The following is a 115,343-nucleotide window of genomic DNA, read 5'->3' on the forward strand; positions in this document are numbered from 1 at the left end:
ATCTATAATTGTTTCGGGTTGTAATGTTTTCGAAACAATCCTGAGTACACAATCAACATCTTCGCAGTCAATGCTCCATTGTTGAATATCTGAATGATTGTTGAGTTTTTGACGAATGGGACAATCGGGATCCTGATCCCCAATATTGGTTTTAAAAATATGTATTGTATTTAAATTTGTTTCCATAATTTTTCATGGTTTTAGTCCTTTTACAGTGGCCTGAAAGGCTTCTTTCATAATTTCCCGGGTAAGTTTAAAAGGTTTCCCTCCCATACTCTTCCCTTCAGTATGTAAATTTAATAGGGTGTACAAAGGCCCGTAGGCAACACTCCAAAAAGCCTCAAATGTCATCGGAATCAGCTCATTGTTGCGCAAGCCGTTATCAATAAACATCTTCATAATCCTTCTAAAATCTGCAAACTCCTGAATAGAATCCAGAATGATTTCTGAATGAGGTGAATGTTTGACAATTTCAAAAAATGCAACTTCCTTAGGATACTTCATGGTAAAGTTGGCGCGGTTTTCCCACTGTTTCCATAAACCTTCCTCAAATGACATTTCGGGCGAAAAGTTTTTCACGGTGCTGGTAAAAAACTTCAGCGCAATAATGGCACCTATTTTTTGAATCAAATCATCTTTGTCTTTGTAATAAATGTAGAGCGTGCCAACAGAAATAGAACAAGCCTTCGCGAGCTTGTTCATACTAAAACCTTGAAATCCTTCCTGGACAATCTGGTCAATTGCCATTTCGATTACCAATTTTTCCTTGTCGACATCTCTTGCTCTCATACTGATTATTTTGCTACAAATATAAAATAATAAATGAATGAACATTCTTTTATTTATATTTTTTTGATAAAAAAGAAACAGATTCACAAAGCTACCAGAATATCCTCTTTAAAACTCAATCTTACTGGTATTCGATCAGTTAACAGTCACAGAACTAGTGTGCATTAAACATCATGGTTGGTAGTCTATTTTATCTGAATCTGGAAATAAAAAGCCCTTGACATCAATCACAAACGCTCTATTTTTCTACACAAAACCTAAAGGCTTTTAAACAAATTTAAAAGTCTTTTGTTTCGTTCATTCCTATCTTCGTTTCTGACAAAAACTCCGGAAAAGCAGCTGTTTAAAACTGCAAAACGAACATTTCGTTTGACCGGATTATTTTTTTATTAAGTATATTAGCGGCTTTTTAGGTTGCATTATCATGGTGCAGCTTTAAAATACAAATCAGACAACCAGTTATTACATAGATAATACCAGTTGTTATAAAGTACAAACGAGATAGGAACATGTTTTTTAATTTTGCCTTAGCACTGCCCAAGATAAGGTACGTTAAAAACATATAAAACAACAACAAATTTTTATATATAAACCCCATTTTTACCTACTAATCCTATGAGAAAAACCATTTCTTATTTTTTACCTTTTGCCGTTTTCGCAGGTATACTTTTCGGATGCAGCGATGATGATTCAAAAGGTGACAATTACAAAGCCAATTATTTGCCGGCCATTGATGCGACAACTTTACCAAAAGAAAACCGACCAATGACGATGTTTGAAGACAATGAAAGTCCTTCAAAAATGTATGATAATAAAGACCGCTGGTTCCGTGTTAATCAGCCCATGCAAGTCATTCAAAAAGGAAAAGATTCTATACAAATTTCTCTTTATTCTCCGGTTGGACTTACAGATGTAAAAGTCTATGCAAAATTAGCCAACTACGACAAGCGTTTTTTACTTTTTGAATTCACAAAAGTTCCTGCTTTTCACCGTTCGGCACATCAAATTCCTTTAGTTAACGGAACACACGATTATCAGCTTGAAAATGGAAAAGCCGTTACCATTGATAAAATTGATGGTTTCTCTTCCGGAGCAATCGAATTTTCAGTAGAATCAACGGATCCCTTATTTGCTAAATTCAAAAAAATCAAATCAAATCGATTAGTACAATTCAGCACGCAGTATCACCTTAATAATCCTGCTGATGATCCTGAAAAGTTTTTACCGATGAATCCTGTTTTAGCCAAAGAAGCGGTCACTATGATTATTAATTATTCTTACGCTCTGAGTCATCCGATCTACTATGATACTTTCATGAATTTTGACATCTACAAAAAAGAACAGGCAGCGACTGCCGGAACTGCCATAAATGGTGCTCTAAACTGGCATGGAAATGCTGATGATGCCAATGGCGTTTACGATTATCTCACCAAGGCCCAGATCGAACAGGCCTACAATACCTACATTGATAGCCGAACCTTAAACATGGCCATGGTTGGCGGAGGTGCTGCCTGGGGTGGAGGTGCTTTAGCTTCGCAATATGAAGGTGGTTACATCGTTGGCCACTGGAAAGGAGACATGTCTCTTTGGTCACACGAGTATTCACACCATAGCGGTTACAGTCATAGTAGTAATTTAGCCAACAGTGGCGAAGGCGGTGGTCAACAGGAAATGTTTGCTCAATTCTATCGATATTTAATACAACTGAATGATCTTCCTTTTACAGATCCTGATGTATTAAAAGGATATACGAAAAAAGAATATCTAAGAGGGACTTATACTAAACCTGTATTTAAAATTGACCCAAAAAACCCATTTTATGTAAAATATAAAGAAGACGGAAAATGGAAATAACCTATAAAACTATCATGAACAAAATACCATTTTTATTAGTATTACTTTGCCTTTTTGTTGGTTGCAGCAAAGATTCAGAAGGTGCTGAACCTACCACATACAATTATTTTTATCCAACCGATGAAGCATCGATAACGGCTGCTCAAATTGGAAACGGAACAGGAACTTTAGATCCTAAAGGAATTGCGATTGCCAACGAAAAACTATATGTAGCCAATGGCGATGTGCTAGAAGTATTCAACGCCGTAACTCTGGCTCACATCAAAACCATTACAGAGTACAAAAAAGGAACGACAACAATCCCGATGGCCGCAATTACTTCTGTAGCTGTCGATAAAGGCCGAATTTATATTGGAAGTCGTGAGTCGAGACTTTTTGTAATCGACGAAACTACAAATGCCGGAATTAGTGTGCTTGGAAACGGTCAATGGTGGCAAACTTTTGTACACGTTTTTGGTGTAGTGGTTAGAGATGGTTTAGTTTTCGTAAAGGAAAAAGAAACCTCAATTAAAGTTTTCGAAACTACTCAAATTACCGAAAGCAGCGAGTGGAATTTAAAACCTATCGCCAAATTAAACACGCTAAACGGTTTTGACCAAATTTATTCTATGGATGTAGATGCGGGAAATTTAGTAGTAGCCGGAAGAGATGCCAAAAGTTACTTGTATTACAACATTGATGCTATCAAAGCCAATGCCGCACAATCTTTGACTGAGCCTATAAAACCGATAACAGTACCTTTTGATGCAAAACCTATTGCTGTTAGCTTTACTAAAGACTGGGCTATTACATCCGAAAATGTAGGAAGTAACAATTACCTGCGTCTTTACACAAAACCAGACTTCATGAACCGTATTTTTACGGCAAGTGTCAATGCTTCTGATATTTTAGGACAAAATCCGTTTGGAAGTATTGTTGGTGTAGCACAATTGAACGATCGTTTGTTTTTATCTGATAATACCAATAAAAAAATTCGAGTGCTGAAACTTAATAAATCGGTAATCGCAGAACAGCGCTAACAGGTACCGCATTTTAATTATTTGAAACCTCTGAAGTTAAAACTTTAGAGGTTTTTTTATTGAAACACAATATATTGTTCAGATTATTTCCCCTATTCTCCCATCCTATTGATCAGTAGATTTTCACCATCATTATGTGCTTTATTAATTCTGGCGATCTTTGCGTAAGCCGTTGCGTTCTTAGCGGTTAAAACAACCCTCGGATTTACAGATTCTTATCCCCACTTTCTTTAATCCCAATTGCTAATCTTCTAAAAATAAAAAACTCCTACTCAAATGAGCAGGAGTCCTAAAAAAACAAATCAATTTCTATTTTTTTAATTACAATATTCTTTTTTTAAGCCAATCCTCGGGTCAACCAGCCTTTTTTATTGGCGGTAACGATTGCATACGGTGTAATCCAAAACAAACTGAAAGTATAGAAAACACTGTATGAATAAACCCAAAGTGAATCGGCAAAATTATATCTTTTCGTATAAAACAATACCGGGAAACTTGATACTACTAAAATTGCCAAAAGTGTAGAACTTAAAAACAATAACGGGTGCATCGCGATGAAAAAGAACATAAAAAATAGAAACGGATACGCCATAATCATCTTCAAAGATTGATTGACAAATAAAAGTCGGGCTCCAAATTTAGATTCTTTTCTGAAATCTGTAAAAACATATTTCGCCATAGCGATATTCTCACGTACATTACTTCTACTCCATCTGATAAACATCTTGTACAATCCGGTATATTCTTCCGGTACATTTGTAAGCACATAAGCATTTCTCTGAAACAACACATGCTGCCCTTGTCTCAAAATCATGTTGGTCATGGCACGGTCTTCACCAATGTCAGACGGCTGCCCCATGAAAGTCTGATTGATCCATTCGTCCAGACAGGCAAAAACTGAAGTTTTTCTGTAAGCCGCCGCTGCACCCGGAGTACAAAGCACTGAACCTAATCTGCTTTCGGCAGAACGCATGAATTCAAAACTCATCACAAAACTCACGTTTAACATTTTAGGCAGGATTGCTTTTTTGCTGTTCAGCACATGAACATTTCCGGCTACTGCGCCACATTTTTCATCCACTACAAACGGACTCACTAAGTTTCTTAAAGTATCTTTTTTTACGATGGAATCACTGTCTACCGTAACAAAAATTTCTCCGGTTCCCAATTCGAATCCACGGTGTAAGGCATGACGTTTTCCTTTGTTTTCAGGTTGTTGAAAAATCGTCAAACGATCGCCTAATTTTATTTTAGCTTGCTGCATCCAATACCAGGTATCGTCTTTACTTCCGTCGTCAACCGCTAATATTTGCATTTTTTGCTCCGGAAAATCGCTTTCTGCCAAACTCATCAAAGTATCCCAAACCAGTTTCCCTTCGTTATACGCAGGAACAATCACGGTACAGGTTGGCAACATTTCATCTGAAACAGATTCGATTGGTTTATAAGTAAAATACAAGTATAAATTATACAGAAAAACTACGGCTTGAAATACAAACAATACCCCTGCCAGTACCAGGAAAGGAAATCCCCAGCTAGAATTCATTCGTTCCAACTGAAACTGATCGAAATCGGCTTGTAAATAATAGGCAGAATAAGCTCCGATAAACAATAACACAAACGTGCTTACCAACACAAACAATCCTGTTTTACTTTTGGTACGCTCGCTTACTTTCTTTGAAGCTACATTTGAATTACTAATACGAAAAATGGAACTGTTTAAGGCTTGTTCGGTAGTAAGATCTGGATTTGAAGTATAAAACTGTTCTGTTGTTAGGGTTTCACTTTTCATATGACACTAATTTGATTGCTTTCTAATGGCTTTTATTTAATTACTTCCCTCCGATGCTTCATTTTCATTTATTGGAGAGAATTTTATATAATGCCATTTTGCAAGCGTTGTGCCACAATTAATTTTCGCTGGTTTCTAGCGAATTAGAAGCTATACACGTTTTTCAAGTGTGTAATTATTACACGTTTTTGTACACAGTATACAGTTTTTGTTGGGGTTTTTAGAGATTTTTGAGTTGAGGTTTTATGGTCTTTGAGCATGACGAAGTTTAGAAATAACGTTTTCTGGAGTTTATTATTGTTTATGTTGAGAGAGGTCGAAGGATTTTTGAAGAAGAAGAACTGAATGAAAATGCAGTTATTCGGAAATTCCGAACAACTGCATTTTATGGTAAAAATTATCAAACTAACCATTACAATCTTGATGTCATAATTTCTGTAGGTTACAGAGTAAAATCACTTCAGGAAACAAAACTTTCCAATCAGAAAACTTTTACTCCTCATACATCTCCATCCACAATCTAGTCTCTTCCAAATCCAGTTCTTTTTCAATTTTTCTGAAAATCTCTTCGTGAACAGAGCCTGTTTTGTGCATGAGTTCCAGTTTGGCGCGTTCTACGTTTAGAAGGTCGATCTGGAGTTTGGTAAAATCGTTAAAGATTTCCCCTCCCAATACATTTCCTTTTCCGAAGAAATTAGCCGGGAGTTCAGTTTTCTGGAGGCGATTGAATTTGACTTCGTATTTGCTTTTAATGTTGTGCAACAAGTCATCATTAAGCAAAGAAAAATTATCTTCGATGTGGGTAATGGTTTGCGAAACGATAGTGTTTCGGATTTCATATTCTTCAGCAAGAATCGAATAGGGCTGCACTTTTAATTTTTTAATCAGCCACGGCAAAGTAAGTCCCTGAACGACCAAAGTCGAAAGTATCACACAAAAAACCAGGTAAATGATGAGGTTTCGCAAAGGGAATTCGGTTGTTTTGTTCATCATTAATGGCAAGGCCAACGCAGCCGCCATGGACACTACCCCACGCATTCCGGACCAGCCGAAAATAATCATGTTTCGATAATCGAATTCTTCTTTGAGACGGATTCTTTTACTTAGCATTCTCGGAAGCAAAGTCGCCGGCACCACCCATAAAAACCGAACCAAAATGACCACTATACTTATCGAAGCGCCCCAAACAAACAAGGACCAACCGGAGTAATCCCCTATTCCGTCAATAATTTGTCGCAGCTGAAGTCCGATTAAAATAAAAATCAATCCGTTTAAAATATTGGTTAAAACACTCCAGATGGTTCCGGTCATCATTCGGCTTTCATGGGTAAAAATAGTTCCAGATCTGGCGGATAAAAAAAGTCCGGTGGCGACTACGGCCAAAACTCCCGAACATTCAAAATGCTCTGCGATTAAATAAGAGGCAAAAGGCGTCAGCAAGGTCAAAGTAGCTTCGATCACCTCATCGCAAACAAATCTTTTGTGAATATAACTCATGATGTACCCCACAGTCAAACCGATTGCGATTCCCGCTACAGACATTACAACAAAGTTTAATCCAGCCTTCCAGAGTACAAAGTTACCGGCTGTAATTGCGGTTAGTGCATATTTGTAAGCCACCAGACCACTGGCATCATTGACCAGACTTTCGCCTTCGAGAATGGCAATCAATCTGGGATGCAAACCCAATCCTTTGGTAATCGAAGTCGCAGAAACAGCATCCGGAGGCGAAACTATCGCTCCTAAAAGAAAAGCCAAAGGCCACGAAATATCATCAATAAGCAGATGTGCTGCAATCGCTACCGCAACTGTTGTAAACAACACCAAACCCACTGCTGCCAAAGTAATAGGCCGGATCGTTTGTTTAAAATCGGACCAGCTGGTGTACCAGGCGGCGTGGTATAAAAGCGGTGGCAAAAAGATAATAAAAACCACTTCGGGACTCAACGCGATTACCGGAAGTCCGGGAATGATACTAATTACCACACCACAAAGTACCAGCACGATGGGAATTGGAAAATTGTATTTTTTACTAACAAGACTCAGAAAAGCGACTCCAAATAGTAACATGATAATTACGGTAATATTTTCCATTTTCGAATTGTTTTGGTATTTCGGTTATAATACTACGAATATAATATTTTTAAAACTTTGGAAATTATTCAGCGTACATTTTATGAAACACAATAAAACTTTATGTAAAACTGTTAGAGCTCATTTAACCAAATTTTATTACATCCGACATCATAAATACTTTAAAAAAAATTACATTTGAACCTTAATCCATGTCTCAAATTATGATCCTGAAAAGAAATTTTATAGGTGTATTGGCCTTACTGGCTGTCTTTTTTTATGCACCGATTGTCTATTCTCAAACTGCTCCGCCGAAAACAGAAACCAAATCAAAACTATTTGAAGAAACCGCCACAGATAGTGACTATCTAATGGCGATTGAAAAAGCCGGAGAAGTTTTGGAATCTGCCCATAACGATACTGAATTTGATGGAAACAGCCATCGTTTATTTGGTGAAATCAAAGGAACACAAAGCAAACTTGACCTTATTCTGGCTAGCTTAAAAGGAGCAAATCCAAATGTGCGCAACCAGCAAATGTATCGTATCGTACTCAAAGAAATTGAGCAGGAACTTGACGAACAAAATACTGCAATCAATTCGCGCAACCTGGCACTTGAAAAAATCAAAAGCAGGGTAATTGACCTGCGTAAGGATAAAACCCTAATGGGACTTTTGAAAGATACCGTTCGCCGCAAGCAATTTAAACAGGAGTTTGCGAATCTGAAAAAGAGATACCTGAGTACAGACAGTCTGATGACCAAAAACCAGGCTATTTTAAACCACAATAAGCGATTAACCGTTGAGAGAAAAATTGCGGTATCAAATGCCTTAATTACTGTGGAAAGCAAGCTGGAAAAATCCGGAATCAGTATGCTTAAAAAAGAATATCCTGTTTTATGGAGTACCAGTGATTCTACAGCCAAAAAAATAGTAGGCAAAAACATTAAAGCCAAAATAATTATTGAAGAAAACGTTGCGGAATATTACCTAAGTTACAGAGCCGGTGGTTTAATCACACTACTTTTGTTGATGGGATTATTGGGTTGGTACATTTCCCGCAATTTAAAATACCTCAACAGTAATGCACATGCCGAAAACCTGTCTCAGCTTAACTTCAAATACATCAATCGCGGTGTTCTTATTCCGGTCGCAGTCATTGGTCTTAACATTGCTGTAGTCAGTAATTTATATGCTCCTGCCTTGTTTATCGAATTGATTCAGCTGGTTCTTCTGGGATTACTTACGGTACTTTTTAAAAACCAATGGTCGGCCGTTGCCATGCGCAATTGGTTGCTTCTTTTAGTCTTGTTTTTTATGCTGTGTTTCTTGGACCTGTTTATCCCTGTTGGTTTTATGCAGCGTTGCGCCTTTATTGTGATCAATATCTTAGGAATCCGCTACGGTTTCGTACAGATTAAAACATTAAAAGACCAACTTTACATCAAAGGTTTTTTTAAATGGGCCACCATCATTTTTATCGGTTTGAATGCTTTATCCATTTTCGATAATCTTTTCGGAAGGGTTTCGCTTGCCAATATGTTAAGTCTTACCGCTTTTATATCGCTGACGCAGATTGTGGCACTAAGTGTCCTTTTAAAAATCGTACTCGAAATTATTCTTTTACAAATTTACACGACCCGTATTAAGCGTGGTATCGAGAAGATTTTTGACCATGAAAGTCTGTCTGACACACTAAAAAGACCTTTCATTATCGTGATCAGTTATATGTGGATTATTGTTATCGCGGCCAATTTAAACATTTGGGAATCGCTGCGCACCGGTTTAGGTTCATTACTAAGCCACCCAAATACAATCGGAAGCATCACTTTTACACTGGGCAATATTGTATTATTTTTTATCATCATCTGGGTTGCGCATTTACTGCAAAATTATGTCGCTTATTTCTTTGGTGAAATCGACGATGAAAACGAAGAAACCATCAACAAAAGACAGCATTCTAAATTACTCATTACAAGACTTGTTGTTTTAATCAGTGGTTATCTTTTGGCCGTAGCCGCTTCGGGAATGCCTTTGGACAAACTAAGCATTCTACTGGGAGCCCTGGGTGTTGGTGTGGGACTTGGTCTTCAGAATGTTGTTAATAATTTCGTTTCGGGTATCATCCTTATTTTTGACAAACCGATTCAGATTGGTGACGTGATCGACATTAGTTCTGAATCTGGCCGAGTGAAATCGATGGGATTGCGTACTACTAAAATCAACTCTTCAAACGGTGCCGAAATCATTATTCCGAATGGTAATTTATTGTCACAAAACATTACGAACTGGACGTATACCGACAATTTTAAACTCGTTGAAATTACTGCCGAAGTTACAGGTGATGTTATGCCGGAAGCCATCAATGCTATTATTCTGGAATCGCTCGAAAGTATGGCATTGGTCAATACCACCAAGGTTCCGCAAATTTATTACAGCGCCATTTCTGATGGAAAATTCAAACTGCAAATAAAATTCTGGTGCAGCATTTACCGTACCGAAGAAACCATTAGCAGTGCAAGACAGGTGCTCTTCAGTAATTTTAAAACAAAAGGTTTGACGTTATCCTCCTAGATATTCATCATTCGACACTTTAGTTTCAAAGGAATAAAAAAAACGGAAATGACTTTTTTTAAGTTATTTCCGTTTTTGCTTTTTTAATCTTCTGATGGAGTAATTTACTTCTTTACATACTTATTCAGGATATAATGTGTTACAGGCCGCAACGGGCTATTATTTTCCGGATGCCTGCCATGCGCATCAAAAAAGTCAATTCCATTTGCTTTTCTAGCATACCATACAATAGCTACTCCGTTTTTATCAAAATAAGTCGTCGTATCACAGACCTTAATCTTTTTAAGATGGATAAGCGTTGGATCTAATATTTCAATATCAGCATACTTAACAGGATCTTCTATTTTCAGATCACAATCTACCATTTCATAATGGTCACCCGACCACTGCATGCATTCTTTATCTTGAAAAGCGTAATAAGTACTTACACTTATTAAACACAAAAGACCAATAATTCCCATAATGGTAAAATGCATTTTTGTTGGAAATTTAGGCCTAGAGCCAGGATTAGGATTAGGATTAGAATCAGGGATTTTTTCAACACTTACATTTACAAATGAGTTGACTGCTGGTTTTATCTCTTCAACACCACTTATTACCTCTCTTCCACTCCCTTTTTCTCTTTCTTTTCTAACCAAAAAATTGTCTAGAATTCCGGAATGCTTATTCTGTTCCTTTTCCGTATTCAACACTTCTATTTTTTCTCCCTCATCTATTGGACCTTCCTCTTCAGGTTGAACCTCATCTTCAAATAATTCCTGAATTCTAAATTTATTAAAAGGTCTTGCCTTGAAATCGACCAAGATTGCGGCCATATTTACTACATCCATATTTGCGGGATCGGATTCTCCTTTAAAAAAATTATCAATGGGTCTGAATTTATCTATTTGCCTATCAAAATTGTTCTTTTTGTTCACATCAAAAGCGAGCCCTAACAAAGAACTAAAAACAGTTAAATCGTCCTGATTTCTGTTTTGCTGCAGAAATAACTCCCAACACAAATTACGGAGTCTTCCTCTAGTAGGATTACTTAAATAAAAAGAATGTCCGCTGTTTTTTTCTATCTCATATTTCTTTTTAACAGCTTTTTTATACTCTTCAAATGGATCGGTTGGCATAGGTTTTTAGGATTTATAAGGATTTCTTAATTGGATTTTCAAGGACTTTTACGGAATTATCAGGACTTCAAAAAATACATCGGAATTCCCGGAATTCCGTATCAATACAGGCTTACAAGCGTCGTTACTTTGCCTTCAGAATCAGTTAACGTTTTGATCTGCAGGTTAAAACAAAAATACTAAACTAGTTCAATTAAAAAGTGCGGAAAACCGTAAAACGGAATTTATCCGGGAAGTATAAATGAAAAATTTACTGTCTACGCACTTCACTTCCCACCAAAATTGGCATTGCCATAACAAGATTCAGAAAAGTTCTGAACGGGCATGCCGCATATAATTTTTAAATCCAAAAACCATGAAAAATTTATATTTGATGGGAGCAATTATGCTTCTTAGTGCCTCTTTATATTCTTGCACCGCTGATGAATACGATACAGCAAAAACAAATGACAAACCTGCAATACCTGCATATGCTGACGGTCCCGGTGATTTACCGATAACGGTTCCGCCACCACCGCCACCTCCACCAGTAAAATAATGGTGAAGTAAAATAGTTCATTAACAATTAATTAGTATTTTCGGGGAAAGTAACTTTTATGGTACGATCCCCGTTTTTTTATTTTTTATTTTTTCTGCTGCTTCTTTCCTGTCAAGAGCAAGCTCCCCATACTTCTAATGCTTCATCCATCAGAAAAGACGCCATAGACTATGTTAATAAAGGAAGGGTTAGTTTTCAAAACAAAAACTTTAACACCGCATTTTATCAATTTAATAAATCAAAAATTGCCTCCGAAGCGATAAAAGACAGTGCCAATGTGGTGTACAATCTTATCCAGATGGCTACTATCCAACAAATAAATGGGGATTATTACGGAAGTAAAGAAACACTGACAGAGGCTTTACCCTACATTAAAAAGAAAGATGTTTACAGTGCTGCGATTAACAACTTTTTTGGAATTGCAGATAAAGAGCTTTCCCTATATAATGATGCCATTTTTTATTATCAGGAAGCCCTAAAAGATTGCACGGATGATACTTGCAAACAGTCTCCTTTAAACAATATTGCGGTGGTATACATCCAACAGAAAAAATACGATAAGGCGATCGGGATTTTAGAGCCTTTACTCCAAAATAAAACACTTGATAATGATCTTGTAAAAAAAGCCGGAATTCTAGACAATCTAGGTTTTGCTTATTTTAAAAAAGGAATGACTGAAAAGGGACTTTCGTTAGTAACTGAAGGTTTTGAACTGAGAAAACAATCCAACGATCTCTACAGAAGTATTGAAAGCAATTTGCATCTGGCTGAAATCTATGCCAAAACAAAACCTGAAAAATCACACCAATATGCTCAGGCAGCGTATCAACTTGCGACACACTTCAATAGTGTTGATGAACGCTTAAGGGCTTTGTCCTTTTTGATTTCTAATGATTCCGGAATTAAAAACGTACAGTATGCTCAAAAGTTCATTTTTCTGAACGACAGTATTATTAAAATCCGGAACAACTTTAAAAATAAATTTGCCAAAATTAAGTACGATTCTAAAAAAGAAAAAGATGAAAATCAGAAACTCCGCTTAGAAAAAGCCGAAAATTTACTATCTCTTCAGGAAGCCAAATACCAAAGGCTATTTTTTATAATTGGAATCGCTGCTTTGTGTCTTTTATTATTGTATTTGAGAAAATTTTATCAAAACCGAAACCGAATCGAAAAAATAACAGCGGCATACGAAACTGAAACCCGGATTGCCAAAGACATTCATGATGAACTGGCCAATGATGTTTTTAACACCATCACCTTTACCCAAACACAGTCCTTGGAAAGTACCAATGTAAAAGACAATTTAATTCAAAAACTGGATCATATTTACAATAGGGTTCGCAGAATTTCAAGAGAGAATAATGAAATTGATACCAAAGCCAATTATGCGGCCAACTTAAAAGAAATGCTTTCGACTTATAACAGCCCTAGTACAAACGTCATCATTAATAATATTGAAAAAGTAAGCTGGGATCTCGTAGACGATGTTAAAAAGGTTGCTGCACATCGAATTCTACAGGAATTAATGGTGAATATGAAAAAACACAGCCAGGCATCAATAGTCGTTTTAAAATTTGAAAGCACCACCAGCAAAATACTTATAGACTATACGGACAACGGAAAAGGCTGTCAAAATGATAAAATTATTAAAAATGGTCTTCAAAATATGGAAAACCGTATTCGGGCCATAAAAGGAACTATTATTTTTGACACTGAACCTAATAAAGGTTTTAAAGTAAAAATAACAATGCCTAAATAAGAACTCTATGTTTAAAAAAGTAATAGTTGCCGAAGACCTTGATACTATGAATTTAGGAATCGAACAAGTCTTAAGAGATTTGGATATTATCAATTTTCAGCAATCCAAGTATTGTGATGAAGCCTTTCTAAAAATACGCAAAGCCATTCAGGACAATGAACCTTATGATTTATTAATTAGTGATCTTTCGTTCAAAACAGATCACCGCGAAGTAAAAATTGCCAGTGGTGATGAACTGGTTCAAAAAGTGCGTGAATTACAACCCAACATTAAAATCATCGCTTATTCGGTGGAAGATAAAAGCTACCGCATTAAATCTCTTTTTGATAATGCAAAAGTGGATGCCTTTGTATCAAAAGGTCTGAATAGCATCGAAGAACTAAAAAAGGCAATTCACATGATCTCGACATCAGATCAAAGGTTTATTTCACCCGAAGTTGCTTCTGCCCTTCAGGAAAAAAACAACTTCGAAATCGACGATGTCGATATTAAAATTCTGAAATACTTATCAGCCGGAACGTCACAGGATGAAATCATAGAAATTTTTAAAAGCACCGACATTAAACCCAATAGCAAAAGTGCCGTGGAAAAAAGATTGTCTAAACTCAAAGACTTTTTTAAGGCAAACAATACAATTCATTTGGTTACCATTACCAAAGACATGGGAATTATCTAAAAGTTCCCTGTACTTCATTATACCTTTTCAAAGCTCCTTCTGGGGCTTTTTTTTATGGCCTGAATATAAATTTTTCGGATTATGGATTTCCGTAAGATACTGGTTTCAAATAGGATTAAGTTTGAATTATAAATCCATTTAAACTCAAAAACAATGAAAACTTATTACGTAAATGACACAGCACAAAAAAACGGAGATCACGAAGTTCATACTGATGAATGTCCATATTTTAAATCAATTACAAGTAAAACACGACTAGGTGTTTTTTCAAACTGCAAAGATGCCGTTGACCGATCCAAGAAAATTTATCCAAACTCTGACGGATGCGCCTATTGCTGTCCTGAATGTCACAAAAGATAATTTTTATCATGGGCTTTCGATTTCAAAAAAGAATAAAACTGGGAGGAGGCTTTGGCTTAAACTTAAGCAAATCCGGAATTTCTCCCAGTTTAAGAACAAAAATGGGAACATTTAGTAAGAGTGGCTACTCTGTAAAAACCGGAATATCCGGACTACGATACCAAAATAGCGGATGCACTGTACTAATCGCATTTACAGGAATTATAACATTTTTAATTTTCACTATAAAACAACTATAATCATGGGATACAGAAAAGGTTATTTTAAAAAAGACGGAACCTATGTTCAGGGACATACTACCAGATCCAGGTCCAAATCTTTTTCTAATAAGAATAACGGCTGCATGTTACTATTACTTCTAGCAATGACATTTGGATTGGCTGTTTCTTGTTCAGAATCATCAGATTCTTCAGACTCAGGCTCAAATACAAACTCAAACTCAAATTGTCCAACCAAAACTTGTGGTGATTTTACCACTCAGGCACAGGCGCAATCAACTTACAACAGTAATAGAAACTGTTACAAAAACCTGGACTCTGACGGAGATGGAACCGCCTGCGAAAATTTATCTAAATAAATATTTAAAAACAATGATAACACTAGAACTAAAAAGTCATTTTTTAAGATTGTATCAAATGGCACTAGCAGATGATCAATTTGATGTATTAGAACTGCAAATGTTATATCACTTTGCAGATGAACGAGGAATTCCCAGAGAGGAATTGGATAAGCTTTTTCTAAACCCAATTAATACCGACTTAATTGTTCCTGAAAAGCTAAGCAGCAGAATCGAGTATTTATACGATTTCACAAGAATCATTTGGGCTGATGGAAAAATTACTGAGGACGAACTCAATATGCTCAAAAAGTACTGTCGGAAATTTAATTTTCTGGAGGAAAACATCAATGAACTATCCGATTATCTCATTGATTGTGTTCAGAAAAACATTCAGAAAGAAGAAATTATTAGTCAATTAAACTCGTAACACATGAAATCACTTACACAACTATTTAGTTTAAAAAAAACAGACGATATTCAGACGAATGCTTTTGAGGAAAATGAAAATGATCGCGAGCAAATCAGAATAACGTATTACCAAAGTGGGTTTGCAGCATCCATAAAAGCAACCGGAAAACCTATTGTTTTAAAAGCCTGTTTACAAAATTTGTACATGAGCTTTGAAGATCAGTGCCGAAAACAAAAACTGGAACAGGACCGATTAAAGCAGCCTTACAAAGAAGAACAGGAGAAAAACCGAACCGAGCTTAAAAAGTCGGAGGCCGCTATTGGTATCTATGAAAAAAAAGAACAGGATATAAATGAGGAAATTGACCAGATCAAAAATGAAATCATTGAAGTAAAACGCAATCCCGATAAATACGGAATTGAAGATGGAAAAGGTCTGAAAGCGCAATTCTACATTGGTTTATTCTTATTGCTTCCCATTACGCTTTATGTACTGGTGTTTTATATTTCGGCATCCTACTCTGCTTTCTTCAAAGAATTCGCCAATGACAGTCTTACTGCTGCCATTTTTGATGCCAATGCCTTAACCAATTCTTTTAAAGCAAGCTGGCTTGAAGGAGTGTTAGTCGTTACAATTCCATTTGTCTTTATGGGGCTGGGATATGTAATTCATATGGTGCAAAAAGGAAAAGGGCTAAAAAATATCTTAAGAATGGTTGCACTGTTTGTCACCACCTTTTTGTTTGATGCGTTGCTGGCCTATCAGATCGAAAAGAAAATATATGAATTTAATAAAACTACCGATTCTGCTCCCTACAACTTAAACATTGCCTTAGGGGAAGCCGAGTTTTGGATGATCATATTTGCCGGGTTTGTGGTGTATATTATTTGGGGGCTTGTCTTTGATTTTGTAATGAAAGAATTTGAAAACATTGATAAAATCAGAGCCTTTATCAGAGGCAAAAAAGAAAATCTACTGGATTTAGATAAACTAAAAACCGAATATCTAAACAAGATCAATGATTTTAAACAGCAGATCGTGACCATCAATGGAAAAATTTCAGAATTACAATCTAAAATAGATGGTTTTGTATTTCCGGTAAAAGAATATCTGCACTACCACCATCAATACAAAGAAGGATGGTTTCAGGCGATTAGTACCGAAATAGCACTTCCTTATACTGAAAAAAGTGAATTGTTAGAAAGCTGTGAACTGTCCTCCGAAGAACACTTAAACAGATTGAACTTAGTTGATCCCGATTTTCAACATTTAGTATATTCCAAAAACTAACAACCATGAAAAACAGTCTTACCATACTTGCGATCGCACTACTGCTGGTTTCAATTTTTTCGTGCAGGCAGGAATCTGGCAAGGAAGAAAAAGAAACCTCATCCAAAGAACCATTATCAGAAAACTACAACATCAGTATCCTTCTTGATTTATCGGACAGAATAAGTTTGACCAAAAATCCAAATCCAACAATGGAATATTATCAAAGAGATCTGGGATACATAAAATCTGTTTCTGAAGCTTTTACACAGCATTTAAAAACCAAAAGAATAAGGCAGATTGACGATAAAATGCAATTGTTTTTTAATCCGGAACCTCTAGATCCCGAAATCAATACAATTGCTAAAAATCTCAGAATCACTATTGATAAAAACAATGCTTCTAAAAATTTACTGAATTCTATAAATTCAAATTATGCCGCACAAACGTCCAAAATCTATGATTCTGCCATAAAAGACGATCATTTTATTGGGTCTGATATTTGGAACTTTTTTGATACCAAAGCAAAAGATCAGTGCGTTGAAAAAAACTATCGAAATATTTTAATCGTATTAACCGATGGTTATATGTATCATGAGAACACCATAATAACCGAAGGCAACAGAACGACCTATCTCACACCGGAACTGATCAGAAAAAATGGACTAAATACCAAAGACTGGAATAAAAAATTACAGGAGCAAGATTTTGGCTTCATTAAAATAGGAGAAAATTTATCCAATCTTGAAGTACTTGTTTTAGGCATTAATCCGGGTAAAAAAAATCCTTATGAAGAAAAAGTCATTACGGCCTATTGGACAAAATGGTTTACAGAAATGAAAGTGGATCGTTTTGAAATCAAAAATGCAGATCTGCCTTCTAATATGGAACAGATTATTAAAGATTTTATCCTGCGTCAGAAATAAGTCAAAGAAAACGAAGCCGTTTAAAGAGGAATTTTATTGTCCTCTTTTTTCCATTTACAGAAATTCCAAAAATTCTTCAAAAACTCTCCTCATTATGGTTTTCCGTAAAATACCGGATTGGAATGGTTCTACATTTGAATAGTAAATTTAAACTATAGAACCTATGGAAATCAATCTTCAACTTAAATCATTAGCGGATAAAATTACTCAGCTAAAAAGCAAAATCGAAACCGAAGAATCTACCAAACATGCTTTTGTTTTACCTTTTATTCATGCCTTAGGCTATGATGCCTTTAATCCCTTGGAAGTCGTTCCGGAATTTACCGCAGACCTCGGTTTAAAGAAAGGCGAAAAAGTAGATTATGCCATCTTTCAAAATGGCGAGCCCATTATAATTGTAGAGTGTAAAAGCTGGAAAGAAAACCTAACAATCCATAATTCACAATTGTTTCGCTATTTTCATGTAACCAAAACTCGTTTTGCTCTTTTGACCAATGGTATTACTTATCAATTTTTTACTGATTTGGACGATCAGAATAAAATGGACGAGAAGCCCTTTCTGGAATTCGACATTACCAACCTCAAAGAAAACACAATCAACGAGATTTCTAAGTTTCATAAAAGCAGTTTTGACGTTGATAATATCATTAGTAATGCAAGTTCTTTAAAATACATCAAAGAAATCAAAAAGCAGATTAATGCAGAACTCGAAAATCCTTCCAATGATTTTACCAAACTTTTTGCCAGTAAAGTATACACCGGAAGGCTTACTGAAAAAGTAATGGACGAATTTAAAGATCTGGTTCAAAAATCTTTCAGTCAATACATTAACGAAAAAATCAACGATCGCCTAAATGCTGCTCTTACCAAAGAAACCATCAAGCAGCAGGAAGAACAAATCGCTTTCCTTGAAGAAGAAAGTAAAATACAAACCACTGAAGAAGAACTTGAAGGATATCGTATTATAGTTGCCATATTAAGACAAAAACTTCCCACAAGCCGAATTGTATATCGTGACACCCAATCCTATTTCGGAATTTTGCTGGACGATAACAATCGCAAACCGCTTTGTCGTCTTCACCTTAACGGAGGAAAAAAATACATCAGTCTTTTTAACGACAACAAAAACGAGACAAAAACAGCGATTGCATCGATTGACGATATTTACCAATTTGGGAAAGAGTTATTGGATACAGTGAGACTTTATGAAACGGAATGAAACACGTTCCCCATAAACTAACTATTCAAATATCCCACTATTAATACGCCTACTATTTGAAAGCTGCAAAAGAAGATTACCTCCTCAAAAGAAGCACTTTTTATCAGGAGGTAATTACTCCGTAAGAAATCCAAAACCCATTCCTATGAAATACATTTTACTCCTTCTTCTTATAGTTCCGGCCTCTTTTCACCCTTTTGAAGCCAAAGTATACATCTGCGGTCCAACAGGTGCCAAAAAATTCCATTACAATGAAAATTGCCGTGGTCTGACCTCTTGCCGCAGTGAAATTACGAAAGTAACTCTGAAGCGTGCCCAAGGTCTTGGACTTAGCCTATGCGGTTGGGAAGATTGATCTTTTTAAGGCAAACCAGAATCATTTAATCATTTGATAATAATCACTTTACATTTAATTCACATTAGTTTTATTAATTTGATTAAAACTAAATATCATGAAATTCTTTAATCTAAATTTTCTGGTTTCATTCAAAGAATGGCTTTTTTTAAGAGCCATGCAATCTTCTTTCCTTCATTAATAAACGACAATTTTAAAAAGGAAAGCACAATTGAATGAATAAAGTTGAGACCTCATTTTTGCACAAAAACCAGTTTGGAGATGATTTCTTGTGGGGTGTTTCAACCGCCGCTTTCCAAATTGAAGGCGCACCTGATACCGATGGCAAAGGACGTTCGATTTGGGATGTTTTTACTTCTCAAAAAGGAAAAATAAAAAACGGACATCATGCCTTAACCGCTTGCGATTTTTACAATTCGTACCAAAACGATATTGACTTAATCCGTGAACTGAACATTCCGAATTTCCGATTTTCGATCAGCTGGCCCAGAATCATGCCTAGCGGAGTTTCTCCAATAAATGAGGCCGGAATAGCCTATTACAACAAAATTATTGATTCGCTGCTCTCCGCCGGAATAGAACCCTGGATTACACTTTATCATTGGGATTTACCTCATGATTTAGAACTAAAAGGAGGCTGGACCAATCGTGAATCTGTTAGTTGGTTTTCAGCATACGTTGCCGTTTGTGTGCAGCATTTTGGTGATCGTGTTAAAAACTGGATGGTGATCAACGAACCTTCGGTTTTTACGGGAGCAGGATACTTTTTGGGGATTCATGCCCCAGGAAAAAAAGGTATTACCAATTACCTGAAAGCCATGCACCATGTCACTTTAGCTACAACTGCGGGTGCCAAAATAATACGAAACCACATACCGGATGCCCATATTGGCACCACATTTTCCTGTACACACATTGAGCCGGCAACATCCTCTTCAAAAGACGTTGAGGCGGCAAAAAGAGTGGATACGCTATTAAACCGAACTTTTATTGAACCTATTTTAGGTTTAGGTTATCCTCAGGCCGATCTGCCTGTATTAAAAAAACTAAATGCTTATATTGTAGAAGATGATCTCAATAATTTGTCTTTCGACTTTGATTTTATAGGTCTGCAATGTTACACCCGCGAAGTTGTAAAATCGTCTTTGCTCATTCCTTACATTGGTGCCGAACTGATCAGTGCCGAAAAAAGGAATGTCATTTCAACCGACATGGGATGGGAAGTGTACCCGCCTGCTCTTTATCAGGTACTCAAAAAATTCAACGCGTATGAAGGCATCAGAAAAATCATTATTACCGAAAATGGTGCCGCTTTTCCGGACACACTAAAAAATGGAAAGGTGTACGACATCAAACGCACGCATTACATTCAGGATCATTTAGAGCAAATACTCAAAGCCAAAAAAGACGGCCTTGCCGTGGACGGTTATTTTGTCTGGACGCTTACCGATAATTTTGAATGGGCCGAGGGTTACAACGCCCGATTTGGATTAATACACGTCGATTTCGACACACAGCAAAGAACTATTAAACATTCGGGATTGTGGTTTAAAGATTTTTTATCCTAAAATTACCAGCGCTGCAAAAGCCATTTCACGACAATCCAATTAGCCCTAAAAAACAAATTATTTCGACATAAAAATTAAGGTTATAGGGCTACAAAGTTCCCAAAAAAAGTGCTTTTTTATAGCAAAAAAACACCTATTTTCCTTGTATTCACTAGGTTTATTGGTTATTTTTTCTTATCTTTATATTATAAATAACAGTACCTATATGCCGAAAAACAAACTATCTAAAAGCCCAAATTGCGCCTCAAAAAATTATTCTTTTACACCCTTCTTCACGCATTCTCTTTTTCAGAATGCTTTCCGACTTCCTTTAGAAACTATTCCGTTTGGTCTTTTTTCTTCACAAAGTACAAACGCGCAGAAGACACAAAAGCGACCGCCCCAACCGTAGCTGTAATTATTTTTCTTGGATAGATTTTCTTAACTATTTTTTTAGAGAGTACGTACTTAAAATTATAGAAACGATTTCCTTTTTGAGGGTAGCTTTCCACAAGATTACCTTCTTCTATGATCTCTATCTGAGCCGCTGCATTCATTTCGACAACACTTACCATGTGTTTGGCCTCATTGATTCGGCATTTTTCATTGAACTTTTTAAAAGGGCGTGGCTGAAAATCGACGATAACAGCCGCCAGATTTATCGCATCAATATTCGATGGGTCAGTTTCGCCTTTAAAAAACGTTTCGATGGGTCTGAACTTGTCTTTTTGTTCGTTAAACTTATTCTTTCTCGTATGGTCAAAATCCAGACACAATAAATTTCTAAAAACATTTAAATCGTCTTGAGTCGGGTTATTTTCATAGATAATCCAACACAAATCACGGAGTTTTCCACGGGAGGGGTTGTACAAATAATCGAAATATTCTCCTTCTTTCTCAATCTCATATTTATTCTTAATCGCTTTTTTAAATTCTTCTAAAGTCTGGCTATGCATGTTATTTTTTTAGGATTTTTTAGGAATTTTTGGGAATCTCAGGAAAACGTGGGAATTCTGGGAATCCCTTACCAATAAAGGCTTAAAAGCGTCTTTACTTTGCCATAGAAATTAGTTCAAGTTTTATCTGCAGATTAAAACAAAAATATAAAACTAGTTCAAATTAACAGTGTAAAAAAACAGTAAGACCGAATTTATTCGGGAAGTATAGATAACGTCTTACAGTTCTACACATTGTACTTCCCAAAAAACCAAATTGGTATTGTCCTAACCAACCTCCGGATCAACTCCGGTCAGCAATACCCATGTCTAATTTCTAAATCTAAATAAAATGAAAAAGCTAATAATTTTTATCGCTTTCACGATACTATTCACCATGTTCTCCTGTACACCTGATGAATACGAAACTCAAACCAAACAGGAAACAAAGAAATCAATTGAACCTGCAAAACCAACTTTTGCAGATGGGCCAGGTGATGATAAAACACCACCGCCTCCGCCGCCAGATATTTAATAAATATATATTTTTAGTATCTAATTAATTACTATTTTCGGGGAAAGTAAATTTATATGTTACGGTCCCCGTTTTTTTATTTTATTCTTCTTCTTTTTCTTTTTTCCTGTAAAGAAAAAGAGACTCTAAATACAGACACAGAAAAGATCAGAAAAGAAGCGCTTAGTTTACGAAATAAAGGAAATGAAAATTTTGGAAAACAAAACTTTAATACTGCTTTTTACGAGTATAGCAAATCGAAAGTACTTTATGAAACTTTAAAAGACAGTGCCAATATTGGTTACATACTCATTCAAATATCCTTAATACAGCAAATAAACGGAGATCATTATGGCAGTAAGGAAACGGTTACGGAGGCATTAGTCTATTTTAAAAAAAAGAGCGTATATACGGCTTGTATAAATAATATATTGGGGGTTGCTGACAAAGAGCTTTCTCTTTATAATGATGCAATTCTTTATTACAAACAAGCTGCAAATGATTTTAAAGATCCCATTGAAAAGTTAGGTCCTTTAGGCAATATTGCAGGGGTTTATATTCAACAAAAAAAATATGATAATGCCATTGCTCTTTTAGAATCTCTTTTAAGCAAAAAATTAAAATTAAAACCTCAATCGATTAGGAGAGCTATACTTCTGGATAATTTAGGCTATGCCTATTTTAAAAACGGAATAGATGAAAAAGGTTTTCAATTAATGAATGAAGCGCTCCTCACCAGACATGAAATTAAAGATGCTTACGGCAGTATTGAAAGTTATCTGCACTTCGCCGATTATTATGCTAAAAAAGACATTCACAAATCAAATGAAAATGCTCTTGCTGCTTATGGGGTTGCTACAAAGCTAAACAGTGTAGACGAAAGATTGGAAGCACTCCAAATTTTAATTTCAAACGATCACAGTTCTCAAAACAGTAAATATGTCCAAAAGTATTTTAAACTAAACGACAGCATTATTAAAATTAGAAACAACTTCAAAAATAAGTTTGCTAAAATTAAATACGATGCTAAAAAAGAAAAGGATGAAAACGCAAAACTTCGTTTAGAAAAAGCAGAGAATTTACTCTCTCTTCAAAGAGCTCAATACCTGAGAATTGTATCTGCAATTATTTTCTTCTTCTTAGTGGTTCTAATTGTAATTGTAATTCGCTACTATAAAAATAAAAACAGAGCGATCGAATTTAAGACTTCCTATATAACCGAAGCCCGAATTGCTAAAAAAATCCACGATGAATTGGCAAACGATGTATTCCATGTGATTGCTTTTGCCGAGTCCCAGTCCCTGTCTAAAGAAAGTACCAAAGAGAATCTGCTCCAAAAATTAGATGATATTTACGGTCGTGTAAGAGGAATTTCGAGAGAGAACAATAAAATTGATACGGGTGTAAATTTTACCAGCAGTATCAAAGAAATGCTTTCGACTTACAATACCAACGAAAGAAATATCATTGTAACCAACTTAGAAACGATCAACTGGGAGGCGATTAACGATACCAAAAAAATTACCATCAGCAGGATTTTACAGGAATTAATGGTGAACATGAAAAAACACAGCCAGGCTAGTATAGTTGGAATAAAGTTTGAAAATAAAGAGAAATCAATCTCCATACATTATACAGATAACGGTAAAGGTTTTGAAAAAGCCAGTACCGCAAAAAATGGCCTGCAAAACATGGAACACCGCATTCAGGCTGTTAAAGGAACCATTGATTTTGAGACAGAACCCGATAAAGGATTTAAAGCAAACCTATCCATACCGAAATAAATACAAACAAAAATTTAACATCCTAATTGCAATCCCTCAGCTCCTGATGAACTGAAAATAAAAAACCTTTCAAGATTACTCTCAAAAGGTTTTTCCTTCAAAAAACAGGTTGATAACAAATTCCTGTATGCTATTTTGTCGTCTCTTAGTTCAAATCGGTTACGATGTCTTTTTCTAAAACTTCAACGGCTTCTTTCCAGTTGTTTACTCTTAAATGATGTGTCTGATTAACATTATGGAATGCTGTAAACATGATCGGTTTTCCCATACAATGATCTAAATTTTTACGGTGATCGTCAATCATATAATCCGTATTGATGATTCTTTTGCTTCCGCACAAAATAATGTTTTCCCAGCTGATAAAAGGAAAATGTTCTGCAAGCCAGGCTACTTTTTCGGCCAATGATACCGGAAATTCGGTTGCAGCAGAAACAATAAAAATTTCAAAGTTTTCCTGTAATCGGCGTAAACTTTCGACAGCATCCGGCATTACAGGCAGACTTCTAAAAAAATTATCGGCATTTAAAATTTCACGCAAAAGAGTTCTGTCTTTAAAAGCGTCTTCTTCACTCAGCCCCTGAATAGTCTCTTTGGTAAGTGAAGCTCCGCTCTCGTTATTGTACTGTTTGATTAACTGTATTTCGATATCGGCAAGTACGCCATCCATGTCAATGGCAATCGTTTTCTTTTTCATCTTGATTAATTTTGCAACAAATTTACGCAAATATTGCAAAGTATTGCAATTTTAACTTATTTTTGCAATATAAATTTGCATCTAATGAAAAAAGAAGAACGTCAAAAAGTAATTTTAGAGTACTTATCAAAAGAACACCGGCTTACTTTAATGGAGCTTAGTGCCTATTTAAATGTGTCTGAAGACACGATAAGACGAGATGTGAAAGAACTTTCGGATCAGGGATTATTAAAGGCTGTTCGCGGTGGTGCGGTTGCTCCTTCTCCAATTCCGCTGCATTTTAGAAACCGGGAAAAACACGATCTTGAAAACAAAAAGATAATTGCCGAAAAAGCAATCTCTTTTTTAAAAGACGGTCAGGTTGTTTTTATCGATGGGGGAACCACTTCTTTGGCTTTAGTCGCCAGTTTCCCTTACGATTTAAAGATCACTGTGATCACAAACAGCTTTCCTGTAGCGGCACTCATTGAAGATTTACCTAATATTGAATTGATTTTTGCAGGTGGACGAATGTGCAAAACTTCCTTTACTACTGCCAGTATTGAAACGATCGATTTTTTTAGAAATTTCAGGGCCGACATTTGTATTCTTGGACTCTGCAGCATTCATCACGAGCGTGGGGTTACCGGAGTTTTATACGATGATTCGCAAATAAAAAGAAACATGATTCAACATTCTGATTTTGTCATTGCTTTGGGTTCTATCGAAAAAGTAGGGACAGCTGAAGCGTATTCAGTCTGCCCAATTAAGGATATTAATGTACTGGTGACTAATATTGCTCCCGAAGATGAAAGTTTAAAACCGTATCTAAATGCGGGAGTGATACTGGTTTAAAACAGTCAGATACTATTAAACCGTAACATTTCGATTACAATACTCAAACCTGTCTTTGTGATTGGTACGTTTTACAATTTTAAATTTGTTTTGCATTTTTTTCATAACTTTACACTTATCAACAAGTTAACAATAAAAATTCATTTACTATTTGAGAATTAAACGTCAGTAAAATGCAATTACAACATTTTCCACCATCCGAAATTCTAAAACCTTATATCAAACATTACTATATTTTTGAATCCGATTCAGATGTAGCATTTGAAGATACGGTGTTTCCGAGTGGTGAAATGGAAATCATTTTTAATCTTGGTGATGGGATTTGGGAGTCATTGGTGGATAAAAACTTTCACAAAACTCCAAAAATTGAGTTGTGGGGACAGATCACCAAACCTCTTCCTATAAAATCAAAAGGCAAACATACTATGCTGGGCATTCGGTTCTACACGCATACCGCAGCCTACTTTTTTAAGGATGAAATTGGAGTATTTAACAACCATATTTTTGATCTCGAAGATATAATTGGCAATCCGATAAAGAACTTACACAGTCAGCTTTTAGAAACTTCCGATATCCAAAAAAGAATTGAGCTGATCGAAACATTTTTAATCAAAAAAATAATAACAAACCCTAAGCGATCGGACAAAATTGAAAAAGTGGCCCATATCTTATCGAGTTTACTAAGTGAGCCAACCGAAAGCAACATCAATAACATTTCGGCAAAATACGGCATAACACCGCGTTACCTTCATAAACTGGTGTTCCAGCATACCGGACTTGCTCCGAAATCGTTCAACAAAATTAAACGCTTTCAACACAGTCTGAAGCTCATCAACAATACCGAATATCCTTTTACCTCTATTGCTTATGATTCCGGTTATTTTGATCAGTCTCATTTTATAAGAGATTTTAAATTCTTTACAGGAACGACACCAACCTCCTATTTAGAGAATCAATTCCCGATCAATCAATTAATTCTTTAAAGGTACTATTGAGCATTAACAACACTATCCCTTAGCAGCTTAGCACCTCAGAACCTTAACACCTTACTATAAAAAAACAGTTCCGATTTGTACAATTCAGAAGTTTTTACGCTTACTACCTTTGATAAAAATAATAGTAAATCTAAAAACTTTAATATGAATACTTTTAACAACTCATCGGAATTGAACCGAAATCACATTTATGCGGCATTAAAACTCTTTGCCTTTATCTTATTGCTTTCAGGCTGTAATTCTGCACCAAACACTGAAACAGCTTTAGACGAAGCAAAAAATGCAATTCAAAAAAGCAACGCCATCTATTTTGATTCCTTTAAAAACAATGATCCGTCGATATTTATAGACCGATATGCTGAAGACGCGTCCATTTTACTCCCAAATGCTCCTCAAATCTACGGAAAAGAAGGTGCTGCCAATTTTTTCAGAAAAGCATACGATGAATATGGCTTACGAGGCGGAAAATTTATCACCACAGCGGTATATGGTGATGGTGTAAAATACGTAACCGAGGAAGGTTTATGGCAGTCTTACAATTCAAAAGGCGAATTAATGGACGACGGTAAGTTTCTGGTTCTTTGGAAGAAAACGGACAAAGGCTGGAAGATGTTCCGCGATTCGTTTAGCAGTAATCGTCAAGCCAAATAAGAAAAAAAGAGTCCGCTAAAAGCAATTTTAACCAATTGCGAATTATCTGATAATTGCTTATTTTTCTTTCACAGGAATTTTTATCTTAGCCGAAGGAATACAGCCACAAAGTTCACAATTTTACGAAGTTGTGAACTTTTGCCGTAAAACAGAAAAAGCGATTTAGAACTGTACCATAAGCAAATGTATTTAGACAACCAGATATTATTTTTCTTCAGCGCATTAGGTGCATTCAACAGCACAATCTTAAGCCTGTACTTTTTCTTTTTTACCAAAGAAAAGAACATTTCCAACTTCTTTTTGGGTGGCTTACTAGCCGTTCTGAGTATCCGAATCTGGAAGTCCATCTTTTTTTACTTTAACCCTACGATTTCAAAGACCTATCTGCAAATCGGTTTATCGGCTTGTTTTCTAATAGGTCCCTTTCTGTTTTTTTATATCAAGGCTAAACTAAATTCCTTAAATGTAACTTTAGCGAAGTATTCCATTCTTTTTCTATTATTCCTCATTGTCTTTGTAGGAGTCCTTGCTCCTTATCAGACCCATTTAGTATTATGGAAAAAATACATTTATTTCATTATCAATTTACAATGGATTGTCTTTGTTGTGCTCTCCGCATTTTCCCTGAAACAATTATTTGGGAAGATTGTAACAAAGTCCGGTAAGGTTAATTATGATGAGGTTTGGATGCTCTCGGTACTAAGCGGTGTCTTTCTGATCTGGCTGGCTTATTTTACAGCTACCTATACTTCTTATATTTCGGGGGCTCTGTCGCTTTCTTTTGCTTTATATCTGTCCGGTATGGTGGTGTTTTACAAACGAAATCAAACTTTTAAGGTACTTCCTAAAAAAGAAAAATATGTCAACAAAATAGAAAGTGAAGAAGTCGATCATATTTTTGAAAAAATACAGGTTGCTTTTCATTCCAAAAACATGCACAAAAATCCGAATCTGACCTTAAGTTTATTGGCACAGGAAATCAAGGTACGTCCGCAGCTTTTGTCGCAATTTTTAAATGATAATCTGAACAAAAGTTACACGCAATTTATAAACGAATACCGAATTGAAGAAGCAAAGAAAATTCTGAAACAGGATAGTAATCTAAAAATGGAAGTGGTAGCCGAGTATTGCGGTTTCAATTCGAGCAGTACTTTTTACAGCGCCTTTAAAAAAGCGACAGGCACAACACCTGTAAATTACGCAAAAACCTGATTTTTTTCTCTCAATTTATACATTAGGAGTCCTAAAGTATATATTTATTCCCCATTCAATCTCACTCCCTATAGCTTTGCGAAAAATTAAATTTCAAAAAGCTTATGAAAAAAGTTATCTATTTTATTGCGCTATTATTGTCGTCAGGTTATTTGTTGGCGCAGACCGAAGAGGCATCCGTTAAAAAATGCATTGAAAATTACATTGATGGCAGTTCTTACAACAGACCTGAAAACATCGAAAAGGCATTTTATGCTGAGGCCAATCTCTTTTTAAGTCATAAAGACAAGGAGCTTTGGATTGTACCTGCCAGCGAATATGCCAAATGGTTTAAGAAAGACAATCCCGGACAATTTAATGGCCGTCTGGGCAGAATAATTTCAATTGATTTGTATAACAATATCGCTTTAGCCAAAGCAGAGATATTGATTCCCGACAAAAAAATGGAGTTTATTGATTTGTTTTTACTCAAAAAGCTTCAGGGTGAATGGAAAATAATCAGCAAATCGGCGAGTAGTTTAAGCACGAACAAGTCGGGACAGCGCATACTGTTTATCGTTTCTAATGCGCACTATTATGGCAAATCGAACCTGGCAACGGGCAATAGCTTTCCTGAAATCGTAAATGCTTACCATACTTTTAAAACAGCAGGTTATACGGTTGATTTTGTGAGCCCGGAAGGCGGAAGTGTTCCATTAGCCTATATCAACACCTCCGATGCTTTACAAAAGCAATATTTATTTGACCCGGATTTTATGTATGCCCTAAAAAACACCAAAAAACCAGCAGAAATTGATTCCAAAATTTACAAAGCCGTTCATTACATTGGTGGCGGAGCTGCGATGTATGATGTGCCTGAAAATAAAGAAATTCAGACTATTGCTTTAAAAGTATATGAGGAGAACAAGGGGATTATCTCTTCTGTTTGCCACGGAACTGCAGGAATAGTGAACTTAAAAACGAGTGATGGTGCTTATTTGGTAGCAGGAAAAAAAATTAGCGGTTACCCGGATTCCTATGAAAAACAAGGTGACGAATATTTTAAGTACTTCCCCTTTTTAATTCAAAAAACAATTGAAGAAAGAGGCGGCACTTTTAAGTTTTCGGCACGTAACGTCTCCCATGTCGAAACGGACGGAAGAATTGTTACCGGACAAAATTTTCAATCGTCAAGCGGAGTGGCTTCAAAGATTATAGAATTAATAAACAATACTAAAAAAGAGTAATACGCTATCGCACACATTTAAACTTCCACGATCAACTAAAAAAGCCTTTCGGGAATTTACTCCTGAAAGGCTTTTTATCTACAAACTAACTATTACTCCTATTTCCAACCACCGCCTAAGTCTCTGTACACATGGACTGCAGCATTTAATTGTTCTTTTTTAGTATCTACCAATTCTAATTTTGCTTCTAATGCATCACGTTGTGTCATTAAAACTTCAAAATAATCGACTCTGGCCGATTTAAACAAATCGTTAGAAACGTCTATTGAAGTATTTAAGGCATCTACCTGTTGCGATTTAAGATCATATCCTTTTTGCAGGTTTTCGATCTTAGAAAGCTGGTTGGACACTTCTAAATAAGCATTCAAAATGGTACGATCGTAATTGTACAAGGCCTGAAGCTGTCTTGCATTTGCGCTTGCAAATTCAGCTTTAATTGCATTTCTGTTAATCAAAGGTGCGGCAAGATCTCCGGCCAATGAATACAAAATAGATTCCGGAAAAGTAAGCAAATAAGAAGGTTTAAAAGCCTGTACTCCTATCGCAGCCGAAATATTTAAAGAAGGATAAAACTCGGCACGAGCCGCTTTTACATCTAATTTTGAAGCTACTAATTCTAATTCTGCCTGCTTCACATCAGGGCGATTCGCCAATAACTGAGACGGAATTCCTGAACTTACCGCTGCCGGTAACAAACTCAGGAAGTTGTTTGTATTGGTTCTTTTGATTTCCTGTGGATATCTTCCCAATAAAAAGTTGATTTTATTTTCCGTTTCTTTTATCTGCTGAAGAATTCCAAATTCAAGACTTTTTGAAGTTAAAACCTCAGCTTCAAATTTCTTCACTCCTAGTTCGGTAGCTCTGGCGGCCTGCTTCTGAATTTTTACAATTTCTAAAGCATTGCTCTGCAATTTGATGGTTTGTTTTACAATATCCAACTGCGTATCTAAAGCCAGTAATTCGTAATACGAATCGGCCACTTCAGCAATAAGATTGGTAATCACAAAGTTTTTCCCTTCAACGGTTGCTAAATAGCGGTTTAAAGCTGCTTTCTTAGAGTTGCGCAGTTTTTTCCAGATGTCTACCTCCCAATTGGCATAAGCCGAAATGGTAAAATCTCCCAACGGATCAGGGGTTTCTACACCCGGTTTGATCTCGGTGTTGGCATCACCTGCACCCTGACTGGTATAACGACCTACTTTTTCTACTCCTGCTCCGGCGCGAACACCAACAGTTGGTAATAAAAGTCCTTTTTTTACACGGATGTCGTTTCTTGCAATTTCGATTTCCTGCAACGTAATGTTTAACTCCTGATTGTTCTTCAGGGCAACATCAATAAGGTCAACCAGATTTTGATCTTTAAAGTAATCTTTCCAGCTTAGTGCTGAGGTGTTATTGTTTACATCCTGAGTTTGGGCTGTTGCACCAAATGACTCCGGAACCGGCGTGCTTGTTACTGCTGTCTCAGGAGCAGGGGCTTTACACCCTGCAACCGTAAGACATATACTCAATGCAATACCGTATTGATAGGTTTTGAATTTATACATGATTGTTGTCAATTTCTTCTGTTAATGGATTCTCTTCTTCATGTTTCACCAATTTGTGTTTCTCTGCTATTTTTCCAAAAATGTAATACAAGCCCGGAATTACAAACACCCCACAAATAGTTCCGATAAGCATACCTCCCGCAGCGGCTGTACCAATAGTACGGTTTCCAATTTTTCCCGGACCGGTAGCAAAAGCAAGCGGTAATAAACCGGCAATAAAAGCAAATGAAGTCATCAAAATTGGACGGAACCTCGCTTTAGCTCCTTCCATTGCTGCTTCAAGAACTGATTTACCTGCGGCATGTCGCTGAATCGCAAACTCTACAATCAGTACGGCATTTTTACCCAGTAAACCAATAAGCATTACCATGGCCACCTGTGCATAAATGTTGTTTTCCAATCCTGTTAATTTCAGTAAAAGGAAAGCACCAAAAATACCTGCCGGTAAAGAAAGAATTACAGATAACGGCAAAATAAAACTCTCGTATTGCGCTGCCAGTACCAGATACACAAATCCCAAACAGATCAAAAATACCCAAATGGCCTGATTCCCCTGTGCCACCTCATCGGCAGAAATACCTGCCCAGTCAATGTCATATCCCCTTGGTAATTTTTTGGCGGCTACTTCCTGAATAACTTTAATGGCCGTACCAGAACTATAACCCGGTGCAGCAGAACCACTAATTTGTGTAGAAGTGTACATGTTGTGACGGGTAATTTCAGAAAGCCCGTATACTTTTTCCAATCTCATGAAAGCAGAAAAAGGCACCATTTCATCGCGGTTGTTTTTTACATATAGTTTTAAAATATCATCCGGCTGAGCACGATACTCCGGCGAAGCCTGAACGATTACTTTGTAGTTGATTCCGAATTTAATAAAACTAATTTCGTAGTTACTTCCCACAAGAGTTGACAAAGTGTTCATCGCATTTTCGATAGAAACACCCTTTTGCTGTGCCAAATCGTTGTCGACTTTCATCATGTATTGAGGGAAACTGGAACTATAAAAACTAAATACATTTGATAATTCCGGATGTCTGTTCAATTCAGCAACAAAATCGTTATTTACCTGCTCGGTTTTTTTGTAATCTCCTGAACCCGTTTTATCTAATAAACGAAGCTCAAATCCTCCCGCAGCACCATATCCCGGTACAGCAGGCGGTTGGAAAAATTCGATATTTGCTCCCGCAATGTCTTTACATTTTTCCTCCATCTCATGCATAATCTCCAAAACAGATTCTTTTCTTTCGCTCCAGTCTTTAAGATTCACCAAACAGGTTCCTGAGTTGGCTCCTGTACCTTCAGACAGAATTTCGTAACCCGCTAACGAGGAAACCGATTTCACCCCATCAATGTCTTCAGCAATCTTTTGAACTCTTTCTGCAATATTATTGGTTCTTTCTAATGATGAACCCGGAGGTGTCTGAATAACCGCATAAAACATTCCCTGATCCTCATTCGGAATAAATCCGGACGGAACGGTACTGCTTATTAACCATGTTCCGGCACAAAATCCTACCAAAGCAACAATCGTAACAGCTCTTCTGTTTACGATTTTGGCTAATACATTTTGATATTTACCCTGAGCTAGGTTAAACTTATTGTTAAAACCGTCTATAAACACATTGATCGGTGTTTTCTTTTTAGGCTGACCGTGATTATTTTTCAACATCATCGCACAAAGTGCCGGTGTCAATGTCAAAGCCACAATACCCGAAAGTATAATTGCGGTTGCCATAGTCACCGAAAACTGTCTGTAAAATACTCCCACAGGACCAGACATGAAGGCTACAGGAATAAATACTGCCGCCATCAGGAAGGTAATCGCAATAATCGCCCCTGCAATTTCATGCATCGCTTTTTTAGTCGCTTTAAACGCTGACAGATGCTCTTCTTCCATCTTGGCGTGAACCGCTTCGATCACTACAATCGCATCATCGACGACGACCCCAATTGCCAATACTAAAGCAAACAAGGTGATTAAGTTCAATGAAATATCAAAGAATGTCATGAATACAAAGGTTCCAATTAACGATACCGGTACCGCAATTGCCGGAATAACGGTCGAACGCCAGTCGCCTAAGAAAAGGAATACGACTAAACCTACCAGTATAAAAGCTTCAACCAAAGTGTGAATTACCTTTTCGATAGAAGCATCCAGGAACTTAGAAACATCATATGAAATTTCATAATCCATTCCTTTTGGAAATTTTTGTTTGATTTTTTCCAATTTAGCCTTTACCTCTTCAATTACCTGATTGGCATTACTTCCGAAAGACTGTTTTAATACGATAGCTGCAGATGGCTTACCATTTAAGTTGGAATAAATATCATACATAGAACTGCCAAATTCAATATTGGCAATATCTTTCAAACGTAAAAGCTCTCCATTAGCATTTGACTTGATCACAATATTTCCATACTGCTCTTTTGTGGTAAAACGCCCGGAATACTTCAATACATATTCAAACGCCTGAGAACGTTTACCGGAACTTTCTCCTGTTTTACCCGGAGAAGCCTCCAAACTCTGACTTGATAATGCCTCCATTACCTCATCGGCAGAAATTTTATAAGCCAGCATACGATCTGGTTTCAGCCAGATACGCATCGCATATTCACGAGTTCCTAAAATATCTCCTGAACCAATACCGTTTACCCTTTTCAATTCTGAAAGTACGTTGATATCGGCGTAGTTGTACAAGAACTTCATATCGGTATTTTTATCTGTACTGTAAAGATTCACGTACATCAACATACTCGGTACTTCTCGTGTAATTTTAATCCCCTCTCTAATAACCAGCGGAGGTAATTTATTGGTAACCGAAGCCACACGGTTCTGCACATTAATCGCAGCCTGATTAGGATCTGTTCCTAAGTTAAACACTACTTTTATAGTTGCTTCACCGTCATTTCCGGCATCAGACGCCATGTATTTCATTCCCGGAACTCCATTCAGGGCTCTTTCTAAAGGAATAATAACCGCCTTGATCATCAATTCACCATTAGATCCTGGATAATCAGCAGTAACGTTCACCATTGGTGGTGAGATTGTAGGGAATTGTGTAATAGGTAAATTCAATACCGACAATACTCCTAAAAAGACGATTATAAGCGATATTACTATCGACAGTACAGGTCTTTGAATAAATTTATTAAACATTTTATCGTATTTTAATGATTAAACCTATTCTGCTTTTAAGCGTAAATTGTTCATTACCGCTTTAGGAGATTGGAATTCATATTTGATTTTGTCGTTTTCTTTTACTTTCTGAACGCCTTCCAATAAAATTCTGTCATTTTCGGTAAGTCCGGTTCTGATCACGTACAAATCAGGAATTTCGCCTGTTATGGTGATTTCTCTTGAGTTTACTTTATTGTTTTTATCGATCACAAAAACGTATTTTTTATCCTGAATTTCATACGTCGCTTTTTGTGGAATTACGATTGCATTTTTAAGCGGTACAAGCATTTGAACCTGTCCGGTTTCTCCATTTCTAAGCAATTTCCCTGAATTAGGAAAACGCGCTCTGAAAGCGATGTTTCCGGTTTCATTGTTAAATTCACTTTCAATAACTTCTACATTTCCTTTTTCCTTAAAAGTTTCGCCATTAGCCAAAACCAGACTTACTTTATTATCAGCACGGTCTTTTACATTGGTTTCATATTGCAGGTATTCAGGTTCTGAAACGTTGAAGTATGCAAACATCTGACTGTTGTCTGAAAGACTCGTCATCAATTCGCCTTCATCAATAAGACTTCCTAATTTTAAAGGGATACGGTCGATAGTTCCGTCAAACGGGGCTCTGATTTCTGTAAATGACAAATGAAGTTTTGCCAATGCCACTTCGGCTCTTGCAGATTGCAATTTTGCCTGTGCTACACTTAGTTCGTTTTTAGAAACGATATTTTTGTCTGCCAGTAATTTGGCATTTTGCAGTTCGATTTCTACTGATTTTTGTTCAGCTTGTGCTTTCAATAATTCTGCCTGATACATGTTTGGCATAATTTTAAACAACAGCTGCCCTTTTTTTACAAATTGTCCTTCATCGACATAGATGTTTTGTAAAAAACCTTTTTCCTGAGCACGAATTTCAATGTTTCGTACCGATTTAATTTGTGAAACGTACTGTTTCGTAAACGAAGTGTCTATTCTTACTGCATTGGTAGCCGTAAATTTTTCTACTTCTTCTTTCTCTTCTTTTTTAGCTGTACAGCTAGTAAGGCACACTAGGGCAATTAAGCCAGTGAACAAGATAATTCTTTTCATGATTTTATTGGAAATTAAGCGATTGAGTGCTTGGAATACAGAGATTCCTTTAGATGAAAAAATGCATCAGCCAGCCTTAGTCAGAACTTAACTTTCATATAAGATGAGGTAGAAAAAAATACATCAACAGAATATTCAGATCACAACTTAGGTAACCGATGTATACTGTTGAATCAAATCCTTAAAACTCGTTGAGTAATGTAGATAGGATTTGAGTTGCCACAAAATGGCAGGAAGATTTTAAAACGATTGTAATCATTTACACCAGTCTGACTTGCAAAGGAAAGGTACCAACTGTCAAGTAAACTGTAGTTTGTTGCAAAAAACTTATTCGTAAGTCCATCTTTAAGATCATCACTTCCAAGATATTCTTCTTCAGTATCAATATCAGCATCTTCAATAATTGAACTGCCTTGTTCCTGATTGGTGAATTTTACCCGGTGCTTTTTCTCAAGATTATGAGGATGAGTATCTTTAGGAGTACCCGCATTAAGATATTGCCCTCCGCCTAACAGAAGCAAATTCATGAATACTAAAAATACTACTAACTTTCTCATTTGGGTGCGAAAGTAAGGAAAGTATCGAAAGAAAAAAAGATTTTTTTATAAGCTTTAACATTTAAAAAAGGCGAAAACGTTTTCATGATTTTATTACACACTATTTCTGATAAAAAAATATCGTTTTTTGCTAAAAAATCATAAAAAATTAAGTCCGTATCAGAATCGAATTAATAAGGTTCTTAAAATCAATAAAAAAACATCAAAATCGCAAATATCTGACCCTGTATGTTTTATTCCGTAAAATTCATTTTGTTTCCTAGAGCAAAACTTTCATTATGGTAAATTCCTGTCCTGCTTTTCTAAAAGTCTGATGGGTATCTATCAATCCGAATTTCTCATAAAAAGATTTTTTACTGCTTCGTGCATTACACCAGACTTTTTTCAAATTTTTCTCTTTTGCCAACTTCAAAATGTATTTTACAAGTTCAGATCCGATGCCTTTTCCCTGATATTCTTCCAGAGTTGCCAATTTTCTGAACTGTAGTTCGTTATTATTCACAAAACAAGAAACTATTGCCACTAATTTTTCTGCAATAAAAACACCAAAATGCAGTCCTAAAACATCTTCTTCTAATTGCACAAACTCAAAAGGCTGATCCGGCCACATCACTTCATGTCTGATCTGCCAGGTCTGAGAAGCTTTAATTGCTTTGATTTTCATTGTTTAACTTCTTTTGGATTGCATCAAAATTACACGATTTTACAAATATATTTTATTCTTCCCCGAACAATCCCAAATTATTCATTATCAAAATCCTACAACAAATCAATCGAATTATAGAAAAATTGATTTTAGCAGAAATATTATAGTAAATGCAAACGGGTTTCATAAAAAAAGGGAATCAAAATTGATTCCCTTTTTTACTATTCTACTTTAATGTAAAACCGCTCCGTATTGTCGCTGGTTATTTTTTCGATAACTCCATCAGTCACTTTGCCCACATTGATGACATGCAGCTCATCTCCTTTTTCATTTATCGTACAATTCCAAACGGTTCCGTCGGATAAAATAATGTCTGAAAACAAGGCATCTGTGTTCTCTTTGTTGTAATACACTAATTTCTCAGACTTAATGAGTTTTTTCTCCTGCGTTTTCTTATTTTTCTCATAAGAAAAGATTTCACCGTCTTTGATTTCAATTAACTCATCAACCTCTTTTTGTGAAGTCGTTGTCGTTTGATTGGCGGCCCAAACTGGCTTATCTCCAATCATTTTCCAAGTCCCTACAGCCAGCTTTAAAAGGTTTTCTCTCAAAACTGTTCGTAAAGTATCTACTTTTTTAATCGATTCCTGACCTATTGTATTGTCAGGTTTAATTTTGGAAGCAACGTAAAATAAATCAATCGCTTTCTTATAATCTGCCTTTTCGTAGTAGTCTAAAGCCAGTTCATATCTGCTCTTCTGAAATGCGATTTTAGCGTTGTTTTGAGCAAAATTTTTACAAGTGATTAATAAAACAATAAAAAATAGTTTCTTTTTCATTAATAATTCAGGGTTTTCATTTTTTTGCAAACGTAGTTTTTTAATATTAAACTTCCGCTTGATTTTTAACTTTTTTTTAATTCAAATGTAATAAAAAACTTACCTAAAATAAACCTGAAAAAAGTTAAATTTTAAATCACCCTGTGTTTATTGCTATTATCCAGTGATTTAGCTTAATTTAGACCGAAAATAAATTTAAGATCTCTATTGCCTTCTCTGTGTCTTTTTGGGCCACAAAAATATGATCGTGGTAAAATGCAGCCACAACATTACAGCTTATTTGATGCTCTGAAAGTGCTTTCGAAAATGCAGCTGTTAAGCCAACTGCTTCTAATGACGAATGTATAGTAAGTGTTATCCAGGACATTACAACGGAATACTCCAACTTTAAAGCCGCTGCCGCTTCTTTTTTCAAAATCAGTGTGATGGCTTCTTTCTCTTTAAAAAACATCACAACATCATTCAGTTCAATACCTTCTAATTTTTCGACTTTACAAAAAACATAATCCCCTGCAATATGTTCCGGTTTCATGCTTTTAAGCAATTTTTGCAAATCTTTTTCTCCTGACATTTTAAGTTATTGTTAAATCGATTATTTTAGTTTTTCGAGTTTTCCTCTTGCTTCCGAAAAGTTTTTATCCAATATCAGCGCCTTTTCATAACTGACAATGGCATTTTTCTTATCGCCATTTGCTTCATAAAAATCTCCAAGCGAATCATACACATTTGGGCTTTGAGGATAGTTGGCCACATTTAACCGGAACAGATAACCTGCCAGCTCCATATCTTTTTTACCCAAAGACTGATAGCCATACGCATTTACCACGTTCTCGGGAACGCTTACCTTGTACCCTAAGTGTTTTGATACATTTTCGAAATGCTTTTCAATTTTAGTAAAAACAGCTTTATTAAAATTAATTTGCTCCGGTATCGAAAGTTTTAACTGATTGAATTTAAACAAAAAACGAAGACCGTCATAGGTTGCAATCAACGGCACAGATCCATGATTATCATCGTTGTAATATTGGTATTGATAATTCAGTCCGCTCTTTTTATTCTTGTTCAGAAAATCATTGAAATCTAAAATGGAACGAATATGTCTGGTAAAAACCGTGGTATCTTTTCGAACTTTTACCACATTCATACTATCATCCATTGTATTAGCCGCTGCCATAAATAAGGAAACATTTGCCAGTTTTTTGTTTTCTATTTTTTTTTCAGTTTCAGCTAAAAATTGCTGATGATCCCACCACATACTTGGATCAATGGCAAGATACGCATTGAACAAATTAGTATGATTGGTCAGGATATTCAATGCTGTCAAACCTCCGAAAGAATGCCCGATCAGGGTTTTATAAGGCGTCGTAGGATATTTACCATCGATATACGGAATCAATTCTTTCTCCAGAAATTCGACAAATTTTTCTCCTCCACCAGATTGGTCACTTAGGCTTTTTGGTACAAATGGTGGATCAACCTCCGAATGTGTAGGGGTTAAATCGCGATTTCGATTGGTGTTCGTAATCCCCACTACAATCATTTCCGGACAATTTGTATTTCCGTTTACTTCGCTCATTTCTTCAATTATTCCAACAACCGAACTAAAGTGTCCTTCGGCATCAAGTAAATAAACGACCGGATATTTTTGTTTTGCAAGACTCGCATTTAGCGCGCTTTTGGGAAGGTGAATCCATATTTTTCTGTTTTCGTTCAAAACTTTAGAAGAAATACTATCGATCGTTCCTATTTCAATTTTATTTTTTTGCTGTGCAAATGCAAAACTAGTTAGCAAGGTGAATAAACTGAGGAAGAGTATTTTTTTTCTAAAAACAATTTGTAAGCTATCCATTTCTTATTGAGTTTTTTCAATTCGTTACTAAAAATTCAAAATTTATTATGCTGCTTTTACAAAACAAAGCAGTCGCCTTCTTAATTGAAAAAGGCGACTGCTGTTGTATTTTTTTTATTTTACTGACCAGGTATTGTCATTAGGAGTAGCATCCATAAAAATACCGCCATCAAGCACTACTTTTTTGATTTGCTTATTGCCTTTTAGGATAACGGCAGTCTGTTTTTGATTTGCCTGCCAAACAGCCGGTGTCTGATGAACCGTTTCTGTGGTATTATCTGCGTAGGTCACAATCACATCAAACGGAATTGCAAAACCACCAACATTGGCTACCGAAACAACATTTTTAGCCACTTTTTGAACAGAAAGATCTAAGTAATTATTCGTGAAAAACCAGTTGTTAAAAAACCAGTTCAGGTTTTTACCCGAAGCTGTATTGAACGAATTAAAGTAATCCCATGGAACCGGATGTTTACCATTCCAATTGTCCATATAAGCGTGTAATGCTTTTTTAAATAAATCATCACCAAGCAAGTCCTTTAAAGCCAAATAGGACAAAGAAGCTTTTCCGTATGAATTATTGCCATAACCAGAATCTGATAACTGCGACGACATCGTAATGATAGGTTGATCTTCTTCTGTAGAGGGATCATTTATATATTGTTCTACTCTAAATTCTTTATAAAACTTATCAGCCGCTTCTTTTCCGTGCTCCGCGATTCCTATTAAATATTCAAAAGTTGTCGCCCAGCCTTCGTCCATAAACGCATAACGTGTTTCGTTGATTCCCATATAAAAAGGGAAATAGGTATGCGCTACTTCATGATCCTGCACCAATTGTGCAAAAATAGGGTCATTCATTTGCGAGTCATTACACATCATTGGGTATTCCATATCGGCAAAACCCTGAAAAGCCGTCATTTTAGAATACGGATAAGGTACTCCCGGCCAATTGTGTGAAAAGAAATCCAGAGCATATTGGTTGTACTTAATAGAATTTTCAAAATCGGTTCCTTTTACATCATAAGCCGCTTGTATACTCGCACGTCGCTTTGTTTTTTTATCTACAATTACACTTCCTGCATCCCATAAATAATGATCGCTCAAACCAAAACAAACATCTGTAATGTTTTTAGCTTCAAACTTCCAAACGTTCCAGTCACTTTGTTTTGTTACCACACCGCTTTTCATTTCCTGCTCATTGGCAATGTGTAAAATTTCATCTGTCAGGTATGACTTTTTTAGACGTGCAGCAAATTCAGGCTGTAAAACTTCATCCGGATTCAATAAATCTCCCGTTCCGTAAACCACATAATTTTTAGACGCCTTTACAGAATAGGTATAATCATTAAAATCATTATAAAACTCCTGTCCAGAAGTATGTGGCAGGTTATCCCATCTGTTGTAATCATCAAAAACAGAAACACGAGGATAACTATACGCTACAAAAAAAGTAGTGTTATCGATCTGCCCTTCTCTCCCGCTCACTTCTGATAACGGATAATTCCAATCGATAGCAATTGTAATTTTACTATGTGGCGGCAAAGGTTTCTTCATTTTTACATTCCCAACTGTCCCCCAGCTTTTAGCATCTTCTTTGTAGACTTCACCTTCGATTTTCAAATTCGTAATTGTCAGACCTTCTGTAAAAAAACCTTCACTATTTAATACCGCTCGTGGCGAGGTTTTTTTATGAATATTATTCACAAATCTAATTCGCAAAGTTCTCAGTGTATCATTACTATTGTTTTCATACACTATCGTTTCAGTTCCGCTAACGACTTTCGTATTGGCATCTACAGTCAAAGCCATGTCATATTTACCATGATTTTGCCAATAATTTTTCCCAGGTTTTCCATCCATAGAACGAACACCCTTAGTATAAGACTCTTTAACATTCCTTGGCATGTAAAGTTCCTGTGCGAAACTATTTTGCATTAAAAACAAAAAGGCTATAAATAGCAATTGAGGTGATTTTTTTTTCATAAAGTTGTTTTAAGATTTTGGTGGTTTGATTGATTATACTGGTTAGATGATTTTTTTTACTTTAAGTTACACTTCTTTTAAAATTAATTATTAAAAATAAACAATAAACTTAAAACGGCAGCTACTCAGAAAATCAAAGATTTAAAAAACAAAAACCGTCCAATTCAAAAAGAAAAAGACGGCTTCTACAATTAATATATAACTCTGATCACTACAAAATATAATCGGTATTAATAAAATTTGATTCTTTGCTATTTAGCAATTCCTGCAAAATTTCATTATTGTAAGCGATGTCTTTTGAAGCTACAAACGTACGAATGGAGAACGAACGCAAAGCATCCGGAATACTTAAAGTTCCTACCGCAGAATCTTTACGGCCTGTAAACGGAAAGGCATCCGGGCCTCTCTGGCACGAACTGTTCAAATTTACTCGGCACACTAAATTGACCAAGGCATCAATAAGCGGTGCCAAAGTTTTAATATCTTTTCCAAAAAGACTCACCTGCTGTCCGTAATTGGATTCGGCCATATCTTCAAGTGGTTCGTTAATATCTTTAAAAGAAATAATTGGAACTACGGGTCCAAATTGTTCTTCGTGATACACTCTCATTTCTTTGTTTACCGGATACAAAACAGCCGGAAAAATATAATTATCGGTGTGTTTCCCTCCTTTTTCATTCAGTATTTTTGCTCCTTTATGGGTTGCATCGTCAATTAATCCCTGAATATATTTTGGTTTTTCTGTTTCGGGAAGCGGTGTTAAAGCAACTCCTTTTTCCCAAGGATTACCAAATGCCAAAGCGTCTACTTTTTCAGCGAAACGTTTATTGAATTCTTCGGCTATAGATTCGTGCACGTACAATACTTTTAAAGCCGTACAACGTTGCCCGTTAAACGATAACGTTCCTGCAATACATTCCTGAATGGCCAGATCTAAATCGGCATCGGGTAAAATAATCGCCGGGTTTTTAGCTTCCAGACCTAAAATCAAACGCAATCTGTTTTTATTGGGATGCTGGTCCTGTAAAGCTATAGCCGACTTACTGTTTCCAATTAAAGCCAAAACATCAATTTTACCTGATTTCATTATCGGTGACGCCACTTCACGGCCACGACCGTAAACGATGTTAATTACACCTTTTGGGAAACTGCTTCTAAATGCCTCCAACAAGGGCGAAATACATAAAACACCATGTTTAGCAGGTTTAAAAATCACCGTATTTCCCATAATTAAGGCAGGAATCAACAGCGAAAAGGTCTCATTTAAAGGATAATTATAAGGGCCCAAGCACAAAACTACTCCAAGAGGTCCACGACGAATCATAGCATTTACACCCTGCACTTTTTCAAAATGTGAACTGCGTCCGTTTAGTTCCTTATAACTGTCAATTGTATCCTGAATGTATTCAACGGTTCTGTCAAATTCTTTTTGCGAATCGCCAAGGTTTTTTCCAATTTCCCACATCAAAAGTTTCACTACCTCTTCACGGGTTTCCTTCATTTGTTTTACGAAGTTCTCCATGCACTTAATTCGGTCAACTACCTTCATCGTTGGCCATAACCCCTGACCTTTATTATAAGCCGCATTGGCAGCTTCCACCACTTCGGCAGCTTCTTTCTCTTCCATGAACGGAATTGACCCTAATAATGTTGGCGCGTATTTTTCTGTAGATGAAATGGTAGAAAAAACGGGGGTTGTTTGTCCTGTCCACGGTTTTAATTCTCCATTTACCAGATAGGTATCCTGGTTTATCAAATCTTTAATTTGAAATTCTTCGGGTATTAAACTCATAATTTGGTCTTTTATAGTTTGGTTATTAATAGCGTTTTAAAAAGAAAAAAGAGGCTTTTTAGGCCTCTTCTTCTGTCTTATGGGTTTACGGTTTCACCTTCCCAATCCAGAATTCCACCAAGCAAATTGTAGGCATTGTTAATCCCTAACTCATTCATAATCTGACATGCTTTGGCACTTCTGGCACCAGAACGGCAATACACATAATAATTTTTGTTTTTATCAAGCTCCTCGATTTCATAAATAAAGCCTTGTCCTTTATTGATGTCGATGTTTACGGCATTTTGAATGTAGCCGTCATTAAATTCGTCTTCAGTTCTTACGTCCAGTATAACTGCATTCTCGTCAGCAGCCAGCTGATTAACCCAATCTTCTTGTGATAAATTCATAATAAATGTGTTTTTGTAAAATTACGACGTTTCTATTAATTAAAAACGTGCCAAATGCGATTTCGATTATTATTCTCAGAAAACGTTTTAGAGAAAGTACTATAATCAGTGAAAAACAAATTTACTTACTATTTTTAAAAATATAGCCTATAAAATCGATAGAAAATAGGATTTATTCATTTACACAAAACACCTCTTAAATATAATTTTCTGATAATTTATACCATTGAAATCTCCTATCTTTGTAATAAATTATAGGTTTTAATTTTAATTTAGTAAAAATGTTCTTCAAGAATGTTTTTTTGCCACAGCTTAAAAGGATTAAAATGTTCGCCACGAATTGCACAAATTAATTTGTGAAATTTGTGGCAAAAAAGTATTACCCAGTTCAAACCGTAAAATCCATGGGCATTAATTCCCTCCTATTATCAATGCAAAACTCACTAAAAAATATATTTCCTAATTTCTCCGACGAACTTATCAGAACCATTGAAGAAAACGGAAGTCAGCAGGATTTTGAAGCCGGAACCATTTTAATGCGTACCGGACAATACATTAAAAACACCGTATTGATCACCAAAGGAAAAATTAAAATTTACCGTGAAGGTGAAGATGGAGGTGAATTTTTAATGTACTACCTGCAACCCGGACAAGCCTGTGCCATTTCGATGATCTGCACCGCTAAAAGCGAAAAAAGCCAGATTATGGCAAAAGTAGTCGAAGATGTTTCGGTTATGATGATTCCCTTACAAATGATGGATAAGTGGATGATGGAACACAGAAGCTGGTACGAATTTGTTATCGATACCTACCGCAGCCGCTTTGAAGAAGTTCTTGAAGTTGTAGACAATATCGCTTTCCGGTCTATGGATGAGCGTTTGGAATTTTACCTCAAACGACATTCGGATGCCTGTGGCTGCTCGGAAGTAAATCTCTCTCATCAGGAAATTGCAACTGAATTAAATACGTCTAGAGAAGTAGTTTCCCGATTACTCAAAAAAATGGAACAAAGAGGTCTGGTCAAACTCAATCGCAATCAGATTGAATTACTCAACACGAATTTCACTAATTAACACGAAGATTTTTTTTGGTTCAACTACTATAATAGACATTGATTACCCGTTCCTGCAAAGTAGAAAACCTTCAAAGCATTTAAACTACCTTACTATGACAGTACATTAGTGCCAATTAGTGAAATTCGTGTTTAATACTACTTATGTGATAAATGTTACTGTGCGTTTCTTTTAAACCAAGCATCTTTGCGTTAAAACAACTGCAATGGAATATTTAGGTTATATCGCTTCAATCATTATTGGAATTTCACTAGGCTTAATTGGTGGTGGCGGATCTATACTAACCATTCCTATTTTGGTGTATCTGTTCAAGGTAAATCCGGAACAGGCTACTTCTTATTCCTTATTTATTGTGGGATTAACTGCTATGTCCGGGAGTTACAGCCATTACAAAATGGGGAATCTTAAATTAAAATCGGCATTGTACTTTGCAATTCCCTCTGTAATCTCCATTTTGATTATTCGCGAGGTCATTTTTCCAAAAATTGCCTCTACCCTGTTTTCTATAGCTTCCTATTCTGTTTCGAAAGATTTTCTCATCATGATTATCTTTTCTGTATTGATGATTACAGCGGCAATTTCAATGATCCGAAAAAACAAACCCGAGATAAAAGCAACCGAAACCAATTATTTACAGTTGAGTTTAATAGGCTTCATCGTTGGAATCATAACTGGTTTTCTGGGTGCCGGCGGTGGGTTTTTAATTATTCCCGCGTTGCTCTTCTTCGCTAATTTACCCATGAAACAAGCCGTAGGAACTTCGTTGCTGATTATTACAATTAATTCGTCTATAGGTTTTGGAGGAGATTTATACATCGGAACTCCAATCGATTATACCTTTTTACTGGGAGTTTCTACAATGGCACTCTTTGGGATGTTTATTGGAAGTAGGCTTTCTAAAAAAATCGACGGAGCAAAACTAAAACCTATTTTCGGATGGTTTGTTCTTGTAATGGGATTTTATATTATTACAAAAGAAGTTTTGTTTTAGAATTTATTTTTTCTCGCAGATAAAGCAGATTTTTATTTTAGTTAAGTGTAGAATATCTTTACTTAAGATGTAAAAAAAGTATAAAAACTCTATTTTTAGACCAAATAATCACAATCATTGTCATTTCGACGAAGGAGAAATCTCCGCGAGAAGCTCGACAAAGATTGACTTTCGTTGCGGAGTTACTTGCGGAGTTTCCTCGTACCTCGGAATGACAAAAGTGCGCGAGCTAACTTTACACTTAAGCCTTTTTTACTTCCACCAATAATAATAGTTATGTTGACCGTCGTATTCAAAACCACAACGTGGATATAACTGGTTGCCTATATCATTTGTTTTTTCGGTTTCGAGCATCAAGCCACAAGCATTGGTTTCCTCACACCATTGTTTGCTGCGATCAATTAAGGCCACAGAAAATCCCTTACCTCTATAATCAGGATGCACAAAAAGATCATTTAACAGCCATAGTCTTTGCATTTTAGTAGAGCTAAATATTTTATAGAGCTGCACAAAGCCAACCGCTTTTCCGTCTGCAATCGCTAAAAAAATATCCGACTCATTATGTAACAATCGTTCTTTAAGAAATGCTTTGCCTGCCTCAACATCAGATTTCTGACGATAGAAAACACGATAGAGGTCAAAAAGTTCGGCTGTTTCATTAAGTTCTTCTAAACTTGCTTTTTTGATTTGGTAATCCATTATTTTAAATTTTGAAATTAAAAAAACAAAATTATTCTAAAACTTAAACTCTTTTATAGTCCAGATTTCATAAAACGGGACCGTCCAGAGTTTTGGTAAAGTTTGTAAAAAAAGGTTTTACCCAAACTTAATAATTTGATTTAAAAAACCTCTTAACTACTATGTTGGTTAAAATTAAAGGCTAGTACTGTAATTAATTCGTGAATTACATCGCCCGTTCGCTATCCCTTGGATCATGGCTAAAAAATCAATGCTCCCCATACCCAATATCATCCATCTTCCCGCTAAAAACGCGGTATTGAATAATAAAATAGATAATCACCAGGAACAAAGCGATAAAAAACCAGCTCATTCCGGCATTCAATCCGTATTCGCCGGCGGCAGTGTTATAAATGGTTAACGATGGATTTACAGTATTGGTAGAAGGCAAAACATTTGGAAAAATGGATACGGCAGTTGAGGCGAACCCGCCCACCAGAAACAAGGATGAAAACAAAAATCCGTAACCGTCTTTTTGCCACGTACGTACTTTAAACAATCCCAAAATTCCAACAAAAGTCATCAGTGGAAAAAACCAGAGAACCGGATTTTCTATAAAATTATGAAAAGGCTTTGGCTCAATAAAATGCCAGATTTGCAGTGAAATACAAACTAGAACCAACAAGACAATATTCAGTTTGAAAACAACATTTTTAAGCTGTGGATTCAGAGCCGAATTGGTTTTAAAGATAATCCAATTGGCACCGTGAATGGTTAAGGCAACTACACTCACGATTCCCAGAAAAAGTGTAAACCAGTCGATAATTCCCAATTCACTTGCCTGTGGACTAAAAGTTGGATTCCACAATGGCAAAAAGAAATAATGTGCCTCCTGAGTCGAAACGCCGTTAGTTACCATTCCGAGGTTGACTCCGCGCACGATATTTCCCAAAGCAATTCCGAAGAACAAAGCCAAAAGTAAACTTGCAATTCCGAATGCCTTGTCCCAAATCGTCTCCCACATCGGATGGTGTACCTGTCCGCGCATTTCTAAACCAATCGCACGGAAGATAAGCAGCCATAAAATCATAATCAGGGGCAGGTAAAATCCGCTGAAAGAGGAAGCGTATAAAGTAGGGAAAGCAAAAAACAAAACACCACCCGCAGCGATAATCCAAACTTCGTTGGCATCCCAAAACGGACCAATTGCATTGGTTATTGCCTTTTTATCTTTTTCTTCTTTGGCAAAAAATAAATGAATAATTCCTGCTCCAAAATCATAACCGTCTAAAACAATATAAACGGCCAAAATTCCCATTAAAACTACGTACCAAAAAAATTCCATACTTATTTATTTTCAGTTATGACTTCAGTGTGAGGTCCTTTATTGATGATTTTTCCAATTAAAAGCAAAAACAGCATTCCAAGTAAAAGATACAATCCTATAAAACCCAGTAAAGTAAACAGGGTATTTCCCGAAGAAACGGTTGGAGAGGCACCCGCTGCGGTTCGCATTAAATTATAAACCAGCCAGGGCTGTCTGCCTAACTCGGCCGTGTACCAGCCAGTCGTATTGGCAATGTACGGAAACGGCATCATAAAAAGCAGCGACCAGAGAATCCACCTGGTTTCATACAGTTTGCCTCTGATCAACTGAAGCAAAGCAAAGGACATCAAACCAATAAATAACGTTCCAAGTCCAACCATAATATGATAGGCATAATACAAACCTGAGATATTTGTGGGATGTAAATCTTCTTCAAACTGATCCAGGCCTTTAATTTCCTGCTCCCAGTTTCCGTAAGTCAGGAAACTCAGGATGTTTGGAACGGCGATCTTATTGTCCAGTTTTTTATCTTTAACATCGGGCTGACCGATTAAAACAATTTCAGAACCCTTTTTCTCCGTATGGAAAATTCCTTCCATTGCGGCGAAAGTCACAGGCTGGTATTTCACCACATTTTTGGCCAATAAATCTCCAGTTGGAACAGCTACAATCATGCTGGCTATCAATCCGAAAATTACTCCCGTTTTAAGAAATAGTTTTCCAAAAACAATGTTCTTTTTGCTTAGAATGTAAAAAGAACCTATTCCCGCTACAACAAAAGAACTTGTTACTAAAGAGGCGGCCTGATTGTGCAAATAGGATGGCCATAACCACGGATTTAGAAACAGCGCTTTGAAATTGGTCAACACAAATTTTCCGTTCTCCAAAATCTCATAACCTACAGGATTCTGCATCCACGAATGTGTTGCAATGATTAAATAACCACTGGCCCAGGAACCAATACAAATTAGCAATCCGGTAACAAAATGCCATTTGTGTCCCAATAACTTTTCTCCGAACAAAAACAGTCCTAAAAAAGAAGATTCTAAAAAGAACGAAAACATGCCTTCCATGGCTAATGTCTGACCGATAATTCCTCCGGTTAACTCAGAGAATTTTGCCCAGTTGGTTCCAAACTGAAATTCCATCGGGATTCCGGTTACCACTCCCATCGCAAAATTCAGAGCGAAGATTCTCATCCAAAAATGGGTGGCGTGATTGTATTGTTCGTTTTTAGTTTTGAGGTATTTCCATTTGAAGTAAACAATGATCAACGAAAGACCCATTGTAAGTTGCGGAAAAAGATAGTGGAAAGTAATTGTGAAGGCAAATTGCATTCGGTCATAAAAAAGCATTTCTTCCATAGTGGTAATTTATTTATGAAGTCCCACAAATTTACCCATTAAAACCCGAAATCCCTGCCTTTAAAAAAAGTTTATCGACCGATATTTGTTAAACTTTTCAACAATTAAAAGATGAAAGACATCCTTCTGTTCTATCGCAACTTCCTCCACATTTGTCATTTCGACCGCAGGGAGAAATCACATGCGATGATCGATAAAGATTGGCGATTTTGATTGCGGAGTTTCTTGTGTGATTTGCTTCGCCTGTTCGCTATCGCTCGTGTCTCCCTTCGATCGAAATGACAACATTGCGCATAACTAGTAATGGAAACTATACTCAAAAATTTTACTCCTTTTTTAAAATCCCTTTCTCAACACTTTCATTTATCAATCCTTCGGCGTAATTCCATAACGTTGCTGAACCTTCCTTTATAACACTCTTTTTTTCGTAAACCTTATTATAGTTCACGCCAAACTCTTTCCAGGTTCCGCCGTTATTAGACGTATTTTGCAATAAAGGCTCCAGTCTGTCCATTGCTTTTGCAAATTTTGCTTCGTTGGTCTGACCTGCTTCAAACTCTTCCCAAATCGAAATTAGTTCTTCGGCCTGCTTTTCCGGAAGCAAACCAAAAATGCGATTCGCGGCTAATCGTTCCTCTGCTGTATTATCATGATTTTTTTGCGAATCGTATATAAAAGTATCTCCTGCATCGATCTCTACAATATCATGGATTAAAACCATTTTTATAACTTTCAAAACATCAATGGGCTCATCTGAATGTTCTGCCAAAACGATCGCCATTAAAGCCAAATGCCAGCTGTGTTCTGCATCATTTTCATTTCGGTCACTATGAAACAGCTTTGTTTTGCGCTGAATGTATTTTACCTTATCAATTTCTTTTATAAAGGCAATCTGACTCAATAAATCTTCTGTGTTCATCTGTTTAACTGTTTATTTGTTTTAAAATGACATTCGTCATATGCAAAATTATAAGTTAAAGCTTAATTGCTCAAGTTTAACTCAATTAATATAACATCTATGTCAAAATCTGCCTTTTTTTTCACACAGAAATCAAATTTCTGTAACAATAGTCACTTAATTTCCCGAAAAACAGACTTACCTTTGTGCCACATTATTTTAGATTTCACATCATGAAAATAGAACAAATTTACACTGGCTGTTTAGCTCAGGGTGCCTATTATATTACTTCCGACGGAGAAGCGGCAATTATTGATCCTTTAAGAGAAATTCAACCCTATTTAGATCGTTTAGAGCGCGATCAGGTAAAGTTGAAATATATTTTTGAGACTCACTTTCACGCCGATTTCGTTTCGGGACATGTTGATTTAAGCAAAGAAACTCAGGCGCCAATCGTTTACGGGCCTAACGCAACCTGCGAATTTGACTGCATTTCAGCAAAAGACGGACAGGAGTTTAAAATTGGAAAAGTGACTATTAAAGTATTGCATACTCCAGGACATACTATGGAAAGCACTACTTTTTTACTTGTTGACGAAAACGGAAAAGATCATGCCATTTTTTCTGGAGATACCTTATTCATTGGCGATGTTGGACGTCCGGATTTGGCTCAGAAAGCAGCCGGAATGACACAGGATCAGTTGGCCGGAATTTTGTTCCATTCGTTGAGAGATAAGATCATGACTTTGGCTGATGATGTGATCGTATATCCTGCCCATGGTGCAGGAAGCGCTTGCGGAAAAAACATGAGCAAAGAAACCGTTTCAACTATAGGAAATCAAAAAGCGACCAATTATGCGTTGCGCGCAAATATGACCGAAGCGGAATTCATTATCGAAGTTACCGATGGCTTATTGCCTCCTCCATCCTATTTCAGCATGAATGTTGCCATGAACAAGCAAGGTTACGAGAGTTTTGAAACTGTTTTGCACAACGGAATGAAAACGATAAAAGCGGAAGAGTTTGAAGCTGTAGCCGAAGAAACAGGAGCTCTGATACTGGATACCAGAAGTGCTGCCAATTTTAGCAAAGGTTTTATTCCACAAGCGATTAACATTGGAATCAATGGTGATTTTGCTCCATGGGTGGGTACTTTAATTGGCGATGTAAAACAGCCTATTGTACTCGTAACCGAAACCGGACTTGAAGAAGAAACTGTAACTCGTTTAAGCCGTGTAGGTTTTGACTCGATTATTGGTCATCTCGAAGGCGGTTTTGAAGCCTGGGAAAAAGCCGGTTTTGAAATTGATACGGTTAACCGAATTTCGGCCGATCAGTTTGCAGCTGAGTTTAAACCCTCTGAAGACAAAGTAATCGACATTCGCAAAGAAACCGAATACAGCGCAGAACATATCGAAGATGCGTACAGCAAGCCCCTCGCTTATATTAATGACTGGGTAAAAGACATTAACCCCAACGAACATTTTTATCTGCATTGTGCCGGAGGCTATCGCAGTATGATTGCAGCCTCAATTTTACAAGCTCGTGGTTTCAGAAATTTTAGCGAAATTGAGGGCGGTTTTGGAGCCATTTCAAAAACAGAGATTCCGAAATCAGATTTTGTTTGTCAAAGTAAAGTATTAAAGTAATTATATAAAGGTGCTAAGCTACTAAGGCTCTAAGGTTCTGAGAATTTTAACCTTTAATCTTAGTAACTCAGAACCTTAGTACCTTAGAATCTCAGTAACTCAGAACCTAAAAGAATATGCTAGAAATTTTAAAAGAACCTTGGCCTTGGTATGTTTCAGGACCGTTAATTGGTTTGACCGTTCCTATTTTATTGATTCTCGGAAATAAATCCTTCGGAATCAGTTCTTCGCTTCGTCATATTTGCGCGGCTTGTATTCCTGCCAATATTTCCTTCTTTAAGTACGACTGGAAAAAAGAGAGCTGGAATTTATTCTTTGTTTTCGGAATTTTCCTTGGCGGAGTGATTGCGGCTTATTTCCTGGCGAATCCAAATCCGGTTGAAATAACACCTCAACTTTCAGAGCAATTAGCGACTTACGGTATCACCGATCACTCGGGCTTGTTACCAAAAGAACTTTTTTCCTGGGAAACTCTATTCACCCTTCGTGGTTTTATCATGATTGTGGTAGGGGGATTTTTAGTTGGTTTCGGAACACGTTATGCCGGTGGATGTACAAGCGGACATGCTATAATGGGAATTTCAAACTTACAATGGCCGTCATTGGTAGCCACAATTTGTTTTATGATTGGAGGTTTTATCATGGCAAATTTGATCCTGCCGTACATTCTTTCACTTTAAAATTTAAAAAATGACTAATCTGGAAAATAAAAATACTGATACTGAAGGAATCAACGGAAGTCAATTGAAAGACTCCGGATTCTCCAATCTAAAATATCTTTTGGTGGGAATTGTTTTTGGAATTGTTTTCGTAAAAGCAGAAATCATCAGCTGGTACCGAATTCAGGAAATGTTTCAATTGCAATCCTTCTTTATGTATGGCGTAATTGGAAGTGCCGTCGCGGTTGGAGTGATCTCTGTTCAACTGATTAAAAAATTCAACATTAAAACGATTCGAGGTGAAAAGATAGAAATTCAACCCAAAACGTTTAGCAAAGGACAAATTTATGGTGGCTTGTTATTTGGTTTTGGATGGGCCATTACAGGAGCTTGTCCAGGACCCTTATTTGCCCAAATCGGTACCGGAGTGACCGTTATTGTTGTGACTTTGTTAAGCGCAATTTTCGGAACCTGGGTTTATGGTTGGATTAAAGATAAACTGCCTCATTAATATTCTTACTTATATTATACACATCAAACCCGACAGGTTTTTAAAACCTGTCGGGTTTACTTAATTTACTGTTTCTTTAAAGATAAATCCCTTATTATTTTTCGTAGCTTTATTACACATATCCAAAAAATGAACAAAATATATTTTAAGATTTTAATTTGCTTATTATTAATAAGTTGCTCGAATAGTAAAAAAACAAGCTCTCAAATATCAAATAATACCTATCCCGTTAAACTTGATACCTTAGAGTTATTCGACAAATCCAGAAATCGTAAAATTCCTGTTGCCATTTTTTCCCCAAAAACAGACTCAAAAATTAATAAGCAGCAGCTAATAATTTTTAGTCATGGATACGGAGAGAATAAAGGCGGAGACAATATGATCTATTCCTATTTAACAGAAAATTTAGCTTCAAAAGGATATTATGTTATTAGTATTCAGCATGAATTACCTTCTGACGACCTTTTGGCAATGGAAGGAGATTTTAAAGTTACAAGAAAACCAAACTGGGAAAGAGGTACTGATAACATTCTTTATGTTTTAAATCAGTTTAAAACCATAAAGCCAGAATTAGATTTTAAACATTTAACACTAATTGGTCATTCGAATGGTGGAGATATGACAGCTTTATTTGCAAGTAAATACCCTAAATTGGTTTATAAAATAATAACGATGGACAATCGAAGAATGCCTCTTCCAAGAGTTAACCACCCAACAGTATATACGTTACGCTCCAAAAACTATTCTGCAGACGAGGGTGTATTACCAACTGAACAAGAACAACAAAAATACGGAATAACAGTTCAGTTAACCCCTATCAACCATAGTGACATGGACAATGATGCAACAATCGAAGAACGTAAAATAGTAAATACATATATTGAAAAGTATTTAAGCGAATAGCCGATTTATTTGATCTTAATTTATAGTTTCCTTAAAGACAAATTCATTAATTTTCCAATTACAAGTTAATACCCAAAAGATGAGCCAAATAACAGAAAATTTAATTTTAAGAAAAGCGGATATTTCTGAAGTACCACAAATATGGAATATCCTGCAAGATGCTATTGAACAAAGACGTCTGGACGGAAGTACACAATGGCAGGACGGTTATCCTAATGAGCTAACCATTCATACCGATATCGAAAACGATCACGGATATGTACTTACAGAAAACAACATTATCTTAGCTTACGCTGCGATTCTTTTTGACAAAGAACCGGCTTACGAAGACATCGAAGGCCAATGGCTCACGGATGGTGATTATACTGCCGTACATAGGGTAGCCGTATCGAAGCTGGCAAAAGGCAAAGGCATTGCTACAAAACTGTTTGAAAAAATAGAAGGTTTATCCATCGAACATAACATATACAGTATAAAGGTAGATACGAATTTTGATAATATTCCGATGCTCAAAATTTTAGACAGACTAAAATACACCTATTGTGGTGAAGTTTTTTTCAGAGGAGGCGCAAGAAAGGCCTATGAAAAAAAATTAGCATAAAGACACAGTTTTAAAAATCTGACGGGTGTTTTTTTTCACTGCGTTCTGAAAAAATGACAAATTTTATAGCAACGGGTTAGATTAATCTCAAAATAATATGGGCCGAGCCTACGGCTCTTTTTATTGTGATGTCTGTTTTTTACGACGGATTAAAATCCGTCGCTACAATTATGATTCGAGCCGATGGCTCTTTTGCGACGTTAACGCTTTATTTCATAAAAATCGATTATGTAAAACCTATCCTATTTCTATTATTCTATTTGGTTTATATACATGAATTATGGTTCGTTAACAACAAAACAATCAAATAATTAAGTTCCCAAGAAACGACAAATTTTGTAACAACGAATTTTAATCCGTCGCTACAATATGATTCGAGCCGGTAGCTCTTTTGCAACGTTAACACTTTATTTCATAAAAATCGATTATGTAAAACCTACCCTATTTCTATTATTCTATTTGGTTTTTATGCATGAATTATGGTTCGTTAACAACAAAAACAATCGAATAATTAAGTTCCGAAGGAACGACAAATTTTGTAACAGCGGATTTTAATCCGTTGAAAATAAAACATCTTCAAAACAAGTTCCAGAGGAACGATACATTTCACAACAATTTTAAACCGCGACAATGATTCCCGTTTCTTTTTGAATCAAAAACCCATACATACTATCTCTTAAATCATTTCTTTGTTTATTACATCTAACCCGTTAAATTAATCCTGAAAACAATATGGGCCGAGCCTACGGCTCTTTTTATTGTGATGTCTATTTTTTACGACGGATTAAAATCCGTCGCTACAATTATGATTCGAGCCGATGGCTCTTTTGCGACGTTAACGCTTTATTTCATAAAAATCGATTATGTAAAACCTACCCTATTTCTATTATTCTATTTGGTTTATATGCATGAATTATGGTCGATTAACAACAAAAACAATCGAATAAGTAAGTTCCGAAGGAACGACAAATTTTGTAACAATGGATTTTAATCCGTTGAAAATAAAACGTCTTCAGAATAAGTTCCAGCGGAACGATACATTTCACAACAATTTTAAACCACCACAATGATCCCCCTTTCTTTTTGAATCAAAAATCCATGTACGATGTGTTAAACCGTTTTTTAATTCCCCCCAAACAGGTTAAACTTAAATAATCGGTTCACTTTGCTTCCAATTCATTTAGTTTCATTAAGTTTATAATACAAGATCTAATCTTACAAAAACAAATAAACTGATGTCCTATGAAACGCCCGGAGCAATTGACGAAATTAAAAAGCACTGAAAAGTGGGATGTGATTATAATTGGCGGAGGGGCAAGCGGTCTTGGAACTGCTCTTGACGCCGCAAGCAGAGGATACAAAACGATCTTGCTTGAAGCGGTAGATTTTGCAAAAGGAACTTCAAGCAGAAGTACCAAATTAGTTCATGGTGGCGTTCGCTATTTGGAGCAAGGCAATATTCACTTAGTGAGAGAAGCCTTAAAAGAGAGAGGTTTGATGGCCAAAAATGCTGGTCATCTAGTTAAAAACCAATCTTTTGTAATCCCTAATTACAACTGGTGGGGCGGTTACTTTTATACGATAGGATTAACCATTTATGATTTACTCGCAGGACGTTTAAGCTTAGGATCTTCAAAATATATTTCAAAGAAAAAAACAATTGAAATGCTTCCTACCGTCGAAGAAAAAGGGTTGGTAAGTGGTGTTATTTACCACGACGGGCAATTTGACGATTCACGCATGGCCATAAACATTGCTCAAACAGCCATAGAAAAAGGAGCTTGCGTTTTAAATTATTTCAAGGTTGTAAACTTACTAAAAGACGATACCAATCAAATTATTGGCGTTGAAGCCATAGACCATGAAACAGGTCACAAGTATGACATAAAAGGCTCGGCAATTATTAACGCTACCGGGGTTTTTACAAATGCCATCATGAAACTAAACGACACGGTTTACAAGAAATATATCGTTCCGAGTCAGGGGATTCATCTCGTATTTGACAAATCCTTTCTGCCGGGTGAGCAAGCCCTTATGATTCCAAAAACCAGTGACGGACGAGTTTTATTTGCAGTACCCTGGCATAACACAATTGTAGTAGGAACAACTGATACCTTAATTAGAAAACACAGTCTTGAACCTATTGCGCTCGAAAGTGAAATCGAATTTGTTTTGGAGACTGCTCAACGCTTTCTGGCAAAAAAACCTACGAGAGCAGATGTTTTATCTGTATTCGCAGGTTTACGTCCTTTGGCAGCTCCCGAAGAAGAAGGAAAAAGTACCAAAGAAGTTTCGCGAAGTCATAAAATTATTGTGTCGGAAACTGGCTTAATAACAATTACGGGAGGAAAATGGACTACTTACAGAAAAATTGCCGAAGATATCATCGATAAAGCGATCAGAATAGGAAAATTACCTAAAAAAGCCTGTACTACAGAGCATCTTCCCATCCATGGAAATCAGGCTACTACAGATTTAAACAGAATGAATCATTTGTATATTTATGGTTCTGATATTCCTAAAATACTCGAACTGGAACAAAATGAACCTGAATTAAAAGAAAAACTGCATTCAGATCACGAATTTATAATGGCCGAGGTAGCCTGGGCTATTCGGTATGAAATGGCCAGAACCGTCGACGACGTTTTAGCAAGACGGGTTCGATTATTATTCTTAGATGCCCGTGCTGCCATTCAATCATCTGAAAAAGTAGCACGATTGCTCGCAAAAGAACTGGGACATGACGAAGCCTGGATAAACAAAGAAATCTCAAACTTCAAAGGAATAGCCAGAGGTTTTCTTTTAAAAGAATTTCAATAGACCTTTATTAACTTAAGAAAATACAAGTCATGCAAAACAAACTAATTCTGGCACTTGATCAGGGAACAACTTCTTCCAGAGCTATAGTCTTTAATCATGGAGGAGAAATTGTAAGCATTTCTCAAAAAGCATTTAAACAGATTTTCCCAAAACCCGGATGGGTCGAACATAACCCAAACGAAATCTGGTCTTCTCAAATTAGTGTAGCTGCAGAAGCAATTGCTAAATTGGGGATATCGGGAAGGGAAATAGCCGCAATTGGAATAACCAATCAACGGGAAACTACTGTTGTTTGGGATCGGGAAACAAGCCAGCCTGTTTACAATGCCATTGTCTGGCAAGATCGCAGAACCGCTAAATATTGTGACGAATTAAAAGCACAAGGACATGCCGAAATGATTCAGACCAAAACCGGATTAATTCTGGATGCTTATTTTTCAGGAACCAAAGTAAAATGGATCCTGGATAACGTTCCCGGAGCACGGAAAAAAGCAGAACAAGGAAAACTTTGTTTTGGAACTGTAGACACTTGGCTCATATGGAAACTGACCCGAGGTAAATTATTTATGACCGATGTTTCTAATGCCAGCAGAACTTTATTATTCAACATCAACACTTTAGAATGGGACGATGAATTATTAGCCTTATTTGATATCCCGAGAGCCATGCTTCCTGAAGTAAAAGAAAGCAGCACCATTTATGGCGAAAGCTCTACTACCCTGTTTTCATCAAAAATTCCTATTGCCGGTGTTGCAGGAGATCAGCAGGCGGCTCTTTTTGGTCAGTTATGTACCACCAAAGGAATGATAAAGAATACTTACGGAACAGGTTGTTTTGTATTGATGAATACAGGTGAAAAACCAATTCGTTCTGCCAACAATTTATTGACTACTATAGCCTGGAAAATTAATGGCAAAACAACCTATGCGCTGGAAGGAAGCGTTTTTGTTGGAGGCGCAGCTGTACAATGGTTAAGAGATGGCGCAAAAATGATTAACAAATCAGAAGAAATAGAAACTCTGGCTGCCAGTGTCCCCGATAACGGAGGGGTTTACTTTGTTCCTGCACTAACTGGTTTAGGAGCTCCACACTGGGATCAATATGCCAGAGGTGCGATCTTTGGAATAACCAGAGGAACTACCAGTGCGCACATCGCCAGGGCCACTTTAGAAGGAATTGCTTATCAGGTAAACGATCTGCTAAAAGCTATGGAAGCAGATTTTGGAGGAAAAGGAAAAGAATTAAAAGTAGATGGAGGTGCTGCTACCAATAATCTGCTCATGCAATTTCAAGCAGACATTTATGGAAAAACGGTTACCAGACCAAAAACGCTCGAAACAACAGCTTTAGGTGCAGCTTATTTGGCAGGACTTGCTGTAGGATACTGGTCGGGTCTTGATGATTTGAAAGAACAATGGTCTATAGATCGTGTATTTTCTCCAAAAATGCCAAAACAAGAAGTCAATAAACTGGTTAAAAACTGGAATAAGGCCATTGGCCGCGCCTCAGACTGGATCGAAGAATAAAACAATTTAAACAAAGCAGTATATGACACCTTTTACAGCAGAAATTTTAGGTACTATGATAATGATCTTATTGGGTAATGGCGTCGTAGCAAACGTCGTACTGAAAGATACAAAAGGAAACAATTCGGGTTGGATTGTAATTACTACAGCCTGGGCATTTGCCGTTTTTACAGGCGTACTTGTTGCAGGACCTGTTAGCGGGGCACATTTAAATCCTATTGTTACACTTGCTTTGGCTCTTATCGGAAAATTCAATTGGAACTTAGTCCCTGCCTATATACTTGCCCAAGTAATTGGAGCCATGTTGGGTGCCTTTTTTGTATGGCTATCGCACAAAGATCATTTTGCGGCAACTGAAGATGAAAATGCCAAATTTGCCTGTTTCGCTACATCGCCGGCCATCAAAAATAATTTATCGAACCTAATAAGCGAGATCATTGCAACTTTTGTCCTGATCTTCTCCATTTTTTATATTGCCGGACCTCACCTGCAAATAGCCACAGATCCAAAAGCAACACTAGGTTTAGGAACCATTGGCGCACTTCCTGTCGCCATAGTCGTATGGGCAATAGGCCTGTCATTAGGAGGTACAACTGGTTACGCCATTAATCCCGCAAGAGATCTTGGACCAAGAATCGTACACGCCATCCTTCCTATAAAAGGAAGCAGCAATTGGAGTTATGCCTGGATTCCAATTATCGGGCCCATAATTGGAGCTAGTTTAGCCGCATTGTTGTACCTAATACTTAACTAACTTCGTCTATTTTAATCTAAATGATATGAGGTTAGGTAAAACTGTCGGGGCTGAATTCTGATCTAAGAAACAGATAATTCCAGTTTTAAAAAATCATTAAACTTTAGAAAATCAATTTTTCAAATAAAATTTATAGTATTTTTACAGTAACTCTACAGGGTTTGTATAACTAGAAAACGCATGTTATTTCAATTAACAAAAATTTAACATAACTGTTGTATATACAAATATTAAAAGTTATACATTTGTATATACAAATTATACACTTACGACTATGACAATTGAAGAGGTTATAAAAAGTACAGTTAAGATGGATAATGCGAAAAAAGTTATCTTGAATATCATGTACACGCAAAACGTAATTCAGGATCATTTCAACGAGTTGATAAAACCCTATGATCTGTCCGGAGAACAATATAATGTACTTCGCATATTAAGAGGACAAAAAGGAAACCCTGCTAATATGTGTGTGATACAGGAGCGTATGCTGGCCAAAACAAGTAACACAACCCGTTTAGTAGACAAACTGTTATTAAAAGATTTTGTTACCCGAAATGTTTGTCCAGGAAATCGACGTAAAATTGAAGTTTTAATCACCCAAAAGGGATTAGACGTATTGAAAGAATTAGATCCGAAAGTAGATGAACACGAGCGTTTGTTTGCTGAGAATATAAGTGCCGAAGAATTAGAATTATTAAATCAATTATTAGAAAAATACAGAACCCAACAAAATTAAAATTATGAGTACATTATTAGACAATCTAAATTGGAGATATGCTACAAAGAAATTTGATGCAACAAAAAAAATATCTTCTCAAGATTTAAACACTTTAAAAGAAGCCGTTAGATTAAGTGCTTCTTCATACGGATTACAACCTTACAAAGTGATTGTTGTAGAAAATCCGGAAATAAGAGAAAAATTAAAAGCTGCCGCTTACGGGCAAACACAAATTACAGACGCTTCTCAACTTTTTATTTTTGCTAACGACTTAAACCTTGGAGCAGATTCTGTTGACGATTATATCAATACAATCAGCGAAACAAGAGGTGTTCCTGCTGATGCTTTGGCCGGATTCAGTGACATGATGAAAGGAACTATTGCTAATTTATCTGTTGAAGCTAAAAACATCTGGACAGCGAAACAAACTTATATCGCTTTAGGAACCTTATTAACTGCAGCATCTGAATTAAAAATTGATGCTACTCCGATGGAAGGATTTAATGCTGCTGCATTTAATGAAATCTTAGGTTTTGACAAATTAGGTTTAAACGCTTCTGTTATTGCAACAGTAGGTTACAGACATGATGAGGACGAAACTCAACACTACAAAAAAGTTAGAAAATCACACGAGAATTTATTTATCACTATATAATTATTATTAATCCAAAATCAATTTTAACAAAATGAAAAATTTAAAGACAATTGCAATAGCATTATTCGTAGCAGTAGCTAGCGTTTCAGTAAACGCACAAACTAAAAAAATCGACGTAAAAGCAAGTACGATTAAATGGGTAGGTAAAAAAGTAACCGGAGAACACTCAGGAACAGTAAACTTCAAAGAAGGAGCTGTAGTTTTCAAAGGAAAAAAATTAACAGGTGGTAGCTTTACTGTGGATATGACTTCATTAACAGCAACAGACATTACCGGAGAATACCAAGGAAAATTAAACGGGCACTTAAAAGCTGACGATTTCTTTGGAACAGAGAAATTCCCAACTGCAAAATTAGTTTTCAAAACTATCGGAGCAAAATCTACTGATGTTTACACAGTAACTGCTGATTTAACGATTAAAGGAATTACAAAACCTGTAACTTTTGATATCACTGTAAGCGGAAATACTGCTACAACTGCATTAAAAGTAGACAGAACTAAATACGGTATCAAATACAACTCTGGTAACTTCTTCGAAAACTTAGGAGACAAAACCATTAATGACGATTTCGAATTGACTGTAGCTTTAAAATTCTAATCGCAGAAAAAACAGCAATTCTTAATATTATAAGAAAAACCCCAATAGTTTAAGACTATTGGGGTTTATTTTTACATTATTTTCAAAAAAATAACATTCTTAATACTCCCCTAACGCTTTCGTAATACCATTCAAGACTTTGATTAACATTGGCCCTCTACTTTTGAACTTATTAAAAATCAAAAACTAGAAATCAAAATCATAGTTATGAAAACAAAAATACTACTTGCAATCATCACTCTTCTAAGTTCTTTTTTTCTACAGGCACAACAACCGCCCAAAGGAATTTTTGGTAACTCAAACTGGATGAACAACTGGACCAATTTTAAACCCGCCAACACCGAATATAGCGAAGCTACAAACATTATTGCAGGAACGATCAATAAAGACACCAAACTTCTAAAACGCAATACGTATCAATTAGTTGGAGTTGTTTATGTGACCAATAATGCTGTACTGTCGATAGAACCCGGAACGGTAATCAGAGGAGACGACAAAACCTGCGGAACGCTGGTGATTACCAACGGATCAAAAATTGTTGCCGAAGGTCTTGAAACAGACCCTATCGTTTTTACTTCCAATAAAGAAATTTCAGAAAGAAAACCGGGAGACTGGGGCGGAATCATCATTCTGGGAAAAGCTCCTATTAATACCTTAGGCGGAATACACGTTCTTCCTTTTGATCTTGAACCCATGTTAAACCATTACGGAGGTCAGGATGCCGAAGACAACTCAGGAGTTTTAAAATATGTGCGTATTGAATATTCCGGTCGAAAATTAAGCGCGGCCAAAGAACTTAACGGACTATCATTAGCTGGTGTAGGGAAAAAAACAATTTTAAGTAACATTCAGATTAGTTACTCCAATGATGATTCTTTCGAATGTTATGGTGGAGATTTAAACCTGAACAATCTGGTTTCATACAGGACTACTGATGACGATTTTGATTTTACCCAGGGTGCACAAATCAATATCAATAATAGTATTGCCATTCGCCATCCCTTTTCATCAGACGTTTCAGGTTCAAGATGTTTCGAAGTTGACTCCTACGACAAAATAGGGAATACCGATATGAGCAAGAAATTAACCAAAATAAATGCCAGCAATATTACGCTGGTAAATCTGGAAGAAAACAATCAGGGGCTCGTAAGAGAATCGGTTTATGTGAGAGAAAACACCTTTTTTAACTTAAGCAACAGTATTGTTTCCGGGTTCACTCCTTTTGTTTTATTAGAAGGAAATATTGGGAACGGAGAAGTCAATTTAGCCAAAATCACCTTCAAAAACCTAATTGTTAACAATTGCAATGGCGGAATTACAAGTGAAGCTGGCGGCGCAAATACAGCAATTGAGAGTTTTTACAACAATCCTGTTTTCGATATAAATTTTACTAAAATTAAAAACAGCGAATTGTTTGCAACGCCTAATATCAAAGGAAATCCAGACTTTAGAATGAACGTAAACAACACGATAGCTATTGGTAATTAAGACATTAAAAAAGCTGCATTTGCAGTAAAATTTAACAAATTTCAAAAATTATAAAAGTTTTTTTTGATTTTTTATGTCCTGTAATTCAAATTACATTTATATATTTGTGAAATCAAAATAAGATATGAAAACAATAATGAACAATACTTGGTGGTGGAAGAATTTACGTCGAACGTCGTGAACAAAGCTTCCTATGGTATTGTAAACTATAAATATAAAAGGCTTGTCATCACGACAAGCCTTTTTTTTTGGTCAAAACACAAGTAAAAAAATAGTAAAAACTTAATAAACGAAATACTTTGAAACCTTTTATACTCAACACACACTACAAACAAATTCTGGCCGATACCGTTACGCCGGTAAGTGTTTATTTTAAAATCAGGGATAAATTCCCAAACAGCCTTCTACTGGAAAGTAGTGATTATCATGGAAATGACAACAGTTTCTCTTACATCTGCTGCAACCCGATTGCGACGATTAAAATTGAAAATGAAACCATTTCAAAAACTTTTCCTGACGGAACTAAGGAGCGAATTTCAATTGACAGTTCAACAAATATTCCGGAAATACTTCAGGAATTTTCAAGTCAGTTTCAATCAGAGAAAAACGACTTTAAATTCATCAATAATGGTTTGTTCGGGTACATTTCTTACGATGCCGTTCGTTATTTTGAGAAAGTTTCGATTGCCAAAAAAGACAAAGCTACTTTAATTCCGGATGTTTTTTATGCCGTTTATCAAAACATCATTGCCATCAATCACTTTAAAAATGAGGCTTACATTTTTTGTCACAGCGTTGATGGAAAAAACAACATTTCGGAAATCGAACAATTGCTGCAATCCCGAAATATTGCTTCGTATAAATTTACCAAAGAAGGTGAAGGTTTCTCTAATTTAACCGATGAAGAATTCAAACACAATGTGGCTTTAGCCAAAAAACACTGTTTCCGTGGAGATGTTTTCCAATTGGTACTTTCACGTCGTTTTACCCAAGGTTTCAAAGGAGATGAATTCAATGTATATCGTGCTTTACGCAGTATAAACCCGTCTCCGTACTTGTTCTTCTTTGATTATGGCGACTTTAAAATATTCGGCTCTTCACCTGAGGCACAAATCATTGTAAAAAACAGAAAAGCAGAAATTCATCCTATAGCCGGTACTTTTAAAAGAACCGGAAATGACGAACAGGATGCCGTTTTGGCCAAACAGCTTTCAGAAGATAAAAAAGAAAACAGCGAACACGTCATGTTAGTCGATTTGGCCAGAAATGATCTAAGCAGAAATGGTCATGATGTAAAAGTTGAAAAATACAGAGAAGTTCAGTTTTTCTCTCATGTCATTCACCTGGTTTCAAAAGTAACAGGTTATTTACACGAGAAAGCAACAACCATGCAGGTAGTTGCCGATACTTTTCCGGCAGGAACTTTAAGTGGTGCTCCAAAACACAGAGCCATGCAATTAATTGAAGATTACGAAAAAACCAATCGCAATTTCTACGGAGGCGCCATCGGATTCATGGATTTTGAAGGCAATTTCAATCACGCCATTATGATTCGAACGTTCCTCAGCAAAAATCACCAATTGCACTGTCAGGCCGGTGCCGGAATAGTAGCCAGCTCTGACGAAGAAAGCGAAATGCAGGAAGTTTACAATAAACTAAGAGCATTGAATACAGCCTTAGAGATGGCGGAGAAAATATAAGTTTTTTTGTTTCAGGTTTTGTTTGCGTTGCAACAACATGAAACTTGAAACCTGAAACAAAAAGAACCTGAAACTTGAAACAAAACTAAAAAACAACCATAAACACAAACTAAAAAAAACGATGAAGAACATTATTCCATTTTTGATTGCTATTGTATTATTTGCTTCTTGTGAAACTAAAAAAGAATCAGACAAACTTCCTTTAAACGGAACCTGGCGTCTGATATCAGCTGAAACCACAGAAAAAGATTCCTCTTTCTCGACTTTCAATCCAAAAACAAAAATGATTAAAATTATAAATGATACTCATTTTGCTTTTTTCAATCATGATTTGAACAACGGAAAAGACAGTACCGCTTTGTTCTTCGGCGGAGGTGGAAAATATACTTTAAAGGATAGCACTTACACCGAAAATCTGGAATACTTTAACAACCGTCAGTGGGAAAACAATACCTTTAAGTTTGTAATAAAAATCAAAAATGACACCCTGATTCAAAAGGGAATCGAAAAAATAGAAAAATTAGGCGTAGATCGTATTATTACTGAAAAATACGTTCGAGAAAAATAAAAAAAATGTTTCAGGTTTTCTTTGTTTCAGGTTTCAAGTTATTGGAATCTGGAACCTGAAACCTGAAACTTGAAACAAAAAACACAATGAAAAAAATATTAGTTATAGACAATTACGATAGTTTCACTTATAATTTAGTACACTATCTGGAGGATTTAAACTGTGAAGTTACAGTATACAGAAACGATGAATTTGACATTGAAGAAATCGCCTCTTTTGATAAAATATTACTTTCTCCCGGTCCGGGAATTCCGGATGAAGCGGGATTATTGAAAGCCGTGATTCAAAAATATGCTCCAACAAAAAGTATTTTAGGCGTTTGTTTAGGACAACAGGCTATCGGAGAAGTTTTCGGAGGAACACTTTCAAACCTTGACAAAGTCTATCACGGTGTTGCAACAAATGTAAAAACAGTAGTTTCAGACGAAATTTTGTTTGAAGGTTTAGGAAATGAATTCGAAGTTGGTCGTTACCATTCATGGGTTGTTGATGCCAACTTGCCAGATGTTCTTGAAGCCACTTCAGTTGATGAAAACGGGCAAATTATGTCACTAAGACACAAAACATTTGATGTAAGAGGCGTTCAGTTTCATCCCGAAAGTGTTTTAACACCAAATGGAAAAAGGATTTTAGAGAATTGGATAAAGAGTTAATTTAGTACTTATAAACACTTAAACAAAAAAACATTTTGACTTACAAAGATTATCTAGCAAACTAGTTGATCTTTGTAAAATTAAACTTTAAACATTCAAAAACACAATAATGAAAAAAAAATTACTGTTATTATTTATTCTAATATCATCTTACATATTTGCTGCTGATGTAACCGGAAATGTATTTTTAGACAACACTACAAATTTTGAAAACTGCATAATAACATTCACACCTGTATCTCCAAGTGCCGTTTTGGGTCAAACCAGTTCACAAGCAAATGGTAGTTTTATAGCAAATATTACAAATGGAGTTTATAATATAAAATATGAAAAAGCAGGTTACCAAACCTATGAATTATTAAACGTTTTTGTTAGTAATGCTTTAGTGTTAAATAATGTAACACTGTCATCTAACAATTTGGTATTGGTAAATGGTAATGTAAGTGGATTATGGACAAAAGGGAATACGTACAGAGTTACAGGAAATATAACTGTTCCTGCAGGGCAAACTTTAACCATTGAAGAGGGTGTAGAAATAAAATTTGATGGCTATTATTCTTTGATAGTAAATGGAACTTTATTAGCAAATGGTTCCTCAAATAAATATATCAAGTTTACTTCAAATAAAACTTCTCCAACAAATAAAGATTGGAATCAAATACTAATAAATGGTGTTTCAAAAATGGATTATTGTATTATAGAACAAGGAAAAGCAAAGAATGATGACAATATCGGTATTTTAAATGTAACCGGAAACCTAACTCTAACAAATAGTATCGTTAGAAATTCTGAACAAAGTGCTATTAGTATTAGAAATGCAGGTACCATAACCGTTAAAAACAATAAAATATATAACTGTGCTTATGGATTATCGATTAATACAACAGAAAAAATTGTTGTCGAGAATAATGAAATCTTTAATCATTCTTTAATAGGTTTAAATATCTATTCCGCAAATCTCTCATCAATATTCAAAAACAATATTATTCACGATTGCAATTACTCTGGAGTACAATTATTTAGCATGAATCACACCTTCGAACGTAATATAATTTATAATACTAATACTGGAATATATGTAGTTTATTGCAAGCCAAATATTACAAATAACACCATTTTATTTAACAGAGATGGTATAATTTTATATGATAATGAAACTTATGCAATATCAAATCCTATCATTAACTCTAATATTATAGCTCATAATTCAAGATATGCAATATACTCGAAAAACATTAACAAACCAGAATCAGTGTCGTATAATTTATTTTATGATAATGGAAGCGGAACAGGCAATCTTTTACCTGTAGGTGTTGGTCCAATAGTTACAACAAATAAGAACAATACTCCCTCTGATGCGTACTATAACATATTTGTAAATCCCGAATTTGAATCTATTAATTCATCCGAAGATTCTTTCTGCAGCTTAAGGAATAATTCTCCAGCTGTTAACGCAGGCGATCCATCAATAAATATATCCAATCGTACTATTGTAGATATCGGGGCAAAAGAACTAGGTGGTAATTTATCTAATGGAGAATTCACAAATCATAAATTAACCAATGTAAAAGTTTTCCCTAATCCAACAAGTGATTTCTTATCGTTTGAAACAAATCAAAATTACACATTCGATTCAATCAAATTTTTCGATATAAACGGTAAAACTATTGACCAAATTAAATTAGAAGAATCTACATCTTCCTATCAATGGAAAGTCTCAAGTAACTTTACTAAAGGCGTATATCTATATGTAATTATGAACGGAAATTCAATTATTGATTCAGGGAAATTTATCAAAAAATAAAAACAAATTCTATTTTAAATAGAGTTTTAAGGAATTAAAAAATGAAAAACATACTAAATAAATTAATCAACCACGAAGTGCTCTCGAAAGAAGAGGCCAAAGACGTATTGATTAACATCTCAAGCGGCGCTTATAATCCAAGTCAGATCTCGGCATTTTTGACCGTATTTATGATGCGCAGTATTACAATTGACGAGCTTTCGGGTTTTCGTGAAGCTTTATTAGAATTGTGCATTCGCGTTGATTTGTCAGCCTATAACGCCATCGATTTGTGCGGAACGGGTGGTGACGGAAAAGATACGTTTAACATTTCGACTTTGGCTTCATTTGTAGCGGCCGGAGCCGGAATAAAAGTGGCAAAACACGGGAATTATGGTGTTTCATCGATTTCCGGATCCAGCAACGTTATGGAGAAAATGGGCATAAAATTCAGTAATGATCCTGCATTTTTAGAAAAATGTATCGATCAGACGGGAATTTGTGTTTTGCACGCACCGCTATTTCATCCTGCTATGAAAAATGTCGGCCCAATCAGAAAAGAGCTAGCCGTAAAAACATTTTTCAATATGCTGGGGCCAATGGTAAACCCATCGTTTCCTAAAAATCAACTGGTTGGTGTTTTCAATTTAGAATTAGCCCGAATGTATGCTTACTTATATCAAAACACCGATGTGAATTTTACAATCCTGCATTCACTTGACGGTTATGACGAAATATCTTTAACAGGTCCGACAAAAATCATTACAAGTGATATGGAAGGTATGTTAAAACCTGAGGATTTTAACGTTCGTCTTCTATCACAAAGAGAGATTGAAGGAGGAAGAACAATTGAAGAATCAGCAGATATGTTTGTCAATATTATTTCCGGTAAAGGAAGCGAAGCACAAAATAATGTGGTTTGCGTAAATGCAGCAATGGCGATTTCGACGGTAACAAAATGTTCTCCGCAAGAAGGCTTTAAACAGGCCAAAGAAAGTCTATTTTCCGGAAAAGGACATCAGGTACTTAAAAAATTACAAGAATTAAGCAGGTAAAAAAATTGTTTCAAGTTTCAGGTTTCAAGTTATTGAAGCGAACCTGAAACTTGAAACCTGAAACAAATACAACAATGAACATTCTAGATAAAATAATTGTAGATAAAAAACGAGAAGTCGTTCTGAAGAAATCCATCATTCCGGTTTCGCAATTGGAGGCTTCCGTATTTTTTGGAAGAGAAACGATTTCTTTAAGTCAAAAACTAAGAACAAGTTCGACAGGAATTATTGCCGAACACAAACGCCGCTCTCCTTCAAAAGCTGTAATCAATCAGAGTTTTACCGTTGAAGAAGTGGTTAAAGGATACGAAAATGCCGGCGCATGCGGGATTTCAGTTTTAACCGACGGGAAGTATTTCGGAGGTTCTTTAGACGATTTACTTTTAGCAAGAGCCAGCGTAAATATTCCGCTTTTGCGAAAAGAATTTATCGTTGATGAATATCAGATTTTAGAAGCCAAAGCGTATGGAGCAGATTTAATCCTTCTTATTGCAGCGGTTTTAACCCGGGAAGAGATCAAATCCTTATCGGAATTTGCAAAACAGTTAGGTTTAGAAGTTTTACTGGAAGTACACAATCAGGAAGAATTAGAGAAATCGATCATGCCAAGCCTGGATATGCTTGGGGTGAACAACAGAAACCTGAAAACCTTCGAAGTAAGTCTGGATTTCAGCAAACAGCTGGCATCACAGATTCCGGATGATTTTGTAAAGGTTTCAGAAAGCGGAATTTCAACTGTTGAAGCCATTTCAGAACTAAGACCTTACGGTTACAATGGTTTTCTGATAGGTGAAAACTTCATGAAAACAGCGAATGCCGGGCAGGCAGCAACTGAATTTATTCAACAGCTGTAAGCTATAGGCTATAAGCCTAAAGCTTATTACTTAAACTCTAACAAATCGATAAAAAATAATACGGCATGCAGCAAAAGCGTATAGCTTACTGCCTATTGCTTAAAGCATAAAAACATGAAACTAAAAATCTGCGGTATGAAATATCCCGACAATGTACTCGAGACAGGAGCACTCCTGCCCGACTATATGGGATTTATTTTCTGGGAAAAATCCGCTCGCTATTTTGACGGAACAATTCCGGAATTGATTCATACCATAAAAAAGACGGGGGTTTTTGTGGATGAAACCGTTGATGGTATTATATCAAAAGCAGACAAATATCATTTACAGGCCGTTCAGTTACACGGAAAAGAATCTGTTGAATTTTGTCAGGAGTTAAAAGCTAAAATTGATGCCAAAATTGATGTTACCATCGAAATCATAAAAACATTCTCTATCGATGACAATTTTGATTTTGAAGTTTTAACTCCTTTTGAAAACGTATGTGATTATTTTCTGTTTGATACCAAAGGAAAACTACCCGGAGGAAACGGAACCACATTTGACTGGAAAATATTAGAAAATTATAAATCGGAGAAACCTATTTTCTTAAGTGGTGGCATTGGAATTGAAGAAGTACCTGCCATAAAAAATCTCAAAATTCCTATTTATGCTGTAGATGTAAACAGTAAATTTGAGACAGCGCCGGGATTGAAAAATATAAGTCTATTAAGAAAGTTTCAGAAAAACCTAAAACCTGCTACTTTAAACCCTAAACAATTATACAATGAACTATAATGTGAACGAAAAAGGATATTACGGAGAATTTGGAGGGGCTTATATTCCCGAAATGCTGTATCCGAATGTAGAAGAATTACGTCAGAATTACTTAAAAATAACAAGCGAACCTGATTTTAAGGCCGAATTTGACCAATTATTAAAAGATTATGTAGGCCGTCCAAGTCCGCTTTATTTTGCCAAACGAATATCAGAAAAATACAATACAAAGGTCTATCTGAAAAGAGAAGATTTAAACCATACCGGAGCACATAAAGTCAACAATACGATCGGACAGATTTTGGTTGCAAAACGTCTGGGCAAAAAAAGAATTATTGCCGAAACGGGTGCAGGTCAGCATGGTGTGGCAACCGCTACAGTTTGTGCTTTAATGGGATTGGAATGTATCGTGTATATGGGTGAGATTGACATCGCACGTCAGGCACCAAACGTAGCACGTATGAAAATGTTAGGCGCCGAAGTTCGTCCGGCACTTTCAGGCTCCAAAACATTAAAGGATGCTACCAATGAAGCGATTCGTGACTGGATCAACAATCCGGTAGATACACATTATATTATAGGTTCGGCAATTGGGCCACATCCTTATCCTGATATGGTAACCCGTTTTCAAAGTGTTATTTCAGAAGAAATCAAATGGCAGCTGAAAGAGAAAGAAGGACGTAAAAACCCAGATTATGTCGTAGCCTGTATTGGTGGCGGAAGTAATGCGGCTGGAACCTACTATCACTTTCTACACGAACCCGAAGTTGGAATCATTGCGGTAGAAGCAGCCGGAAAAGGGGTTGACAGTGGGCACAGTGCGGCAACCAGTAAATTAGGAAAAGTAGGTATTATTCACGGTTGTAAAACCCTTTTGATGCAAACTCCTGACGGACAAATTACCGAACCCTATTCCATTTCCGCGGGACTTGATTATCCGGGAGTTGGTCCGATGCATGCGCATTTGGCACAAAGCGGTCGTGGAGAGTTTTTCTCTGTTACTGATGATGATGCTATGAATGCGGGGTTGCAGCTTACCAAATTAGAAGGAATTATTCCGGCAATCGAAAGCGCACATGCCTTTGCTGTTTTAGATCAGAAGAAATTCAAACCAACCGACATCGTGGTGATCAGTCTTTCTGGTCGTGGAGATAAGGATTTAGACAATTATATCGAGTATTTTAAATTGTAATACAATGGCAACTATGGAAAAGTTATTCTCTTACGGAACATTACGGTCGAAAGAAATTCAGATGCGACTCTTTAAGAAATTGTTAGTCGGCACTCCGGATCAACTGCTGGGTCACAGGCTGAAAAGTCTGCGAATAGAGGAAGAATTTGGAATGGCAGATTATGTTGTCGTGGTACCAACCGAAGCTCCTTCAGATCCTATACACGGAGTTGTTTTCGATATTTCAGGTTCTGATTTGGCTAAAGTAGATTTATTCGAATCCAATGCTTACAAAAGAATTCAGGTAACCCTAAACTCCGGAGTAGTTGCCTGGGTTTATATCGAAAACTAATAATCGCAAACAAAACAAAACTGACAGGTTTTTGAAACCTGTCAGGTTTAATAAAATATATTAAAAATGAACAGAATAACTCAAAAATTACAAGAAGATAAAAAGATACTTTCTATTTATTTCTCAGCCGGATATCCTAACTTAAATGATACCGTTCAGATCATTCAGGATTTAGAGAAAAATGGTGTCGATTTAATCGAAATTGGTTTACCTTTTAGCGATCCTTTGGCCGATGGTCCAACCATTCAGGCGAGTTCTACGCAGGCGCTTCACAATGGAATGACCACTAAAATTCTTTTTGACCAGCTGAAAGATATTCGCGAAAGCGTAAAAATTCCGTTGATTATCATGGGATATTTCAATCCGATGTTACAATACGGTATCGAAGAGTTTTGTAAAAAATGTGCCGAAATTGGTATCGACGGATTAATTATTCCGGATTTACCGGTAGATGTGTACGCAGAACAATACAAAGCGATTTTCGAAAAATACGGCTTAATCAATATCTTCTTGATTACCCCACAAACTTCAGACGAACGCATTCGTTTTATCGACAGCGTTTCAAACGGCTTTATTTATATGGTAAGTTCCGCAAGTGTGACAGGTTCTCAGGCAGGTTTTGGAAATATTCAGGAAAGCTATTTCGAAAGAATTGCCCAAATGAATCTTAAAAACCCACAAATTGTAGGCTTTGGAATTTCAAATAAAGAAACATTCGATCAGGCTACTAAGTTTGCAAAAGGAGCTATTATTGGAAGTGCTTTTATTAAACATTTAAGTGAAAACGGCTCTGGAAAAATTGAAGAATTTATTGGAGAGATCAGATAAGTGATCAAACGAAAATATCTAATTTAAAAAGAAGTTTCCAAGTATCCTCTAAAAAATGATATAATTACTGTAGAATTTAAAGACTACAAACTATACAATTTCAAGATATTAAAACTAAACAATTCAGAAATGGAATTGTTAAATTTAAAAGAAAAGTGAGCATACCGATACATAAGGTAATACTTGATTTGTCATTCCGACGAAGGAGGAATCTTCGTTGCAAGATCGACAAAGATTGGAACTTGAATCGCGAAGCTACTTGTGGATTCCTCCTTCGTCGGAATGACAAGCTTGTCAACATTCTTAAGCTGAACTAATTGGTTCAGCTTTTTTTATGCCTTAATACTACCTTACAAATAGCATAATTTAACATAAAACGCCCTCGTTGCTTTATGTTAATATTTTGTTAAAATAAAATTAAACAACTGTTTAAATTAAACGGTTGTTTAATTTTGTACCCGATTAGAAACAATACCATGTTAAACTTCGAATTAAACGACAAAAAAATTCAGATTCTGGAAGTCGCTGAAAAGCTATTCTCTGAAAAAGGATTTGAAGGTACTTCAATACGAGACATCTCCAAACACGCAAAAATCAACATTGCAATGGTTTCGTATTATTTTGGCTCTAAAGAAAGACTGCTGGAAGCTCTCATTATTTACAAAACTGCCGATTTAAAACTACAACTCGAAAATTTATTACAGGAAAATATCGAACCTCTCGATAAAGTCAATAAATTAATCGAAATTTACATCACCAGAATAAGTTGTAACAAAGGGATTTTCAGAGTTTTACACTTTGAACTCAACTCTAAAAAAAGAGAAAAAAGCATGATTGCCTTTACAGAACTTAAAAAAGGAAACTTAAAATCTGTTGAAAGTATTATTACACAAGGTCAGTCTAAAGGAGTATTTAGAAAAGATGTAATTATTCCGCTTATTACTCCCACTATTATTGGAACCTTTTTTCACTTTCATATGAATAGGCCTTTTTTTGAGGAACTATTAAATTTAAAAACAGAAGCGATGTACAACGATTACATCAAAAACAGTCTTACAAAGCACATTCAACAAACTATAAAAGCTCTACTTGTTTATGAAAATTAATCAATTAATGCTCTTTGGCCTTTTCTTCATCGGAATTTCGTCAATAGAAGCACAAGAAAAAACAAGTTTAACCTTAGACGAGGCCGTGAAAATGGCTTGGGAAAAAAGCAACGAAGTTACGCTTGCCAAAACTAAGGTAAACTCGAAAAAATACGAACTCCAAGAGGTTAAAAATCATCAATATCCTGACCTGAAAATTTCTGGCCAGTACCAACGACTGACAAAAGCTTCTATCGACATGCACAATAATGGTGATCAGGCAAATTCAGGACCAATGGCATCTCCGGATCAGGCATTGTTAGGAATGGCTAATCTTAGTTTACCAATATTCTCAGGATTCAAAATTCAGAACAGCATTAAGGCTTCCGATAATTTATACGAAGCTGAAACTGCTTATGCGGAAAAAACAAAAGAAGATGTAGCTTTACGTGTGGTTACCTATTATACCGCTTTATACAAGGCTCAAAAAACATTGGATCTTTTGAACGAAAATCAAAAACAGGCCAAACAACGTGTTACTGACTTTACGGAATTAGAGAAAAACGGAATTATCCCGAGAAACGATTTATTGAAAGCGCAATTATTGGTTTCAAAAACGCAATTATCTATTGATGAAGCAAATAACAACATCAATAATATTAATTTCTACCTGACTACGCTATTAAAACTGGAGCCAAGTGTAAAACTTCAGGTTAACGAAGCTGATTTCTTCAATTTAAAAACCAACAATGCACCAACATCAGATGCATTGGCACTGGAGAACAGAAAAGATTTAGAAGCGATTCGTTTTCAACAAAAAGCAAGTGAGGCCAATATCAAAATAGCAAAAGCCGGTTATTATCCTTCTCTTGCCTTATTGGGTGGTTATACCGCTTTTGATTTGAAAGACTTTATTACGGTAAAATATGCTATGAATTTTGGAGTAGGTTTAACCTATGATTTATCAGGCATCTATAAAAACAGTGCTTCGGTAAAAGTAGCAGAAAGTAAAGCACTTGAAGCCAAAAACTCTGAAGCAATTATGACGGATCGTATTAAAATCGAAGTTCAGAAATCTATTGAAGATTATGACTTAGCGATCAATCAGAGTGTGGTTTATGACGAAGCGCTTCAACAAGCTACGGAAAACTACAGACTGGTAAAAGACAAATTTGATAATGGGCTGTCAGACACTAATGATTTGGTAGAAGCTGACGTAGAACATTTAAGCGCTAAAATAAATACTGCTTTATCGAAAGCTACTATTATCCAAAAATATTACGAATTACTTTCAGTATCAGGACAATTATCACAATCATTCAATCTTTCTAAAATATAATCGACAGCTCTCATGGAAAAGAAAAAAACAAATACTAAATTCATCATTATACTAACCGTTTTGATTTTAGTGGGTGGAACTTACGGAATAACAAAGTACATGCACTCTTTAGCTCACGAAGAAACGGATGATGCTCAGATTGAGAAAAAAATGAATCCGATTATCCCAAGAGTATCGGGCTATATTAGCAAAGTGTATGTAAAAGATAACGACTTTGTAAAAAAAGGAGATACTTTATTTACGATTGACAAAAGAGATTATCAATTAAAAATTGACGAGGCAAATGCTGCTTTGTTAGGTGCCGAAGGTCAATACGAAGCTGCAAAAGCTGATATTGGAAGCGCAAATGCAAGTATCTCAGTGTCAGACGCAAATATGAGATCGGCAACAGGTTCTATTGAAAGTGCCAAAATCAGATTGAGACAAATTACAAGCGACTACAACCGTTACAACAATTTGTACAAAACGCATACGATTACAAAACAACAATACGAGCAGGCCTTAACTGCTAAAGAAGAAGCCGAAAATCAGGTACGTGTTTTAGAGCAACAACAAAGAGCAAGTTCTTACCAAAAATCGGTAATTGAATCTAAGTCTAAAGCTTCTGACAAACAAACTGAAGTGGCTGCTGCCAACATCAAAAAAGCAAAAACAATGTTAGATGTTGCTCATTTAAACCTTAGTTATACGGTTGTAACTGCTGCAATAGACGGTCAGGTTTCTAAAGTTGATATTCAGCCTGGGCAATTGGTTCAGCCGGGACAATCTTTATTTTATATCATCAACAACAACGAAGCGTGGGTTGTAGCTAACTTTAAAGAAACACAATTAAATAAAATGGTTGTGGGACAAAAAGTAAGCTTAAAAGTTGACGCTTATCCAAAATATGAGTTCAAAGGAACGGTAACTTCTTTTTCTCCTGCAACCGGATCTCGTTTTTCTTTATTGCCACCTGATAATGCAACCGGTAACTTCGTTAAAACAATCCAGAGATTACCTGTGAAAATTAGTTTGGATGAATCAAATGATCCGGAGAAAGTAAAATTACTAAGACCAGGGATGAATGTTGATGTAGATGTACATTTAAAATAAAATATGGCAACAGCAGTACAAGCAGATGACGATTTAGTAGAATACGGATACAGACGTGTCATAATCACGATTACAGCGGTACTTTGTGCCTTGCTTGAAATCGTAGATACGACCATTGTAAACGTAGCACTAACAGACATGCGAGGTAGCCTTGGTGCTACTTTAACTGATGTGGCTTGGGTAATTACAGCATACGCAATCGCGAATGTTATTGTAATTCCGATGACGAGCTGGCTTTCGCAACAATTTGGAAGACGTAATTATTTTGTGGCTTCGATCATAATATTTACAGTCTGCTCCTTCTTATGCGGTAATGCCAGTAATATATGGGAACTGGTAGCTTTTAGGTTTGTACAGGGTATGGGTGGAGGAGCCTTACTCGTAACTGCCCAAACGATTATTACCGAAAGTTATCCTGTAGCAAAACGTGGAATGGCTCAGGCGATTTACGGAATGGGTGTAATTGTAGGTCCAACCTTAGGTCCGCCATTAGGAGGATATTTGGTAGACAACTACTCCTGGCCTTATATCTTTTACATCAATATTCCATTGGGAATTATTGCTACTATTTTAGCATTAACTTTCGTAAGAAGTCCAAAATACGGAGAAAAATTAAAAGCCAATCAGGTAGACTGGTGGGGAATTATATTGCTTGCGGCCTTTATCGGATCTTTGCAATTCGTTCTGGAGCATGGGCAACAAGACGATTGGTTCAACGATTCGACTATTGTAACGTTAAGTGTGGTTACGGTTCTTGGATTAATTTTATTTGTTTGGAGAGAGCTTACTTATAAACATCCAATCGTAAATTTAAGTGTTTTAAAGGATGGAAATCTTAGAATTGGAACCGTAATGTGTTTTATTCTTGGTTTCGGTCTGTACGGATCGACTTTAATTATCCCAATCTACACGCAATCTATTTTAGGATGGACTGCAACAGATGCCGGATTATTATTGATTCCGGGATCGATTACCACGGCAATCATGATGCCTTTTGTGGGGAATATGATCCAGAGAGGTGTTCCTCAGGGATATATGGTAGGAGTAGGATTCCTTGTTTTCTTTTTCTTTACCTTTATGATGCAAACCCGAATGACTCCGGATACTGGTGTTGAACATATGTACTGGCCGTTAATTTTAAGAGGAATTGGTTTGGGACTGCTTTTTGTACCTATCACCACCCTATCTCTTTCGACCTTAAAAGGAAAACATATTGGTGAAGGAGCTGCTTTTACCGGAATGATGCGACAATTAGGTGGTTCTTTTGGTATTGCCATCATCACCACTTTTATCACCCGTTTGAGTCAGGAACACAGAGTAAACTTACTGACCAATTTAGATCCTGCAAAATACGATGTACAACAACGTATTGCGGGAATGCAGAGAGCCTTTATGTCTAAAGGATATTCAGCCGATGTGGCACTGAAAAAAGCTTATCAGGCTTTGGAATATTCCGTACTGAAACAAAGTACCGTAATGGCATACATGGACATTTTCATGTATCTCGGCATCATGTTCTTATGCTGTATCCCAATTATTCTTTTAATCAAAAAAGGGAAAAACAAAATTAATCCTGCTGATGCAATGCATTAATAATAATTGATTTATAATACGCAAAACGCCGAGTTCATTCCTGTAACTCGGCGTTTATTTTTTGTCATTATTTGTGCTATCCCTCTAAATTCCCGGGGATTGAAACCCCTGGCTACAATACAGTCTGAGTCTACGACTCATTTGACTGTAAGGAAAAACCTTAGCACCTCAGCATCTTAGTCCCTCAGCACCTTTAAAAAACCTATCTCGTAAAAACCAGATGATTCCCTTTCGAAAGATTAGCATCAAACTGATATCCTTCGTAATTAAATCCTTTTAAATCCTCAATCGTTTCGGCATTGGTATCGATAATATAACGAACCATCATTCCCCTCGCCTTCTTGGCAAAGAAGCTGATTATTTTTAATTTTCCATCTTTATAATCTTTAAAGTCTGGTGTAACTACAGGAACTTTTAACGCTTTTACATCAACTGCTGAAAAATATTCATTACTGGCTAAATTCACAAACAGTTCCCCTTTTGTCAATTCTTTGTTCAATGCTTTTGTTACCGTTGGTTTCCAGAATTCATGCAGGTTTTTATACTCCCCTACAGGCAATTTTGTTCCCATTTCTAAACGGTAAGCCTGCATTAAATCCAGGGGTTTCAGAACACCGTAAAGTCCTGATAAGATTCGGAGTTTACTTTGTAGCACCTCCAGTTTCTCTATCGGAATACTATAAGCATCCAGACCAGTATAAACATCTCCATCAAAAGTATAGACTGCCGGACGGGCATTTTCGGGTGTAAATGGCGTTTTCCAATCCTGATTTCTCTTCCAGTTCAAATCAGATAATTTATCTGAAATAGACATTAATTCAGATAATTCGGCAGGTTTTTTAGTCTTTAATATTTTATGAACCACACGCGCTTCTTTTAAAAAAGCAGGTTCTGTATATTGAGTTGTAGGTAATTCTTTTTCGAAATTTAATGACTTCGCAGGCGATATAACAATTTTCATGTGTGCATTTTTATATCCTTCAAAAATACAAATTGAAATTCTAAAAATAACAGATCCGAATTGATTTGTTCGATTATAGTATAAATGTTTCTTTTCGCTACGAATCAGACGAATTTTCACTAATTTCTTTTTTCTATAGTCAAGCTAATTCATGGAAATTCGTGCAATTCGTGACAACCTTTTTTCTTTTAACAAAATTCCAGCGCTCAAACTGTGAATTTATTCAAAAAAGTGAGCCTTAGATTATAATAGACATTTTCTATGTTGTAAATTTGCCTGCATTTCATTTCTTAGAAATTGAAAATGTTTTTTTTATTTAAAAATTAGTGAATTCGTGGCTATACAAACAAATTATAAAACTGCATTACAACCAAAAATCTTCGATATCATTTCGAAAGCATCTCAGGAACTCAACGTCGATAGTTACGTTATCGGAGGGTTTGTTCGGGATTTACTTTTAAACAGAGGCTCTAAGAAAGATATTGATGTTGTTGCTGTAGGTAGCGGCATCGAATTAGCACTTAAGGTTTCTGATTTACTTCCAAATAAACCAAAAGTTCAGGTTTTTAAAACTTACGGAACGGCAATGCTTCGTTTTGAAGATACCGATATTGAATTTGTTGGAGCCCGAAAAGAATCTTATAGCTCTGACAGTCGAAATCCGCTAGTTGAAAACGGAACGCTGGAAGACGATCAAAACCGTCGGGATTTTACCATTAATGCTTTGGCCTTATCCCTGAGCGAAAAAAACTTCGGAGATCTTTCTGATCCTTTTAATGGCTTAACCGATTTAGAAAATAAAATCATCAAAACGCCTTTGGATCCGGATATTACTTATTCTGATGATCCGCTGCGCATGCTGCGTGCGATTCGTTTTGCAACACAGTTGAATTTCGAAATCGAAGAAAATTCATTAAACGCCATCACAAAAAATGCCGATCGCATCAAAATTATCTCAGGTGAAAGAATCGTTGACGAGTTAAACAAAATTCTATCAACTCCTAAACCCTCAACCGGCTTTTTACTTTTGTACAAAACAGGACTTTTAGATCTAATTTTACCGGAGTTAACAGCATTGAATCAGGTCGAAGAAATTGAAGGTCATACTCATAAAAATAACTTTTACCACACGCTAGAAGTCGTTGATAATATTTGTCCAAATACAGACGATGTCTGGTTGCGTTGGGCGGCTTTATTACACGATATCGGAAAAGCACCAACAAAACGTTTCAATAAAAAACAAGGCTGGACTTTTCACGGACATGAGTTTTTAGGCGGGAAAATGACCAAAAAGATTTTCGAACGTCTGCACATGCCTTTGAATCACAAAATGAAATTTGTGCAAAAAATGGTTGTGATGAGTTCACGTCCAATTGTCCTGGCGGATGATGTGGTAACCGACAGTGCAGTGCGCCGTTTGGTTTTTGATGCCGGTGAAGATGTCGAAAATTTAATGACTTTGTGTGAGGCAGATATTACGACCAAAAATCCGTCAAAGTTTAAGAAATACCATAAAAACTTCGAGCTCGTTCGCAGAAAAATTGTTGAAGTCGAGGAACGCGATCATGTCCGTAACTTTCAACCGCCAATTTCCGGTGAAGAAATTATGGAAATCTTCGATCTGAAACCTTCACGAGAAATCGGGATTTTGAAAGAGGCTGTTAAAGAAGCGATCCTCGAAGGTGATATTCCGAATGAATATCAGGCTGCTTATGATTTTGTTATTAAAAGAGCTGAAAAATTAGGCTTAAAAAAAATATAGGGAATTAAGTATTATTTTATAAAATGAAAAAAGGAAATAAATCAGTAATCATTTGGTTGCTATCAGGTTGTGTTTTATTGTTTTTAATGGTTGTGGTAGGCGGAATTACCCGCTTGACAAATTCAGGTTTGTCTATGACCGACTGGCATTTGGTAACGGATACTTTTCCTCCATTGACAGAAGCAAAATGGAATGAAGCTTTTGAGCAGTACAAGAAGTTCCCTGAATATCAAAAAATCAACATACACAACGATTTTCAGCTTTCAGATTATAAATTCATCTATTTCTGGGAATGGTTTCACCGTTTCATCGGCCGTATTATCGGACTGGTTTTCTTTGTTCCTTTTGTTTATTTTTTGATTCGAAAAAAACTGGATCGTCCAACTATAAAGAAATGTATTGTTCTTCTGGCAATGGGAGGTTTCCAGGGTTTTCTGGGATGGTTTATGGTACGCAGCGGGTTAATTGACAATCCGGATGTTAGCCATTTCCGACTTTCATTACACCTTACTTTTGCCTTTATTACTTTTGCTTACACTTTGTGGGTGGCCTTAGATTTAATTTATCCGGAACGCAATGTTTATAAAGTAATTCCACTTCGCAATATCGCAAGATTCTCTTTGGTAGCTTTACTTATTCAAATCATTTATGGTGGTTTTGTTGCCGGACTTAATGCAGGTTTAATACACAATCACTGGCCTTTGATGAGTGACGGGCAATTTATACACGACTCTGTATTTATCGAACAGTCTACTTTGGTTAAAAACTTAATTGAAGGAAAAAGCGGTGTTCAGTTTGTACATCGAACTTTTGCTTATGTCGTAGTGGCTCTTATCCTTTTCTTATATTACAAAGGTACTCAGTTTTCATTGACAAGAAATCAATCAAACGGAATCAAAGTTCTCGTAGTTTTTGTTTTTATTCAATTTTTACTGGGCGTATTTACGCTTTTATACAGTGTTCCTTTAGCACTCGGATTAATTCATCAAATTATGGCTTTTTTCCTTTTGAGTGCGATGACCTATACTTTGCACCGATTGAGTAAATAATGGTTTAAATTATACTAAAAAGAGCTGGAAAATTCCAGCTCTTTTTTATTTAGAATATGTCCCGAGCCTATGGCTCGCCATATTGAAAACCTATTTTTTTTAAAGCGGATTAAAATCCGCTCCTACAAAATGCGGCGAGCCGATGGCTCTCTGTCTTGATCATTAAAACCGCTCAAACAATTTATAATTTAGAATATGATCCGAGCCCACGACTCGCCATATTGAAAACCTATTTTTAGCGGATTAAAATCCGCTTCTACAAAATGCGCCGAGCCGATGGCTCTCTATCTTAGTCGTTGAAGCTGTTGAAACAAATTATAAAATTCCGAAGGAATGATAAATATTGTAACAATGGATTTTAATCCATTGAAAAATAAATTCAACCGACAATAAAGTTCCGTAGGAACGATACATTTATTAAAAGTTTTACCCCAGCCAGTTTTTAAAATCCTGTACTTTCTCGCGGCTCACAATTACCTCATCTTCTTTGTAAGTCGGTAAAATTACTTTCAGGCGTGAATTGGTATACACCTGAATTTCTTTAATAGCGGTAAGCGGAACGATAAATTTCCGGCTAACGCGAAAGAAATCTTTTTTATCTATTTCCTGTTCCAGAATTTCCAAAGTCGAATCGATTAGATAATTTCTATTGTCGAAAGTATGAATGTAGGTTCCTTTGTTTTCGCTAAAAAAACACTCGATTTCATCTGTAGTAATGACTTTTAAATGTTGTCCGATTTTAACTGTAAATCGTTTTTTATAATTCTTTTCAAAGGGGTTTGACAACATTTGACGAATTTGTTCAAAATCAAGCTGCAGGTTTGAAGTTTCAGAGCTTGTTTTCGGCAATCTGGTTTTGAATTTTGCAACAGCAACTTCGAGATCATCTTCGTCAATTGGTTTTAAAAGATAATCGATGCTATTTAATTTGAATGCTTTCAAAGCATATTCGTCATAGGCCGTGGTAAAAATGATCGCACTTTGAATATTTATTTTTTCGAAAATTTCAAACGACAAACCATCAGATAACTGAATATCAAGAAATATTAAATCCGGATGCTCATTATTCGCAAACCAATAAATTGATTCTTCGACAGAGTGTAACATGGTCTCTACAGCAATATCCAGCTTTTCGAGTTTTCGTTGTAACAATCTTGCTGCCGGTTTTTCGTCCTCTATAATTAATGTGGTCATTTAGTTAAGATGCAAAAATTAAAAATTTAGTCTAAAATTACTTCCATTTATTTTTATTCTGAGTCTCTTTCTCCATATATTTTCGAATTTTCTTTTGCTCCCAATCTTTATTGAAAAAGAGATCTGGTCCGAAAACCGAAAAGGCATGAATCGCTAAAGCAATTCCCCAGAAAAATGCAGTCGAATAGATTTCCCAATCTCTAAACCCTCTTATTACAAAGTGATCGACCATATAAGGTTTATTCAGACTTGAAATAATGATGATAATGTTCACCATTATATAAACTCTTAAATGCGAATAAAATCCTTTAATTCTTTTTACTTTTTTATATGCCAAATTGAAACTTTCGTCTGTACTAAATTCTTGTGCGTAATCTTCGTACATCTGTCTTCTAAATTGTCCCATTTTATTTTAATTTAAAATTATTGCCATTTTGTATTGTTGTTTTGGGCATCTCTTTCCATATATTTTTGGATCTTTTTCTGCTCCCATTCGCTGCTGAAAAAAAGGTCAGGCCCAAACACTGTCAATGCATGAATCACTAAAGCTATTCCCCAACATATTGCGGTCGAATAGGTTCGCCAATCCAATAATCCGTTTTCATAAGCACTATGCCCAAAGTAGTCTCTGTTTACATTAGAAACCACAATGATGACATTAACAATTAAATAAACTTTTAAGTGTGAGTAAAAGCCTTTAATCCTTTTCACTTTTCGGTATGCTAAATTATAGCTTTCGTCTGTACTAAATTCATCTCTGTAATCGTTGTACCTGTCTCTTCTATATCGTCTCATTTTACCTTGATTGTATTATTTCCATTTACTTTTAGTCTCCCTTTCCTTCTCCATCAGTTCTTTGATTTTTCGTTCTTCCCAGTCTTTTCCAAGAACCGGAAATACTTTAAAAACTTTCAGTCCGTGAAAAACGACTCCAACTCCCCACCACATTAGCGGCCAATAAAACCATAAATACCCCGGTGATGTATATAAATTGACAAAAATCAGGACAAGATTTACACCTACAAATGCCGTTAAATTACCGTAAAAACCTTTGATTTCCTCAACTCTCTTTTTGGCGAGATAATATTTATCCTCTTCATTCAAATTTACTTCCATGATTACTCCCATTTTTGTTTTTTTTCTTTTTTCTCTAAAATACTTTTCATCTTACGCTCTTCCCATTCTTCCCCAAAAATTTTAAAAGAAGCGAATATATCTATTGCCGATACCAGAAAAGCAGTAGTCCAAATACACATTACCAATCCGTTCAGATATTTTACGGGAAAGATATTAAGAGGAAGTCCGACATAATCTTTTAAGACATAAAGTATAACACCAACGATGTAAAGAAACATATGAGTATAAAAAGCCTTTAACTTCACGACTTTTTTACTTGCCATCTTTTGAAATTCGAAATCTTCCTGTTCTTTATTAAAATTAGTTTCCATAATTATTTTCAGATTTTCTTAGTCTTTCTTTTTCTAAAATTTCCTTGATTTTCTTTTCTTCCCAGTCTTTTCCAAAAAAGGGCGGAATATTAAATACTGACAATCCGTGTAGCACTAAACCTATTCCCCAACCCAGTACGCACCAGACAAACCATAAGTAACCGGGCGAAGTCAAGAGATTTATCGTTATTAAAATGATGGTTACCAGTATGAAAACGGTCAAATGTTCGTAAAACTCTCTAATTTCTTTTACTTTTTTTCGGGCCCGATAAAGACGTTCTGCTTCTGTATAATCCGGTTCCATAGCTATTTCCAGTTTTTTTGCTTGTTTTCGCGCTCTAAAATCTCTCTGATTTTTCGTTCTTCCCAATCTGAGCTGTAACCAAAAACTTTAAAAGCATGCATCACCACTCCGAACCCCCAGCCTAAAGCCGAGAACCAAAACCATTGAAATCCAGGAGAGTACCTCAAATTTATGAAAATTAAAAATGGTACCACACAACAATATGAAATTACGTTACCGTAAAAACCTTTTAGCTCTTCTACTCTCTTTTTAGCTCTGAAATAGGCTTTATTTTCGTCACTATATTCTGCACTTGTTTCCATAACTGTAATTTGTTTGGTTAAAATTGGAATTTTAACGGTGAAATTTTTCTCGTTTTGCTCAATCAAAACCTTTCTGTTGGTTACAATTGAATAGCGGTTAACAATGTTTTGCAATCCTACACCCTGTCGGTCCTGCAAAACTTCTTTTTTCTGAAAATCGTTTTGTATGGCCAGATAATCTCCGTCTATAAAAATCCTGATATGCAATGGTTTTTGCTCGCTGACGATATTGTGTTTTACCGTATTCTCTAATAAAAGCTGCAGCGATAGCGGAACTACTTTGGCCTCCGGATTAATGTCTGTAGTCGGTAATTCGTAAAACAAACTATTTTCGAATCGCATTTTGAGCAAATTCATATAGGTTTTAGCGAACGACAATTCGTCTTCAACAGAAACCAATTCCTTATCCTTTTGCTCTAAAACGTAGCGATAAATTTTAGATAATGAAGTCGTAAAGCGTTGTGCATTATCCGGATTCTCTTCGATTAAAGAACTAAGAACATTTAAACTATTAAAAAGAAAATGCGGATCGATCTGGTTTTTTAAACTTTCAAATTTAGCATTTGCCGTTCCTGCAATAATCTTTTGTTGGGTTACTTCAAATTTGGATGCCTGTTTCCATTTTACCATAAAACTTCGTGCCTGCATGAAAGTGGATACTCCTAAAGACAAAATCACGTAGAAAAGATGTGCCCAAATCATTCTTTCGCTAAAAAACTGATCCGGCGGAAGATGCTGAACAAATACACATACTATATAATTGATTCCCAAAACTACAGGAACGGTATAGAGTACGGTGATCAAAATTCCGTAATACACTCTTAGGTTCGTTTGTTCGAGCCAATCCCATTTTTTGTCTAAAAGAACGTTGATAAATCCATTGCCAAAGCCCAGTCCGAAAGAATAAAGGCAGCTTATTCCAAAAGTAAACAGTACATTTTTTACGTTTAAATCGGTGCCTAAAAAAGCGCAGAACAAAACGGTAAAGACCATAGAAATCTTGAAACACATGATGGTTCCACTTTTTAATTCAGCAAACGAGTTTCTATGATCTTTCATTCTATACTATTGGTATTAAATTATTTTTTACAATTTTTCTGAGTTTCCAAAGCTCTTTCTAATCCCCATTTTGGAGAAAAAGGTGTCGCCGGTTTAAAAGTAGCAAAAAGTTCGACAGCTTTATCCACTTGTGCACATAACGGTTTAGTATCCGCACCTGACCATTTTGCTCCTCCGATTTCATAATCAGCCTCACCAAAAACAATTCTCGGGTTATTTGGATCGATCGCTTTTCCTTTAGCATAAGCTTCCATCACTTTAGCCGAATATTTCATTCCGTTTGTCATTGGATCAGCGACTACCCAGGCGGTATAAATCAAAGCCTGCATCGCATACAATTCGGCATTATTTTGGTCTTTGATCAATTCGGTATCGAGTGCATCCTGTGCTTTGGTCAGTAATAAATCAATTTTTGTTTTGTCTTTTTCAGAAAACGCAGCTGTAGTGTTGATTAAGGCTACATAATAATTAGGCAAATAACTTGTTTTTTCTGCCGCAGCAATTCTTTCAAACATAGCCGAAGCTTCAGTATTCTTTCCTTCTTTCCAAAGCCCGAAAGCTTTTCCCATTCCTTGTTCAAACTGTGTTTGCGCAGATATTAAACTGCAAACAAATAAGGTAATAATTGTAATAATCTTGGTCATGATTTCTTGTTTTTAAAGTTGTTACTATTTTGTGATTTTAAAATTCTAAATTTTATTGATGATTAAAACTCTCTTTTTTTTTTCAGGTTCTGAGGTTCTGAGGCTCTGAGTGACAAAGGTTCAAAGTTTTGATTTTCTTATTCTTAACCTCTATTTCTGTGTTCCTTTTAATTTACTCTTCAAAAGTATATCGGATTTTATTCTTTTAAAATTAAATGATACCGAGTTGTTGATTTTGGTGACTGAATTGTTTTTTCTGAGGTTCAAAGGGGCAAAGCTACAAAGGTGCAAAGATTCCATACCTGAATAAATTATTTCTTGTATTAACCTATTATGTACTTCAATTTTCAAAACCTTTGAACCTCTGCGCCTTTGAACCTTTGTAACTCTGCAGCTTTAAAGATTCTTCAACTGATTCTCATTTTTATTCTGGCTGATGGTCCAGAAGAAACCAACGAAGAAAAAGCGGTCAGCAGTTGGTATCACGGCTTGTCTGTTGTAAACTCCGTTTGTATCGGGGTTTCTTGCGTAATCGTATCCGAAGACATTTTGAGTTCCTAATAGGTTTGAAACTGAGAAATACAGAATCTTTTGTGTGGTTAACAAATAAGCCCAATTGAAACTCAAACTGTTATACGCTTTTGTCTTTCCGTTCATGAATTGGGTCTGATTTGGGTCGTTGTACGGACGTCCTGAGCTGAAACTGTTGGTAAAACCAATCTGAGATTTCCAATCGGTAATAAAATATTTCGTCACGACTGACAAACTATGATTGGCAACAAAACTTGGAGTTGTCATAGTTGGAAAATTCTTGTATTGTCGCTCTGAATCGATATAAGAATAAGAAATCCAATACTCCAGGTTTTTATGCAAATTGCTGTCTCTCCAAAACAAATCCAATCCTTTGGCATATCCTGAACCGTTATTATTGAAGGCTGAATTGTACTGAATATCTCTTGTATCGTACTGCACTAAATTGCTGTAATCTTTATAATAGGCCTCAGCTCTAAAAGTCTGTCCCGGTTTGGTAAACTGATAATTTAAAATATAATGTCTTGCCTTTTCGCTTTCAAACTGGTGGTATTTTGAGTATTTAATATAATCGACCACCGGCGTTTGTGTAAAATCTCCATAGGCAAATGAAAACTGACTGTTTTTTGAAACTTTATAGGCAATAGAAGCTCTTGGAGCAATATTGGTTTCGTTTAACAAACTATTATTCGAAAGTCTGAAACCAACTTTTGCGGCCAGTTTTTTCGAGAATAAAATGTCCCCTTCTGTGTAAAAAGCCGCAATGTTTGAATCGTAACCGTTTGCCGTTTTGATAGCAATATTATCGGTATAATTTTCATTAAATTTTGTAATAAAATAATCCGCTCCGAAAGACAATTTAAAATAATTCGAGATATTTTTTCTCAGTTTCAATTTAAGCTGTGCCGCATTCTCATTGTTGTCTACATCATTAATATCAAACTTGATTTTGTTCTTGCTGTAACCGTAACTAACCCCTGATGTCAATTGCCAACCCGTTCCAAAATCTCCTTTATAAGAGGCGTTCAGGTAAAAGTTATTATTGTCTAAATCCGTTCTAATTGGATCAACAAAATTGACATTTTTTTGGTTCAGATCGAATTTTTCGGCATCAAAAGCAGCATACAATTTAAAAATTCCTCTCTCAAAATGATAGCGATAAACGGCTTCTCCTCCCAACGACTGATACGGATTGTTCCAATCTACATTTTGTGGAATCACCGCCTGATAAGGAGCCAGGTTAATATAATTGGTATTGATACTGAACGAGCTTTTTTTCCATTTTTGCGTATTTCCTACTCCTAAACCTACGGTCATTAAAGCAATATCGGTTTTATTCTGGTCCGGCTCGTCCTGTGTGTTCAACAACAAAACACTTGACAACGCTTCGCCGTACTCGGCTGAATATCCTCCGGTGGAGAAAGCAATTCCGCTAAACAAAAAAGGAGAGAATCTGCTACGGGTTGGCAAATTATTGGTTGTTGCCCCATAAGGTTGTGCGACACGAAGCCCGTCTACAAAAGTTTGTGTTTCGCTTGCTTCACCCCCACGAACAAATAAACGTCCGTCTTCACCAACCGTTTGTGTTCCCGGTAAAGTTTGCAGTGCTGCAATAATATTTCCGGCCGATCCTGCAGTGGTTACAATATCTAAAGGTTTTAAAACCGAAACCCTTGCTTTATCACCCGATTCTAATGTTCCGGCAGTAATCACTACCGCATCAAGAGCATTTACATTTTCTCTAAGTTTTACGATTTGATCTTTATAATTGGCTACATCTATTTCCTGTTTAAAAGTTTCAAAAAGCAAAAAACTCACTACTAAAAATTTATTTCCTTTTTCACTGGTTTCAAACGAAAAGTTACCCGTTTCAGAACTAGTAGCGCCGTCGTAAGTTCCGTCTATATAAATATTAGCGCCCTGAACCGGCTTTCCCTTTTGATCAACAACTTTTCCTGAAATAGTATTCTGGGCAAAAGAAAAAGTACTTAGTAATAATAAAATAAAAGTAATTTTGGTTTTCATGGTATTTATTAGTTTTTGATGAAGCAAATGTATTTTAACATTTCTTGTTAAAAAATATTAAATAACCCAATTGTAGAATTTTAAGGATGAGTTGTAAATTACTTATTTGTATCTTAGCTAGTGTCTTTTAAAAGTGATCAATTATGTCAGAAAGCAAAAGAATTTCAAATCTGTATCAGTCCATCTATAATGGAAATCCCTGGTTAGAAGTTAATCTGGTTCATACGTTGCAAAACGTAAGTGCCGACCAGGCCTACAAAAAAGTCAACCCCAATTTAAATACGATTTGGGAAATTGTCAATCATCTAATTCAATGGCGAAGAAACATTTTAAGACGTGTTCAGGGAGAAACCATTATAACGCCCGATCACAATTATTTTGTGCCCGTTTTAGATTCATCCGAAGCAGCTTGGGAACAGTCACTTCAGAGTCTGGGGAAATCACAGGAATTGTGGCATGCTTTTTTTGAAGATTTTCAGGATGCCGACTTAGAAAAAATATACCTCAATAATAATCATACGTACTATGAGCATATACACGGAATTATTCAGCACGATGTGTATCATCTGGGGCAGATTGTTATTTTGAAGAAACTACTTTAAAACAAATTATGATATGAAAAAAATGTTTTCATTTTTCGCTTTACTGCTATTCGGTACAATTGGGTTCGCTCAGGAAACAGAAAGCAAATTCGACGAAAATTTAGCAAAATCACTCCATGCAGACGAGTACGGAATGAAAAAATATGTATTTTGCCTTTTAAAATCGGGATCGAATACTACGGCTACCAAAGAAGAAAGTAAAAAGCTGTTTGAAGGCCATATGGCCAACATCGGGAAACTGGCCAAGGAAGGTAAATTGGTTGTCGCCGGACCTTTTATGAAAAATGACCGAAATTACAGGGGAATTTACATTTTTAATGTCGTAACTGTCGAGGAAGCAAAAGCCCTCGTTGCAACAGATCCGGCCATACAGGCGAATTTACTGGAGGCCGAACTAACGCCTTGGTACGCCACAGCTGCTTTACAGGAAACCTTAAAAATTCACGAAAAAATTGCCAAAACAAAAATATAAGCCCATTTTATGAAAACAGAAAAAGAGAAAATGATAGCGGGAGACTATTATGCTGCAGGAGATCCTCTCTTAGTAAAAGAACGTCGAAAAGCCAAAAATTTATTGCATCGATTGAACGTAACGGAATATCGCTTAACCAAAAAAGCCAAAGAAATTTTAGCGGAGCTCATTCCAAACACCGGCAAAAGTTTTTATATCGAACCTCCTTTTCATTGTGATTATGGCTACAATATTTCATGCGGAGACAACGTTTATTTTAATGTAAACTGTGTCGTTCTGGATTGCGCACCGGTAAACATTGGATCAAATGTATTTTTTGCGCCAAACGTTCAAATTTACACGGCAACACATCCGCTTGAAGCCGAACTTAGAAAAACACTCGAAAATGCATTGCCCATTACTATAGGTGACGATTGCTGGATAGGCGGAAATTCTGTAATCTGTCCAGGCGTAACCATCGGCAAAGGCTGTGTGGTTGGAGCAGGTTCGGTAGTCACCAAAGACATCCCGGACAACTCTCTGGCTGTTGGAAATCCGGCAAAAGTTATTCGAAAATTAAATCAGGAACCCCAATAAAAAAACAATGCTTACCTTAAATAAAGTTCATCATATTGCCATTTTATGTTCAGATTACCAAAAGTCTAAAACATTCTATACCGAAGTCTTAGGTTTGACCATTATTCGGGAAATCTATCGCGAAGAACGCCAGTCTTACAAACTCGATTTGGCTTTGAATGGCACGTATGTAGTCGAATTATTCTCATTCCCCAATCCGCCAAAACGTCCTTCAAGACCCGAAGCTGTGGGCTTGCGTCATTTGGCTTTCGAAGTCATTAACTTAGAAGAAACCATCGCTTTTTTAAACACCAAAAATATCGAATCCGAGCCGATCCGAATTGACGAAATTACCGAAAAACGATTCACTTTTATAGCCGATCCGGACGAACTGCCCATTGAGTTTTACGAACGATAATTCAAAAAACACTAAGAGAATTCCTCTAAATCAGCAACTTTAACACAATATAAGGAGTGATTTATATGAAAAAACGAATTTGATTGGCTAATTTTGTAATCCGCGTGAAAAAATGCGATTTCAAAAACCAACGTCTGATGAACAAAACGGCTAGAATCAAAAAAAATCATCAATTTATTGTCCTTCAAAAATTAGTTATTGTTTCGGTATTAATTGGCTTTCTTTCGGCCTTTTTAGGAATCTCGCTCAAAAAAATTACCGAATATTACGAAGAAATTTTCTTTCATGAAGTCTCCGTAAATCCTGTTTTTTATATCATCTTCCCTGTCTTCGGATTATCTGTTATCTACTTTCTCCGACATTATTTGTTCAAGAAAAAAGAAAACAAGGGAATCAAAGAAGTTTTTGAAAGCACAAAATCAAGTTCCAAAAATTTACCTTCCTATAAAATTCCGTCCCACTTTATCAACGGTTTACTGACTGTTGCTTTTGGAGGCTCAACCGGAATCGAAGTCTCTACCGTAGTGGCCACTGCTACCATCGGATCTGTTGCACAGCAAAAAGAAAATGTATTTCGCAAATACAAAACCGAGCTTATCTGCGCAGGAGTTGCGGCAGGAGTTACCGCTTTATTTAGCAGCCCAATTGCGGGAATTTTATTTGCTTTAGAAGTAATCTCCAGAAAAGTAACCCGTGCTTTTGTTATTTCCAATATCATTGCCGTTTCAATTGCTTTTGGTTTACTTACCATTTTAAAAGAAGAGCCTTTATTCGCAGTCTCTATCACAACCTGGCATTTAAAAGCGATTCCGTATTTTATTCTTTTAGGAATTCTGGCCGGAATAAATTCGGTTTACCTCACCCGTTGTGTGCTGTTTTTTAAATCTCAATTCGGAAAAATAGATACGCATTATTATAAAATCTTAATTGGTTCTGTCGTTTTAAGCGTTTCCTTATTTATTTTCCCACAGCTATATGGCGAAGGGTATCATGCGATAAAAGGTATTTTTAGCAATTCGGCTGAAATTCCGTTGACACTGACTCTGGCACTTACTTTTATTGGAATTTTACTGCTTAAGCCAATTGTAACCTCTGTAACATTAGCCTCAGGAGGCGATGGAGGCGTTTTTGCTCCAAGTCTTTTTATTGGTGCTTTTTTAGGATTGCTGCTGGCATCCATTTTAAACACCTTTTTTCAGGTACACGTAATCCCGGTAAACTTTATGATTATTGGGATGGCAGCTGTTTTAAGCGCCAGCATTCACGCGCCCTTTACAGCTATATTCCTGGTTTGCGGATTAACCAACGACTATACTCTGTTTTTACCAATTTTGGTGGTTTGCCTGATCTCAAAATATACCGCAAAAACAATTTATCCTTATACCGTTTATTCGTATACACCTGCGGCACTAAAATAAATTTTAAAACACTTAATATTGGTTCGGATTTCAGTCCCGGATTAAAAAACACCACATCAAATAATTCACAAATATGCCAACTTCAAAAATAAAAAGAGGCTATCGCAAAACCCGTTATATACTTTACAAAGAAACTTTAATCGATTATAAAGAGCATTTCTGGTCATTTATAGGATCGTTTGTGGGTATTGGAATCCTTTCTTATCTGGAATCTATTCGCTTTTCCGGTACCGATATTGTTTTCTTAATTGGTTCTTTTGGAGCGTCGAGTGTACTGGTTTACGGAATCATTCAAAGCCCGTTCTCGCAACCCCGAAATTTAATTGGAGGCCATGTAATCTCAGCAATTATTGGCGTAACTGTAAACCAGTTAATTCCTGACATCGTTTGGCTGTCTGCGCCTCTGGCCGTTTCCTTTTCGATTATTTTTATGCAAATCACCAAAACGCTTCATCCTCCCGGAGGAGCGACAGCACTTATTGCGGTTACAGGTTCCGCTCAGATAAAAGACCTTGGTTATATGTATGTGCTTTCGCCTGTTTTAGACGGGGTGCTTATTTTGTTTATAACGGCATTAATTTTTAATAATATGACGTCAAGCAGAAGTTATCCTAGCCATAGCACCTACCACAAACACTATCACAAAATCAGAAAACGATTCATCAAAAAGTAATTGAATTTTTCACGACAGCCCTTCTGAGTCAGATCAGCGCCTATTTCGTGCAAAAGGCTGGCACACTGTGGCACCGGACAGATAAAAAATCTTTTCAACAAATCGTGCTTCACAATTCATAAATCATTATTTATATTTTACCTTTGCCCTCTCAATAAAAACAAAGATTATGGTTTATAAATTTAGAGTAATTCTAGACGCCGAAGAAGATATTTTTAGAGACATTGCAATTCTTGAAGATGATACTCTTGAGGATTTACACAATGCGATCTTCAACGCTTTTGGTTTTGACGGAATGGAAGTAGCTTCGTTTTATACCTGCGACGAAACCTGGAATCAAGAGGATGAAATTCCACTTTTTGATACTGGTGATGTTCCTGGCGAACAAAGAACTATGGGCGATTATCCGTTATCTTCTATTTTAGACAAAGAAAACACCAAAATCATCTATGTGTATGATTTCATCAATATGTGGACATTCTTAGTAGAATTAGCTGCTGTTGAAGATCAAATCGCAGGAGCTCCATACCCTGAAACCTTATTCTCACACGGAGAAATGCCGGACGAAGCTATCGAAAAAAGCTTTGAAGCCGACATGCACGACGACATCTACGGAGAATTTGAAGACGATCTTGATGAAGACGATCTTGACATGTTTGAAGGCGACGACAGTTTTGAAGATTACGGATTTGAGGAGAATTGGAATTAGTTTGTAAGGTTCTAAGGTTCTGAGATACTAAGGTTCTGAGGTTTTAACTTGAAAGTTTTTTCTTATATTTAATTTTTCAAATTAAATATATTTAGACATGAGTAACTTTAGAAGTTTGCTTATCTGGCAGAAATCAATGACCCTGACAACCAAAATTTATTTTTCAACAAACAATTTTCCTAAAGAAGAAATCTTCGGATTAACTTCACAAATCAGACGCAGCTCGATTTCTATACCTTGCAATATCGCAGAAGGATTTGGGAGAGCTAGCGATAAAGAACTTTTACGCTTTTTAAACATTTCTGTTGGGTCTTTATTCGAAATGCAGACTCAGCTGGAAATCGCAAAAAACATATCTTATTTAAAAGAAGACGATTTTAACAACTTATATGAGGATAGTCGGGAAGTAGAAAGAATGTTAGTTTCTTTTATTAAAAAAATAAAAAACAGAAACTAAACCTTACTACCTTAGACACTTAGAACCTCAGTACCTAAAAAAAAATGATAAACTTATTCAACACCCACATCGAGACGCTTGCGATACACCGCGTAGGAAACAAAAGCAGAAACGAAGCGATTTTTTTATCGGAACAGCCATTTAATTTAAATGATGAGATCGTTCCTTTGATAAAAGAATACTTTTTTAAGCCTTTCAGAGAGAAGGAAGAAAACTATTATCAGTTTGCGCACGAAGTCGATTTGGATTACAACGATATGTTTAAATATGCTACAGAGATTTTTGACAATCCTGGAAATTTACAGGAGATCTCAAAGCGAATCACGACACATTTATTCGAACAGTCCAATCACCCGCATATTAAAAACGGAGAGGTTTACATCACCTATCTGACGAACTTAAGTATTGACAACAATGTTGTGGATGCCATCGGAATTTTTAAAAGCGAGTTGCAAGCCGACTTTTTACAATTTGAAGAAAAAGACAGCAACCTTGAAATGATCTTGCAACAAGGGATCAACCTAAGCAAATTAGACAAAGGCTGTTTGATTTTTAACTATAAAAAAGAAGAGGGATACAAAATCCTTACTGTTGACAGCAACCGTTATGATGCGCGTTACTGGTTAGAGCACTTTTTATCTGTTGATGCTTTTGAGGATGAAAACTTCATCACTAAAAAATACTTAAAATTCTGCCAGAACTTTGCTAAAGATGTTGTTTTACCGGCAGAAGACAAAAAAGAAGAAGTAATGTTCATGAACCGATCTGTGAATTATTTCGCGAAAAACGATCAGTTTGAAGAACAAAATTTCTTAAACGAAGTATTAGACAATCCGGACTTAATTCCTGAATTCAAAAACTATAAAGTGGATAAGGGAGAAAAATACAGCATCGAAGATGTAACCTCATTCCCTATTGCCAATGCAGCGGTTTCAGACGCCCGAAAATCAATCAAAAACGTAATCAATCTGGACACTCACATTCAGATCAAAATGGATTTCATTAATCCGGAAAGCGCTGAGAAATTTGTTGAAAAAGGTTGGGATGAAGAAAAACAAATGTATTACTACTTAGTGTATTTCAATAAAGAAGAAAAAAGCTAAGAGTCATTCATTTTCTATTACTTACTTAAAGCAAAAAACGGCAACTACACTAGTAATTGCCGTTTTTTATTTACTTTTACATATACGAAAGAAAAAACCTACTAAACAAAACAAAGTGATAACATACGTAACTACCTACTTATCAGAAGAACATGAGGTAATACAAAACACCGAAAGAGCGACCGAATTAAGTGAAATAAATACTTTTGAAAAAACAATAGTCTATAAATACACTAAAGATGCTTTTCAGGAATTAAATCAGGATTTGCTAAAAAATGGAGGACAAAACGATTCTCCCTTTGGCACTTTTTTAGAAATGACATTAGATAAGCTACCTTCTTACAGAGACATCGTATATCGTGGCACATTTTTAAGTCCAAAAGCTCTAGAAAAATATACAACAGCTTTAGAAAAAGGAACTGATGTCACCGAACATTCTTTTTTTTCGACTTCAAAATCCAGATCAATTGCTGAAGGTTTTGGAACTACTCTTTTGAGAATTGTGTCAAAAAATGGAAAAGAAATTGAAAAAATCAGTAAATTTGGTATTCATGAAAACCCAAATGAACAGGAAGTTTTGTTCAAACTAAATTCAACATTTAGTGTCTTATCAATAGAAGGCAATTTAATAACCTTAGAAGAGATCTAATATGGCAACTTTAAAGAAAAAAGAAACACTGGATCTGCTAACCATCACAGACCTTCCCAATAGTCAAGCTATAATAGCATTATTCAAAAAATACAGCGATGCATTTCATTTAAAAAACAATACTGAGTTAAGCTTAGAAAATTGTTCTCTTATATTGAATGCAATATTGTATTCGCATAAGGTACAGACTACTAAGGACAAATTAGAAATTATTGACGCTATTGATTCTATTAAAAAGGTTCAGGAAAGAATAGCACTGAAATCAGGAAAAATTTCAAAAGAAGAAATAGAAAAAGCTGCAAAAAGTTTAGGACAAAAAGTGCAGTCTTCACTTGAAGACTAAACAAAAAAAAACGGCAACTACACTAGTAATTGCCGTTTTTTATTTATGTGTCGTTTCAAAATCATAGTATTGAAAACGTCGCTTTTACAATATCGTCATAGACTTGTTTATCTCTTTCTCCGGTTCTAGCCAAAACCCGAACACCCGAATACGCATTAAAAAGAAACCGCGCTAATACTCTGGCAGCATTCTTTGTGGAAATATGTCCTGCATCCTGGCCTTTTTGAACCGCTTTGGTAAAAATCTCTTCCATCGTCTGCCTGTTATTCTGTACAATTTTTGCAATCCCTTCGTCATGCATCGCTAGTTCGACAGAAGAATTCACCATAAAACAGCCTTTGGTAATACGATCTTCCAGACTTTCCAGTACCGCCTGCTTAAAAACCTCAAGCAAAGTTTCCTTAATATTAGCTGACTGCTCAAAAAGCTGTGCTATCTGTTCCTGACCATTCTTCTGATAACGTTCTAAAGACCGGACAAAAAGCTGCTGCTTGTCGCCAAAAGTATCGTACAAACTCGAGCGACTCAGCCCCAAATGGGTAACTAAATCACTGGCCGATGTGCCATTGTATCCTTTGTGCCAAAAAATCTCAATCGCTTTATCCAAAGCCTGATCTTCATTAAATTCTTTTGTTCTGGCCATAACGTCAGTATTAAATTATATCTCAAAGATACAAAAATACGGAACAATCGTTCCTGAATTAGTCAGAAAAATTATACTACCGTATTTACAGTAAGTCCACCATCAATCACAATTTCGCTTCCGGTAATAAATGATGCATCATCCGAAGCTAAAAAAAGTACTGTTTTAGCCACTTCAGAAGCCTGGCCAAAACGCTTCAATAAAATTTTCTCGCTTAAAACTGCTCCAAAACCTTCAACTTCTGCTTTCTCCAATCCCAATTTACCATAAAGAGGTGTTTCAACCGGACCAGGAGAAACAGCATTTACTCTGATTTTTCTTGCTGCCAGTTCGGTAGCAAATACTTTATTCAAAGACAATACTGCTGCTTTGCTTGCCGCATAAACACTTGAATTAGGCATTCCCACATGAGCATTTATCGAAGTATTAAAAACAATAGAACCTCCGTCATTTAAGATGGGCAGTATTTTCTGAACGGTAAAATAAACTCCTTTTACATTCACATTCATGATACTGTCATAATGCTCCTCTGAGGCTAAATCTACTGGAGCAAAAGCTGCAATTCCAGCATTTAAAAACAATACATCAACTTTACCGAATTTGGCTTTTACCTCCGCAACCAAACGATCAATTGATTCTAAATCGGATTGATCCGATACAATTCCGGTTACGTTCAATTCCGTTTCTGCTTTTGCCAAAGCCTCTTTGTTTCTTCCTGTTACAATTACCTGAGCACCGTTTGCTACAAATTCGGCTGCGGCAGCATACCCTATTCCGCTATTTCCACCGGTTACAATAGCCACTTTATTCTCTAACTTTTTCATCTTATTTGTTTTTTAAATTATTGATTATTTCATTATTACAGTACAAAGATATAATAACGGAACGATCGTTCCGTTATTGATTATGTTAATATTTAGTTAAAATAAAAAACTGCTTTTAAAACCCGGTAATACCAAGACTTGACCTCTATACTACCATAAACGAAAGAAATAGGAAATTGTAAAAGATTCTTAATTTATGCTTAATTTTGCAATCTAAACCAATTCAGATGGATATTCATTTATACAACGAAAGTCCTTTCGAAACGATCATATCCTTCCACAAGCTTATTAAATCTTTTGAGGAAATTGCTTTGTCGGATGTTGATTACAGGGCAAACTATGCAAAAGCCATTTTAAAACAAATAGAACCCCTTCCGGAACTTAGAACCGGAATTAAGGACTACGCCACCATTAAAGACAATGAAGCGTTAATCAAAAATTTACTGGCCGATATCTTTCCGACCGCTTTGACGCACAATGAAATAAAAGCCGTTACTATACCTTTTCAAAATTTATCATTCAATTATACCGAACGTTTTAAAAAAATCCTCAGTAATGCAGGATCTGAGTTTGATATGGAAATTCGTGATTTTGACGATCATCAGTTCTATGTCAACAATTGCTGTATCATTTTAGGTGCTCATTTCAAGCAGCGTATCGATTTTAATAACCCCTTTTTCTATGATATTCCGGATGAAAATGGAATAGAAAAACATTATCGCATTCTTTACAATGCCGATTTCATAGATGTCATTCCAACAGAAAAATCAATCGATCTAACCCAGGACGACATCGATCTGCTGCTGGACAACTACCATGATCTCGAACTTTGGAAATCAAAATTTCCGAAGGGAAGCTGGATTCTGAAAGGATTTGGGCTCGTTTCTTTGTTTGATGCGACCACAGAAAGTGCCATTTCAAATTTAAAAAGTAACCTCTTAAAACCCGATTCGTCAACGGCCGCAACGGATGAAATCGTATTCAACATTTTTAAATCCATCTTTAAAATTCCCGATTTAAAAGTAGGTTTTATTGTTTACAATCCTGAGGAAGAAAAATTTATAAGACCTGTTAAATTTGAAACTCAGATGCAAAGTTTTCTGCTTTCAAAAGACCAGGAGATTGATTGCAAGAATGCTTTTTTTGGCTGTACTTTCGAAAAACTATTAGACAATAAAGAACCTTTGGTGGTTTCTAATGTCAATAAATTCATTGAAGAATCTTCCAATAAAAAACTAGGGGAACATTTATTAAAACAGGGAATCCAAAGCTGCATCTTTGCTCCTGTGGTAAAAGACGGGCATTTATTGGGAGTAGTCGAACTGGTTTCCTCCGAAATAAAAGCGCTCAATACGATTAATGCAACAAAACTGGGGCTGGTATTGCCGTATCTGACTGATACAATCGATCGTTACAATACGGATATGCAGCACCAGATTGAAGCCATCATTCAGCGCGAGTACACTACAATTCACCCAAGTGTTTACTGGAAATTTAGAAGAGAATCTCAAAACTATTTCCAAAATATGAATCATACGAAGGATTATATTTTTAAAGAAATTTCATTTAAAAATGTATACCCTCTTTATGGGCAAATCGATATTAAAGGTTCTTCTGAACATCGAAATGAAACCGTCAAAATCGATCTTAAAAATCAATTGACGGCTTTGTTAAAGATTTTCGAATCACAGGATCCTAACACCAATTTGATCCTTTTGGAACAAAGAAAATTTGAGTTGGAATCCTTCCGTGATGAACTGGATGCTCCTTTAAAAGCAGATACGGAACAGTACATTCAACGTTATATCGAAGAAGAAATTCATCCGCTTTTAAAGAACACAAAAGAGACCGCAAAAAGCGAAAAACTCGAACGTCAGTACTTTGAAAGTCTGGACGCTAAGACCGGATTGTTTTATCAGGAGAGAAAGAAATTTGATAATGCGATGTCTATTATCAATAAAAAACTGGCTTCGGTTTTGGACCGAAAACAAGTTGAAGCACAGCAAATCTATCCGCATTATTACGAACGCTTTAAAACCGATGGTGTAGAGCATAATCTCTATATTGGGGCTTCTATTGCTCCAACCCAGCCATTTGATATGATGTATTTGCACAATTTACGCTTGTGGCAACTGCAAACCTTGTGCGAGATGGAACTCGAACATCATCAGCTTAAAGAATCACTTCCGTACGAACTGGATGTGACCTCGTTGATTTTAGTTTTTACCTCTCCGCTTTCCATCCGTTTCAGAATGGATGAAAAACGTTTTGATGTCGACGGAACGTACAATGCCAGATATGAAGTGGTAAAAAAACGTATCGACAAATCGAATATCAAAGGCACAAAAGACCGCATCACCGAGAAAGAGAAAATTACCATTGTCTATTCTCAAAACAGCGAAGAAGCCGAATATTTAAAATACATCAAATACCTGCAGCACAAGAAAATTCTGGAGCCTTCCATTGAACAATTTGAAGTTGAAGATCTTCAGGGAGTTTCAGGTTTAAGGGCAATTCGGGTAAAAGTAATTAACAAGAATACAAATCCGGTAGCGAAAAAAATTACGTATCAGGACTTATTAGATGAGCTCAGCTAAATTTTAGTTGAGCTTATATTGATTTGAAAGCAATTATAAAAGCGATCACGGTAACAATAATCCCCACCATAAAAAGATTGTAGGCAATGCGCAGTAAATTGTACTTGCGCTGCAAAACCAATCCCAGATAGTACAAATCTTTGATCATCGTGGAATACAAATAGTCCCGATCTTTCATCATTTCGTTCATCGCCCAGTCGTATTCTTCCAATGGCATTTTGTAGAAATTCCCAAAGAATAACAAATTAATCTTTTTGGCTTCGATATCCTCCCGGGTAAACACACCGGTAGTTACTTTTGGTCTCGTTGAAAGGATTGCAAAAATAATAGTCACCACACTCGAAATTAACATAATAAAAGTAGGCACCACCAAATGTGCATTTTTCGGGCTGTCCAGTTTCGGGATAATCGTAGACAATGCAATCGAAATGATAATCGCGTTAACTGACAATAAAATATTGGCTTTACTATCGGCAATCCCGCTCAATCGGGTATGATTTCCTAATGTAACACGAAACAGTGTATCGACACCACGATCCGGCTTTTCCACTTTATCTTTTTTTCTGTTTTCTTCTTCGATTCGATCCGCTTCTTTCTTTTCCTGTTTTTCAATTTTCTTCTGAACCAAAAGCAGGTTTTTCTCCTTTAAAGGCTGCCATTTTTTAAGCGCATAATCGGTATAAAAGCGATGTTTGTTCATTAAAAAATTCAGATTTTCCTTTGCCCATTCGGCATTCGAAAAATTCAAATTCCAGGTATTCTTTAATTCAATACGCAATAATTCGCAGGTAGTTGCATATTCAGTCCCCATCAGATGGGCGAAATCTGCATCTTTAATTATTTTCTCCAAATGTGTTTTCGGAATGTATTCTTTTACCGTTGCCAGAATCAGGCCCGAAACCTGCGCTATAAATTCATCCGACAGTTCTTTTTCTTTCAAAAAGGCTGTAACAATTTTCACACTCTCCTGCTCGTGATTCTCATAACCGTTAATATATCCGGTATCATGAAACCAGGCCGCTACTAAAAGTATTTCTTTCTCCTCTGCTGTAACATCTTCTTTTTTGCAAAGCTCTTTTACAGCATTTACGACCGTTAAAGTATGGTTAAAATTATGATAAGAATATAAATTAGAAAGTTTATCTTTGAGTAAATTACTAACAAAATCTTCGGATTGTTCTATTAAATTCATAGAGAATATTTTTACACCACTAAATTATGAAATTGTTTTTGGATAATCATTTTATTGCGAAAATTAAAACCTGTTCTTTAGCAATAACGACATTGCTGCTCACCTATTCCTGTGCGACGCATAAGGCGCAATACGGAAAAAGTGTCAGCGCTAATGAAACGGAAAACGCAACAGATAGCATAAAAATTGCCCACACTTTTTATTTAGTAGGAGATGCCGGAAATGCCGATGAGGAACAAGCCCAACAAACACTTGAACTGCTGCACCAAAAACTAAAAAAAGCGAGTAAAAAATCGACTTTACTTTTTTTAGGGGATAACATTTATCCGAAAGGTTTTCCTGCTAATGACGATGCCTCAGAAAAGGCTCTGGCCGAAACAAAACTTACCAATCAATTAAAGCTAACCAAAGGATTTAGAGGAAAAACGATTGTCATTCCCGGAAATCACGATTGGTACAGCGGCATCAAAGGTCTGGAACGTCAGGCCGAATTTGTGACGAAATATTTGAATGATAAAAAAGCCTTCTTACCCCGAAAAAGCTGTGCCATAGAAGATGTAAAAATAGACAGCACCACCACTTTAGTAACCATAGACAGCGAATGGTTTCTGGAAGACTGGGACAATCATCCCACCATCAATGACAATTGTGACATCAAAACCAGAGAGGATTTCTTTGATGAACTGGAAAGTGTCCTGAATAAAAACCAGGAAAAAACAGTTATCCTTGCTATTCACCATCCTCTGATGAGCAATGGCTCGCATGGCGGACAGTATTCGTTAGAAAAACAATTGTTTCCTTTAGAGCAAAAAATCCCGCTTCCGGTAATAGGTTCCTTTATCAATTTACTCCGAAAAACTTCCGGCGCAAGTCCACAGGACATTCAAAACAAACAATATACGATTTATGCCAAGCGCATCAAAACACTTTTGCAAAAGCAGAAAAATGTAATTGTAGTTTCCGGACACGATCATAATCTGCAATACGTGAACAAAGAAAACATCAAGCAAATTATTAGTGGTGCAGGATCAAAATCTGAAGCTGCAAGGGCAATCAATTCAAACGATTTCTCTTATGGCGGAAATGGTTATGTTACCTTAACTTTGTTTAAAAGTGGGGACGCTAAAGTTTCTTTCTTTGGAAATGAAAACAACCACGAAAAATTACTTTTTGAACATGAAATCATAAAAGCAAAAGAAATCAACTGGGCTGCTGATATCCCGAATAATTTCCCTGCTACCATGACCACTTCGATCTATTCTGAAAAAATGACCCAAAAAAGTCTATTCCATAAATTCCTTTTCGGAAATCATTACAGAAAATATTACAGCTTACCGATCGAGGCTAAAACTGCCACTTTAGACACTTTAATGGGAGGGCTAAAACCTATTCGTGAAGGTGGCGGACACCAGTCCAAATCTTTAAGAGTATCTGATCCTAAAGGCCGTGAATACGTGTTACGTGCTTTGAAAAAAAGTGCTACCCAGTTTTTACAATCCGTAGCCTTTAAAGATCAGTACATTGTTAATGATTTTGAAAACACCTATGCCGAAAACTTTTTATTAGACTTCTACACCACTTCACATCCTTATACTCCTTTTGCTGTTGGCAATCTGGCCGACAAACTAGGATTGGCGCATACCAATCCGATCATCTATTACATTCCGAAACAAAATACCTTAAAAGAATTCAATTCGAATTTTGGAGATGAGTTGTATATGGTTGAAGAAAGACCTGCGGACAATCATCTGGACGGTAAAAACTTTGGAAATCCAACAGATATCATAAGCACAGCTGATATGATGAAAAACCTTCATAAAGATGAAAAATATACGGTTGATGAAAACGAATACATAAAAGCACGTTTGTTTGACATGCTGATTGGCGATTGGGACCGACATGACGATCAATGGCGTTGGGGCGAGTATAAAAAAGACGGAAAGGTTACTTACAAACCAATTCCACGCGATCGCGATCAGGCTTTCTCAAAATATGATGGTACTTTACTTTCACTGTTGATGAACATTCCTGCGCTGCGTCACATGCGTACTTTCAAAGACAAAATCGACAACGTAAAATGGCTCAACAGAGAACCTTACCCACTCGATGTGGCATTTTTGAGAACTGCCGACGAAAAAGACTGGATCGCTCAGGCAAAATACATTCAGGAAAACTTAACCGATGCCGACATTGACAATGCGTTTAAAAGCCTGCCAAAAGAAGTTCAGGACGAGACTATTAAAGACATACAGCAGAAGTTAAAAAGCCGAAAGAAAGAACTTCAAAAATATGCTTCCGAATACTTTGATGTTTTAAGTCATACGGTGATGATTGCCGGAACGGATAAAAAGGACAAATTTGTCATCAATCATAGCGCTAAAAAAACACTGGAAATTAAGGTTTTCAGAATAAAAAAGGAAGGCGACGAATTAGTGTACACCAAAACCGTTACAGATGCCAAAACTTCCAATTTATGGATTTACGGTTTGGACGACAATGATGTTTTTGAGGTAACCGGCAAGCAAAAATCAAACATAAAAATTCGTTTGATTGGCGGACAAAACAATGATACGTACAACATTGAAAACGGAAAGAGAGTTATTGTATATGACTTTAAATCAAAAGAAAACACCTATAATCTGGATTCAAAAACGAAAACGCAGCTTACAGATGATTACGATGTTAACTTGTACAATTATGAAAAACCGAAATACAATGTGGTTTCAGGACTTCCAAATATAGGCTACAATCCCGACGATGGCGTAAAACTTGGCTTTAACTTAAACTACACTGTCAACAATTTCAAACAAAATCCATACACCCAAAAGCACGTTTTAAATGGTTTTTATTATTTCGCAACAGGCGGTTTAGAATTTAATTATGCTGCACATTTTCCGGGCTTGTTAGGCAAATGGATTATTGACGTTGAATCGCAATACACGACCCCAAACTTTGCCATGAATTATTTTGGATACGGAAATGAAACTGTCAATAATACAGAGCAGTTTGGAATGGATTATAACCGCGTTCGCATCCAGAAATTTAATGTTTCGGCAGCGATCCGACATGTCGGACGATATGGAAGCGAGTTTAGCATTCAGCCCATGTTCCAGCAAATGAGAGTAGAAGAAACTAAAAACCGATTTATTGACATTCCAAACATCATTAATCCGGAGATTTTTCAAAGTCAGACCTTTGGTGGTGCAAAAATCAAGTACCAATTCAAAAATTCTGATTTTGCCGCGAAACCTACTTTGGGAGTTACTTTCATGATCTCGGCAACCTGGTTAGCAAATCTAAATGAAACCAAGCAAAACTTCCCGACTCTTGAAAGCCTTTTAGGATTTACACATAAAATTGATTCTAACGGAAAGCTGGTTTTGGCTACGCTTTTAAAAGGAAAAGCGCTGCTGAACAATAATTACGAATTTTATCAGGGTGCTGCTTTAGGCGGTGATACTGACTTACGTGGTTACAGAAACGAACGCTTTTTAGGAAGCTCTTATTTTTCTCAAAGTACCGATTTACGATTCAGTATTGGAAAAATTCAAAAAACAATTGCTCCATTCACCTACGGAATTCTGGGTGGTTTTGACTACGGAAGAATCTGGCTGGACGGTGAAAATTCGAGAAAATGGCATCAGGATTACGGTGGCGGACTTTGGCTGAATGCAATCAATGTGTTAACCGCAAGAATCACTTATTTCAAATCTCCAGACGAAACAGGAAGGGTCATTTTTGGAGCGGCTTACAGCTTTTGATTTTATAGGGACTAAGGGACTGAGGTTCTAAGGTACTGAGTTTAAAAATTAGCCACGAATTCACGAATTTTAATTTATTAAATCATTCGTGAATTCGTGGCAAAAACCTTAGAACCTTAGCAACTCAGTACCTCAGAACCTTAGAGTTTAAACTCATAAACATTCCCACCAGTCTTATTGGCCTTCTCGTCGGCGATCAGCAAGGTGTTGTTGTCTTTAAAAACAATGGCTTCTTTTTGCGAAAAGTGGTCCAGCTTAATTTCGATTTGAGATCCTTTATGAAACAAATCGTTTTTGTAGCCTTTAAACAAAACAATTTTATCATGACTTAACAAAACTACTTTTTTCCCGTCGGGACTAATCGTAGCACTGGTTAAAACACAATGATTGTAGTTGTCGCAAGTCTTAAACTCTCCTATTTTAGTCGCTTTCTGTGTTCCGGGCGCATTTAAAATTTTATAAATAAAGGCAGTTCCGTCAAAGTTTTTACTGCGGTTTTTGGTAAAAAGATAAAAGTAGTTTCCGTGTTCAAAAAAGCCTTCGACATCAAAAAACAGTGCTTTTTTCTTTGGTGGAAATTCCGTTTGCTCCGGATAGGAAAACGAAACTTTATATTCTGCCACTGCCTGAGCTTTATTCAACTGGTTTTTATTGACTTTATAAATACACAAATCTCTACGTTCGTTGTCGTTATTCCCAAAATCGCCAATATAGATGTTGCCGCTTTTGTCTTTCGTAATATCTTCCCAATCTACGTTTGTCGCATTTGAAATTGTGATGGCTTTTGCCAGTTTCCCATCTGACTTTATCGCATAAATCTCATTTTTATTACCACTGTCCTCCAAAGCATAAATTAGATTTGTTTCAGGGAAATAAGTAATTCCCGAAACTTCTTTTAATTTCTTCGGCAGTGCATAAAGTGTTTTAAAATTTGTATTGGACTGTTGCTGACAAGCCAATAAAGCAATAGAGATTCCAAGTAAAAACTTTTTCATGATATTTTCTTTTTAACATTTTAACCCATTCTGCATTTAAACCAGGTTGGTATTTTTAAAATTACGTGTAATAAACTCAAAAGCGGCAAACATAATATGTCCCATCGATTTGGCATTTTTGAACTTCATATCATTGGTATAACGATACAATTCCATTTTTAGTTGATTCAAATGCTCTTCTGTTGAAATCGTATCGTGACACATGATATTCAGTAGCTTTTTGATTCTGTTCTCGGCAGAATGTATACGTTTTGCCAAAATCGCTCTTTCTTCATCCTTATACTGAATAATGGAGCGGTCTTCTAATTTCTCCTTAATCAATTTTATCATCGGATAATTTTCTTTAAAGAACTGCGGACGATATACTTTAAAGTTCCCTTCATAACATTGCTGATCAAAATCAATGGGTCGTATTTTATAGACCACCTGATCAAAATCATGAATGGGTACAATCACATAATTATAAGCACGCATATCGCCTAAAAGCCGGATCATACAGCGTTCGTTGAACTTCACAAATTCTTTTGCGATTTGTGACTTTTCCATTTCCGTACAGCCATCCAGTAAAGTATCCATAAAAACATCACCCGGAATCCCGATAATGTGCTCCTCAATTAAAGTGTCTTTAAAAACCAAAAAGTTGATTTTATCCGGCGAAAGAATGTCTTCCAGCTCCAAACCGTAGATCCTTGAAGCATCTGCTTTTTTGATATAAAAATGTACATAATTATCATTGAGAATATTACGAACTTTTATTCGGAAAGGTTTAGAATTCCCGAAAGTACAGTAATCAATTGCATCAATGTTTAAGTACTGAATGATCTCATTGTTTCCATCAGAATGTAAAAGGGAGTATATTTTTTTCAGATTCAGATCGATTTCATTTCGCTCAAATTCACTGTAATACACCCTAATCCATAAGGTATCCGTTTCGTTTTTATCATAAACATTTACAGAACCCGTAAATCGCAATAAATCATCGTAGAACACTGACACTTTCGAAATACGTTCGTATCGTTCCAAATAACTCAGCAGAGATGGCATTAAAGGATAAGATGGTTTTTTTAAAACCATTAAAGGTTCGCTCATATTTTTGAATATCTTTATTACAAATTTACATGAATCGCCTGATAAAAATAAATTTAGCGTAACAATATACAAGTTGAATCGTCATACATAAAACTAAAACCGAAATAAATTTGGAAACCATACTTACTATTGAGAATCTTCACAAAAGATACGGACGTATTCAGGCCTTAAAAAATGTATCTTTTGAAATACAAAAAGGCCACGTTTATGGCATCTTAGGCCCAAACGGCAGCGGCAAATCGACCACTTTGGGAATTGTCCTAAACGTGGTGAACAGAACCTCCGGAAACTACAGCTGGTTTGGCGGAAAAGTAGAAACACACGAAGCCTTAAAAAAGGTAGGTGCGATTATCGAAAGACCCAACTTTTACCCGTACATGACTGCGGAAGAAAACCTGAAACTGGTTTGCAAAATAAAAAGCATCAATTATTCTAAAATCAATGAAAAACTTGATTTAGTGGGCTTATCCGAAAGAAAAGACAGTAAATTCAGTACTTTTTCTTTGGGTATGAAACAGCGTCTGGCCATTGCATCAGCCTTGTTAAACGATCCCGAAATTTTAATTTTAGACGAACCTACAAATGGATTAGATCCACAGGGAATTCACCAGATCAGAGATATTATCCGAAAAATTGCGTCACAGGGAACGACTATTTTATTAGCCTCTCACTTGCTGGATGAAGTCGAAAAAGTATGTTCGCATGTGATCGTTTTGCGAAAAGGAGAAATCCTGTACTCCGGTTCTGTAGACGGAATGTCGGCCAATGAAGGTTTCTTTGAACTTCAGGCAGATGATAATGAGGCACTAAAAAACATTCTGGAGACACATCCGGCTGTAGACAAAATCACGGAAGAAGACGGCAAAGTTTTAGTCTATCTGGCTTCTGATCTATCAGCGGCAGAGCTCAACCATTTCCTGTTTTCTAAAAATATTGCTTTAAGCCATTTGGTCAAACGCAAAAACAGCTTAGAAGCACAATTTTTAGAATTAACCAAGAACGCCACTATCCAAAACAACTAAACCATGAACAGACTAATCTCTATAGAACTACAAAAAATCTGGAAAAACAAAGCCAGCCGTGTCCTTACGCTAACCTATTTTGTACTCCTTTCGTTTATCGCCTTAATGGCTTCCATAAAATTTGACATAGGACCATTCAAATTTCATTTGGCTGAAATGGGCATCTTTAACTTCCCATTTATCTGGCATTTCAACACCTATGTAGCTGCTTTACTCAAACTTTTCCTGGCAATTGTCATTGTTTCTATGATGGCCAATGAATACAGTTATGGTACGTTAAAACAAAACTTAATTGACGGTTTAAGCAAAAAAGAATTCATTTTATCCAAATTCCTAACGGTCGTATTATTTGCCTTAGGCTCGACTATTTTCGTATTTGTAATGAGCTTAATTCTGGGATTCTGTTTTTCATCGTATACCGAGTTTGACGTTATTTTCATGGATTTGGATTACCTTCTTGCCTTTTTTGTAAAACTCTCGGGCTTTTTTGCATTCTGTTTGTTTCTTGGAATTCTGGTAAAACGCTCTGCTTTTGCCTTAGGCTTTCTTTTGGTATGGAGTATCATTGAAGGAATTGTAAAAGGACTCCTGATCTTCCAAGTTTTTCCGGAAAGCACGATAGGTCAAAAAATAATGAATTTTTTCCCGCTAGAAGCCATGTCCAACCTTATTATTGAGCCTTTTTCAAGATTGTCTGTAATTAGATCGATTGGGACACAAATAGGTGTTGAGAACACAAAAGATTACGGAGTACACTATACCGCAATTTTAATTGTTTTGATCTGGACATTCTTATTCATTTACTTTTCTTACAAACTATTAAAAAAAAGAGATTTATAGTATATTTGTTGTACTATGAACAACTTTAATGCATTATCGCTAGTATTTTTTCTGTGCTTCTTATCTGTTAAGACAGAAGCACAGAATATTAATGTAGACGACTCAAGAACCCCCGAAGATTTAGCAAAAAACGTTTTAATAAACAGCTCCTGTATTGATATTGGTACTGTTAGTGCAACCGGAAACCCTACAAGTTCTGGTAAAAGTTATGCTTACTTTACTAAAGGCAGCAGCAATTTTCCTTTTTCGGGAGGGATTGTTTTAAGCACATCACCAAGTAAAAATGCCGAAGGGCCTTTTATAAAAGCAAACTCCGAAGGTGCTATCAATGACAGCTGGTTGGGTGATGCTGACTTAAATCAGGCATTACAAAATAGCGAAAGCCAACAGGCAACTGTACTGGAATTTGATTTTACAGCCTTAACCAACTCCATCAGTTTCAATTATATTTTCGCATCAAACGAGTATCAAACGTATTATCCGTGTATCTATTCTGATGGATTTGCTTTTCTGATAAAAGAAGCAGGCACCTCTGCTCCCTATAAAAATTTAGCGGTTTTACCCAATACAGCCATTCCTGTTTCTTCGACAACAGTACATACCAAAATTGAGCCTGCTTTTGCAAATGGCACAAACTATCCGGGCTGTGATCCTTTAAACGAACAATTTTTCAATGGCTACAACAACGTTAATAGTCCGATAAATTATGCCGGACAAACTGTTGTAATGAACGCCCATACCGAAGTAATTCCGAATAAAACCTATCACTTAAAACTGGTCATTGCCGATGACCCGACAGGACAATACAACTCTGCCGTTTTTATAGAAGGCGGTAGCTTTACCTCTACCATAAATTTTGGAGCAAACAGAACAATTGCCGACAAAAACCCGGCCTGTTTTGGCGAAGGTGTTGTTTTAGATACACATCTTGACAGTAGTCTCTACACTTTTAAATGGTTAAAAGAAACGACACCCAACAATTATGCAGAAGTTACACCCGCAGCAACAGGCGCTACCTATACTGTAACAGCAACAGGGAATTATAAAGTAGAAGCCACCCGAAACGGCACTACCTGTGTGGCCACCGGACAAATTAAAATTGAGTTTGCACCCGAAATCTTATCAACCAACAGCTCTTTAACACAATGTGATGATGATACTGACGGAATATCGGTCTTCAACCTCACAAAGGTTGCCAATAGTATTAAAAACAATGTTGCCGAAACGCTGAACAAAGGGTACTACGAATCACTAGCCGATGCACAGGCCAAAACCAACCCAATTGCGACACCGGAAAAATACAGCAATAAAACCCTGAATCAGGTTATTTTTGTAAGACTTGAAAACCAATACGGCTGTGCTAAATTTCCGCAGATAACGTTACAGATTTCCAACACTACGATTGCCACTCAGCCCCCTTTTGCTACTTGTGACAAAGACGACAAACAAGATGGTCTGTACCAATTTGACCTTAATGCCGAAGTAACTCCACGACTGTCTACCGGATTACCACCGGGTTTAACTTTTAGCTATTTTTTAAACGCCAACGATGCTTTAGCGGATGCAAACGCATTAGCTAATATCTTTAAGAACACGACCCCCTTTACTCAAATCATTTATGCAAAAGCAACAAATGGATCGGATTGTTACGACATACTTCCCATTACTCTTGTGGTAAACACTTTTGATGTGGCTAACTTTGAAGATGAATCCAAATATTTGTGTAAAGAGGAACCGATTACCTTAAGTGTTGCCAGCGGCTTTGCCAGCTATTTATGGAGTACCGGAGAAACTACAAACTCAATTACAGTAAGCGCCGCCGGTGATTATTCTGTACTTGTAACAAATGCAAACGGCTGCGAAAAAACCAAAAAATTCAAAGTAATTCTTTCTGAACCTGCATTGATAACGGGTGCAGACATAAAAGATTTCTCCGGCGATGAGAATTCAGTTTTAATTCAATACACAGGGGTTGGTAATTATGAATTTTCATTGGATGGAAGTTTTTTTCAGGATGCCCCATTATTCACTAATGTCAAACCCGGAGTTTACAATGCTATCGGAAGAGACAAAAACGGCTGCGGGCCGTCTAATCTGTTTCAGGTGTACGTTGTAGATTATCCTCGATTCTTTACGCCAAATGGCGATGGTTACAACGATTTATGGGTGATTAAAAACTCCGATCAGCTTCCTTATTACAAGATCTTTATTTTTGACCGTTACGGAAAACTACTCAAACAAATGGATCAAAACATGCTGGGCTGGAACGGCTTCTTTAATAGCCAACAATTGCCTGCAGACGATTATTGGTTTGACATACAATTTAGCAATGGAAGAGTCGTTAAAGGTCATTTTAGCTTAAAAAGATAAATACACTACTTCTGTTAAATATCCCAAATAACAATACACAAAAAGTTCCGCAATAAAAAAAGCCATTCGATATCGAATGGCTTTTACTTTTATTTGGAGGATAAATTAGATTTTAAATCTTTTTCTATCTGTTTCAGTCAAATAAATCTTTCTAAGACGAATAGATTTTGGAGTTACCTCTACATACTCATCTTTTTGGATGTACTCTAATGCTTCCTCTAATGAGAAAATGATTGGAGGGATAATTCTCGCTTTTTCGTCATTTCCAGAAGAACGAACGTTAGATTGTTTTTTCTCTTTCGTTACGTTTACACACATATCATCTCCACGAGAGTTTTCACCAATTACCTGACCTTCGTAGATTTCAGCATTTGGTTCAACGAAAAACTTACCACGATCTTGTAATTTATCGATAGAGTAAGGAATAGCTTTTCCTTTTTCCATAGAAATCAACGAACCTTTGTTACGTCCTGCAATTTCTCCTTTGTAAGGCTCATATCCAATAAAACGGTGTGACATAATAGCTTCACCAGCAGTAGCTGTAAGCAATTGATTTCTTAAACCAATAATTCCACGAGATGGAATATTAAATTTAATGATCATACGCTCACCTTTAGTTTCCATACTTAGCATTTCACCTTTACGAAGTGTTACGAATTCAACTGCTCTACCTGAAAGGTTTTCTGGTAAATCGATTGTTAATTCCTCAATTGGCTCACATTTTTTACCATCAATTTCTTTGATGATAACTTGTGGCTGACCAATTTGTAACTCGTACCCTTCTCTTCTCATTGTTTCAATAAGAACAGATAAGTGAAGTACTCCACGGCCAAAAACCATGAATTTATCTGCAGAATCAGTTTCACCTAACTTCATCGCTAAGTTTTTCTCTAATTCTTTTGTCAATCTTTCTCTAATATGACGAGAAGTTACAAATTTACCTTCTTTACCAAAGAAAGGTGAGTCGTTGATTGTAAACAACATACTCATTGTAGGCTCATCAATAGCAATAGAAGCTAAACCTTCAGGAGTTTCGTGATCTGCAATAGTATCTCCAATTTCAAAACCTTCAACACCAACTACAGCACAAATATCACCAGCGATTACTTCCGCAACTTTTTTACGTCCAAGACCTTCAAAAGTGTGTAATTCTTTAATTCTTGATTTCGTTACAGCACCATCTCTTTTTACTAAAGATATTGGCATACCTTCTTTCAAAACACCTCTTTCAAGACGACCAATAGCGATACGACCTGTAAAAGCAGAGAAATCTAAAGATGTAATTAACATTTGTGGAGTTCCTTCAGAAACTTTAGGAGCAGGCACATTGTTTAAAACCATGTCTAATAAAGGCTCGATGTTTTCTGTTTGGTTTTTCCAATCGTCAGACATCCAGTTGTTTTTAGCAGAACCGTAAACCGTTGGGAAATCCAATTGCTCTTCAGTTGCTCCTAATTCGAACATTAAGTCAAAAACTTTTTCGTGAACTTCTTCCGGAGTACAGTTTTCTTTATCAACTTTATTGATAACTACGCATGGCTTAAGACCTAAGTCAATCGCTTTTTGTAATACGAAACGAGTTTGTGGCATTGGACCTTCAAAAGCATCCACTAGCAAACATACACCATCGGCCATGTTCAATACACGTTCTACTTCACCTCCAAAATCCGCGTGGCCAGGAGTGTCAATAATATTGATTTTTGTTCCTTTATATTGAACTGATACGTTCTTTGAAGTAATAGTAATACCTCTCTCACGCTCTAAATCGTTATTATCAAGAATTAAATCACCTGTGTTTTCGTTGTCACGAAATAATTGACAGTGATACATAATTTTATCAACCAAAGTGGTTTTACCGTGATCGACGTGGGCAATAATTGCAATGTTTCTAATAGATTCCATCTGTGATTTTTAATGGGTGCAAAGGTACACTTTATTTTGATATAAAAAACGTTTCTGCGATAGTTTGCGTAAAGACAAGTATTTAGTTCCCCAAAAACAATGTAAATTTAAGTCTAATTTGAACTTTTCTTATTGTTTAATTATAGTTAAATTAACTATATTTGAGTGATGAAAAGTAAAACTCTCCAAATTACTCTAGTTTATATTATCATATCGTTATTTGTGGCAACCATCTGTCATAAATTACTCACAACTTACTTTTCCAAGGCCGATTATTATACTGTTTTCTTCTTAAAAGATGTTTTTTTCATTCTGACTACCGCACTGTTTTTCAAATACATACTTTCTAAAAACGAGAAAAAAAGTATTACCATTTTCAAAAAACTAAAAGAAACCAACGAAGAAATAAAAGAATCAAACGAAAAATATGACATTGTAGCCAAAGCAACCAGCGACACGATTTGGGACTGGAAAATCCAGGAAGACAGCATCAACTGGAACAAAGGAATAGAAAGCGTTTTTGGATACAATCCGAAAGAAGTTGGAAAGACATCTAAGTGGTGGTTTGACAAGATTCATCCGGAAGACAGCATCAGAATGTCCATCAAATTATACTCTTTTATCGAACAAAAAACAGAGAAATGGCAAGATCAATATCGCTTTAAATGTGCAGACGGCAGTTATAAATACGTTTTAGACCGAGGTTTTTTACTGAAAGACGAAAACGGAAGAGCCATACGAATGATCGGAGCCATTCAGGACATCACCAAACAAAAGGAAGAAGAACAACGTTTAAGATTATTAGAAACCGTAATTACACAATCTAAGGACTCTATATTAATAACAGAAGCCAATTCGACAGATCGAAAAATACCTAAAATTGTTTATGTCAATCCGGCCTTTTCGCAAATGTCCGGGTACTTATCGAATGAAATAATCGGAAAATCGCCGAATATTTTCAAAGGGCCAAAATCAGACTCTGAAGAATTAAAAAAACTCTTAAAAGCCATAAAAAACGAAGAAGAGTGCCTGATCGAAACCATCACCTATACCAAATCAAACGAAGAATATTGGGTACGATTTTCGATGATTCCAATTTTTAACACTGAAGGCACAATTTCGCACTGGATTTCCATACAAAGAGACATTACAGACGAAAAGAAACTAGAAACAGAAAAAGAACATCTGATTCGTGAACTAACTCAAAACAACAAAGACTTAAAACAATTCTCCTACATTACTTCACATAATTTACGCGCCCCGTTATCTAATTTAATTGGACTTTTAAATCTAATCGAAGACATCCCTATCGAGAACGAAGAACTCGAAGAAATCCTAACCGGATTTACCAAATCAACCCATTTGTTAAACGAAACTATTAATGACTTAGTAAAGGTCATCATCATCAAAGACAATCCTTCTATGCAAAAAGAAGAAGTCTCTCTGCAAGAAGTTTTCGAAAATGTATTTAGCCAGCTGTCTTTCCAGATCGAACTACACAAACCCATCATTAAACTCAAATTCGACAAAGTCCCGCTGCTAAACACCAACAAAGCTTATATCGAAAGCATTCTACTCAACCTACTAACCAACTCGATAAAATACAAATCAGAAAACAGAAAACTAAAAATATCCATTACAGCAGAACAAATCGACCATAAAGCAATTCTAACTTTCAAAGACAACGGAATAGGAATTGATCTAGAAAGAAACCGCGACAAAGTCTTTGGACTATACCAACGATTCCATAACTACCCCGACAGCAAAGGTCTTGGCTTGTATCTTGTAAAATCACAAGTCGAAACCATGGGAGGAACAATCAGTATAGACAGC

The 115,343-nt window shown here is 36.2% G+C and carries 107 protein-coding genes (2 of these 107 running past the window's edge); 69 read left to right on the forward strand and 38 right to left on the reverse strand.

The annotated features are described in order from the left end of the window. Both OLM61_RS01965 and OLM61_RS01970 read right to left on the reverse strand, forming a co-directional pair. A protein-coding gene (locus OLM61_RS01965; RefSeq protein ID WP_264524854.1) for a hypothetical protein crosses the window boundary here: on the reverse strand, nucleotides 1-186 show its 5' portion. It extends 42 nt beyond the left edge of the window; 186 of the gene's 228 nt are visible here — the first part of the coding sequence; it begins with the start codon at nucleotides 184-186; its stop codon lies off the left edge, out of view. A gap of 6 nt (nucleotides 187-192) precedes the next feature. Beyond that, nucleotides 193-789 carry a TetR/AcrR family transcriptional regulator gene (locus tag OLM61_RS01970; RefSeq protein ID WP_264524855.1) on the reverse strand — a complete coding sequence of 199 codons (597 nt, stop codon included), beginning with the start codon at nucleotides 787-789 and terminating at the stop codon, nucleotides 193-195. Nucleotides 790-1,404: 615 nt separating this feature from the next. Here OLM61_RS01970 and OLM61_RS01975 point away from each other — a divergent pair. Both OLM61_RS01975 and OLM61_RS01980 read left to right on the forward strand, forming a co-directional pair. Continuing rightward, nucleotides 1,405-2,643 (forward strand): hypothetical protein, encoded by a 1,239-nt coding sequence (locus OLM61_RS01975; RefSeq protein ID WP_264524856.1) that lies wholly within the window; start codon nucleotides 1,405-1,407, stop codon nucleotides 2,641-2,643. Next, nucleotides 2,634-3,662: a hypothetical protein gene (locus OLM61_RS01980; protein WP_264524857.1), complete on the forward strand. Its 1,029-nt coding sequence runs from the start codon at nucleotides 2,634-2,636 to the stop codon at nucleotides 3,660-3,662. The genes OLM61_RS01975 and OLM61_RS01980 overlap by 10 nt, the downstream gene beginning before the upstream one ends. Before the next feature lie 337 nt (nucleotides 3,663-3,999). Here the strand turns inward: OLM61_RS01980 and OLM61_RS01985 are convergent, their stop codons facing one another. Beyond that, nucleotides 4,000-5,454 (reverse strand): glycosyltransferase, encoded by a 1,455-nt coding sequence (locus tag OLM61_RS01985; protein ID WP_264524858.1) that lies wholly within the window; start codon nucleotides 5,452-5,454, stop codon nucleotides 4,000-4,002. A 359-nt stretch (nucleotides 5,455-5,813) separates the two neighbouring features. On the opposite strand from OLM61_RS01985, the gene OLM61_RS01990 reads away from it, so the two are divergent. After that, nucleotides 5,814-5,978 carry a virulence RhuM family protein gene (locus OLM61_RS01990; RefSeq protein ID WP_264526349.1) on the forward strand — a complete coding sequence of 55 codons (165 nt, stop codon included), beginning with the start codon at nucleotides 5,814-5,816 and terminating at the stop codon, nucleotides 5,976-5,978. Here OLM61_RS01990 and OLM61_RS01995 read toward each other — a convergent pair. Next, nucleotides 5,947-7,548 carry a Na+/H+ antiporter gene (locus tag OLM61_RS01995; RefSeq protein WP_264524859.1) on the reverse strand — a complete coding sequence of 534 codons (1,602 nt, stop codon included), beginning with the start codon at nucleotides 7,546-7,548 and terminating at the stop codon, nucleotides 5,947-5,949. The two genes, OLM61_RS01990 and OLM61_RS01995, sit on opposite strands and share 32 nt — an antisense overlap. A gap of 191 nt (nucleotides 7,549-7,739) precedes the next feature. Between OLM61_RS01995 and OLM61_RS02000 the strand changes: the two genes are divergently transcribed. Further along, nucleotides 7,740-10,100: a mechanosensitive ion channel family protein gene (locus tag OLM61_RS02000; protein ID WP_264524860.1), complete on the forward strand. Its 2,361-nt coding sequence runs from the start codon at nucleotides 7,740-7,742 to the stop codon at nucleotides 10,098-10,100. A 104-nt stretch (nucleotides 10,101-10,204) separates the two neighbouring features. Here the strand turns inward: OLM61_RS02000 and OLM61_RS02005 are convergent, their stop codons facing one another. Then, nucleotides 10,205-11,218: a hypothetical protein gene (locus OLM61_RS02005; RefSeq protein ID WP_264524861.1), complete on the reverse strand. Its 1,014-nt coding sequence runs from the start codon at nucleotides 11,216-11,218 to the stop codon at nucleotides 10,205-10,207. Nucleotides 11,219-11,573: 355 nt separating this feature from the next. Between OLM61_RS02005 and OLM61_RS02010 the strand changes: the two genes are divergently transcribed. The 11 genes from OLM61_RS02010 (at nucleotide 11,574) to OLM61_RS02055 (ending at nucleotide 20,859) form a co-directional block, all read left to right on the forward strand. After that, on the forward strand, nucleotides 11,574-11,756 hold the full coding sequence (locus OLM61_RS02010) for a hypothetical protein (protein ID WP_264524862.1): 183 nt from the start codon (nucleotides 11,574-11,576) through the stop codon (nucleotides 11,754-11,756). Between the two features lie 58 nt (nucleotides 11,757-11,814). Continuing rightward, nucleotides 11,815-13,518, forward strand: a complete 1,704-nt coding sequence (locus OLM61_RS02015) for an ATP-binding protein (RefSeq protein WP_264524863.1) — start codon at nucleotides 11,815-11,817, stop codon at nucleotides 13,516-13,518. Nucleotides 13,519-13,525: 7 nt separating this feature from the next. After that, complete coding sequence (locus OLM61_RS02020) at nucleotides 13,526-14,194, forward strand: response regulator (RefSeq protein WP_264524864.1); 669 nt, start codon at nucleotides 13,526-13,528, stop codon at nucleotides 14,192-14,194. Nucleotides 14,195-14,347: 153 nt separating this feature from the next. Beyond that, complete coding sequence (locus tag OLM61_RS02025; RefSeq protein WP_264524865.1) at nucleotides 14,348-14,554, forward strand: hypothetical protein; 207 nt, start codon at nucleotides 14,348-14,350, stop codon at nucleotides 14,552-14,554. 8 nt (nucleotides 14,555-14,562) lie between these two features. Further along, nucleotides 14,563-14,793 (forward strand): DUF4236 domain-containing protein, encoded by a 231-nt coding sequence (locus OLM61_RS20945; RefSeq protein WP_413614377.1) that lies wholly within the window; start codon nucleotides 14,563-14,565, stop codon nucleotides 14,791-14,793. Between the two features lie 2 nt (nucleotides 14,794-14,795). Continuing rightward, nucleotides 14,796-15,131 (forward strand): excalibur calcium-binding domain-containing protein, encoded by a 336-nt coding sequence (locus tag OLM61_RS02030; protein ID WP_264524866.1) that lies wholly within the window; start codon nucleotides 14,796-14,798, stop codon nucleotides 15,129-15,131. 13 nt (nucleotides 15,132-15,144) lie between these two features. Beyond that, complete coding sequence (locus tag OLM61_RS02035; RefSeq protein ID WP_264524867.1) at nucleotides 15,145-15,540, forward strand: hypothetical protein; 396 nt, start codon at nucleotides 15,145-15,147, stop codon at nucleotides 15,538-15,540. Nucleotides 15,541-15,543: 3 nt separating this feature from the next. Next, a complete protein-coding gene (locus OLM61_RS02040; RefSeq protein WP_264524868.1) occupies nucleotides 15,544-16,812 on the forward strand; it encodes an ABC transporter permease in 1,269 nt (422 codons plus the stop codon). 5 nt (nucleotides 16,813-16,817) lie between these two features. Beyond that, on the forward strand, nucleotides 16,818-17,717 hold the full coding sequence (locus tag OLM61_RS02045; RefSeq protein ID WP_264524869.1) for a hypothetical protein: 900 nt from the start codon (nucleotides 16,818-16,820) through the stop codon (nucleotides 17,715-17,717). Between the two features lie 163 nt (nucleotides 17,718-17,880). Then, nucleotides 17,881-18,936 carry a type I restriction endonuclease gene (locus tag OLM61_RS02050; RefSeq protein ID WP_264524870.1) on the forward strand — a complete coding sequence of 352 codons (1,056 nt, stop codon included), beginning with the start codon at nucleotides 17,881-17,883 and terminating at the stop codon, nucleotides 18,934-18,936. A gap of 570 nt (nucleotides 18,937-19,506) precedes the next feature. Continuing rightward, entirely contained in the window at nucleotides 19,507-20,859 is a 1,353-nt protein-coding gene (locus tag OLM61_RS02055; RefSeq protein ID WP_264524871.1) for a GH1 family beta-glucosidase, read from the forward strand. 317 nt (nucleotides 20,860-21,176) lie between these two features. On the opposite strand, the gene OLM61_RS02060 is transcribed toward OLM61_RS02055, so the two are convergent. Beyond that, nucleotides 21,177-21,794 carry a hypothetical protein gene (locus OLM61_RS02060; RefSeq protein WP_264524872.1) on the reverse strand — a complete coding sequence of 206 codons (618 nt, stop codon included), beginning with the start codon at nucleotides 21,792-21,794 and terminating at the stop codon, nucleotides 21,177-21,179. A 331-nt stretch (nucleotides 21,795-22,125) separates the two neighbouring features. Here OLM61_RS02060 and OLM61_RS02065 point away from each other — a divergent pair, with 331 nt between their 5' ends. Together OLM61_RS02065 and OLM61_RS02070 are read left to right on the forward strand one after the other, a co-directional pair. After that, nucleotides 22,126-22,308, forward strand: a complete 183-nt coding sequence (locus tag OLM61_RS02065; protein WP_264524873.1) for a hypothetical protein — start codon at nucleotides 22,126-22,128, stop codon at nucleotides 22,306-22,308. A gap of 56 nt (nucleotides 22,309-22,364) precedes the next feature. Next, on the forward strand, nucleotides 22,365-24,071 hold the full coding sequence (locus tag OLM61_RS02070) for a sensor histidine kinase (protein ID WP_264524874.1): 1,707 nt from the start codon (nucleotides 22,365-22,367) through the stop codon (nucleotides 24,069-24,071). A 145-nt stretch (nucleotides 24,072-24,216) separates the two neighbouring features. Here OLM61_RS02070 and OLM61_RS02075 read toward each other — a convergent pair whose 3' ends face one another. Next, complete coding sequence (locus tag OLM61_RS02075; protein WP_264524875.1) at nucleotides 24,217-24,765, reverse strand: 5' nucleotidase, NT5C type; 549 nt, start codon at nucleotides 24,763-24,765, stop codon at nucleotides 24,217-24,219. Between the two features lie 84 nt (nucleotides 24,766-24,849). On the opposite strand from OLM61_RS02075, the gene OLM61_RS02080 reads away from it, so the two are divergent. The 5 genes from OLM61_RS02080 (at nucleotide 24,850) to OLM61_RS02100 (ending at nucleotide 29,683) form a co-directional block, all read left to right on the forward strand. Next, complete coding sequence (locus OLM61_RS02080; RefSeq protein ID WP_264524876.1) at nucleotides 24,850-25,599, forward strand: DeoR/GlpR family DNA-binding transcription regulator; 750 nt, start codon at nucleotides 24,850-24,852, stop codon at nucleotides 25,597-25,599. 173 nt (nucleotides 25,600-25,772) lie between these two features. Then, complete coding sequence (locus OLM61_RS02085; RefSeq protein WP_264524877.1) at nucleotides 25,773-26,582, forward strand: helix-turn-helix domain-containing protein; 810 nt, start codon at nucleotides 25,773-25,775, stop codon at nucleotides 26,580-26,582. A 156-nt stretch (nucleotides 26,583-26,738) separates the two neighbouring features. Next, nucleotides 26,739-27,245 (forward strand): YybH family protein, encoded by a 507-nt coding sequence (locus OLM61_RS02090; protein ID WP_264524878.1) that lies wholly within the window; start codon nucleotides 26,739-26,741, stop codon nucleotides 27,243-27,245. A gap of 183 nt (nucleotides 27,246-27,428) precedes the next feature. Further along, nucleotides 27,429-28,457 carry a helix-turn-helix transcriptional regulator gene (locus tag OLM61_RS02095; RefSeq protein WP_264524879.1) on the forward strand — a complete coding sequence of 343 codons (1,029 nt, stop codon included), beginning with the start codon at nucleotides 27,429-27,431 and terminating at the stop codon, nucleotides 28,455-28,457. 104 nt (nucleotides 28,458-28,561) lie between these two features. Continuing rightward, complete coding sequence (locus tag OLM61_RS02100) at nucleotides 28,562-29,683, forward strand: nuclear transport factor 2 family protein (protein ID WP_264524880.1); 1,122 nt, start codon at nucleotides 28,562-28,564, stop codon at nucleotides 29,681-29,683. 98 nt (nucleotides 29,684-29,781) lie between these two features. Here the strand turns inward: OLM61_RS02100 and OLM61_RS02105 are convergent, their stop codons facing one another. The 11 genes from OLM61_RS02105 to OLM61_RS02155 form a co-directional block, all read right to left on the reverse strand. Further along, nucleotides 29,782-31,230, reverse strand: a complete 1,449-nt coding sequence (locus OLM61_RS02105; RefSeq protein ID WP_264524881.1) for a TolC family protein — start codon at nucleotides 31,228-31,230, stop codon at nucleotides 29,782-29,784. Further along, nucleotides 31,223-34,390 (reverse strand): efflux RND transporter permease subunit, encoded by a 3,168-nt coding sequence (locus OLM61_RS02110; protein WP_264524882.1) that lies wholly within the window; start codon nucleotides 34,388-34,390, stop codon nucleotides 31,223-31,225. Before OLM61_RS02110 ends, OLM61_RS02105 begins: the two co-directional genes overlap by 8 nt. A gap of 24 nt (nucleotides 34,391-34,414) precedes the next feature. Further along, a complete protein-coding gene (locus OLM61_RS02115) occupies nucleotides 34,415-35,497 on the reverse strand; it encodes an efflux RND transporter periplasmic adaptor subunit (protein WP_264524883.1) in 1,083 nt (360 codons plus the stop codon). Nucleotides 35,498-35,670: 173 nt separating this feature from the next. Continuing rightward, nucleotides 35,671-36,054: a hypothetical protein gene (locus OLM61_RS02120; protein WP_264524884.1), complete on the reverse strand. Its 384-nt coding sequence runs from the start codon at nucleotides 36,052-36,054 to the stop codon at nucleotides 35,671-35,673. A 259-nt stretch (nucleotides 36,055-36,313) separates the two neighbouring features. Further along, on the reverse strand, nucleotides 36,314-36,718 hold the full coding sequence (locus tag OLM61_RS02125; RefSeq protein WP_264524885.1) for a GNAT family N-acetyltransferase: 405 nt from the start codon (nucleotides 36,716-36,718) through the stop codon (nucleotides 36,314-36,316). Between the two features lie 203 nt (nucleotides 36,719-36,921). Continuing rightward, nucleotides 36,922-37,539, reverse strand: coding sequence for a hypothetical protein (locus OLM61_RS02130; RefSeq protein WP_264524886.1), 618 nt, complete (start codon nucleotides 37,537-37,539; stop codon nucleotides 36,922-36,924). Between the two features lie 178 nt (nucleotides 37,540-37,717). Continuing rightward, complete coding sequence (locus OLM61_RS02135; protein ID WP_264524887.1) at nucleotides 37,718-38,110, reverse strand: ACT domain-containing protein; 393 nt, start codon at nucleotides 38,108-38,110, stop codon at nucleotides 37,718-37,720. A gap of 21 nt (nucleotides 38,111-38,131) precedes the next feature. Continuing rightward, a complete protein-coding gene (locus OLM61_RS02140; RefSeq protein WP_264524888.1) occupies nucleotides 38,132-39,388 on the reverse strand; it encodes an alpha/beta hydrolase-fold protein in 1,257 nt (418 codons plus the stop codon). Between the two features lie 114 nt (nucleotides 39,389-39,502). Continuing rightward, on the reverse strand, nucleotides 39,503-41,374 hold the full coding sequence (locus OLM61_RS02145) for a M1 family metallopeptidase (RefSeq protein WP_264524889.1): 1,872 nt from the start codon (nucleotides 41,372-41,374) through the stop codon (nucleotides 39,503-39,505). Nucleotides 41,375-41,585: 211 nt separating this feature from the next. Continuing rightward, on the reverse strand, nucleotides 41,586-43,166 hold the full coding sequence (locus tag OLM61_RS02150; RefSeq protein ID WP_264524890.1) for an NADP-dependent glyceraldehyde-3-phosphate dehydrogenase: 1,581 nt from the start codon (nucleotides 43,164-43,166) through the stop codon (nucleotides 41,586-41,588). A gap of 77 nt (nucleotides 43,167-43,243) precedes the next feature. Further along, a complete protein-coding gene (locus tag OLM61_RS02155) occupies nucleotides 43,244-43,555 on the reverse strand; it encodes a rhodanese-like domain-containing protein (protein ID WP_173966399.1) in 312 nt (103 codons plus the stop codon). 431 nt (nucleotides 43,556-43,986) lie between these two features. On the opposite strand from OLM61_RS02155, the gene OLM61_RS02160 reads away from it, so the two are divergent. Both OLM61_RS02160 and OLM61_RS02165 read left to right on the forward strand, forming a co-directional pair. Further along, entirely contained in the window at nucleotides 43,987-44,628 is a 642-nt protein-coding gene (locus tag OLM61_RS02160) for a Crp/Fnr family transcriptional regulator (protein WP_264524891.1), read from the forward strand. A 205-nt stretch (nucleotides 44,629-44,833) separates the two neighbouring features. Then, a complete protein-coding gene (locus OLM61_RS02165; protein ID WP_264524892.1) occupies nucleotides 44,834-45,619 on the forward strand; it encodes a sulfite exporter TauE/SafE family protein in 786 nt (261 codons plus the stop codon). A 252-nt stretch (nucleotides 45,620-45,871) separates the two neighbouring features. On the opposite strand, the gene OLM61_RS02170 is transcribed toward OLM61_RS02165, so the two are convergent. The 4 genes from OLM61_RS02170 to OLM61_RS02185 all read right to left on the reverse strand — a co-directional run bounded on the left by OLM61_RS02170 (nucleotide 45,872) and on the right by OLM61_RS02185 (nucleotide 49,907). After that, nucleotides 45,872-46,318, reverse strand: coding sequence for a GNAT family N-acetyltransferase (locus OLM61_RS02170; RefSeq protein WP_264524893.1), 447 nt, complete (start codon nucleotides 46,316-46,318; stop codon nucleotides 45,872-45,874). A gap of 247 nt (nucleotides 46,319-46,565) precedes the next feature. Further along, the gene (cydB, locus tag OLM61_RS02175) at nucleotides 46,566-47,642 is read right to left on the reverse strand and encodes a cytochrome d ubiquinol oxidase subunit II (RefSeq protein WP_264524894.1); all 1,077 of its coding nucleotides are present in this window, start codon (nucleotides 47,640-47,642) and stop codon (nucleotides 46,566-46,568) included. Nucleotides 47,643-47,644: 2 nt separating this feature from the next. Continuing rightward, nucleotides 47,645-48,988: a cytochrome ubiquinol oxidase subunit I gene (locus tag OLM61_RS02180; RefSeq protein WP_264524895.1), complete on the reverse strand. Its 1,344-nt coding sequence runs from the start codon at nucleotides 48,986-48,988 to the stop codon at nucleotides 47,645-47,647. A 325-nt stretch (nucleotides 48,989-49,313) separates the two neighbouring features. Beyond that, nucleotides 49,314-49,907, reverse strand: coding sequence for an HD domain-containing protein (locus tag OLM61_RS02185; protein WP_264524896.1), 594 nt, complete (start codon nucleotides 49,905-49,907; stop codon nucleotides 49,314-49,316). 212 nt (nucleotides 49,908-50,119) lie between these two features. Between OLM61_RS02185 and OLM61_RS02190 the strand changes: the two genes are divergently transcribed. The 26 genes from OLM61_RS02190 to OLM61_RS02315 all read left to right on the forward strand — a co-directional run bounded on the left by OLM61_RS02190 (nucleotide 50,120) and on the right by OLM61_RS02315 (nucleotide 77,597). Then, nucleotides 50,120-51,535 (forward strand): MBL fold metallo-hydrolase, encoded by a 1,416-nt coding sequence (locus OLM61_RS02190; protein WP_264524897.1) that lies wholly within the window; start codon nucleotides 50,120-50,122, stop codon nucleotides 51,533-51,535. Nucleotides 51,536-51,651: 116 nt separating this feature from the next. Further along, nucleotides 51,652-52,215: a YeeE/YedE family protein gene (locus OLM61_RS02195; protein WP_264524898.1), complete on the forward strand. Its 564-nt coding sequence runs from the start codon at nucleotides 51,652-51,654 to the stop codon at nucleotides 52,213-52,215. A gap of 10 nt (nucleotides 52,216-52,225) precedes the next feature. Further along, nucleotides 52,226-52,705: a YeeE/YedE family protein gene (locus OLM61_RS02200; protein ID WP_264524899.1), complete on the forward strand. Its 480-nt coding sequence runs from the start codon at nucleotides 52,226-52,228 to the stop codon at nucleotides 52,703-52,705. Between the two features lie 129 nt (nucleotides 52,706-52,834). Next, nucleotides 52,835-53,608, forward strand: a complete 774-nt coding sequence (locus OLM61_RS02205) for an alpha/beta hydrolase family protein (RefSeq protein WP_264524900.1) — start codon at nucleotides 52,835-52,837, stop codon at nucleotides 53,606-53,608. 79 nt (nucleotides 53,609-53,687) lie between these two features. Continuing rightward, a complete protein-coding gene (locus OLM61_RS02210; RefSeq protein ID WP_264524901.1) occupies nucleotides 53,688-54,209 on the forward strand; it encodes a GNAT family N-acetyltransferase in 522 nt (173 codons plus the stop codon). Between the two features lie 1,242 nt (nucleotides 54,210-55,451). Then, on the forward strand, nucleotides 55,452-57,029 hold the full coding sequence (locus OLM61_RS02215) for a glycerol-3-phosphate dehydrogenase/oxidase (protein WP_264524902.1): 1,578 nt from the start codon (nucleotides 55,452-55,454) through the stop codon (nucleotides 57,027-57,029). A 29-nt stretch (nucleotides 57,030-57,058) separates the two neighbouring features. Beyond that, the gene (gene glpK, locus OLM61_RS02220; RefSeq protein ID WP_264524903.1) at nucleotides 57,059-58,555 is read left to right on the forward strand and encodes a glycerol kinase GlpK; all 1,497 of its coding nucleotides are present in this window, start codon (nucleotides 57,059-57,061) and stop codon (nucleotides 58,553-58,555) included. Nucleotides 58,556-58,577: 22 nt separating this feature from the next. After that, nucleotides 58,578-59,309: an MIP/aquaporin family protein gene (locus OLM61_RS02225; protein WP_264524904.1), complete on the forward strand. Its 732-nt coding sequence runs from the start codon at nucleotides 58,578-58,580 to the stop codon at nucleotides 59,307-59,309. Between the two features lie 274 nt (nucleotides 59,310-59,583). Beyond that, a complete protein-coding gene (locus OLM61_RS02230) occupies nucleotides 59,584-60,045 on the forward strand; it encodes a MarR family winged helix-turn-helix transcriptional regulator (protein ID WP_264524905.1) in 462 nt (153 codons plus the stop codon). Between the two features lie 4 nt (nucleotides 60,046-60,049). Beyond that, entirely contained in the window at nucleotides 60,050-60,682 is a 633-nt protein-coding gene (locus tag OLM61_RS02235; protein ID WP_264524906.1) for an NAD(P)H-dependent oxidoreductase, read from the forward strand. Nucleotides 60,683-60,713: 31 nt separating this feature from the next. Further along, nucleotides 60,714-61,280 carry a YceI family protein gene (locus OLM61_RS02240; RefSeq protein WP_264524907.1) on the forward strand — a complete coding sequence of 189 codons (567 nt, stop codon included), beginning with the start codon at nucleotides 60,714-60,716 and terminating at the stop codon, nucleotides 61,278-61,280. A gap of 207 nt (nucleotides 61,281-61,487) precedes the next feature. After that, nucleotides 61,488-62,768 (forward strand): hypothetical protein, encoded by a 1,281-nt coding sequence (locus tag OLM61_RS02245; RefSeq protein WP_264524908.1) that lies wholly within the window; start codon nucleotides 61,488-61,490, stop codon nucleotides 62,766-62,768. 299 nt (nucleotides 62,769-63,067) lie between these two features. Beyond that, a complete protein-coding gene (locus OLM61_RS02250; RefSeq protein ID WP_264524909.1) occupies nucleotides 63,068-64,468 on the forward strand; it encodes an anthranilate synthase component I family protein in 1,401 nt (466 codons plus the stop codon). A 121-nt stretch (nucleotides 64,469-64,589) separates the two neighbouring features. Beyond that, nucleotides 64,590-65,036 carry a hypothetical protein gene (locus OLM61_RS02255; RefSeq protein ID WP_264524910.1) on the forward strand — a complete coding sequence of 149 codons (447 nt, stop codon included), beginning with the start codon at nucleotides 64,590-64,592 and terminating at the stop codon, nucleotides 65,034-65,036. A gap of 86 nt (nucleotides 65,037-65,122) precedes the next feature. Continuing rightward, nucleotides 65,123-65,689: an anthranilate synthase component II gene (locus OLM61_RS02260; RefSeq protein WP_264524911.1), complete on the forward strand. Its 567-nt coding sequence runs from the start codon at nucleotides 65,123-65,125 to the stop codon at nucleotides 65,687-65,689. Nucleotides 65,690-65,798: 109 nt separating this feature from the next. Beyond that, a complete protein-coding gene (locus OLM61_RS02265) occupies nucleotides 65,799-67,493 on the forward strand; it encodes a right-handed parallel beta-helix repeat-containing protein (protein WP_264524912.1) in 1,695 nt (564 codons plus the stop codon). Between the two features lie 41 nt (nucleotides 67,494-67,534). Next, entirely contained in the window at nucleotides 67,535-68,527 is a 993-nt protein-coding gene (gene trpD / locus OLM61_RS02270) for an anthranilate phosphoribosyltransferase (RefSeq protein WP_264524913.1), read from the forward strand. A gap of 74 nt (nucleotides 68,528-68,601) precedes the next feature. Beyond that, nucleotides 68,602-69,381 carry an indole-3-glycerol phosphate synthase TrpC gene (gene trpC, locus OLM61_RS02275; RefSeq protein ID WP_264524914.1) on the forward strand — a complete coding sequence of 260 codons (780 nt, stop codon included), beginning with the start codon at nucleotides 68,602-68,604 and terminating at the stop codon, nucleotides 69,379-69,381. Nucleotides 69,382-69,495: 114 nt separating this feature from the next. Further along, complete coding sequence (locus OLM61_RS02280; RefSeq protein ID WP_264524915.1) at nucleotides 69,496-70,158, forward strand: phosphoribosylanthranilate isomerase; 663 nt, start codon at nucleotides 69,496-69,498, stop codon at nucleotides 70,156-70,158. Then, complete coding sequence (gene trpB, locus OLM61_RS02285; RefSeq protein ID WP_264524916.1) at nucleotides 70,148-71,329, forward strand: tryptophan synthase subunit beta; 1,182 nt, start codon at nucleotides 70,148-70,150, stop codon at nucleotides 71,327-71,329. The genes OLM61_RS02280 and trpB overlap by 11 nt, the downstream gene beginning before the upstream one ends. 4 nt (nucleotides 71,330-71,333) lie before the next feature. Beyond that, the gene (locus tag OLM61_RS02290) at nucleotides 71,334-71,660 is read left to right on the forward strand and encodes a gamma-glutamylcyclotransferase family protein (protein ID WP_264524917.1); all 327 of its coding nucleotides are present in this window, start codon (nucleotides 71,334-71,336) and stop codon (nucleotides 71,658-71,660) included. 66 nt (nucleotides 71,661-71,726) lie between these two features. Then, entirely contained in the window at nucleotides 71,727-72,488 is a 762-nt protein-coding gene (gene trpA, locus OLM61_RS02295; RefSeq protein WP_264524918.1) for a tryptophan synthase subunit alpha, read from the forward strand. A gap of 476 nt (nucleotides 72,489-72,964) precedes the next feature. Next, on the forward strand, nucleotides 72,965-73,594 hold the full coding sequence (locus tag OLM61_RS02300; protein ID WP_264524919.1) for a TetR/AcrR family transcriptional regulator: 630 nt from the start codon (nucleotides 72,965-72,967) through the stop codon (nucleotides 73,592-73,594). After that, nucleotides 73,584-74,912, forward strand: a complete 1,329-nt coding sequence (locus OLM61_RS02305) for a TolC family protein (protein WP_264524920.1) — start codon at nucleotides 73,584-73,586, stop codon at nucleotides 74,910-74,912. The genes OLM61_RS02300 and OLM61_RS02305 overlap by 11 nt, the downstream gene beginning before the upstream one ends. 12 nt (nucleotides 74,913-74,924) lie before the next feature. After that, nucleotides 74,925-76,004 (forward strand): HlyD family secretion protein, encoded by a 1,080-nt coding sequence (locus OLM61_RS02310; protein ID WP_264524921.1) that lies wholly within the window; start codon nucleotides 74,925-74,927, stop codon nucleotides 76,002-76,004. A 3-nt stretch (nucleotides 76,005-76,007) separates the two neighbouring features. Further along, nucleotides 76,008-77,597: an MDR family MFS transporter gene (locus OLM61_RS02315; protein WP_264524922.1), complete on the forward strand. Its 1,590-nt coding sequence runs from the start codon at nucleotides 76,008-76,010 to the stop codon at nucleotides 77,595-77,597. 202 nt (nucleotides 77,598-77,799) lie between these two features. On the opposite strand, the gene yaaA is transcribed toward OLM61_RS02315, so the two are convergent. Continuing rightward, nucleotides 77,800-78,558 carry a peroxide stress protein YaaA gene (gene yaaA / locus OLM61_RS02320; protein WP_264524923.1) on the reverse strand — a complete coding sequence of 253 codons (759 nt, stop codon included), beginning with the start codon at nucleotides 78,556-78,558 and terminating at the stop codon, nucleotides 77,800-77,802. 334 nt (nucleotides 78,559-78,892) lie between these two features. On the opposite strand from yaaA, the gene OLM61_RS02325 reads away from it, so the two are divergent. Beyond that, nucleotides 78,893-80,320, forward strand: a complete 1,428-nt coding sequence (locus tag OLM61_RS02325; protein WP_264524924.1) for a CCA tRNA nucleotidyltransferase — start codon at nucleotides 78,893-78,895, stop codon at nucleotides 80,318-80,320. A 23-nt stretch (nucleotides 80,321-80,343) separates the two neighbouring features. Continuing rightward, complete coding sequence (locus OLM61_RS02330; protein WP_264524925.1) at nucleotides 80,344-81,369, forward strand: COX15/CtaA family protein; 1,026 nt, start codon at nucleotides 80,344-80,346, stop codon at nucleotides 81,367-81,369. Nucleotides 81,370-81,795: 426 nt separating this feature from the next. Here the strand turns inward: OLM61_RS02330 and OLM61_RS02335 are convergent, their stop codons facing one another. The 9 genes from OLM61_RS02335 to OLM61_RS02375 form a co-directional block, all read right to left on the reverse strand. Beyond that, nucleotides 81,796-82,563 (reverse strand): LytR/AlgR family response regulator transcription factor, encoded by a 768-nt coding sequence (locus OLM61_RS02335; protein WP_264524926.1) that lies wholly within the window; start codon nucleotides 82,561-82,563, stop codon nucleotides 81,796-81,798. A 37-nt stretch (nucleotides 82,564-82,600) separates the two neighbouring features. Further along, on the reverse strand, nucleotides 82,601-82,969 hold the full coding sequence (locus OLM61_RS02340) for a 2TM domain-containing protein (RefSeq protein WP_264524927.1): 369 nt from the start codon (nucleotides 82,967-82,969) through the stop codon (nucleotides 82,601-82,603). 17 nt (nucleotides 82,970-82,986) lie between these two features. After that, entirely contained in the window at nucleotides 82,987-83,358 is a 372-nt protein-coding gene (locus OLM61_RS02345; RefSeq protein ID WP_264524928.1) for a 2TM domain-containing protein, read from the reverse strand. A gap of 15 nt (nucleotides 83,359-83,373) precedes the next feature. Beyond that, the gene (locus tag OLM61_RS02350) at nucleotides 83,374-83,679 is read right to left on the reverse strand and encodes a 2TM domain-containing protein (RefSeq protein ID WP_264524929.1); all 306 of its coding nucleotides are present in this window, start codon (nucleotides 83,677-83,679) and stop codon (nucleotides 83,374-83,376) included. Between the two features lie 2 nt (nucleotides 83,680-83,681). After that, nucleotides 83,682-84,011: a 2TM domain-containing protein gene (locus tag OLM61_RS02355; protein ID WP_264524930.1), complete on the reverse strand. Its 330-nt coding sequence runs from the start codon at nucleotides 84,009-84,011 to the stop codon at nucleotides 83,682-83,684. Continuing rightward, on the reverse strand, nucleotides 84,001-84,315 hold the full coding sequence (locus tag OLM61_RS02360; protein WP_264524931.1) for a 2TM domain-containing protein: 315 nt from the start codon (nucleotides 84,313-84,315) through the stop codon (nucleotides 84,001-84,003). The genes OLM61_RS02355 and OLM61_RS02360 overlap by 11 nt, the downstream gene beginning before the upstream one ends. A gap of 2 nt (nucleotides 84,316-84,317) precedes the next feature. After that, a complete protein-coding gene (locus OLM61_RS02365; RefSeq protein WP_264524932.1) occupies nucleotides 84,318-85,676 on the reverse strand; it encodes a 2TM domain-containing protein in 1,359 nt (452 codons plus the stop codon). A 20-nt stretch (nucleotides 85,677-85,696) separates the two neighbouring features. Further along, nucleotides 85,697-86,320, reverse strand: a complete 624-nt coding sequence (locus OLM61_RS02370) for a hypothetical protein (protein ID WP_264524933.1) — start codon at nucleotides 86,318-86,320, stop codon at nucleotides 85,697-85,699. 396 nt (nucleotides 86,321-86,716) lie between these two features. Next, nucleotides 86,717-88,876, reverse strand: a complete 2,160-nt coding sequence (locus tag OLM61_RS02375) for a TonB-dependent receptor (protein ID WP_264524934.1) — start codon at nucleotides 88,874-88,876, stop codon at nucleotides 86,717-86,719. Between the two features lie 143 nt (nucleotides 88,877-89,019). Between OLM61_RS02375 and OLM61_RS02380 the strand changes: the two genes are divergently transcribed. The 11 genes from OLM61_RS02380 (at nucleotide 89,020) to OLM61_RS02430 (ending at nucleotide 96,275) form a co-directional block, all read left to right on the forward strand. After that, complete coding sequence (locus OLM61_RS02380; RefSeq protein ID WP_264524935.1) at nucleotides 89,020-89,478, forward strand: DinB family protein; 459 nt, start codon at nucleotides 89,020-89,022, stop codon at nucleotides 89,476-89,478. A 13-nt stretch (nucleotides 89,479-89,491) separates the two neighbouring features. Continuing rightward, nucleotides 89,492-89,950 carry a YciI family protein gene (locus OLM61_RS02385; protein WP_264524936.1) on the forward strand — a complete coding sequence of 153 codons (459 nt, stop codon included), beginning with the start codon at nucleotides 89,492-89,494 and terminating at the stop codon, nucleotides 89,948-89,950. A 9-nt stretch (nucleotides 89,951-89,959) separates the two neighbouring features. Then, nucleotides 89,960-90,526, forward strand: a complete 567-nt coding sequence (locus tag OLM61_RS02390) for a sugar O-acetyltransferase (RefSeq protein ID WP_264524937.1) — start codon at nucleotides 89,960-89,962, stop codon at nucleotides 90,524-90,526. Nucleotides 90,527-90,533: 7 nt separating this feature from the next. Further along, nucleotides 90,534-90,923, forward strand: a complete 390-nt coding sequence (locus OLM61_RS02395; RefSeq protein ID WP_264524938.1) for a VOC family protein — start codon at nucleotides 90,534-90,536, stop codon at nucleotides 90,921-90,923. Between the two features lie 137 nt (nucleotides 90,924-91,060). Further along, nucleotides 91,061-92,341, forward strand: coding sequence for a chloride channel protein (locus OLM61_RS02400; protein ID WP_264524939.1), 1,281 nt, complete (start codon nucleotides 91,061-91,063; stop codon nucleotides 92,339-92,341). A gap of 73 nt (nucleotides 92,342-92,414) precedes the next feature. Next, the gene (locus OLM61_RS02405; RefSeq protein ID WP_264524940.1) at nucleotides 92,415-93,014 is read left to right on the forward strand and encodes an HPP family protein; all 600 of its coding nucleotides are present in this window, start codon (nucleotides 92,415-92,417) and stop codon (nucleotides 93,012-93,014) included. A gap of 169 nt (nucleotides 93,015-93,183) precedes the next feature. Next, on the forward strand, nucleotides 93,184-93,723 hold the full coding sequence (locus OLM61_RS02410; protein WP_264524941.1) for a plasmid pRiA4b ORF-3 family protein: 540 nt from the start codon (nucleotides 93,184-93,186) through the stop codon (nucleotides 93,721-93,723). A gap of 97 nt (nucleotides 93,724-93,820) precedes the next feature. Next, on the forward strand, nucleotides 93,821-94,180 hold the full coding sequence (locus OLM61_RS02415) for a four helix bundle protein (RefSeq protein WP_264524942.1): 360 nt from the start codon (nucleotides 93,821-93,823) through the stop codon (nucleotides 94,178-94,180). A 44-nt stretch (nucleotides 94,181-94,224) separates the two neighbouring features. Then, entirely contained in the window at nucleotides 94,225-95,283 is a 1,059-nt protein-coding gene (locus tag OLM61_RS02420) for a nucleoid-associated protein (RefSeq protein ID WP_173966345.1), read from the forward strand. A 115-nt stretch (nucleotides 95,284-95,398) separates the two neighbouring features. Continuing rightward, nucleotides 95,399-95,932, forward strand: a complete 534-nt coding sequence (locus OLM61_RS02425) for an ADP-ribosyltransferase (RefSeq protein ID WP_264524943.1) — start codon at nucleotides 95,399-95,401, stop codon at nucleotides 95,930-95,932. A gap of 1 nt (nucleotide 95,933) precedes the next feature. After that, nucleotides 95,934-96,275 carry a hypothetical protein gene (locus OLM61_RS02430; protein WP_264524944.1) on the forward strand — a complete coding sequence of 114 codons (342 nt, stop codon included), beginning with the start codon at nucleotides 95,934-95,936 and terminating at the stop codon, nucleotides 96,273-96,275. A 61-nt stretch (nucleotides 96,276-96,336) separates the two neighbouring features. Here the strand turns inward: OLM61_RS02430 and OLM61_RS02435 are convergent, their stop codons facing one another. Then, nucleotides 96,337-96,918 carry a TetR/AcrR family transcriptional regulator gene (locus OLM61_RS02435; protein ID WP_264524945.1) on the reverse strand — a complete coding sequence of 194 codons (582 nt, stop codon included), beginning with the start codon at nucleotides 96,916-96,918 and terminating at the stop codon, nucleotides 96,337-96,339. A 71-nt stretch (nucleotides 96,919-96,989) separates the two neighbouring features. Beyond that, nucleotides 96,990-97,742, reverse strand: coding sequence for an SDR family oxidoreductase (locus OLM61_RS02440; protein WP_264524946.1), 753 nt, complete (start codon nucleotides 97,740-97,742; stop codon nucleotides 96,990-96,992). A 227-nt stretch (nucleotides 97,743-97,969) separates the two neighbouring features. Between OLM61_RS02440 and OLM61_RS02445 the strand changes: the two genes are divergently transcribed. After that, a complete protein-coding gene (locus OLM61_RS02445) occupies nucleotides 97,970-100,339 on the forward strand; it encodes a GAF domain-containing protein (protein ID WP_264524947.1) in 2,370 nt (789 codons plus the stop codon). A gap of 13 nt (nucleotides 100,340-100,352) precedes the next feature. Here the strand turns inward: OLM61_RS02445 and OLM61_RS02450 are convergent, their stop codons facing one another. Next, nucleotides 100,353-101,531, reverse strand: coding sequence for a Pycsar system effector family protein (locus tag OLM61_RS02450; protein WP_264524948.1), 1,179 nt, complete (start codon nucleotides 101,529-101,531; stop codon nucleotides 100,353-100,355). Nucleotides 101,532-101,557: 26 nt separating this feature from the next. Between OLM61_RS02450 and OLM61_RS02455 the strand changes: the two genes are divergently transcribed. Next, nucleotides 101,558-105,292 carry a metallophosphoesterase gene (locus tag OLM61_RS02455; RefSeq protein WP_264524949.1) on the forward strand — a complete coding sequence of 1,245 codons (3,735 nt, stop codon included), beginning with the start codon at nucleotides 101,558-101,560 and terminating at the stop codon, nucleotides 105,290-105,292. A 140-nt stretch (nucleotides 105,293-105,432) separates the two neighbouring features. Here OLM61_RS02455 and OLM61_RS02460 read toward each other — a convergent pair whose 3' ends face one another. Both OLM61_RS02460 and OLM61_RS02465 read right to left on the reverse strand, forming a co-directional pair. Beyond that, nucleotides 105,433-106,287: an SdiA-regulated domain-containing protein gene (locus OLM61_RS02460; protein WP_264524950.1), complete on the reverse strand. Its 855-nt coding sequence runs from the start codon at nucleotides 106,285-106,287 to the stop codon at nucleotides 105,433-105,435. A gap of 36 nt (nucleotides 106,288-106,323) precedes the next feature. Then, the gene (locus tag OLM61_RS02465) at nucleotides 106,324-107,376 is read right to left on the reverse strand and encodes a hypothetical protein (RefSeq protein ID WP_264524951.1); all 1,053 of its coding nucleotides are present in this window, start codon (nucleotides 107,374-107,376) and stop codon (nucleotides 106,324-106,326) included. 110 nt (nucleotides 107,377-107,486) lie between these two features. Here OLM61_RS02465 and OLM61_RS02470 point away from each other — a divergent pair, with 110 nt between their 5' ends. Genes OLM61_RS02470 through OLM61_RS02480 form a run of 3 tightly spaced genes read left to right on the forward strand, consistent with a single transcriptional unit; the run spans nucleotide 107,487 to nucleotide 111,608 of the window. Next, complete coding sequence (locus tag OLM61_RS02470) at nucleotides 107,487-108,398, forward strand: ABC transporter ATP-binding protein (RefSeq protein ID WP_264524952.1); 912 nt, start codon at nucleotides 107,487-107,489, stop codon at nucleotides 108,396-108,398. 3 nt (nucleotides 108,399-108,401) lie between these two features. Next, complete coding sequence (locus OLM61_RS02475; protein ID WP_264524953.1) at nucleotides 108,402-109,238, forward strand: ABC transporter permease; 837 nt, start codon at nucleotides 108,402-108,404, stop codon at nucleotides 109,236-109,238. A 15-nt stretch (nucleotides 109,239-109,253) separates the two neighbouring features. Beyond that, nucleotides 109,254-111,608 carry a T9SS type B sorting domain-containing protein gene (locus OLM61_RS02480; protein WP_264524954.1) on the forward strand — a complete coding sequence of 785 codons (2,355 nt, stop codon included), beginning with the start codon at nucleotides 109,254-109,256 and terminating at the stop codon, nucleotides 111,606-111,608. 105 nt (nucleotides 111,609-111,713) lie between these two features. Here the strand turns inward: OLM61_RS02480 and typA are convergent, their stop codons facing one another. Beyond that, a complete protein-coding gene (typA, locus tag OLM61_RS02485; protein WP_264524955.1) occupies nucleotides 111,714-113,510 on the reverse strand; it encodes a translational GTPase TypA in 1,797 nt (598 codons plus the stop codon). A gap of 168 nt (nucleotides 113,511-113,678) precedes the next feature. Here typA and OLM61_RS02490 point away from each other — a divergent pair, with 168 nt between their 5' ends. Next, nucleotides 113,679-115,343, forward strand: the 5' portion of a protein-coding gene (locus OLM61_RS02490) for a PAS domain-containing sensor histidine kinase (protein ID WP_264524956.1). Its footprint extends 45 nt past the window's final position; 1,665 of the gene's 1,710 nt are visible here — the first part of the coding sequence; its start codon is at nucleotides 113,679-113,681; the stop codon falls past the right edge of the window.

The organism is Flavobacterium sp. N502536 (genome assembly GCF_025947345.1).
In the GTDB taxonomy this organism is placed as follows: Bacteria; Bacteroidota; Bacteroidia; order Flavobacteriales; family Flavobacteriaceae; genus Flavobacterium.

Bases quoted from the DNA above. Each gene is read 5' to 3' on its own strand.
- OLM61_RS02060 (WP_264524872.1), bottom strand. From the start codon at position 21,794: ATGCATAGCCAGACTTTAGAAGAATTTAAAAAAGCGATTAAGAATAAA.
- glpK (WP_264524903.1), top strand. From the start codon at position 57,059: ATGCAAAACAAACTAATTCTGGCACTTGATCAGGGAACAACTTCTTCC.
- OLM61_RS02105 (WP_264524881.1), bottom strand. From the start codon at position 31,230: ATGTATAAATTCAAAACCTATCAATACGGTATTGCATTGAGTATATGT.
- OLM61_RS02370 (WP_264524933.1), bottom strand. From the start codon at position 86,320: ATGACCAAGATTATTACAATTATTACCTTATTTGTTTGCAGTTTAATA.
- OLM61_RS02135 (WP_264524887.1), bottom strand. From the start codon at position 38,110: ATGTCAGGAGAAAAAGATTTGCAAAAATTGCTTAAAAGCATGAAACCG.
- OLM61_RS02040 (WP_264524868.1), top strand. From the start codon at position 15,544: ATGAAATCACTTACACAACTATTTAGTTTAAAAAAAACAGACGATATT.
- OLM61_RS01970 (WP_264524855.1), bottom strand. From the start codon at position 789: ATGAGAGCAAGAGATGTCGACAAGGAAAAATTGGTAATCGAAATGGCA.
- OLM61_RS02465 (WP_264524951.1), bottom strand. From the start codon at position 107,376: ATGAGCGAACCTTTAATGGTTTTAAAAAAACCATCTTATCCTTTAATG.
- OLM61_RS01975 (WP_264524856.1), top strand. From the start codon at position 1,405: ATGAGAAAAACCATTTCTTATTTTTTACCTTTTGCCGTTTTCGCAGGT.
- OLM61_RS02160 (WP_264524891.1), top strand. From the start codon at position 43,987: ATGCAAAACTCACTAAAAAATATATTTCCTAATTTCTCCGACGAACTT.
- OLM61_RS01995 (WP_264524859.1), bottom strand. From the start codon at position 7,548: ATGGAAAATATTACCGTAATTATCATGTTACTATTTGGAGTCGCTTTT.
- OLM61_RS02205 (WP_264524900.1), top strand. From the start codon at position 52,835: ATGAACAAAATATATTTTAAGATTTTAATTTGCTTATTATTAATAAGT.
- OLM61_RS02035 (WP_264524867.1), top strand. From the start codon at position 15,145: ATGATAACACTAGAACTAAAAAGTCATTTTTTAAGATTGTATCAAATG.
- OLM61_RS02020 (WP_264524864.1), top strand. From the start codon at position 13,526: ATGTTTAAAAAAGTAATAGTTGCCGAAGACCTTGATACTATGAATTTA.
- OLM61_RS02190 (WP_264524897.1), top strand. From the start codon at position 50,120: ATGAAAATAGAACAAATTTACACTGGCTGTTTAGCTCAGGGTGCCTAT.
- OLM61_RS02440 (WP_264524946.1), bottom strand. From the start codon at position 97,742: ATGAAAAAGTTAGAGAATAAAGTGGCTATTGTAACCGGTGGAAATAGC.
- trpB (WP_264524916.1), top strand. From the start codon at position 70,148: ATGAACTATAATGTGAACGAAAAAGGATATTACGGAGAATTTGGAGGG.
- OLM61_RS02260 (WP_264524911.1), top strand. From the start codon at position 65,123: ATGAAAAAAATATTAGTTATAGACAATTACGATAGTTTCACTTATAAT.
- OLM61_RS02315 (WP_264524922.1), top strand. From the start codon at position 76,008: ATGGCAACAGCAGTACAAGCAGATGACGATTTAGTAGAATACGGATAC.
- OLM61_RS02265 (WP_264524912.1), top strand. From the start codon at position 65,799: ATGAAAAAAAAATTACTGTTATTATTTATTCTAATATCATCTTACATA.
- OLM61_RS02070 (WP_264524874.1), top strand. From the start codon at position 22,365: ATGTTACGGTCCCCGTTTTTTTATTTTATTCTTCTTCTTTTTCTTTTT.
- OLM61_RS02150 (WP_264524890.1), bottom strand. From the start codon at position 43,166: ATGAGTTTAATACCCGAAGAATTTCAAATTAAAGATTTGATAAACCAG.
- OLM61_RS02170 (WP_264524893.1), bottom strand. From the start codon at position 46,318: ATGGATTACCAAATCAAAAAAGCAAGTTTAGAAGAACTTAATGAAACA.
- OLM61_RS02410 (WP_264524941.1), top strand. From the start codon at position 93,184: ATGGTTTATAAATTTAGAGTAATTCTAGACGCCGAAGAAGATATTTTT.
- OLM61_RS02375 (WP_264524934.1), bottom strand. From the start codon at position 88,876: ATGAAAACCAAAATTACTTTTATTTTATTATTACTAAGTACTTTTTCT.
- OLM61_RS02100 (WP_264524880.1), top strand. From the start codon at position 28,562: ATGAAAAAAGTTATCTATTTTATTGCGCTATTATTGTCGTCAGGTTAT.
- OLM61_RS02235 (WP_264524906.1), top strand. From the start codon at position 60,050: ATGAGTACATTATTAGACAATCTAAATTGGAGATATGCTACAAAGAAA.
- OLM61_RS02385 (WP_264524936.1), top strand. From the start codon at position 89,492: ATGAAAAAAATGTTTTCATTTTTCGCTTTACTGCTATTCGGTACAATT.
- OLM61_RS02140 (WP_264524888.1), bottom strand. From the start codon at position 39,388: ATGGATAGCTTACAAATTGTTTTTAGAAAAAAAATACTCTTCCTCAGT.
- trpA (WP_264524918.1), top strand. From the start codon at position 71,727: ATGAACAGAATAACTCAAAAATTACAAGAAGATAAAAAGATACTTTCT.
- OLM61_RS02165 (WP_264524892.1), top strand. From the start codon at position 44,834: ATGGAATATTTAGGTTATATCGCTTCAATCATTATTGGAATTTCACTA.
- OLM61_RS02450 (WP_264524948.1), bottom strand. From the start codon at position 101,531: ATGAATTTAATAGAACAATCCGAAGATTTTGTTAGTAATTTACTCAAA.
- OLM61_RS02240 (WP_264524907.1), top strand. From the start codon at position 60,714: ATGAAAAATTTAAAGACAATTGCAATAGCATTATTCGTAGCAGTAGCT.
- OLM61_RS02400 (WP_264524939.1), top strand. From the start codon at position 91,061: ATGAACAAAACGGCTAGAATCAAAAAAAATCATCAATTTATTGTCCTT.
- OLM61_RS02300 (WP_264524919.1), top strand. From the start codon at position 72,965: ATGTTAAACTTCGAATTAAACGACAAAAAAATTCAGATTCTGGAAGTC.
- typA (WP_264524955.1), bottom strand. From the start codon at position 113,510: ATGGAATCTATTAGAAACATTGCAATTATTGCCCACGTCGATCACGGT.
- OLM61_RS02155 (WP_173966399.1), bottom strand. From the start codon at position 43,555: ATGAATTTATCACAAGAAGATTGGGTTAATCAGCTGGCTGCTGACGAG.
- OLM61_RS02145 (WP_264524889.1), bottom strand. From the start codon at position 41,374: ATGAAAAAAAAATCACCTCAATTGCTATTTATAGCCTTTTTGTTTTTA.
- OLM61_RS02360 (WP_264524931.1), bottom strand. From the start codon at position 84,315: ATGGAACCGGATTATACAGAAGCAGAACGTCTTTATCGGGCCCGAAAA.
- OLM61_RS02475 (WP_264524953.1), top strand. From the start codon at position 108,402: ATGAACAGACTAATCTCTATAGAACTACAAAAAATCTGGAAAAACAAA.
- OLM61_RS02420 (WP_173966345.1), top strand. From the start codon at position 94,225: ATGATAAACTTATTCAACACCCACATCGAGACGCTTGCGATACACCGC.
- OLM61_RS02180 (WP_264524895.1), bottom strand. From the start codon at position 48,988: ATGGAAGAAATGCTTTTTTATGACCGAATGCAATTTGCCTTCACAATT.
- OLM61_RS02095 (WP_264524879.1), top strand. From the start codon at position 27,429: ATGTATTTAGACAACCAGATATTATTTTTCTTCAGCGCATTAGGTGCA.
- OLM61_RS02310 (WP_264524921.1), top strand. From the start codon at position 74,925: ATGGAAAAGAAAAAAACAAATACTAAATTCATCATTATACTAACCGTT.
- yaaA (WP_264524923.1), bottom strand. From the start codon at position 78,558: ATGAAAATTGTTATATCGCCTGCGAAGTCATTAAATTTCGAAAAAGAA.
- OLM61_RS02380 (WP_264524935.1), top strand. From the start codon at position 89,020: ATGTCAGAAAGCAAAAGAATTTCAAATCTGTATCAGTCCATCTATAAT.
- OLM61_RS02230 (WP_264524905.1), top strand. From the start codon at position 59,584: ATGACAATTGAAGAGGTTATAAAAAGTACAGTTAAGATGGATAATGCG.
- OLM61_RS02355 (WP_264524930.1), bottom strand. From the start codon at position 84,011: ATGGAAACTAATTTTAATAAAGAACAGGAAGATTTCGAATTTCAAAAG.
- OLM61_RS02225 (WP_264524904.1), top strand. From the start codon at position 58,578: ATGACACCTTTTACAGCAGAAATTTTAGGTACTATGATAATGATCTTA.
- OLM61_RS02185 (WP_264524896.1), bottom strand. From the start codon at position 49,907: ATGAACACAGAAGATTTATTGAGTCAGATTGCCTTTATAAAAGAAATT.
- OLM61_RS02080 (WP_264524876.1), top strand. From the start codon at position 24,850: ATGAAAAAAGAAGAACGTCAAAAAGTAATTTTAGAGTACTTATCAAAA.
- OLM61_RS02085 (WP_264524877.1), top strand. From the start codon at position 25,773: ATGCAATTACAACATTTTCCACCATCCGAAATTCTAAAACCTTATATC.
- OLM61_RS02125 (WP_264524885.1), bottom strand. From the start codon at position 36,718: ATGAAAATCAAAGCAATTAAAGCTTCTCAGACCTGGCAGATCAGACAT.
- OLM61_RS02075 (WP_264524875.1), bottom strand. From the start codon at position 24,765: ATGAAAAAGAAAACGATTGCCATTGACATGGATGGCGTACTTGCCGAT.
- OLM61_RS02290 (WP_264524917.1), top strand. From the start codon at position 71,334: ATGGCAACTATGGAAAAGTTATTCTCTTACGGAACATTACGGTCGAAA.
- OLM61_RS02415 (WP_264524942.1), top strand. From the start codon at position 93,821: ATGAGTAACTTTAGAAGTTTGCTTATCTGGCAGAAATCAATGACCCTG.
- OLM61_RS02115 (WP_264524883.1), bottom strand. From the start codon at position 35,497: ATGAAAAGAATTATCTTGTTCACTGGCTTAATTGCCCTAGTGTGCCTT.
- OLM61_RS02000 (WP_264524860.1), top strand. From the start codon at position 7,740: ATGTCTCAAATTATGATCCTGAAAAGAAATTTTATAGGTGTATTGGCC.
- OLM61_RS02395 (WP_264524938.1), top strand. From the start codon at position 90,534: ATGCTTACCTTAAATAAAGTTCATCATATTGCCATTTTATGTTCAGAT.
- OLM61_RS02110 (WP_264524882.1), bottom strand. From the start codon at position 34,390: ATGTTTAATAAATTTATTCAAAGACCTGTACTGTCGATAGTAATATCG.
- OLM61_RS02200 (WP_264524899.1), top strand. From the start codon at position 52,226: ATGACTAATCTGGAAAATAAAAATACTGATACTGAAGGAATCAACGGA.
- OLM61_RS02010 (WP_264524862.1), top strand. From the start codon at position 11,574: ATGAAAAATTTATATTTGATGGGAGCAATTATGCTTCTTAGTGCCTCT.
- OLM61_RS02025 (WP_264524865.1), top strand. From the start codon at position 14,348: ATGAAAACTTATTACGTAAATGACACAGCACAAAAAAACGGAGATCAC.
- OLM61_RS02030 (WP_264524866.1), top strand. From the start codon at position 14,796: ATGGGATACAGAAAAGGTTATTTTAAAAAAGACGGAACCTATGTTCAG.
- OLM61_RS02255 (WP_264524910.1), top strand. From the start codon at position 64,590: ATGAAGAACATTATTCCATTTTTGATTGCTATTGTATTATTTGCTTCT.
- OLM61_RS02390 (WP_264524937.1), top strand. From the start codon at position 89,960: ATGAAAACAGAAAAAGAGAAAATGATAGCGGGAGACTATTATGCTGCA.
- OLM61_RS02055 (WP_264524871.1), top strand. From the start codon at position 19,507: ATGAATAAAGTTGAGACCTCATTTTTGCACAAAAACCAGTTTGGAGAT.
- OLM61_RS02090 (WP_264524878.1), top strand. From the start codon at position 26,739: ATGAATACTTTTAACAACTCATCGGAATTGAACCGAAATCACATTTAT.
- OLM61_RS02215 (WP_264524902.1), top strand. From the start codon at position 55,452: ATGAAACGCCCGGAGCAATTGACGAAATTAAAAAGCACTGAAAAGTGG.
- OLM61_RS02130 (WP_264524886.1), bottom strand. From the start codon at position 37,539: ATGAAAAAGAAACTATTTTTTATTGTTTTATTAATCACTTGTAAAAAT.
- OLM61_RS02340 (WP_264524927.1), bottom strand. From the start codon at position 82,969: ATGGGACAATTTAGAAGACAGATGTACGAAGATTACGCACAAGAATTT.
- trpD (WP_264524913.1), top strand. From the start codon at position 67,535: ATGAAAAACATACTAAATAAATTAATCAACCACGAAGTGCTCTCGAAA.
- OLM61_RS02305 (WP_264524920.1), top strand. From the start codon at position 73,584: ATGAAAATTAATCAATTAATGCTCTTTGGCCTTTTCTTCATCGGAATT.
- OLM61_RS01980 (WP_264524857.1), top strand. From the start codon at position 2,634: ATGGAAATAACCTATAAAACTATCATGAACAAAATACCATTTTTATTA.
- OLM61_RS02455 (WP_264524949.1), top strand. From the start codon at position 101,558: ATGAAATTGTTTTTGGATAATCATTTTATTGCGAAAATTAAAACCTGT.
- OLM61_RS20945 (WP_413614377.1), top strand. From the start codon at position 14,563: ATGGGCTTTCGATTTCAAAAAAGAATAAAACTGGGAGGAGGCTTTGGC.
- OLM61_RS02480 (WP_264524954.1), top strand. From the start codon at position 109,254: ATGAACAACTTTAATGCATTATCGCTAGTATTTTTTCTGTGCTTCTTA.
- OLM61_RS02430 (WP_264524944.1), top strand. From the start codon at position 95,934: ATGGCAACTTTAAAGAAAAAAGAAACACTGGATCTGCTAACCATCACA.
- OLM61_RS02050 (WP_264524870.1), top strand. From the start codon at position 17,881: ATGGAAATCAATCTTCAACTTAAATCATTAGCGGATAAAATTACTCAG.
- OLM61_RS02435 (WP_264524945.1), bottom strand. From the start codon at position 96,918: ATGGCCAGAACAAAAGAATTTAATGAAGATCAGGCTTTGGATAAAGCG.
- OLM61_RS02405 (WP_264524940.1), top strand. From the start codon at position 92,415: ATGCCAACTTCAAAAATAAAAAGAGGCTATCGCAAAACCCGTTATATA.
- OLM61_RS02280 (WP_264524915.1), top strand. From the start codon at position 69,496: ATGAAACTAAAAATCTGCGGTATGAAATATCCCGACAATGTACTCGAG.
- OLM61_RS02345 (WP_264524928.1), bottom strand. From the start codon at position 83,358: ATGAGACGATATAGAAGAGACAGGTACAACGATTACAGAGATGAATTT.
- trpC (WP_264524914.1), top strand. From the start codon at position 68,602: ATGAACATTCTAGATAAAATAATTGTAGATAAAAAACGAGAAGTCGTT.
- OLM61_RS02350 (WP_264524929.1), bottom strand. From the start codon at position 83,679: ATGGAAGTAAATTTGAATGAAGAGGATAAATATTATCTCGCCAAAAAG.
- OLM61_RS02365 (WP_264524932.1), bottom strand. From the start codon at position 85,676: ATGAAAGATCATAGAAACTCGTTTGCTGAATTAAAAAGTGGAACCATC.
- OLM61_RS02330 (WP_264524925.1), top strand. From the start codon at position 80,344: ATGAAAAAAGGAAATAAATCAGTAATCATTTGGTTGCTATCAGGTTGT.
- OLM61_RS02210 (WP_264524901.1), top strand. From the start codon at position 53,688: ATGAGCCAAATAACAGAAAATTTAATTTTAAGAAAAGCGGATATTTCT.
- OLM61_RS02120 (WP_264524884.1), bottom strand. From the start codon at position 36,054: ATGAGAAAGTTAGTAGTATTTTTAGTATTCATGAATTTGCTTCTGTTA.
- OLM61_RS02045 (WP_264524869.1), top strand. From the start codon at position 16,818: ATGAAAAACAGTCTTACCATACTTGCGATCGCACTACTGCTGGTTTCA.
- OLM61_RS02065 (WP_264524873.1), top strand. From the start codon at position 22,126: ATGAAAAAGCTAATAATTTTTATCGCTTTCACGATACTATTCACCATG.
- OLM61_RS02195 (WP_264524898.1), top strand. From the start codon at position 51,652: ATGCTAGAAATTTTAAAAGAACCTTGGCCTTGGTATGTTTCAGGACCG.
- OLM61_RS02005 (WP_264524861.1), bottom strand. From the start codon at position 11,218: ATGCCAACCGATCCATTTGAAGAGTATAAAAAAGCTGTTAAAAAGAAA.
- OLM61_RS02335 (WP_264524926.1), bottom strand. From the start codon at position 82,563: ATGACCACATTAATTATAGAGGACGAAAAACCGGCAGCAAGATTGTTA.
- OLM61_RS02015 (WP_264524863.1), top strand. From the start codon at position 11,815: ATGGTACGATCCCCGTTTTTTTATTTTTTATTTTTTCTGCTGCTTCTT.
- OLM61_RS02245 (WP_264524908.1), top strand. From the start codon at position 61,488: ATGAAAACAAAAATACTACTTGCAATCATCACTCTTCTAAGTTCTTTT.
- OLM61_RS01985 (WP_264524858.1), bottom strand. From the start codon at position 5,454: ATGAAAAGTGAAACCCTAACAACAGAACAGTTTTATACTTCAAATCCA.
- cydB (WP_264524894.1), bottom strand. From the start codon at position 47,642: ATGGAATTTTTTTGGTACGTAGTTTTAATGGGAATTTTGGCCGTTTAT.
- OLM61_RS02445 (WP_264524947.1), top strand. From the start codon at position 97,970: ATGGATATTCATTTATACAACGAAAGTCCTTTCGAAACGATCATATCC.
- OLM61_RS02460 (WP_264524950.1), bottom strand. From the start codon at position 106,287: ATGAAAAAGTTTTTACTTGGAATCTCTATTGCTTTATTGGCTTGTCAG.